The organism is Tardiphaga robiniae, assembly GCF_013359755.1.
Taxonomy (GTDB): Bacteria; Pseudomonadota; Alphaproteobacteria; order Rhizobiales; family Xanthobacteraceae; genus Tardiphaga; species Tardiphaga robiniae.
The window spans coordinates 57672-168889 of record NZ_JABMCJ010000076.1; the positions used below are offsets into that span (position 1 = coordinate 57672).

Below are 111218 nucleotides of genomic sequence, written 5' to 3' on the forward strand. Positions count from 1 at the left end.
GACGACTTCTGCCGCGAATTGGCCAGCAATGGCTTTCGCGTGATCCGCTTCGACAACCGCGACATCGGCCTGTCCTCCAAGATGGCCGGCGGCAAGCCGTTCACTCTGTTCGAGCTGGCCAAGCTGCGTTTTCTCGGTACGCCTGTCTCCGCCCCCTACAAGCTGAGCGACATGGCAACCGATGTGGTGGCCCTGCTCGACGTGCTGCGGATCCGCTCCGCGCATGTGGTTGGCGCCTCCATGGGCGGCATGATCGCGCAGGAGATGGCGATCACTTATCCGGAGCGCCTGCGCTCGCTGACCTCGATCATGTCGACCACGGGCAATCCGCGCCTGCCGCAGCCGAGCCGCGCCGTGTCACTGCTGCTGCTGAAGCCGCAGCCGACCGGTTACGAGGCGTTCCTCGAACGCTTCAAGCAGACCTGGCTGTTCCTGCGCGTCGGCAGCTTCCCCGACGACGAAGCCAGGGATCTCGACCGCGCCGAGCGGACCTATGCGCGCGGCCTGAGCCCGGCCGGCGTCGGCCGGCAACTCCGCGCCATCCTCGCTTCGGGCAGCCGTAAAGAGAGGCTCGCCACGGTCACCGCGCCGACGCTGGTGATCCACGGCAAGATCGATCCTCTGGTGCATCCGGCCGCCGGCCGCGACACGGCCGCGTCGATTCCCGGCGCAAAGCTGATGATGGTCGACCGGATGGGCCACGCTCTGCCGATCTCGATGTGGTCCCTGGTGATCGACGCCATCTCGCGGCATGCGCATGGGGCGAAGCTGCAGCAGCCGCTACAGGCCAACGCGCGCCGCGCGGGCTGAGCCCGCGTCTACTTCTTGTCCTTCGGCTTCACACCGAGGCCGGCCATATTGGCGAACATCTCCTGGAAGCGCTCGCCCATCTTCGGATCGAACGAGAACCAGCTCTGCATGATCGACTCCGGCGAGAACTTGTCGATATTGTCCATCATCTTTTTCTGCATTTGATCCATCATCGCCGACTGCATCGGCTGCACATCAGGCAGCCCCAGGAATTCGCGCGCCTCAAGCGGCGTGCAGTCCACGGTGACGATCACTTTCATTATCAGCTCCTGAGGCAAACCGGCCGCTCACGCGAACATGGCGGCGCAGCGGCAGTATCGCCGCTGACGCCTGCCCGATGCAAGCGATGTGACATTTACATTGCAGTTGCGAGATGTCAGCCGAAGCGTTCGGCCGCGAAGGCCTTGGGATCAGTGAAGGGCGTGACGCCCGTCACCATGTCCGCGATCAGACGGCCGGTCACCGGCCCCAGCGTGAAGCCGTGATGCTGGTGGCCGAAATCGAACCACAGGCCTTTGTGGCGCGGCGCCTTGCCGATCACCGGCAGCATGTCCGGCAGGCAGGGCCGCGCGCCCATCCAGGGCTTCGCCTCGACGGGATTGCCGAGCGGGAAGGTCTGCCGTGCGATCGGCAGCGCCCGCTCGATCTGCGCCGGCGTCGGCGGCGCATCGCGGAGCGCGAATTCGGCGCCGGTGGTCAGCCGGATGCCGCGATTCATCGGCGCCAGCAGATAGCCGCGATCGGCATCGAGAACCGGATGGCGCAGCACCGCATTGCCGGATGGCGCCAGATGGATGTGATAGCCGCGCTTGCTCTTGAGCGGGATGTTGTAGCCGAGCGGCCGAAACACCTGATCCGACCATGGCCCGAGCGCGACCACGACATCGCGCGCGACCAGCGCCCCGTTCGGCCCGGCCACGCGCCATTTGCCGTCGCTATGCTCCAGCGTACGCGCATCGGCGGCGATGAAGCGCCCGCCCTTGCGGATGAACAGCGCGGCATAGGCTTTGGCGAGGCCGCCAGGATCTGGCACGAAGCCCGGCGACGTCCAGTGAATGGCACCGGCAAAATCGGTGGACAGGTTCGGCTCCTGCTCCGCAATGGCGGCGGCGTCCAGAACGTCGCCCGGCACGCCATAGGCGCGATGGCGCTCGAGATCCGCGATCCCCTTCGCGAGACTCGCCTCGGAGCGAAACGCGTTGATCCATCCCATCCGGCGCAGAAGCTCCGGCACGCCGGCCTCCGCGATCAGCGCCTCGTGCTCGGTCAGGCTACGCTGGATCAGCGGCAGCGCCGCCATCGCACTGCGGAGTGCTCCCTCAGGCGACGAGTTCAGGAAATATCTGACGATCCATGGCAGCATGCCGGGCAGCGCATTGAGATGATAGTGCACCTCCGGCGCGCGGTTCAGCGCATATTTAAACAGCTTGGTGAGGTCGCGCGGCAGCATATAGGGAAAAATCGAACAGCACTGGATCAGCCCGGCATTGCCATAGCTCGTCTCCTCACCGGCCTTCTCATGCCGGTCGACCAGCACCACATTGCGGCCGCGCGCCTGCAGATGCAGCGCCGCCGACACACCGACCATACCTGCGCCGAGCACAAGCACATCAGCCTTGAGTTCCGCCATTCCTGCTCCGAAATCTTGCCGTTCTGGCGGTCCTGTTAGCGCCGTGACGTGACCGAATGATGCACGCGCGCAACGCGTGGAATTCTTATACCCGACCCTAGCAAGGATTGCGCCAGCTGCTTCATTGTGCAGCGCATAGCTGACAAATGCTGCTTGCGCAGCCTGCAATCTCCGCCAACAATGTGCCACTCGCTCAACTGTCGGGCGGCCGCGCGGTGATGCAATCGCGGCAATGCAATGGAGAAGCTCAGTATGTCGATCCGTCAGACGTTCATTGCCGCCGCTGCATCGCTGATTGCCTTTGCCACAGTTTCTGCCTCCGTACTGCCCGCCTCCGCACAAACGCTGCGCTATGCCAATCAGGGCGACCTGAAATCGCTCGATCCCTATACGCTGCGCGAGACCACGACGATCGCCCATCACGGCCAGGTCTATGAAGGCCTCGTCGGACGCGGCAAGGATCTGCAGATCATCCCGGCGCTTGCCGAGAGCTGGGAAACACCGGAGCCGACGCGCTGGCGATTCCATCTGCGCAAGGGTGTCAAATTCCACAATGGCGACCCCTTCACTGCCGATGATGTCGTGTTCTCCGCCGACCGCGTGCGCGCCAAGGGTTCCGACTTCACGACGGTCATTCCGGCCGATGCCAAGGTGCTCAAGATCGACGACTACACCGTCGATTTCGTGCTGACTAAGCCCAATCCCATCCTGACGTCGCAATGGGACGTCTGGTACATCATGGACAAGAAATGGGCGGAGGCGAACAATGCCAACGCGCCGACGCCGGCCGCGGCGACCTCGCCAAGCTTCGCGTCGTTGAATGCGAATGGCACGGGCCCCTTCACCATCGAAAGCCATCAACCGGGCGTGAAGACAGTCTTCAAGGTCAACCCGAACTGGTGGGGCAAGCCCGAGCATAATCTCAAGGAGATCATCTTCACGCCGATCGCCTCCGATGCCACCCGCGTCGCGGCGCTGCTGTCCGGCGAAGTCGACATCATCGAGCCGGTACCGGTGCAGGACATCGCGCGCGTCAATGGATCAGCCAACGCCGCCGTGATGGCCGGGCCGGAGCTGCGCACCATCTTCCTCGGCATGGACCAGATCCGCGACGAGCTGCTGTTCTCCAACATCAAGGGCAAGAACCCGTTCAAGGACATCCGCGTCCGCGAGGCCTTCTACAAGGCCATCGACATCGAACTGATCAAGAGCCGCGTCATGCGCGGACTGTCGACACCATCCGCCTTGATGATCGCGCCGCCGCTGTTCAAGCTCTCCGGCGACTTCACGCGGCCGAAATACGACGCCGACGGCGCCAAGAAGTTGCTGGCCGATGCCGGTTATCCCGACGGATTCGAAGTCGGCATGGATTGCCCGAACGATCGCTATGTCAACGACGCCGCGATCTGCCAGGCCGTGGTCGGCATGCTCGCACGCATCGGGGTGAAGGTGATCCTGAACGCGCAGCCCAAGGCGCTATATTTCGCCAAAGTGTTCAAGACCGGCGGCTTCAACACCTCATTCTATCTGCTCGGCTGGACACCGGGCACGCAGGATTCGCACAATGTGATGCATGACATCATGGGCTGCCGCGACGATCCCGCGAGCCCGCGCGGCGCCACCAATCTCGGCGGCTATTGCAACAAGCAGTTCGACGCCCTCACGGATCAGGTGCTGCAGGAGACCGACACCGCCAAGCGCGACCAGCTCATCAAACAGGCCTATGAGATCGCCGCCAAGGACTGGGCCTATATCCCGCTGCATCAGCAGGCGTTGGCCTGGGGCGTCTCCAAGAAGGTGAAGATCGTGCAGCGCCCCGACAACCAGGTGCTGCCATACTGGGCGGTGAAGTCGGAATAGGTTTGGCATCCGCGTGGAAGGCCAGGTCGCCCCGATCTCAGTCCTCATCCTGAGGAGCGGCGCCTTCGCCGCGTCTCGAAGGATGGTGGCCTGCATTATCTCATGGTTCGAGACGGCGCTGAAGAAGCGCCTCCTCACCATGAGGTCCCAGATGTTTCAATAACAGAAAGCGAAATAGCCCATGCTCGCTTTCATCCTGCGCCGCGCATTGCAGTCCATTGGTGTGATGATCGCCGTCGGCATCATCGCCTTCACCATGTTCCGCTTTGCCGGCGATCCGGTGAACCAGATGGTGGCCATCGACACCACGCCGGCGCAGCGCGCCGAGGTGCGCGCGTCGCTCGGCCTCGACGACCCCGTCCCGGTGCAATTCGCGCGCTACTTCATCAATGCCGTGCAGTTCAAGTTCGGCGTCTCCTACCAGTTTCGTCAGCCGGTCTCCGCGCTGCTGAAGGAGCGCATGCCGGCGACGCTGGAGCTCGCCACCTGCGCCACCGTGATCGCCATGGTGTTCGGCATTCTGATGGGCATCTATTCGGCGCTGCGGAAGGATTCGTTCTTCGCCAAGGTGTTGCAGGCGGTATCGCTGATCGGCATCTCGCTGCCGACCTTCCTGATCGGCATTCTGCTGATCTATCTGTTCGCGGTGACCCTCGGCTGGCTGCCCTCCTTCGGGCGCGGCGACGTCGTGAAATTCGGCTGGTGGACCACCGGCTTGCTGACAATCTCCGGCCTGAAGGCGCTGATCATGCCATCGGTCACGCTCGGCCTGTTCCAGATGACGCTGATCATGCGCCTCGTCCGCGCCGAGATGCTGGAAGTGCTGCGCACCGACTATATCCGCTTCGCACGCGCCCGCGGGCTCACCACGCGGGCGATCCATTTCGGTCATGCGCTCAAGAACACGCTGGTGCCGGTCATCACCGTGGCCGGGCTGCAATTCGGCTCGGTCATCGCCTTCGCCATCATTACCGAGACGGTGTTCCAGTGGCCGGGCATGGGGCTGCTGTTCGTGCAGGCCGTACAGAATGTCGATATCCCGATCATGGCGGCCTATCTGTTGGTGGTGTCGCTGATCTTCGTCACCATCAACCTGATTGTGGACATCCTCTACACCGTGGTCGATCCGCGTCTGCGCGCGACGATCAACCGGCCGGCGTGAGGGAGTGACATGACCGACGCGCCCATCCCCCGCACACCCTCCCTCCTCGCCCGCGCCATCGACAGCGACATCTTCTATTCGTTCCGCCGCTCCAAACTCACAATGGTCGCCGCCGCGATCGTGTTTGTGCTGCTGATGATGGCGCTGTTCGCGCCTGTGCTGGTGGTGCAGAATCCGTTCGATCCGGCGCAGCTCGAACTGATCAATTCCCGCATCTCGCCGCTCTGGACGGCGGAGGGCCAGAGGCCGTTCCTGCTCGGCACCGACGAACAGGGGCGCGATATCTATTCGGCGATCCTCTACGGCATGCGGATTTCGCTGGTGGTCGGCGTGCTCGGCGTTAGTTTCGCGGCAGTACTCGGCATCGGGCTCGGCCTGATCGCCGGCTATGTCGGCGGCGCCGTGGACAGCCTGATCATGCGCATTGCCGATGTGCAGCTCACTTTCCCCGCGATCCTGATCGCGCTCTTGATCGACGGCGTCGTGAAATCGGCGCTCGGCAATCATCTCGATGCATCGACCACGTTGATCGTGCTGGTGGTGGCCATCGGGCTGAGTTTCTGGGTGCAATATGCCCGCACCGTGCGCGGCTCGGTGATGGTGGAGAAGAACAAGGACTATGTCGCCGCAGCACAGCTGATCGGCCTGCCCGCGCGCGTAATCATGATCCGCCATGTGCTGCCGAACACGATGGGGCCGATCCTGGTGATCGCCACCATCAATCTGGCGCTGGCCATCATCACCGAGGCGACGCTGTCGTTTCTCGGCTCCGGCATGCCCGACACGATGCCGTCGCTGGGCACGCTGATCCGCATCGGCAACAATTATCTGTTCTCCGGCGAATGGTGGGTCATCGCCTTTCCCGGACTCGCGCTGGCCTCGCTGATCCTCTCGATCAACCTGCTCGGCGACTGGCTGCGCGATGCGCTGAATCCGAAGCTGCAATGATGCCTCACCTCAAGCAGTGCCCGATATGAGCGTGCCCGTCCTCTCCGTGCGCAACCTGCGCGTCGAATTCGCCAGCCGGCGTGGCGCGCTGCGCGCCATCGACGGCGTGTCCTTCGACATCGCCAAGGGCGAGGTGCTGGGCGTGGTCGGCGAATCCGGCGCCGGCAAATCGGTGACGGGACTTGCGGCCATCGGCCTGATCGATCCCCCCGGACGGATCGCGGGCGGCGAGATCCTGCTGTCCGGATTGCGCATCGACAATCTGCCGGCGGAGGCGATGCGCCGGATTCGCGGCAAGCGCATCGCCATGATCTTTCAGGATCCGCTGACCAGTCTCAATCCGCTGTATCGGATCGGCGACCAGCTGGTGGAGACGATCCGCACCCATCTCAACATGAACGAGACGCAGGCGCGCAAGCGCGCAGTGGATCTGCTCGCCGAGGTCGGCATTCCCGCCCCTGACAAGCGCGTCGATGCCTATCCGCATGAATTCTCCGGCGGCATGCGGCAGCGCGTGGTGATCGCGCTGGCGATCGCGGCCGAGCCCGAACTGATCATCGCCGACGAGCCGACCACCGCGCTCGATGTCTCCGTGCAGGCGCAGATCATCGCGCTGATCAAGCGGCTCGGCCGCGACCACGGCACGGCGGTGATGCTGGTCACCCACGATATGGGTGTGATCGCGGAGACCTCCGACCGCGTCGCCGTGATGTATTCCGGGCGCATCGCCGAGATCGGCCCGGTGCGCGACGTGGTGCAAAACCCGCTGCATCCCTATGCCAAGGGATTGATGGGCGCGATCCCGACGCTGACCGGCGACGCCTCGCAGCGGCTGGTGCAGATCCCGGGAAGCATGCCGCGGCTGTCGGCGATTCCGCAGGGCTGTGCGTTCAACCCGCGCTGCAGTTTTGCGTTCGACCGCTGCCGCGCGGAGCGGCCTGAGCCGATCGCTGTGGGTGCGCAGCAGGTCGCCTGTCATCTCTACGATCATGCCCATGCGGAGAGCGCGGCATGACGGCGCTGGTGCAGGCACGCAATCTCAAACGCGCATTCGACGTCTCGAAGCCGTGGCTCAACCGCGTCATCGAGCGCAGTCCGATGGAGTTTCTGAAAGCCGTCGACGGCGTCTCCTTCGAGATCAAACGCGGCGAGACTTTTGCGCTGGTCGGCGAATCCGGCTCGGGCAAGAGCACGGTGGCGCGGATGGTGGTCGGGCTGCTGCCGCCGACATCCGGCGACGTCATCATCGACGGCGTCTCGATGAGCGATCCCAGGCAGGCGACTGCGCGAAAACTGCTGCGCAAGCGCATCCAGATGATTTTTCAGGATCCCTATGCCAGCCTCAATCCGCGGCTGCGCGTCGATGCCATCATCGCTGAACCGATCCGCGCCTTCGATCTCATTCAGGGCGAGCGCGACATTCGCGCCCGCATTGGCGAATTGCTGACGCTGGTGGGCCTGCATCCCGACGACGGGCAGAAATATCCGCATCAGTTCTCCGGCGGCCAGCGCCAGCGCATCGCCATTGCCCGCGCACTCGCATCGGAGGCCGAGTTCATCGTCTGCGACGAGCCGACCTCCGCGCTGGATGTCTCGGTGCAGGCGCAGATTCTCAACCTGATGCGCGAACTGCAGGACAAATTCGGCCTGACCTATCTGTTTATCAGCCACAATCTTGCTGTTGTCAGGCACATGGCCGACCGGATCGGCGTGATGTATCTCGGCCGCATCGTGGAGATTGCGGAAGGGCGCGAACTCTTCCGCGCGCCGCGCATGCCCTATACGCGCATGCTGCTTGGCGCAGTGCCGGATCTGGCCATGTCAGGCCGCGCACGCATCGCGGTCTCCGGCGAGATTCCCAATCCGATCGATCCGCCCTCCGGCTGCACGTTTCATCCGCGCTGCCCCGAAGTGTTCGATCTCTGTCGCAAGATCGTACCGGATCTGGTCGACGGCGTCGCCTGTCATGCGGTGAACAAACTGATCGCGCCGCCAAGCGAGGCTGTCCCCGCCGGGCGGCAATAATTGCGATCAGGGCGCACTCAGATCAGGGCGCCCTGAAACGACAACGCGGCAGGCACCGCAGGGTATCGGCAACAGACCCCCACAGTACCCACCGCGAAATCATTCAGCCGACACTGTCGGCTGCAAGATCGGTCCGGCAACATCACTGCGCATGAACGTCAGTGCGTCTCCGGACCCGATCCGATCAATCTTCTGCCGGCTCCTCGCCGTCACCGCCGTCTTCGTCGCGCTCGATGGGACCGGCGAGAATCTGCTCGGCGATCAGGCCGGAATTCTGCCGGATCGATGCTTCGATCTTGGCGGTCATGTCCGGATTGGCTTTCAGGAAGGCCTTGGAATTCTCGCGGCCCTGGCCGAGACGCTGGCTGTCATAGGAGAACCAGGCGCCGGACTTCTCGACGATTCCCGCTTTCACGCCGAGATCGAGGATCTCGCCCATCTTGGAGACGCCTTCGCCATACATGATGTCGAATTCGACCTGCTTGAAGGGCGGCGCCAGCTTGTTCTTCACGACCTTGACGCGGGTCGAATTGCCGACCACTTCGTCGCGCTCCTTGATCGCGCCGATGCGGCGGATGTCGAGACGGACCGAGGCGTAGAATTTCAACGCATTACCGCCGGTAGTGGTTTCCGGCGAGCCATACATCACACCGATCTTCATGCGGATCTGGTTGATGAAGATCACCATCGTATTGGATTTGTTGATCGAGGCAGTCAGCTTGCGCAGCGCCTGGCTCATCAGACGGGCTTGCAGGCCGGGCAGCGCGTCGCCCATTTCGCCTTCGAGTTCGGCGCGCGGCACCAGCGCTGCCACGGAGTCGATGATCAGCACGTCCACCGCGCCGGAGCGCACCAGCGTGTCGGCGATTTCCAGCGCCTGTTCGCCGTGGTCCGGCTGCGAGATCAGGAGTTCATCGACATTGACCCCCAGCTTGCGGGCATAGACCGGGTCGAGCGCGTGTTCGGCGTCGATGAAGGCGCAGATGCCGCCCTTCTTCTGGGCTTCCGCGGCGCAATGCAGCGCCAAAGTGGTCTTGCCCGAGGATTCCGGTCCGTAAATCTCGATCACGCGGCCCTTCGGCAGGCCACCGACGCCGAGCGCGATATCGAGGCCGAGCGAGCCCGACGAAATCACCTCGATGTCCATCGACCGGTCGTTCTTGCCGAGCTTCATCACCGAGCCCTTGCCGAACTGGCGCTCGATCTGGGAGAGCGCGGCCGACAGGGCCTTGGTCTTGTCCATGGAGGATCCTTCAACGATACGCAGGGCAGTCGGAGTGGTAGCCATTGATCTAGCTCCTTATGAAGGGATTCGCGACAGGACAAACGGCAAGCGCCAGAGGATAGCGGTGCTGTTCGGGTTGAAAACAATGTACCCTATCTGTTCTATGTTCGCAATATGTTCTTTTGGGAATTTGGGTACTGCCTGTTTTGACCCTCAGTGGCCTAGTTTGATTTCGGCTGTGGCCTATTATGAAAAAATGACCGCAGAGAAAAAAATCGTTGCAACTGGGATTTGGCTTTACGACCGAACCGCCCCTAGGCGGATTGCTATCTACGCCCAGCCCGTGCGGTTTGCGTCGTCTCGATATGACAACGATGACCAATTGGACGAAAGCCGTCCGATTCCAGAAACGCCAGATGGACTCGTTTATACGTGCGACCTCACGGGAGGGAGCCACCACACCCTCGACGAGGCGAAGGATTGGGCCGACCAACAACCATGGGGGCCGGTTGAATGGGACTAAGGCCGCCTCAGTGGGCGGCCTCTTTCATTCTTAGTCATCTTCGTCGATATCGTTCAAAAACGACAGCCACCCGATTTGGACTAATCGAGCCACTTTTGAACCTTCCTGCACGTTTCCCGCACAACAGGATGTCCGCATCGCTCATGCGTTCAATCCGACATGGGAAGGTCACACGCCGTGAAGACGATCGCACTGCTCTCCGTCGCTGCCCTGTTGCTCGTCGAACTCAGCGGCGCGATGCCCAGGTCGAGCGTGGGTGGCCCGCTGACCATCATGCTGATCATGTTGATCGCCATGCTGGCGGTGGGAATTCATGACGCCTGGACAAAGAAGCGCGGCCCGCTTGGATGGATCGCGAGCATTATCGCGTCGGTCATCGGCGGCTTCGTGGCGGCGAGCCTGGTCGGCGGGGTCATGGACATGATCCGCCCGCACCTGCACCTGAACGGGTCGCTCGTATCCTCACAACATCCTCTGCTCTATATCTCGCTCGCGGGCATGGCGATCCTCACGGTGCTCGGATCATGGATCACGCTGCAGATCCCAGGCTGGCTCGTGAAGCGCAGCGAAGCACCCCGTAGCGGTGCATGAGGCGGATCACCCTTCATTGAACCTTCTTGCAGCTTTCCTGCACAACAGGGGGTGAAGCCAGAGTAAAATCCGATGAACAGAAATCAGCGCATGGTCGTGGTAACAGCACTCTGCGTCATCGCAACCGTGCTGGCATTTACATTTCTCGTGTGGTCACACGGGCACATTTCCAACGCCGCAAAATTTGTCGTCTTCTATACGAACACCGATCCCCATTACCCCAGCCTCGTCAACTATTGGGGCATCTATATTCGGCACGGTCTTGCCGGATATCTGCTCGGTCTGATTGCGCCCATCTGCCTTCTGGCGGTCGCAGCATTCGTTGCCTTGGGCAGGCCTTCATCGGGCGATCTGGGGACGTTGCCAAGGTAAGGCCGCCTCGGGGCGCGGCCTCTTTTGGTCAGTGCAGCGGTTGAACCGGCCGGACGCCCGGGTCACCCCAAGACAGGCAAGTCGGGTCACACAAACTGCGAGTCCGGCACACTCTGGACAGTTCCCTGTCACCACTTTAGAACGCTTCTAGCCAGGGAGCGTGGATGCCCAAGCCAAAGAAAACCGCCGCCGAACTTCAGAAGATCATTCGAGAAGCCGCCGCCATCGCCGGGCCATGGCCCAAGAACATGAGCGTGATCATCTATTCGCTGGATGACAGCTGGCGCGTCATCGTCAGTTACTCGGATCCGGCCCAGACCCCCTTTCGCGACAGGTTGATGGAGATCTGCCGGGGGCTCGCCCATTTCTACGATCTGGACGAGCCAAGCTAGAGTCGCCGGTGCAGCGCACCGGGCCCATGTGACCTGTGCCTTATCCCGCGCGATTCATCTCACGCGTGGCGATCAGATCGCGGATCGGTTGCGCGATCGGCACCGGGCGATGGGTCTTCTGATCGGTATTGACCCAGACGATCTCGCCGGTGGCAAACAGATCGTCGGCTGCGCGCGCGAAGATGCCGAGTTCGAACACCAGACTGGAATTGCCGATTCGCGCCACGCGCGCGGCGACGTCCAGCTCCTGATCGAACAGGATCGGCGCCTTGTATTCGATCACCGATTTGACGACGTGAAAGTCGACGCCGCTCGCCTTGGCATCGGCAAACTGGTCATAGCCGAGCGCACGAAAATATTCGGTGATGGTCGTGTCGAAGTAAGTGAGATAGTGCGCGTTGAACACGACGCCCTGGCCGTCGATCTCGGAATAGCGCACCCGAAACGGGTGGAAGAACCAGAACCGGTCGCGTGACATATGCCCCTCGCCTATGACGGCGGCTTCGTTCTCCGCCCTGATGCTCCCCTAGCCTCTCTTGCACGGCGAAGCCAGCCGCCGCGGGGGAGACGTCATGCCGCAACTCAGCTCCGCTTGATTGCTTTCAGCACAATGAAGATGTGCGACGCGGCGATGATCACCGACGCCAGCATGAGTCCGAGATTGGCGCCGTGAACCTTCTCCGGTGCGAAGGTCGTCGCCGTCCAGATGATCAGGCGCACCATCAGCATGAAGACGACCATGCCCCACAGTGCAATCCGCTTCGGCGCATCCCATGTCGGCTTGCCGTCGAAGCCCCACTGCATCGCAACGCGCTCACCTGCAATCCGCGGCTCGCCATATAGGTTGCACCCGATCATCACGGCCAGAGCACACGCAAATACGATATCGGCCGACGACATGATGGCCCCTATGTGAAACTGCGGCCGGATGACGCCTGCATCTCACCTAATCATACCGCAACGATCTATGGCGCCCGATACCATGGCCGCCTTCGATGACGACCCAGAGATGCATCACGGTTCCGAAAGCGGATCCCTGCACGAGAACTGCCTGCCAAAAAAAACCGTTTATTTGCCGCAAATTTTGCACATTTCTATCGACGCACGGAACAAGTTGGTTTAGCGGTATCATTGTCTTACAGCAACCTCAGGTGCTGCAAGCCATTTACACGCGCGCCAGATGTGGTCGTTTCCCGTGCCTCGATTTTTCTTTCATATTATCGCCGAAAACACGTTCCTCGACGATGAAGGGACGAGCTTCAAGGACGATCAGGAAGCGATGCTGCACGCACGTCAGCTTGCATCGGAGATGGTGCGCAGTATCGGCGTCGTGAAGGGCGCGATCGTCGTCGAGAACGAAGACAGCGGCGGATTGTTCGAAGTGCCGCTGTCCTGGAGCAACTGACACAGGCGCATATGTCAGTGGCCGCGCGCGGGCTTCAGTCCATTTGCGCGCCGGCGGCACGGGCCGCCGATGCCACGGTCATCACCTGATCAATTCGCAGCGCTGCCGGTCTTGGTGCGCGGCTGTTTCGCGGGTGCAGCCGCCTTCGGCGCATCGCTGCGCACATTGCCCCATGGATCGGCCGCGGCCTTGGTGTCGGGAATCTTGCGCAGCGACTCGCGATACGCCTTCTCGGTGATCGCGTCCTGCTCCTTCTCCTCCGCCGACTTGGACTTCACCTCCGGCATCAGGTTCATCATCTGCGCGGCGGCCGGGCCGGTCAAAAGCGCGAGCACTGCGACGACGCTGAATAGTTTGCTGGATCGTTTCATGGCACCAAAGCTCCGTGAATTTCGGAGGCGTTATACCACTGGCCATTCGGGCACGCCAAGCGCCTGACGCAAGGCACCCCGTCGTGCCTCACGCAGGTTGAAACCTTCGGAAACCGGGAAACCCGGGCGCTGGCCCGGACTGGAGCCTAGTCGCCCAGCACCTTCTCCGCGGCCGTCACGATGCTGATGGTCGGGTGCGCCGCGCAATAGGTACCGAATTTCTTGGCGTTCTCGACGAACACCTCGGTGTCGATGATCGCATCGTCCGAGTCGCCCTTGTACCAGCCGTCCATCCAGGTCAGCACCATCTTGATCTCGTCGGGGCCGGATTCGACGAATTGCTTGCAGGACATGGTGGACAGATCGAGCACGACAGCCTGGGCCGGCGCGGCAGAGAACATGGCAGCGACAGTCAGAAACGCGCAGGCGAATTTCATCATGGTCCCCTTCCCCGAAAATGACGCCGGCCGATGGTTGGCTGAGCGTCCAACGGCCCGACGGTATCATGGAGTTCATTTCCTTGATTTGATATTTTTATGAAATCTTCTGATCCTCCAGAACTTCACGAAGGATGAACAGGCGGGTCCGGATTTCCAGGATCGGCTTTATCGGCCGGCAAGATCGCGGTGCTAGACGTGGCGCATGCAGACGATGCGGACGACAACCATGATCGAGAAACGAACGGCTCCACGACACCGGGTTCTGAAGCGCGGCACGCTGGCCTTTGGCGGCGGCGGTATCGATTGCACCGTCCGCAACCTCTCGGCCTCCGGCGCGCGGGTCGATATCGCAAGCCCGCTCGGCCTGCCGCAAAATTTCATGCTGGTGATCGAGGCGGATCACTTCATCCGCCGCTGCCGGCCGGTCTGGAATAACGACCGCCAGCTTGGCGTGGCGTTCGAGTAGGTGCCCGTCAGTAGCGCCCGCGGCCGCCATAGTTGCCGCCGCCGTAACCGCCATAGCCTCCACCGCCGTAATAGACGCGCGGTACCGGCTCGTAATAAACCGGCGGCGCACGGCGGATAATGACCTCTTCCTCGACGATCTCACGGCTGCGCCGCGGCGGTGGCGATGGCTTGTCAGCACGCTTCTTCGTGGGCTCGGTGGCTTTCTCGGCCTTTTTCGATGCAGGCGCTGCTGCGGGCGGCGCACCGCACGGGCATGTCGGGCCCGGTCCGGCCAATGCGACATTGGTCGGCGCGTTCGCTACCGCACCCGGTACCGGCTTGTTGCGCGTGCGCTCCTCGAGCTTCTGCGCGGTCGATGTCAGATCGCTGTCGGGATATTTCGCCAGGAAGTCGCGATAGGACGGCGCGGTGTTGGTGATGACGGCGTTATTCCACGCCACCATCTTGTAGTGACGGTCGAGCCATTCTTTCGCCTGCGGGCCGAGCGGCGGCTCGGCATAGAGGCCGACAAAGGCCTCATAGGCTTCCACCGAACCGTCCGACACGATCAGGTTGTTGGCGTCCTGCACCGGCTTGCCCTGCAGCTCCTTGCGCCATTGATCGACGGTCTTCTTGGTCACGGCGGGCTTGGCGCCGGCATCAGTGCCAAAGAAGCGAAAGTCATTGACCAGCGATGAGCTCTCCCACGGCGTCTGACGACCTTCGGTGGCCTGATTGACCGACAGCCGCACGCGCTTGAACGCATCCTCGATCGGCAGGCCCGGCTCGCGGCCGGCCTTCAGCAGCGCCGTCGTATAGGGGCTGTTGCCGTCCTTGCCGTCTTCGGCTTCGGCGCCCGGCGACGTGGAGAATGACAGCAGCGTGCCGGGCGTGCCGAATTTCACGTCGACCTGGGCGAGCCCGCGGCCGGTGGTCTTGCTGATGGCTGGAAACGGATTGTTGCGGCAGGCATCGAGCAGGATGATGCGGCTCTTGCTCGGTACGGATGTCAGCGTGTTCAGGATGTCGTTGAGGCGCACCGCCTGCAGTGGAATATCGGCTTCGCGCTTCGGATCGATATCGACCGGCACCAGATAATTCTCGCCGTCGATCTGCAGACCGTGGCCGGCATAGAACATCAGCGCCACCGTGTCGGGCCCCTTGGTGGAGACAGCGGCGGCGAAGCTGGCGATCCTGGCGCGCAAATCGTTCTGCGACAGATCCGCGGCCGACTGCACCTCAAAGCCGGCATCGCCGAGCATCTGCGCCATGGCCTTGGCGTCATTGACCGGATTGGGGAGCGGCGCGATGGACCGATAGGAGGATTGCCCGATCACCAGCGCCAGGCGGCTCTCGGCCAAAGCGGCTGTTGAGCCGAGAAGAACGGCGCTCTGCGAGCCGAGCATCACCACGGCTGCAACGATCGCGCTGCGAATGACAGGACGAACCATCGAACACTCTCCCCGGCCAAGCCGGTTTGCGCGACGGATAATTCCCGCCTGATTCAAATGAAATCAGGATGGCCGTCCGCCAATAATGCGACGGCCTGCCGCTGCCCAATTTGGTCGCTGTCAACGCAAGCGCGGTTCACGGGAACCGCGTGCGACATGTGCTGCCCGACGATTACTTTTTCTTCGCTGCCGTTGCGGGCGCGGGAGCTGGCGCGACGCCGCCCCACGGATCGTATTTTTCCTTGGGAGTCGGAACGCGTTCCAAGGCGGCCTTGTAGGCCTTCTCGTCGATCTTCGGCTTTTCGGGCGCGGGCGCATGATCGCTGCCGCCGCGTTTGCCGCCGCCCACCTGTGCGTTCGCCGGCGCAGCCAGAAGCGCCACTGCCGCGATCGCCAATACCAATGCTCGCATCATGGGTCCCTCCGGCGCCTTGATAGCCTGACGTAGAGGCCATTTTCCAGCCCCAACATGGCGAGGCCGCGACCATCGACCGCAGGTCCGCCCGTCCGCGGAAACGCGCGAATACTCCGGCACCCGTCACCCCGGCCGGCCCATATCCACTGAAAACACAGGCTTTTCAGCGACCGTTTGGTGAACGATCGGTTGCACATTCCCGTCAAATTTCGTGTCCGGAAAAACCGGATCTTGGAATGTTTCTCCTAATCTCGGCAGACAGCAATGGAGAAGCGGCCTGCGCCGCCTTCCTTGCGACGGGGATCGGGGACGTGGTCGACATTGCAAACCCAGCCGGCATGCATGACAGCAGAGCAACGGGCGCCGGGATGACCGCGGCGAACCGCCCAGCGTCTGCGCCCGATGCGCTTGCGCCGCTCGCGGCAATCGCGCCCGAGCCATGGCGCGCGCTCGCGCAGCAGGCCGTCGAGCCGAACGGCTATTACCTCGCCGACTGGGAACTGGCCGTCAATGCATCCGCGCGCTGCCGCACCGATGTCGCCGCGCTCAGCGCCTGGATGAGCGACACCGGAACGCCCCGCTTGATCGGGCTGCTGCCGGTAATCACCGCGCGCCGCGCCTATCGCATTCCTCTCCCCGCACTGGTGAGTGCCGATCCCTATGGCACGCTGTCCACGCCGCTGCTCGATCGCGACATGGCGCCGGACGCCGTCACGCGCCTGCTGGAACAGGCCCGCAAGGCCGGCGCTCATGCGCTGATCCTCGAAAACATCTCGCTCGACGGCGCCGCAATGCAGACGATCCGCAAGTCGCTCGCCATGCAGGATCTTGTGCCGCGCATCCTGCAATCCCACGCCCGCGCCTACCTTGATGCCACGCGCGATGCCGATGACCTACTGCGCGATGCGCTCGGCGCGAAGAAGCTGAAAGAACTGCGCCGCCAGCGCAATCGTCTCGCCGAACATGGCGGCGTGACTTTCCATGTCGCGCGTACGCCGGCCGAAATCGCGGCGACCATCGACACCTTCCTGACGCTGGAAGCAAGCGGATGGAAGGGCAAACGCGGCACCGCCCTGATGCAGGATGCCGGCGACAATGCCTTCATCCGCAGCGCCACCAAGGCGCTCGCCGAACACGGCCAATGCGAGATCGTCACGCTGCGCGCCGGCGACACACCGGTCGCTTCCGGCGTGCTGCTCAGGCATCTCGATCGTGCCTTCTACTTCAAGCTCGGCGTCGACGAGCGCTTCGCCAAACTGTCCCCCGGCGTGCAACTCACGCTCGACGTGACGCGGCATCTCTGCGCCGATCCCGTGATTGCGAGCGCCGACTCCACGGCCAATGCCGGTCACCCGATGATCGACCCGATCTGGCGCGGCCGCCTTGCCATCGGCGACGTGCTGATTCCGCTGCGCAAACACGACCCGCTCGTCTCACTCATCCACGGCGCGCTGACCCTGCGTCGCTCCATCCGCGAGCCACTGCGACGCGTGGCCCGCTCCCTCCGCAACCGCCTCCGCTAGATATCAGGGGTTCAACCATGAACGCAGCTACTGACGTCGCGCCGGTGATCTCGGCCGCCAATCAATCGCTCAAGAACGATTTTCCGCTGAAGCCGTTCGCCATCAAGCACAAGCTCGCCGGACATCCGCTGCTGACGCTGCAGCGTATCGCGCAGCTCGCATCCGAACTGCCGCGCGATCTCATCGAATACAATTCGGGCAAGGTCGCGATCAGCCAGGACCCCGACGCGATCCCGTCGGTGGATCTCGATCCCGTTGAGGTGGTCAATCGTATCGAGACCGCTGGTGCATGGATGGTGCTGAAGCGGATCGAGAACTCGCCCGAGTATCGTCAACTGCTCGAAGACACGCTGCTGTCGGTGGCGCGCGCCCGCGGCTTCAACAGCCTGCTCGATGCCGGCTTCGAACAGCTCGAAGGCTTCCTGTTCGTGTCGTCGCCGAATTCGACCACGCCGTTCCATCTCGACAGCGAGGATAACTTCTTCGTCCAGATCCACGGCGAGAAGTTCTTCACGATCTATGACAACAAAGACCGCGCGATCGTCTCCGACGACGAGATCGAGCGTTCGATGACCAAGCACCGCAACCTCAAATTCGACGACAGCTTCGCGCCGCGCGCCGTTGAGTTTCACATGTTCGATGGCGACGGCTGCTACGTGCCTTATCAGTGGCCGCACTGGGTGCGCACCGCCGGTTCGTTCTCGATCTCGATGGCAATCACCTGGAAGACCAAAGAAGTGCGCCGGGTCAACGACCTGCACTTCTTCAATTCGATGCTGCGTGGTGTCGGCTTCCCGCAGCAGCCGCCGGGCCGGCAGCCGGTGCTGGATATGCTGAAGCTCGCTTTCTACCGGACCGTGACCACGGCGATCAAACCGCTGCGCAGCTCGCTGGCGATGCGCAAAGTTCTGCGCCGCATCGCGCTCGGCAAGAAGGCGAACTACTATCTGAAGGGCGCGTAAGGCTCAAAGCTCGTCGGTCGGGATCTCGGCGAGCTACGTAGCCCGCATGAGCGCAGCGATATGCGGGGCACATCGGCAACATTCCCGGATATCGCTACGCTCATCCGGGCTACATGCTGAAGGACACGTAAGCGCGCGCCCTACTCTGCCGCCTCCGCGTTCACTTCCGCCGAGACCTGACGGATCGCACGCGCAAGTTTTTCGGCATCCTGCGCACCGGATACCGCATATTTTCCGGCGAACACGAAAGTCGGCACGCCGGAGATGCCTTTGTCCGCGGCTTCCTTGGCGTTGCCGGAAATCAGTTCGACATCCTCGTCGGTGGCGAGGCGCTTGCGGATATCGTCCGCATCGAGTCCGACATCGGCCGCCGCCTGGACCAGCGTCTCGCTTTGGGTGAGGTCGCCGCCGTCGCGGAAATACAATTCCATCAGACGCTGCTTGACCTCGGCCGACTTGCCGGAGGCTTCGGCCCAATGGATCAGCCGGTGGCAATCGATGGTGTTCGGCTGGCGCTTCACGCTGTCCGGCCGGTAGGTCAGGCCCTCCTGCTCGGCCGCATCGACGACACGGCCGGCAATGCCTTTGTAGGCTTCGACCGAACCGAATTTGGTCTCCAGATAGGTCGAGCGATCGATGCCCTCGCGCGGGATCCACGGATTAAGGAAGAACGGCCGCCAATTGACATGCACCGGCACGTCGGGGACCAACGCCAGCGCATTCTCGATGCGGCGCTTGCCGATATAGCACCACGGACACACGACGTCGGAGACGATATCGATCTGAAGCGGCTTGATGGTGCTCATGGGCGGGCTCCCTGTATTTGTTCCGCCCACAAATAGGCGTCGTGGACATCGCGGACAAGGCCGTTAGTTCCCGTTTGAAGCGATCTCCCGGAGCCTGTTCGCCGTGACGTCATCCGCCGGAAAGAACGTCTCGATGGCGATTTCCGACAGGGTGATATCCAGCGGCGTACCGAAGGTCATGGTCGTCGACATGAAGCTCAGCACATCGTCGCCGAGCTTCATGCGGAATGGCACCACGACGCTGTCAGCCGCGATCGGCGCCGACCGCGCCGGCACCGGATAGGTCTTTAATTCCTGATACAATTTGATCAGTTCCGGATCGGCGGTCGCCTCGCATTGTCGATGCAGGCGTTCCAGCAGATGCGCGCACCATTCGCCGAGATTGACGGTGCGCGAGGCCAACGCCTCCGGATGAAAGCTCAGCCGCAGCACGTTGAAGGGCTGCCCGAGCAAGCGCGGCGCGATGCCTTCCAGCAGCGGCATCACCATTCGGTTGGCCGCGACCAGATTCCAGTGCCGATCGACCGCCAGCGCCGGATTGGGCTCATGGGCCTTCAGCACGAGGTCAATGGCCTGTCGCGCTGAATTCAGCGCGGGATCGTCCAGCGCCCGCTGCGGAAAGGCCGGTGCGAAGCCAGCAGCCACCAGCAAGACATTGCGCTCGCGCAGCGGCACGTCGAGCCGCTCGGCCAGCCGCAACACCATCTCGCGCGAGGGCGAGGCGCGGCCGGTCTCCAGGAAACTCAGATGACGCGTGGAAATCTCGGCATCGCCGGCCAGATCCAGCTGGCTCAGGCGGCGGCGCTGCCGCCATTCGCGCAAATGATGGCCGATCCCGGCGGGCCGGGATGTTGCGGAGGACGCTGCAAGCTGTGTGTTCATGGCAAAAAGCTAACACGCGAATTTCGCAGCTTCCATGACCTCACAGGTAATCGATTTGGCTCCGCCGCGCCGTCATGGTCGGGACATCCACAACGACCAACCGAAGGACAACGACCATGATCAATCCCTCTCTCCTGCTCCGCCGCGCCATCCAGATCGACGCCATCGTTAGCGGCGCCATGGCGCTGCTGCTGACCTTTGCCACGGGCCTGCTGGCGCCCCTACTGCATCTGCCTGAAGCACTGCTGCTGGAATCCGGCCTGTTTCTGATCGCCTATGCGGCGCTGGTCGGCTGGCTCGGCACCCGCGCGACCATGCCGAAGCTGCTGGTGCTGGTGATCATCATCGGCAATGCGCTGTGGACTCTGGGCAGCATCGGCCTGCTGTTTTCGGGCGCGGTGACGCCGAACCTGCTCGGCCAGATCTTCGTGGCCGCGCAGGCGATCGCAGTCGGTGTGTTTGCGGAGCTGCAATATATCGGGCTGCGCCGGAGCGCAGCGGCACAGGCAGCTTAAGCCGCCTTGCTCCTGACCTTGCCGGCCTTTGCCCTGCTAGCCTTGGCCGACCTGGATTTAGCCGACTTGGCCTTAACAGACTTGGCCTTGGTCGCTGCGGAGGTCTTCTTCGCGGCGGTCTTGGTCGTTTTGGCTTTGCCCGAAGCCGCTTTGCCCGAAGACTTGGCCTTCTTGGCCTTATCTTTGGCCCTCTTGGCCTTCGCCTTTTCTTCCTTCTTCAGCGCCTTGCGCTCGGCCTTCTCCTTGGCCTTGAGCTTCTCGGCACGTGCCTCGGCGCGCTTCTTCTTGCGCTTCTTCTCGCAGGAATCGCACTTGCAGCCGATCGGCTTCAGGTATTCCTTGAAATACTCCGTGCCGTAATCGTAGTTGATCTCTTCGCCCGGCTCGATCTTCTTGATCGAGCGGATGATGATCTTCTTCTTCGCCGCATTGACGTCGGACTCAGCGTTCGGCTTGCAGGCGTGGTTGATATAGCGCGCGATGTTCTTGCGGATCGAACCATCGACGGTCCAGCGCTTGCTGATCTGGAACAGATACTTGTTCTCGATCGCGTCGTGCTTCTCGTTCTTCGAATCCAGCAGGGGCCCGAAGTATTGGACGATCTTGACGCCCTTCTTGATCGGCTGAGTGGCGAAAAGACCGAGACCGGTTTTGGAACGGCCGATGCGATATGGCTTGGCGGAAGTCGAGGCGGGCATGGGATGAGGAACTGACGCTGCTGGAGACAAAATGAAGGCTGACCAAGCTGTCTAGCGCGATTCAACCAGCCCTGTCAGCCGCTTCCGTTGAACCTTCCCCAGCTTGTGAACGTCAAAGCAGCACCTTTCCCGTGCTGGATGCCCTTGAATGCCCCGCCTGCCCGCCCTCGCCGCCGCCCTAACGATCCTGCTTGGCGCCACGTCGCTCGCCGCAGCCGACAATATCGGCAGCCTCTACAGCTCCGTGGCCGACAGGGATTGCCGCGGCGTCTCCAACTTCAAGATCGATGGCGACGACTATGCGCGAGAACAGGTCTGCAAGGGCCCCGCAGGCCTCGTCGTGTTCAAGAACGAAGATGACCTCCGCGAAACCATTTCGGCCGGCACCACGGCTGCGGCCGCCAACAGCGAGCCCGCAGCGTCGCAGGGCTTCGGCCCGTTCAATTCGACGACCAATACCATCGAATGGCGCACCATCGCCGGCAAACCATTCGCCATGATCCAGCGCTGGCACATCGCCGACAACGACGATCCCGAGAAAAATGGCCGGCCAAAATCCAAGCAGATGTTGGTGGTGACGCGCCTGCCGCCCGGCGCCGTGTGCCATGTCGCCTATGTCGACGTGACGGCCAATCCGCAGGCCAATGAGCTGGCCCGCAAGGCGGCCGACGAACTTGCCCGCGGCTTCGATTGCAACACGGGCAAGATCAGCGTGATCGGCATCGGCGGCCGGGCTACGGCACTGGCGATGGCATCGCGCAATATCCCGGGCCCGGCCAAGTAGGTTCAGATCGATCGCGCGGTCAAAGCTTCGGTATTTTCGCCGCGTCGATCACTGCCGTCCATCGCGCGATTTCCGACGTGACCAATTCACGCATTTCCGGCGGCGTGCTTCCCCGCACCTCGCCACCGATCGCCGCTTCCAGCCGCGCCCTGATCCCCGGGTCGGCCAGAGACTTCAGAACGGCCGCGTTGAGTTGGGCGATGATCCCTGGCGGAGTGCCCTTCGGCGCCAGCAGCCCGGCCCACGTCCTGACATCGAACCCCTTCAGACCTGCCTCGCCGGCCGATGGAACATTCGGCAGCAAAGCACTCCGGGTCGATGATGTGACGGCGAGGCCGCGCACCGCACCACTCTCGATCTGTGGCGCAACAAGCACGCTAGTGCCAACGATCAGGGGCACATCGCCCGCGAGCAACGCGGTAATCGCCTGAGAGTCGCCGCGGTAGGGCACGTGCAACACGTCGATGCCGGCTGCTGCTTTCAACAATTCGCCAGCAAGGTGATGCGTGCTGCCGAAGCCGACCGATCCGAAGCTCAACGATCCCGGCTTGGCCTTGGCGAGCGCGATGAGCTCTCCCAGCGTCTTTGCTTCATAGTCGCTGCGGGTAGCGACGACGAGCGCGTAATAGACGATCGTGGAGATCATCTCGAAACTATCGACGGGTTGATAGGACAGCGATTTGTAAAGTCCTGCAGAAATCGCATGGCCTCCGGTTACAAGGCCGAGCGTGTATCCGTCAGGCGCAGCCTTGGCGACCGCGTCCGATGCGAGATTGCCGCCTGCGCCAGGCTTCGCTTCGACGATGACGGTCTCATTAAGCTGTTTCGCCAGCCCGTCGGCAACGACGCGAGAGAGCGTGTCCGCCGCCCCACCCGATGCGAAACCGTGCACGATCCGAATGACACGATTTGGGTAGGCTTGCGCTGAGGCGCCAGGCACGTCGATCGATGAGACTATAAATACAGACACCGCGAGGCATGCGAGAACTTTGCCCCGAATAGATTTCGACAGCTGGCTCATTATTTCCTCCCCTTTTATTTCTTCAGCACTGATCGCCGAGGTGCCGATCTGTCGCTTCATCGCGGCGACTTTGTCGGCAGCGATGTCATGTCGCCTTGCGTTTGAACTCCGCGAGCTCCGGCGATGGAGCCGGCCCCCAGATATCTCGGGGGAGACCTACCCAGACCTTGGGGCGCTGCGGACGATCCCGGTGCCACGGGCGTGGTTCGAAATAGCCGAGATCTTCATCGATCATCTGATCGAGATCGAAGAACAGTTCGATGAGATGGCCATCGGGGTCGCGGTGATAGATCGCGACATTGTGGCCCGGGCCATGACGAACCGGTCCCCACAGGATCTGCATCTTCTTGCGCCCGAGCAGGTCGCAGGCGCGATGCATGTGCGAGGCATCACGGAGCTCGAACGCCGCGTGATGCAATCGCCGACCCGGGCCGCGCGCGAAATTGACGGAGTGATGATCGACACCACACCGCATGAAGACGAAGGCGTCCTCGATCCAGTCCGACACCCGGAAATTCAGCACGTCACCATAAAATTTCGACGCCTTCAGCGGGTCTTGCGTGTAGAGCGCGATATGGCCGAGGCGGTCGGCTGCAATGCCGCCGACAGGCTGCTCCGCGACAGCGAATGTCGGCCCCGCAAGCAGCTCGATCTCCATTTCCTCGAAGTCGCGGAACAGCACCGAACGGGACACGCCAGGAAGCGGATCGGACTGGATCTCAGCCGCAATTCCAGCGCGCGACAGTGTAGCCACCAGGTCGGCGAAATCCAGATCGAGCGCCACTTCGAAGGTCAATCGCCGACAGGCCGCCTGATCGCCACGCTGCAGGACGACGGCGAGTTCATCCGAGTCGGTGGCCAGCGATGCGCGACTAGCGTCACGCGTCACCACACCGAGTCCGACCACCGCTTGATAGTAGTCGATCTGCCTGTCGATATCAGGCGTAACGAACGTCACATGCCTGATGCGTTTTACCTTGATCATGTGGTCCTCCGTATCTCGTTCCAGACCGATAGCCGTTCGCCTACGGGGTCATGATGATCTTGCCGAGCGCGCCCCCGGACTCCAGCAGCGTGTGCGCCTGCCGGACCTCGGATAATTTCAGCCGTGCCGAGATTGCGGGCTTGATCTCCCCGCGCCCAAGCAGCGAGATCAACTTCCCCATGATGGCGCGGCGCGCATCGCGGTCATGATCGTAGATGTGAAAGGAGAAACAGCGGATAGCCGGACAGACGTCGAGATACTTCCGCATCTCTCCCATCAAGTTTTCTTCGGGAAGGCCGGCGAAGGCGTTGTAGGAGACCAGCGTCCCCCATTTGCCGAGCACGCCAAGATAGGAGACGAATTCGGGACCGCAAACATGGTCGAGCACGAGGCCGACGCCGCTCCCCCCGGTCAATTCGCGCGTCCGCGCGACGACGTCCTCGTCACGATAGAAGATCACGTGGTCGGCGCCGTTGGATTTGGCGAACCGGGCTTTTTCGGGGGTGCTGACCGTACCGATCACCGTCATGCCTGCCAGCTTCGCCAATTGCACGATCGACGTACCGACGCCGCCCGCAGCACCAATCACAAGCACACTGCCAGCGGGATTACGCCCACCGCATTCATGGAGCAGCGCCCAGGCCACTTGATAGTTGGCAAGACAGACGGCGTCCTGAAGATCGACGGCATCAGGCAACAGATGAATGGCATCGGCCGGCGCCACCACATATTCGGCGTAACAGCCGCCGCGCTGTGACAGATCGCGGGCGCTCAGCAAAACCTTCTGCCCGACCGAGATACCGACAACACCGTGACCGACCGCGGAGATGCGCCCGGCGACATCATTCCCCGGATTGGCCGGTAGTGGCGGCATCCACTTGTAAACGCCGCGCCGGATCAAGGCGTCCGGCTGGCCGACGCCAAAAGCCTCCGCCTTGATCTGCACCTCTTTCGGGCCCGGAGCCGGAATGGCGACATCGACATAATCGAGCGCGTCGGGACCACCGGGACGATGAACCAGCACAGCCTTCATGAATCCACCCTGCAGAAGATATTTTCGAAAATATGTCCTATTACGAAAATTATTGCAATAGCGGTCATGCGCCGGCATTCTGCAACCAGCCGGCACCATCAGCCGGCGGAATCTGAGGTCCATTCCATGACTGCTTCGGCCGTCAAATCGCGCAAAGAATTCGGCAAAACACTCGCAGTCGATATCACGCACCGACTGCGTCAGGATATCGTCGCTTGCCGGCTCAAGCCTGGCGAACCGCTAAAATTCGATGCCTTGAAGCTCGCTTTCGGCGCAAGCTTCACGACGCTGCGCGAGGCGCTGACGTCGCTGACGGCGGACGGCCTGGTCGTTGCCGAGGAGCAGCGTGGCTTTCGCGTGGCGCCCGTTACGAGCGACGACCTGATCGACATCACCCAGACCCGGATCCTGATCGAGATCGAACTGCTCAGCCGCTCCATCGCAAATGGCGGAGATGACTGGGAAATAGCGGTTATGTCGACCCTGCACAGGCTGGGACGCATTGAGGAAAGGCTTCCCGGTAATCACGTCGAGAATCCGGAATGGCAGATCGCCCACCGCCAGTTTCACGAGGCGCTGGTGTCGTGCGGGCGCTCCCCGACGTTGTTCGGCATTCGGGCTTCGCTGTTCGAGCGCGCCGAACGCTATCGAAACCTGTCCGCCATGTTTCGCCCCCAACCACGCGACAAGGTCGGTGAGCATCGCGCCATCATGCAGGCCGCGATTGCCCGCGATACGGCACTGGCCACGTCCCTGATCGACCGGCACATCCGCAGCACCTCCGACAATGTCGTGAAATACGCGTCTCATCTGCTGACTGAATCCTGAGACGGGATCGCCGGCTAGTCGGCGAAGAAACCGACCGTGCGCCCCACGTCACACGTGGAAAGCGCCGTCAGGCCTCGTTAGCCCTCTTGCCAGACATTATTTTCGAAAATATAATCCACTTACGAAATTTTGATATCCAGGATTAACGGAAAGGCCTCATCATGAAGCTCTTGTCTTTCAGCCATCAGCAGCGCGAGAGCTGGGGAGCCGTCGTCAACGACGCGATCGTCGATCTCGGCAAGGCACTCCCGCACTATCCGACGCTCGCCGATTTCATCGCCAGCCCCGACTTCGCCAAGCGCGACCAGATTGTTGACGGACACAAGCCGGACCTGAAGCTCTCGGACATCAGCTACCTGCCGGTGATCCCCCGCCCCGAAAAGATCGTCTGCGCGGTGCGCAACTATCTCGACCACCACAAGGAAGCGGTGGCTCATGGCATGGACCGTCAGATCACCGAATTCCCGCCGATCTTTCTGCGGGTCTGGCGCTCACAGGTTGGCCACAACCAGCCGGTGATCCGACCGAAGGTCTCCACGCATCTGGACTGGGAGGGTGAACTCGCCGTCGTGATCGGAAAGGGCGGTCGACACATTCCCGAGAGCGAAGCCATGGATCACATCGCGGGCTATTCGATTTATAACGACGTCAGCGTCCGCGATTATCAGCGACACGCACAGCAGATCGCGGCCGGCAAGAATTTCGTCGGCACCGGACCGTTCGGCCCGTGGCTGGTGACGACCGATGAAGTCAGCGATCCCACCAAGCTCAAGCTCGAAACCCGCGTGAATGGTGACGTCGTCCAATCCTCGGACACATCCTTTTTGATCTTCTCGATTCCCCGGCTGATCAACTATGCGTCGGAAATCTTCGACCTCGTCCCGGGTGACGTCATTGCAACGGGAACGCCTGCCGGCGTCGGCTTTACGCGGAAGCCTCCGATCTTCCTGAAGGCCGGCGACGTCGTCGAAGTCGAAATCGAGAAGCTCGGCATCCTCAGCAATCCCGTCATCGACGAGTAGTCAGCGGACGGCTTCCTCACAACGCTCGCAAAACACGGACTGGGTCAGCCATGACATCCTATGACATTCGCAAGACCCAGATTTCCGTCGAGACGGTCTGGCACGAACGTGGGCCGCGTCTCTCGCAGCCGCTCCATGTCGGCACGGCGCTTGCGATTATCCGCAATCCTTTTGCTGGTCGATACGAGCCGGACCTGATGGCCTTCCAGGCCGAACTACGCGAACTTGGACGCAAACTTGCGGCCGAACTCGTTCAGGCGCTTGGCGGCAAGGACAAGATCGAAGCCTACGGCAAGGGAATGATCGTGGGCGACGACGGCGAGCTTGAGCACGCGGCGGTGTGGCATGAAGCCGGCGGCTGGGCGATGCGCGAGATTCTCGGCCAGCCCAAGGCCATCGTGCCGGCTGCGAAGACCGTCGGCGGAATCGGCACACGACTGATGGTGCCGCTGGGCCATATCGAAGCGGCCTATGTCCGCAGTCATTTCAACACTGCTGAAATGACCATCTGGGATGGCCCGCGCCGCGACGAGATCGCCTTCGGCCTGGTGATGGCCACCGGCGGAAGACCGCATGCACGTATTGGCGGGCTGGCCGCGTCCGATATCTCGGTGCATGACGGACAGCGATAGCTACCGCAAACAGCGCCTGCACACGACGCAGGCGCTTCGCAAAGAGTTTCGCTACTTCGGCGTCTCCATCGCCCTGGCGACGGTGATCTTCAGCATCTCGACGAACAGCTTCTCTGCGTCGGTGCCATCGGGTAAGCGGCGCAGGATGTCAGTGAGGCGGCCATCGAGGGTCAGCATGGTGAAACCATGCACCAGCGACCATGTCCGCGCGATCTGTGCGGCCTGCTCGATGGTCAGCGCATCGGTCGCGACATTGCCCGGATGATGTGCACCGACCACGCTGGCAAGACCGGCGAAGGATGCATTGGCTGCCTCGCGCAGATTCGGCCGCGTCATGTCGAGCCGCTCGGTACGAAACATCAGTTGATACATGCCGGGCTGCGCACGTGCATAAGCGAGATAGGCCTTGGCGCGGGCGAGCGCGCTTTCGAGCGGCGTCGTGCCGCTCGCACCAGCTGCAGTCATTGTGGCGTTGAAGTTGCGAAAGCCGATAGCGGCGAGTTCGCTGACGAGGCCGGTGAGATCGCCGAAGTGATGCGTCGGAGCCGCATGCGAGACGCCGGCTTCGCGGGCGACGGCGCGCAGCGTCAGGCCAGATAGTCCATCGCGCTCCAGCACGATTTCCGCGGCTTTCAGCAGCGCGCCGTGCAAGTCCCCGTGATGATAGGGAGATTCGGCGCCGGCGGTTTTTTTAGCCGCGCCCTTGGCTTGCGAAATTCCTGCGACCTTCTTGCGGCGGTCTTGCGGAACGGCGCGCGGTTTCGCGGTCTTGGCCTGCTTCGTCATGGTCATGTTATAGGTCGTCATTTTTACACTGTAAAGATTTTGCTTGACGGGCCGACCGCTCACATCTAGCAATCTAGACAACGTAAAGATAACAGCATGGGAGACAACGATGGCGCTGCTGGACCCGATCGAGGCTGCTCATGACAATCTTGCGCCGATCCCGATGGAGTGTGACGCGCCATTCCTGACAGTCGTCGGCGAATTGCCACGTGAGCTCAACGGCACGCTCTACCGCAACGGCCCCAATCCTCAATTCGAAACCAAAGGCTCGCACTGGTTTGTCGGTGACGGCATGCTGCATGCCTTTCACATAGAGAACGGCCGCGCGAGCTATCGCAATCGCTGGATCCACACGCCGAAATTTCTCGCTGAGCACGATGCCGGCCGCGCGCTCTATCGCGGCTTCGGCCAGAAAATGCCGGATGCCCCCGCTTCACTTGGCAATGACTCAGGCGCGGCCAATACCAACATCGTCTTTCATGCCGGCCGCCTGCTCGCGCTGGAGGAAGGCCATGCGCCAACCGAGATCGAACCGGGCACGCTGAAGACGCTCGGCTATCAGAACTATAGCGGGCGCATTGGCGGGCCGTTCACCGCGCATCCGAAGATCGATCCCGTTACCGGAGAGATGACCTTCTTCGGCTACAATGCCCGGGGAATCTTTAGTCCGACGATCTCGTTCGGCGCAATCGATTCATCGGGCATCGTCACGCGCTTCGAACGTTTCGATGCGCCCTATGCCAGCATGGTGCATGACTTCATCGTCACCGAGAACCACCTGCTGTTTCCGATCCTGCCCATCACCGGCAGCATGGATCGCGCCCGGTCTGGTCGTTCGCCCTATGCGTGGGAGCCGGACAAGGGCTCTTATGTCGGCGTGATGAAGCGCGGCGGCAGTGCGGATGATATCAAGTGGTTTCGCGCCGAAGCCTGCTACGTCTTCCATGTGATGAATGCGTGGGAGGAAGGCGACCGCATCATCGCCGACGTCATGCAGTCCGAGGAAGCGCCGCTGTTCACGCATCCCGACGGCTCGCCGACAGATCCTGCGAAATCCAATGCCCGGCTGTGTCGCTGGACCTTCGATCTGGCAGCCAATACTGATCGCTTCACCCGCACCTATCTCGACGACGTCACCGGCGAATTCCCGCGCATCGACGAACGGCGTTCGGGCCTTGTGAGTACGCAAGGCTGGTACGCCTGCGATAATCCGGCGCCGGGAGCCAGCAGCGCATTTTCAGGCCTCGTGCATGTTGGACGCGGAGGCGCGCGGCTGGCGCAATACATGCTGCCGCTCGGCGACAGCATTTCGGAGCCGGTCTTCGTCGCGCGCGGCAAGAATGCAGCCGAAGGCGATGGTTGGCTGCTTGCGGTGGTGTGGCGCGCCCGGCAGAACCGCAGCGATCTGGCAGTGTTCAATGCCACCGATGTCGCCGCGGGGCCGATCGCTCTCGTCCAGCTCGGTCACCGGGTACCAGCAGGCTTTCACGGCAACTGGGTTAATTCCTTCTAAACCATTGATCCAATGACAGTTAAAGATCTCGCCTCACATAATTTTGACAGTGTAAAGATTTTTGTTGACGAGCCCGCGGGCAAGGCCTAGAAGAAATCTTGACAACGTAAAGATGGAGCGACAGGAAAACAGCGTGGCCTCCTTTCTCATGATCGGCGCGGCTGCCATCGCCTCCTGAAGCACAACGACAAAGTACTCATTCGACAACAAGCGCGCGGAACCACGCCATGATCAACGTCCTCGCCAAGCTGGCCATCGGCTTCCTTTCCACCATCGCCTTTTTCACGACCTTTGCGGTCGCAGGAGACGTGCTGATCGCGACTGCCGTCGCCATCGCAAGCGCTGCTACGCAGTTCGTTCTCGCACGAACCGCATATCGCAGGCCGGACATGATGACCCGGACAGCAAGCTGGGGCAGCCTGGCCCTCGTGCTGGTTGTGACCGGGACCACGCTCGTCGGTATCGAACCATCCGGCGCGGCCGCCTCGGCCTCTCATGACGTTTTCACGCCGGTCGGCAATGTCTGCCCGCTCTCACAACAAGACATATGATCGCAGGATAATGAGCAGCGACACGACGACCTCGTAGGCGAGCCTGCAACTCATCTTCACAACGTCAAGATAGCCCGAACTGGAAACGCCATGGCTTCCTTTCTCATCATCGCCCCGTTCGGTGCTTTCGCCATCCTGATGATGGTGTCATCGGTCGCGATCAGCCTCTTCGCCGCAGCCGCGCTGTCGCTCGGCATCGTGGTCTGGGACGTGATCCGCGGCGGCTCGCTGAAGATGCTTGCAGCAGGCTCGGTGCTGATTTTCAGCGCGCTCGGCTGCTACATCACGCTGGTCGACGGCAATTGGAGCGCGGTGGCCGTCCGCCTCGCCGTCGATGTCGGCCTGCTCTCAATCGTGCTGCTGTCGCTGGCGATCCGCCTGCCCTTCACGCTGCAATATGCCCGCGAGATGGTCGACGCCGAAACCTCGAAGCTGCCCGGCTTCATGAAGGCGAACTACATCCTCACCTGGGCCTGGGCCGGCGCATTTGTGCTGATGCTGGTGGCGGACATGCTGATCATCTACATGCCCTCGCTGCCACTGTGGATCGGCTTTGCGGTGGCCTTTGCCGCGCGCAACTCTGCCGTTGCCTTCACCAAATGGTACCCACAGTATCGTCGCGCGAAATATGGTGCAGTGAAACCGGCTGAACCGCTGAAGCCCTGATCCATTTCGCCTGCAAATCGACGCCTGACCATCTCGACTGCATTGGGAGCACTGCGATGAAGGACGTATTCGCTAAACTTGGCCAGGATTTCTTCTCCACCATCGTCTTCCTGGTGCTCTACCTCGTCACCGGTGACGTCCTGCTGGCGACCTGCGTGGCGATTGCGGGTGCCGTCGCACAGTTTGTCTATGCCCGCATCAAGGGCTCGAGGCTTGATGTAATGACCTATGCCAGTCTCGCGCTGGTGGTGGTCCTCGGCGGCGCGACGTTGCTGACCAAGGATCCGCGCTTCGTGCTGGCCAAGCCCAGCATCGGGCATTTCGCCATCGGTGCGATCATGCTGCGCAAGGGCTGGATGCTGCGCTACCTGCCACCTATCGTCAGCGAGACGATCCCTGAATATGTGACCGCTGCGGGCTATGCCTGGGCCGCGCTGATGTTCGCGCTTGGCGCCGGTGTCATCGCTGTGGCCATGACCGGCGATATGAAGCTGTGGGCGTTCTATGTGTCGGTCGTAGCCATTGGCGCCAAGGTGCTGGCCTTCGCGATCCAGTATGTCGTGTTCCGGGTGATCGTCGGCCGCAAGCTTCGCGCAGCTGCAGCGACGGCGCCGCAGATGGGCGCCTAGTCGCTCGTACGCAACAGCGAGCTTCGCAAACGGGCTACTCCGACATCCACCGTCAGCGGCGGCGATGCCGCGGGCGCATGAACCGTGTCGCCCTCATATTCAGCCGTGATCCAGCGCGTGCCATCCGCCAGCGCCGAGGTGGTGAACGACGCCGTGCCGGCGCGATCGAGGCCGACATGGGTCGCAAGAACCTGCTCGCCATCGCGAAAGGTGACGGCACCTTTCGGAATGCCAACACCGCCGGCAATCGCGGCCGTCAACGTGACCACCGCTCCAGACGGACAAGGATTCTCGGACGACGACAGCGCCACCGCCGGCATGACGCGTATGGTTTCCTCCACCACCGCGGATTGGCTCGGCTGCACCACGACGGGCAGATAGTTGGACGTCCCCATATAATCCGCACGGAAGCGATGCGGACCCGGCGGCAGTCGCTGGACCACCAGCGACGGATGGGCCACATCGACCCAGCCAAGCACCATGAGCGTCGTCTCATCGACAAAGCGGACGATGCCGCCCGGGACGCCCCCACCGCGTTCACTGGTCACGGACGCCGTCAGTGTCGTGCGGCCGGCTACATCGATGGATGATGCCAGCGTGGTCCGGGTCAGTTCGGAGTGAATGATGGATTGGGCGCGGGCCGCGGCCGGACTTGCGAGCATAACTGCAGTGACGACGACCAGATGAAAATTGTTCACCTGTTACACTCCGGTTTGCCACCCCTGGGATGAGGCGCGCGGCCGGCGAAAAGGTTCAACGCAAAACCGGATGCGGAGAGGCCGCATGCCGATGTGAACAATTCGTCACAGATACTGATAAAATATGATCCCGTTGACGGCACTGGCTGCGGCCAACAACGTCACCACCGTCGCATTCAGCTTCAGAGCATCCAACATGGCGCGGCCTCGAATTCATCTGCAGTCTGTTCGCTATTGGAACAGCGCCGCCTGAGTCGTCACCGCTTTTCTTTTTCCTCCGCATCCTTGCGAGTCACCGGAGAATCGAGTCCCGCGCACAGATCGAAATTCAGCGGGGTTGCTGCAAGCCTGAGTCGCGTTTTGTCGAACCAAATCGCTGGTGCCGCGACACAAAACCATGACCCGAATCGCCATCCTGATCGCCGGCCTCATCACCGCCGGCACCGCCTTTGCGCAACCCGTGACGCCGCCGCCGGAGCTGCTATCGCAGGAGACACCGGAGTGGTTTGCGAGCGCCCGTGCCTTCGTGCCGCCGGACCGCGTGGCCGGTCAGGCGTTTCATGTCGACATGTCCGATCCGCAAGCGCCGGTCGGATATGTCGCGACCTATCCAGCCGGTGCTAACGATCCCAAGACAGCGGCAAGCGCCTTCGATGCCGGTGAGATGCTGGTCGCAAAACTCGTGCGCAGAGACGGCAAGCTGACCACCCTGTCAGCTGAGCTACGCCCGCGTGACGTCACGCTGAACAGCAACATCCCGCGTGTACTGAGCGCCGCGCATGACGATGCGGAATATCGCCAACTCCACGCCGAATTGCTGAAGACGCGCGGCACGCTGCCGGATGGCGCCGTTCCCTGCGATATCCATGGCTGGTCAACCGAGCGCGATCCCAACGGATTGAACGTGCGCGCCGGGCCATCGACGAAGGCCAAGGTGCTCGGCACACTGCCGCCGCCCTACAAATTCAAGAGCAAAGGTGAGAACGTGCCTGACGGAGGCTGGCTGACGGAATTTTCCATCATCGGCTTCAAGGATGGCTGGTTCCTGATCGAAGGCGCAACGCCGCCCGGGAAGGACTACGAAGACGCGAGCGTCTATCCGCGCAATCATCCAAAACCCTATGGCGGCCGCGGCTGGGTCTCAGCCAGCAAGGTCGGCGCGCAATATGCCAATGGCGACACGCGGATGGGCGGACTGTTCCAGGCGCCGCATGTGGACGCGCAGTGGACGCCGGCCAAAGGCGAAGGTGGCAGCGAGATCAGCGCCGACGGTGGCCCTAAGCGCGTTCTCGCCTGCAGCGGCTTCTGGGCGCTGGTGGAAAGCCACGACGGCGTCCGCGGCTGGTGGCGACGGCTATGCTCGAGCCAGGTGACGAATTGCAGTTGAGCTAAAACCAGATTTGCTGTGGCACGCCCAGCACATCGCGCGGTGCATTGCCTTCCGGCAGACAGCCCACGCAATCGCGCGCGGCCAGCGCCACCGCACAGGCATCGAGCACATCATCCCGCTTTGCGCCGGTGCGCGTGCGCCTGGCAGTGAGCCAGTCGTCAAGGTCGCTGAAGCCATTCGCCAGCAACAGATGACGGCGGAGCGCCAGCCCCTCCTCAGTGTGTTTGGACGGCAGCGGTTGATTGTCGTTCAGGCGGAGAAAGACAAGTTCGGGATGGGCTTCGCGGATATCGAGATCGCGCTGTTCCCGCACGAAGCCGTCGACCTCCATGATCTTCGGCCCGAGATGCCAGAGCTGGCGTGAGACTTTCTTCTGCCCGCGCCTCTCGGCCTCCGCGTTGGCGAGGTCAGGATCGGTGAAGTCCTGCCACAGCCAGCGACGTCCGCCGGAGAATACGCGCGAACCGTGGGGGCTGAGCTTCCTGCGCGCCAGCTGATCGCAGCACCGCACGCCGTCATCGCCGAGGCCGATGGGAATATCGATGGCCGCACGGGCAAAGCGCTGCGTCGTGAGCCAGGAAATGTCGCTGATAAAATCGATGGAGCGGTGGTCGCCGTCGAGTGTGACGGCGACCCAGCCTTTGCTGAAGCCATCGAGGCCAATGAAGGTCACGACATCCTCTCAGCCGTCATTGCGAGGAGCATCTTGCGACGAAGCAATCCAGTCTTCGCTTGTAGCTTTCTAGATTGCTTCGCTGCGCTCGCAATGACGCCAAGAGGTCGCAGCATCAACCGAGGTTCAATTCCTTGAAGAAGTCGTTGCCCTTGTCATCGATAATGATGAAGGCCGGGAAATCCACGACGTCGATGCGCCAGATCGCTTCCATGCCGAGTTCGGGATACTCGACCACCTCGACCTTCTTGATGCAGTGTTCGGCGAGGTTGGCCGCCGAGCCGCCGATCGAGCCGAGATAGAAGCCGCCATGCTTCTTGCAGGCCTCGCGCACCGCAACGGCGCGATTGCCCTTGGCAACCATCACCATCGAACCGCCCGCCGCCTGGAACTGGTCGACGAAGCTATCCATGCGGCCGGCCGTGGTCGGGCCGAATGCGCCGGAGGCATAGCCTTCCGGGGTCTTGGCGGGGCCGGCGTAATAGACCGGGTGGTTCTTGAAGTAATCCGGCAGCGGCTCGCCCTTCTCAAGGCGATCGCGCAGCTTGGCATGCGCCGAGTCGCGCGCGACGATCATGGTGCCGGTCAGCGACAGGCGCGTCTTGGTTGGGTAGTTCGACAGCGTCGCCAGAATGTCCTTCATCGGCTGGTTGAGATCGATCTTCACGACCTCGCCGCCGAGCGCCTGCTCCACCTGCGGCAGATACTGCGCGGGGTTATGTTCGAGCTCTTCGAGATAGACACCGTCCTTGGTGATCTTGCCGAGCACCTGGCGATCCGCCGAGCACGACACGCCGAGGCCGATGGGCAGCGACGCGCCGTGGCGCGGCAGGCGGATGACGCGAACGTCGTGGCAGAAGTACTTGCCGCCGAACTGCGCGCCGACGCCGGACGACTGCGTCATCTTGAGGATTTCCTGCTCCATCTCGAGATCGCGGAAGGCGTTGCCATCCGGCGAGCCTTGGGTCGGCAGCGCGTCGAGATAGCGGGCCGAAGCGAGCTTCACGGTCTTCATGCAGAGCTCAGCGGAGGTGCCGCCGATGACGATAGCGAGGTGATACGGCGGGCACGCAGCGGTGCCCAGCGTCATGATCTTTTCTTTGAGGAAGGCGAGCAGACGATCCTTGGTCAGCACGGAGGGCGTCGCCTGGAACAGGAAGCTCTTGTTGGCAGAGCCGCCGCCCTTGGCCATGAACATGAACTTGTAGGCGTCATCGCCCTCGGCATAGATCTCGCACTGCGCCGGCATGTTGTTGGCGGTGTTCTTCTCTTCATACATGGTCAGCGGCGCGACCTGCGAATAGCGCAGGTTGCGGCGCAGATAGGCGTCGCGGGCGCCTTCCGAGAGTGCCGCCTCATCGTCGCCATCGGTGATGACGTTGCAGCCCTTCTTGCCCATGATGATTGCGGTGCCGGTGTCCTGGCACATCGGCAGCACGCCGCCGGCGGCGATGTTCGCATTCTTGAGGAAGTCGAAGGCCACGAATTTGTCATTCGGGCTGGCTTCGCTGTCGTCCAGGATGTTGCGCAGCTGCTGCAGATGGCCGGGGCGCAGATAGTGGTTGATGTCGCCGAACGCGGCCTCCGAGAGCGCCTTCAGCGCATCCCGCGACACCACCAGCATGTCCCTACCCAGCACTTTCTCGACCCGCACGCCCTCGGTGGTGACCTTCTTGTAGGGGGTGGTGTCTGCGCCCAGCGGAAACAGCGGGGTGTGCTTGTAGGGCGGGACGGGCTTCGGATCAGGGAAAGCGGTGGGAGCGTTCATGGATGGGGCCTCAAAAAGGGAGGGAATTTGAGGCCCTTGTAGGCGGTTTCCGGACAGTTTTGAAGGGTTCAAAACAGGGGGACAGGCCCGCAATCGCGGGGATAATCCCCCTGTTCCAGCAGTAACCGGCTGCGCCCGCCGCGCCTTGCATAAAGTGGCGTCCCGCGTTTCAGTGCGACCGGGGATTGAGGAGAATCTGGAATGTCCATCGACCGCCTGCGCGGCATTTTTTCGGCTGTGGTACTGCTCGCCACCATAACCCTTGCCGCTTCGCCTGCCCGCGCCGACCGTTGCGATGATCTCGCGCGGCAGCTCAAGAGCCAGATCGACGGGCTCAGCGTCGGGCGCACCGCAGCCAATGTGATCTACCTGTCGCATCCGGCGGCGAAGCAGTTGCGACTTGGCTGCGCCAGCCGCAATTTCAGCAACGAGCTCTATGCGGCGTCCGCGACCCGCAAGCCGGCGCCAGCCTTCACCGATCTCGTCGCCAGTGCGGCAGCCGTCATCTTCACGATTCCCAAGCCGGATACGGTGAAGGGCACCACGCGATGTCTCGGCCGTATGGGGATTTTCCGCGGCGACGACGTGAAGCTGCGCTATCGCCGGCTCGACCTGCGCTGCACCCGCAACAAAACATCGGCGAACATCACGATCTCCCGCGGCAAGGACGAATGAGGAATTCGTTTCAATTGTAGTGAAGTCCTGGACGGCGCGTTTACCACCGTTTCCGATCCGCCCCGATTGTTGCAAATTGCGGCGCCTGATTTACCAACTCCTTGTTGGCGCACACCCCATTGTCCGACTGCAAGAGTTGGAAACAGGGAATTTGTAATGAGCGTTTCAAGCGTCAGCAGCGCACCACCGGTCGCTGAGGTAAAGCCGATCGAGGCAAAGCCGCCGGAGCCGAAGAAGAACGACGACAACGACAGCCGCACCGCACCGCCCCCACCGCGTGCAGCACTGCCGCCCGGCCAGGGCACCCGGATCGATCAGCTCGCTTAACTCGGCACCGTCGGACAGAAACCGGCCGCCGGTCGCGTTGACGCGAGGCCTGCCCCATCACTGCCGCGAATCTGGTATCGGATGCGCAGCTTAGGGGTTCGGCATGATCGTTCGTCTCGTGATACGGACGCTGGTCTGGTTCGGCGTGATCGGCGCTGTTTTATTCACCGCCGCCGGGACCTGGCAATGGCCGGCGGCGTGGTCATTTCTGCTCTTCATGATCCTGCTCGGCCTTGGCGGCGGCCTGTGGCTGATCCAAATCGATCCCGCGCTGTTTGAAGAACGCATGCGCCCCGTCGTACAGCAGGGGCAGCCCACAGCGGACCGCGTCTTCATGGTGGCGTTCTTTACCGTGGCACTGGTCTGGCTGATCGTTGCGGGGCTGGATCAGCGCGTCGGTCTTTCGCAAATGACCGTTGGCGTCCAGGTCGCGGGTACGGCACTCGCAATCACGGGAATGGCAATCTCATTCTGGGTCCTGCGCGAAAACAGTTTCGCCGCACCGGTCATCAAGCTTCAACGCGACCGCGGCCAGCACGTCATCGATACCGGTCCGTATCATCTCGTGCGTCATCCCATGTATAGCGGCGCCATCCTGTTTTTTCTCGGCACATCCCTCTGGCTTGGCTCGTGGTGGAGTACCGCGCTGACGCTGATCATGGCCGTGCTGTTCGCATGGCGCACGACGGCCGAAGAGCGCACCTTGCGGGACGGCCTCCCCGGCTACACCGACTATACGACGCGCGTCCGCTATCGTCTGTGTCCGGGGCTCTGGTAACCCCGCCACGCGAGCTGCGCGGCGCTATTTGTCCAGCGCCTTGTAGTGCCGGAAGATGCCGTCCTTGTTGAAGGCAATGCGGCGGTCGCTGTCGAGATAGGCCTTGATGTTCGGGCGAGCCGCCACGCGGTCATGCAAATCGATCAGGCGTGGGATCTCCCGCTCGAATTTTTTCATGCGTTTCGGAAATGCGTAGCGCAGTCCTTCGACGATCTGGAACAATGACAGATCCACATAGGTCGCCTTGCGGCCAGTGACATAGGCGCCCTCGCCAGCCTTCAATATCCGCTCGAAATAGCCGAGATATTTCGGCACGCGCTCTTTCAGGAATTCAGCGCTGCGCTTTTTGGCCGGGCCTTTCTGATCCTCGTAATAGAGCGACACGCCGATCGGGTGATGGGTGTCGTGCACTTCGGCAATGAAATCGGTGATCGTGAGCTGGAGTTCATGCAGTTGCAGTCGCGCCGCTTCGGACTTCAGCGCCAGACCGTGACGTGGGCCGAGATAGAACAGGATGTTCGCTGTCTGGCCGATCACCATCTTGCCTGCCTTGAGAAATGGCGGGGCGAATGGCGGAATGCCTTTCTTGCTGCCGAGCATCCTCGTCATTGCGACCATTCCGCCCTTGCCGCGCGCCATATCACGGTAGTCCGCGCCGGCGTCTTCGAGCGCCAGGCGCACGAATTCGCCGCGGCCCTGGATCGTCGGCCAATAATACAGCTCATATCGCATGCAGAACCTCGCCAATGTCGCGTCAGGGGGTGCCAGGGTAACTGTTCACCGCGGAATTCGTTCGCCGCGCTGGTCCGGCGAGAACTCCGCACCATCGTCCAGCTACCGCCGCAAAACGCGCCATGGCCGGGACAGGCCCGGCCATGGCGGAGTGTATTGCCGCTCGTCTGCCGCAACAGAACTCAGTTCGACGCGAAGCAGTACAGCAGCCCGTCGCCGCCGGTGCTCTTCAGGTCGTTCTGCGAGCAACCGCCATCGGGGCCGCGCGACGGATGCGAGGTGTTCCATGACTTGGACGGCGGTTCTTCGTTCAGCCCCGTACGATCGATATGACCGACCATGGCGGCCCCCTGGGTACTGCTCGTCCAGTTCTTGCAGGTGCGATCCTCGCCGGCGGCGAAGGCGGTGCCATCGGCTTGTGAGCCGGTCAGCACGTCATGGCGATTCGGCGTATCGCCGCGGCCATTGATGACGTCGCCCTTCTCGCTGAGCGAGGTCTGCTTGGAGAGATTGTTGCTGGCGCCATGCAGATCGGCAACATCCTTGGCAACGACGACGCCCTTGGCATTCTTCCATGGGCCGTTGCCGATGCGATCTTTCGCATTGATCGCGGGCTTGCCGTCGGCGGCCTGCGTCGAGAGATAAGCGCGCCATGTCTTGGCGCCCGCGCCTGCAGCCTGTGCCAGCGTCTGGCAATGATTGTCGGCGCCGGCGAGGCCACCCAGATTGCCGCCATTGCCGATACCATTGCTGGTGACGAAGAAGCTGGTATCCGCGCCCTGCGCGAACGATGGCGACGTTGCTGCGAGCGAGACGGCGACAGCACCGGCGCATAGGCCGAGACGGGTCGTGGTCGAGAGAATAGTGGGCATCGATTCCTCCAATTTGTTTTTGTAGCCACGCAACGCCAGTCGCGATGGGACGCAACTGACCAACACGTCATCCGGCGGATTATTCCCGCTCTCTTATTGAGATCATCGCCTGGTAATGCACACGCATGAGGCCAACAAAAAGCGCCGCGGAATGATCCGCGGCGCTTGTCCGATTTCGATGACGCAAGGCTTACGCCTGCTGGATCGCCGACAGTTCCCAATCGGCGCCGCGCGGGCGCACGAAGGTCCAGATCTCGGTCGCTTCGATCGGCGTTTCGCTGCCAGCCACCAGACGATTGGTGCCACGCTCCAGCGTCTTGTCGACCAGCGAGAAGCGCATTGCGACGCTCGCATAGTCGGTGTCGCCTTCGCGCCAGGCTTCCGCCAGGTCGCCCTGCAGCAGCTTCACATCCGACACCTTGTTGATGTCGTTGCGGGCCTTGTTCTCGGCGAGGTCCTTGGCGAAGTACGACACCATTTCCGGCGTCGACAGCTTGCCGAGCTTCTCCACATCTTCGTTCGACCAGGCGGCCTGCACGTCGCTGAGCAGCTTCTCGAAAGCTTCGTAATCCTGCGGCGCGATCTCGATCGGCTTGTCATTGTTCGAGCCGCCGAAACCGAAGCCACCGAGACCACTGCGCTGGGTCGGCTGTGCGCCATAACCCTGCTGCGCCTGGTTCATGTGTGCCTGGTTCTGGTCGGGACCATTGGCCGGGCCGGTATAGGCCGAGCTGGCCGGACCGGCATAGGCCGACGCCGTCTGGTTGCGACGCTGCCACCAGGACATTGCGAGGCGGACGACGATGATGATCAGGCCGACCTGCAGCAGCAGGCCGATGATCGAGGAGATGCCGCCGAGGCCGCTGAACAAGCCACCGCCGAACAGCATGCCGAGCAGGCCTGCACCGAGGAAGCCGGCAGCGAGGCCGCCGAGCATGCCCATGCCCGGACGGTTGAAGAAACCGCCCTTGCTGGCTGCGCCCGTGGTCGCGCTGTTCATGCCGGGCGACCCCGGCTGTTGCATGGTGCGGTTGAACGGCTGAGCTGCGTTAGGCGCCGTCGACGTGCTCGGCGGGGCCGAGAACGTGCGGTTGCCGCGCGAGCCCGAGCTGCTGCCACCGCCAACGCGGGCGTCGGCAGAGGAGATTGCAATTGTGAGCGGCATCGCCAGCGAAAGGACAACGGCCATCGTCTTGACGACGCCGCGCATGCTGAACGTGAAAGTCATGGTCATTCCCTCAATCCCCGGCAGGGGGAAAACACCCCTAACATGGCTACCCCAGCCTAAAAGGGAAGCACCGTTCGAGGGTAAACGCTGCGGCCCTCGGTCGCGGCTCGTCATTGAACCTTTGGCGCAAGAGTCATCTTGCTTTCAAACACTTATGCTGCATTGCGGGGTGAATGCGCATTAGAAGGCAGGATGGTATTGCCAGCGGCGCTCCGTTAATTCGGCGCCATGGTTTCCTTGACCTTGGCGATCAGCGCGCTCAGGGCGAACGGCTTGGCCAGGAAGGCGAATTGCTGGTTTTCCGGCAGGCTCTTTTCGAAGGCTTCCTCGGCGTAACCTGACACGAAGATGATGCGAATATCCGCATTGCGGGCGCGCATCTCCTTCAGCAGCGTCGGTCCATCCATCTCCGGCATCACCACGTCGGAGACCACGAGATCGATGGCGCCGTTCTGCTCGTCGAACAGCTCCATCGCTTCGACGCCGTTGCCGGCTTCGACCACCGTGTAACCGCGCGAGCGCAGACCGCGGGCGTTCAGCGCGCGCAGGCCCTCTTCGTCCTCGACGAGCAGGATGGTGCCCTGCCCGGTCAGGTCCGCGCGCGGCTTGGCGTCGGCAGCGGCTTCCTTGGCGGCGACGGCGGCCGCGATCGCCGGATCGGGAGCGACTTCCTTTTCCTGGTGATGGCGCGGCAGGAAGATGCGGAACGTGGTGCCTTTACCTGGCTCTGAATCGACATAGACGAAACCGCCGGTCTGCTTGACGATGCCGTACACTGTGGAGAGGCCGAGGCCGGTGCCCTTGCCGACATCCTTGGTGGAGAAGAACGGCTCGAAGATCTTCTCCACGATGTCGGCGGGAATGCCGGTGCCGGTATCGCTGACATCGATACGCACATAGTCCGATGGCGGCATGCCCTTGTAGGACAGCCGCCCGGCTTCCTCGGCCGAGACGTTGACGGTGCGCACAGTCAACGCGCCGCCGTCCGGCATCGCATCGCGCGCATTGACCGCGAGATTCACGATCACCTGCTCGAATTGCGAGATGTCGACCTTCACCGGCCACAGATCGCGGCCGTGCACGACTTCGAGTTTGACCTTCTCGCCGATCAGGCGCTTCAGCAGCAGATCGATATCGGACAGCGCATCGCCAAGATTGAGCACCGTCGGGCGCAGCGTCTGGCGGCGCGAGAATGCGAGCAGCTGGCGCACCAGCGTCGCCGCGCGCGTCGCGTTCTGCTTGATCTGCATGATGTCCTGGAACGACGGATCTGTCGGCTTGTGCGCGTTCAGCAGGAAGTCGTTGGCCATCATAATGGCGGAGAGCACGTTGTTGAAATCGTGCGCGATGCCGCCGGCCAGCTGGCCGATGGTGTCCATCTTCTGCGCCTGGTTGACCTGGTTCTCGAGCGTGCGGCGCTCGGTGGTCTCCAGCATGTAGACGATGGCGGCTTCGGTCTCGCGCTCGTTCTCCTCCACGGCGGTGACAAAGAACTGTCCCCAGCGTTCCTTGGCGCCTTCCAGCAGCGCTTCCACCGGCGGGATATCGCCCTGCCCCTGGGCGGCGTGGCCGATGGCCGCGACGAGCTGGTTGCGGTCGCGGTCGCTGACGGCGGCCAGGATCGATTTGTTGACGGCGCCCGATGTGTTGAGGCTCTGCGCCAGCTTGGCGAAGCGGGCATTGCCGCGCACCACGGTGCCGTCGCGGTCCACCGTCGCGATCGCCATCGGCGTATGGTCGAAGAAGCGCATGAAGCGCACTTCGGCGGCGCGTTGCGGATCCGAGCGCTCGTCGCGCGCGCGGCTGATGACGAGGGTGCGCGACGCACCCGGCACGCCGTCGGCGCCGAAAGCGAGCTTGTGATAGAGACGCACCGGCATGGTCTTGCCGTTGCGCATGCGCAGGTCGATGTCGAAGACTTCGGTTTTGACTTCGCCGGGCATCGGCACAATGGACGTCAGCAACGAGGCGCCGTCACCGGAGACGATGTCGGTCAGCTTCAGACCGCCGGAGCCGATCTCGGCAAGATCGTGATCGAGCCAGTTCGCCAACGTGGCGTTGACGTAAACCAGCTCGCCCTTTGGATTGACTGAGAAGAAGCCGCAAGGCGCGTGATCGAGATATTCGATGGCGTGCTGCAGTTCCTGGAACACGTCTTCCTGGCGCTGGCGATCCCGGGAAATATCGGCCACCGACCACACCGTGGATTTGGCTTCGCGCTTGCCTTCACCCAGTGGACGCACGCGCATCCGCAGCCAGCGGCCATGGCTGCCGTCGGGCGCTGCGACACGGACTTCCTCCTGCTGGCGCTTGCCCTCGCGGGCAGCCTTGAGCAGGCGGAAGACGGCTTCGGAGACGTCGGGATTGCCGATGAAGACGCGCTCGACCGGTCGCGCATCCTGCGCGGAGGCCGCGCCGGTCAAAGCGAGATAGGCAGCATTGGCATAGACCACATGGCCCCGCGCATCGGTGACCGCGATACCGTCAAAGGCATGATCGGCCACGGTGCGCATGATCGGATCGTCGGAGGTGCGATCGGCAAAGCGGACAATACCGGCGGCAAAGGCGAACAACACGAACAGGCCGACCATCGCCAGCAGCGCCAGCAGGCCCAGAATATAGGGCTGCGCCTGGGCGCGGCCGAGAGTCATGAATGCCACGGCGCAGGCGATGATCGCGGCGGCAATCAGCAGCACCAGCACGATGCTGCCGCTGCGCCGGGCCGGCTCGTGCAGAACCGGATTCTGCGCCGTCATCGATTGGCGATCGTGGTCGGTCTCGGCAGTCATCGGACGGTTCGTCGCCTGTTGGCAGTTGCGGCAGCGCGGGTTTGCGCGCCTCCTGAGTGCATCAATCGGCTGGCCTTACGCAAGCGCCGCGTCGGCCTATTCGCTTCCAATCCGCCGATTCGCAACACGTTCCCGGCCCCTTGCCCGGCCCTTTGCCAGGCGCTTTGCCGAATCATGACGGGCGCCCGGACAGGCCACGCTTCAGGCCCATGACGTAGCCAATGACTTCGGCCACCGCATGGTAGTGTTCGCCCGGAATTTCCTCGTCGATCTCGACGGTGGCGTAAAGCGCGCGCGCCAGCGGCACGTTCTCGACGATCGGAATGTCGTGCTTGCCGGCAACTTCCCTGATCTTCAGCGCGATGTTGTCGACGCCCTTGGCGACACAGATCGGCGCGGTCATGCCGCGCTCATAGGACAGCGCCACGGCGTAGTGCGTCGGGTTGGTGATGATCACCGACGCCTTCGGCACCGCTGCCATCATGCGCTTCTTCATGTTCTGCTGACGCAGCTGCTTGATCTTGCCCTTGATGTGGGGGTCGCCCTCGGACTGCTTGTATTCTTCCTTCACTTCCTGCAGCGACATCTTCAGCTTCTCGTACCAGGTGCGGTACTGGAAGAAGAAGTCGGCAATGGCGACGAAGGCAAGCATCGCCACCACCGAACCCATCAGCTGCAGTGTCAGCGATGTGGTGATGCCGAGGATCGCCGACGGATCGATATGGATCAGCGCATCCAGACGAAACCGCTCGGGCCACAGCACCGCGCACATCACGGCGCCGAGCAGGACGAGCTTGAACAGCCCCTTCAGAAAATTGGCCAGCGCCTGCTTGCCGAAGACGCGCTTGGCGCCTTCCATCGGCGACAGCTTGCTGAACTTGGGCACCAGACCTTCGGTGGAGAACACCAGCCGGTGCTGGATCAGATTGCCGGCAAGCGCGGCGATCACGAGAAACAGGATCGGCATGCCCATGGTGGACAAGATGGACATGCAGAGACTCTTGGCCAGCAGTAGTAGTCCAGGCCCGTCGGTCCGTATCATCCAGGAATTTTGCAGAAGATTTTTAAGCGGCGTTTGCAGCCCGCCGCCGACCGAGCCGTTGAAGGTCGACAAGACCAGCGTCGCACCCGCCAGCAGGAACCAGGTATTGACCTCCTGGCTTTTAGCTACGTCGCCGCGTTCGTGGGCATCGTCGAGCTTTTTTTGCGTGGGGTCATGTGTCTTCTCGGAATCGTCGTCGGCCATCCGCGCGCCCCTATATCCGCGGCATCATTTGTTGCATGACGCCGGTGACGTATTCGAGGTAGGTCCCCATCATGGTCGCGAGCACGACGGCGAAGATCAGGAAGCCGATCATGATCGAAAGCGGTACACCGACGAAATAGACCTGCATCTGCGGCATCAGCCGTGCCAGCACGCCAAGCCCCATGTTGAAGACGAGGCCGAACACCAGGAAAGGCGCAGCAAGCTGCGTGCCGATCTTGAACGCCGCCGCGAAGGCATTGGTCGCGAGCTTCGCCACATCGCCAGTCGACATGATCTCGCCGGGCGCGAAAATCTTGTAGCTGTCATTAATGGCGGCGATCACAAGGTGATGCGTATCGGTGGCGAACAGCATCGTGATGCCGAGCATCGTGAGAAAATTGCCGATCAGCACGCCCTGCTGACCCTGCGTCGGATCCACCGAGGTGACGAAGCCGAGACCGAGTTGCTGCGCGATGATTGATCCGGCGACCTGCAGCGCCGACAGCGTGACGCGCGCGGTGGCGCCGAGCACGACGCCGATGATGATCTCATGCACCAGCATCACCAGCATCGGCACGATCGATCCCATATCGACGTTATAAGCGCCGCGATGCGCTGGCAGCATGAGAAGGGTCAGTCCCAATGCGATCGACAGCTTGGCCCGTGCGGGAATGTTGGTTTCGCCAAAGCCCGGCATCAACATCACCATCGTACCGATGCGGGCGAAGGCCAGCATGAAGGCAGCGGCGAGAGCGGGCAGAAGCGAGACATCGATGCGCATACGGGATTGTGCATCACCCCCCGATGATTCGCGACGATATCCGCAACATGTAGCTCGACAATGCGTCCCCCATGAACGGGAGCGTCAGCATCATGGTGGCAAAGACCGCGAGAATCTTCGGCACGAAGACCAGCGACTGTTCCTGGATCTGGGTCAGCGCCTGCACCAGCGACACGACGACGCCGACCAGGAGGCCCACGACCATCAGCGGACCGGACACGATCACAATCGTCCAGATCGCATCGCGGGCAACGTCGAGAGTTTCGGGGCCGGTCATTGCAGTAATCCTTGTGTTACGCGGTGTTCGTGATGAGGAGGATCAGATCGGCATCTTCATGATGTCTTCGTAGGACTGGATGACGCGATCGCGCACCGAGACCAGCGTCGACACGGCGACGTCGGTTTCCGCAACTGCCGTGACCACGTCCATCACATTGGCCTTGCCGTTGGCCATTGCGATGGTCTGAGCATCCGACTTGCGGCCGGAATCGAGCACGCTGCCCAGCGCGTCCTTGAGGACCGCGCCGAACGACTGACCACCACCGGCGTCCGCCGCCTTGTTGAGACCACCACCGACGCCACCACCGGCGTCCATGATGCGCGAGAGAGCCGAGTAAGCATTGGCGGCGACAGAGGGAGTTGCCATGGTTCAGCTGTCCTGTTCAGGCCTTGAGGATGTCGAGCGTACGTTGGATCATCCGGCGCGTGGCGCTGATGATGTTGAGATTGGCTTCGTAGGAGCGCTGCGCTTCCTTCATGTCCGTCATTTCCACCAGCGAATTCACGTTGGGGTATTTGACGTTACCGGCGGCATCCGCCGCGGGATTGCCGGGCTCGTAGCGCGTGGGAAACGCAGACTGGTCGGGCCTGATGCGGCCGAGGCCGACGATGCGGGCATCCAGCGAGCGGTCCAGCTCCGATTTGAAGGTCGGCACCTTGCGGCGATAGGGGTCACCGCCCGAAGTCTGCGCTGTGGACTGCGCATTGGCGATGTTTTCCGAAATCACCCGCATGCGGCCCGCCTGGGCGCGCAGACCGGAGGTCGCGATGCCCATGGACCGCGAGAAGTCGCTAATATCGTCTGCCATGATGAGCTCCCTTTATGCGCGCGGCGGCGTCAGCGCTTGCCGATAGCTGTCTTCAACAGACCGAGGCTGCGGGTGTAGAGCGAGGTCGCGGCGGCATAGTCCATCTGGTTGGCCGAGACCTTGAGCATCTCGTCTTCCAGATTGACGGCATTGCCGGCGGGGCGGGTCTCGTAGCCGACCCGGCTGTTCTGGTTGAAAGAGGCCGAGCCTCCGGTCGGCAGGATGTTGGTGCCGGCGGCGCGCATCATCGGCAGCGAGCCCATACCGCCGGCGGTGACGGACGTGTTCCCGGCCTTGTCGAATTTCGGTTCCACGAGATCGCGGGGGCGGAAGTTCGGAGTGTCCGAATTCGAGATATTTTCGGCCAGCACACGCTGGCGCTCCTGATGCCACTGCATCTTGGTGCGCAGCGCCGACAACATCGGCATGTCGCTGATCGCCATCGGCCTTCTCCGCCCGCCCGGACGGAGTGTCCTGAGCTAGGCAGAATTTGCCGCCTGCATGGTTAATACGAAGTTAATTTCCGGCGGTACTTGTTACCGAACCGTAAATGAATGCTGCAAAATTGACGTTTTTCGCAACTGCCAACGCTTTTTCGCCTGAATTGGCCGATTAACCATCCCCATCGGCCATACGACGGGGCGGCAGAAGTCGTTTTGGCTGCAGCGATTCATAGTTTATTATTAACCAACGGCAGGTTCTGCCGTGGGGCGTTAACAGATGGGGCGTGATTCACGCTGCGTGCGGGGCGTGCGGGGGTATGACACCTCTGACTCTGGACGTGGACGTTGCAGCCACCCTGTCTGGCTGGGGACTTTATGATGCAATCATCGGTGCAATTTATCTTGGCCTTCGTTGTCGTGCTGGCGCTGATCGGGCTTACCGCCTGGCTGGTGCGCCGATTCGCCGGCAATCGGCTGGGCAACAACACCAGCCGCGGGCGCTTGCCGCGGCTCGCGGTGATCGACGCCGCCGCCGTGGACGGCCGCCGCCGCCTGGTGCTGGTCCGCCGCGACAATGTCGAACATTTGCTGATGATCGGTGGCCCGTCGGACATCGTCGTCGAGCCCAATATCGTCCGCGCCATGCCCGGCCGCGAGCAGGCCCCGCAGCGCGGCGGCCTCGCCGCCGATGTGGCAAGCCGTGGCCCATCGCTGCCTGAAGCCCCGAGCTGGGCAGAGAGCAACGACTCCGGCTTCGATTCCGAACCGCATGTGCCGGAGCCGGCGCCCCGCCCCGCGCGCCCCTCCTTTATCGAAGAGCCACGCCGCCCGGCCGCGCCTTTGCCGGAGCGTCGTCCCGATCCGGTGGCCAGCCTCGCGCCAGAGCCTGCGCCGCGCCCCGAACCGGCGCCACGCAATGACCTTTTTCCGCAGCGGCCGATTCCGCGAAGTGAAATGCCACGTGCCGAGATGCCACGTAGCGAGCCGATGATGCCGCGCCCGATGCGTGCCGATCCGCCGATCCGCACCACGCCGCAGCCCCGCACGCCGGACCGTCCCGTCGCAGCAGCACCGACCCCGCCCGCTCCGGTTGTTGCTGCCCCGGCGCCCGCCCCGGTCGTCGCGCCACCCGCACCGGTCCCTGCACCCGCTCCGGCAGCCCCCGTGTCGTCTGCTGATCAGAACCTCGCCGATATGGCGCAGCGCCTCGAAGCAGCCTTGCGCCGTCCTGCCGGCGAAACCCGTCAGGATGCGCCTGAGCCCCGGGTCGGCGCTCCGTCGGTGGCGCCTGAGGCACCATCGATCCGTCCGGCTTCGCGGTCGCCGGAAGTCTCGATCGCCAGCCCTGCCCGTGCGGAGGCGCCGCCGGTCGTCCCGCCGGTCAAATCGGGTTTTGAAAATCTCGAAGACGAGATGGCCTCCCTGCTGGGACGGCCGAAGTCCAGTTCGTGAGTTCGGCGAACCTCCCGCGTAGAGTATTTTTCCTTTCAGTTCTGATCGCCGCCGGGACCCTCACAGGTCCCGCGATGGCGCAGGACATCAGCATCAATCTCGGCGGCGGTGGCGGCGGCGTTACCGAACGTGCCGTGCAGATGATCGCGTTGTTGACGGTGCTGTCGATCGCACCGTCGATCCTGATCATGATGACGTCATTCACACGCATCGTGGTCGTGCTGTCGCTGCTGCGCACCGCATTGGGTACAGCGACGGCTCCGCCGAACTCGGTGATCATCGCGCTGGCGATGTTCCTTACGGCTTTCGTGATGGGACCGGTGCTGCAACGTTCCTATGACGACGGTATCAAGCCGCTGATCTCCAACGACATCACCGTCGAACAAGCTTTGGTGCGTGCATCCATTCCGCTGCGCGGCTTCATGCAGAAGAACGTGCGCGAGAAGGATCTCAAGCTGTTCATGGACTTGTCGGGCGAGCCAGTTCCAGCGACGCCTGACGACCTGTCGCTCCGCATCCTTGTGCCGGCCTTCATGATCTCCGAGCTGAAGCGCGCTTTCGAGATCGGCTTCCTGCTGTTCCTGCCCTTCCTGATCATCGATCTCGTGGTCGCCTCGGTCTTGATGGCGATGGGCATGATGATGCTGCCACCGGCGGTGGTGTCACTGCCGTTCAAGCTGATCTTCTTCGTGCTGGTGGATGGCTGGTCGCTGGTGGCCGGCAGCCTGGTACAGAGTTACGGGCAGTAGCGAAGCTCGCCCCTACCGCGTCATCTCGATCTTGCGGACATTGACGACCGGCTGCGGCTTCAGCGAGCCGGTCGGCATCGGATCCGCACTGGCACCCGGCAGGATCGCCTTGGCGCTACTTTCGGGGAAGCGCGTCTTCATCTCGCGCAGGAAGCCGTCGAGCGTATCGACGGACGCGGCCATCTTGGCAATGGCGGCGAATTCCGAAGAGTTGGTCGAGGTCGGCTTGCTCGCGGTGTCGAAGGCGATCTTGTCGGCACCGACATTCATCAGCGGCGCATACTTTTCGCGGAAGCGCGCGAGACCGAGGGCGTCTTCCGCCAGCGCATAACCCACGACAGCACGGATGATGTCGCTCTTTTCGCTTGGCGTCAGCGGCGAGAAATCCCGCCAGCGGTCGCCATAATAGAGTTCGATCTGCTCGGAGGCCTCGCGCCAGCGCCGCGACGACCAATAGATATCCGAGCGGAGCCGGATCGCTTCGCGTCCGCTGACATGAGAGATGATGTCGAGCGCCAGCTCGCGGCGGCCGATGTCACTCTGCGCCCGCGCCTCGAGCAGCAGCCGCTGTTGACGCAGCTCACCATTGAGATCGGCAATCCGCGTAGTGCGCAGCGCGGCGATGGCGCGGTCGGGCTTGCGGCTCATCAGATAAACCATCGCCAGACGCGCAGCGACCTGCGAGCGTGCAGCTCCCTCGAGACGGTGATCGACCTGATACTGCAGAAGCTCGGCGGCCTGATCGAGCAGATCGACGGCCACGAGACGATCTGCAAGACGGCGGATCATTTCGTCGCCGCGGCGGCCGATCGGGGTCAGCTCGCGAAACTCGTAGAACATCGCCAGCGCATCGACCGGCGGCAGGCTGTCGCCCTTTGGCGACAGATAAATTTGCGAGAACAGCGCTTGCGCTTCATCCTGCACCTGGCGCGCGGCTTCGCTGTTGGCCTGGCGCTCGGTGGCCGTACGGGCGGCCAGCAGCGAGTCATTGTAGCGGCCGAGTTCGGCATACATGCGCGACAGGATCTGCAGCACCTGCACTTCCGTGCCGTCGCCGCGCCAGGTCACTGCCAGCACTTCGAGATCATGCAGCGCGTCCTCGCTGCTGATCTCGTTGCGCTTCTGGCGCAAATTGATTTCGCGCAGCTTGGCTTCCGCTGCGGATTGACGATCCACCGACCCGGTAACGTCCTGATACTTCGACAGCGCATCCTTCTCGCGGCCGAGCGCCTCATCGAGCCAGCCGCTGAGCAGCATGGCCGCGGGCTTGATCTCCGGCGAGATGCCGACCGTTTCGAGCTCACTGCCGCGCGACGACGCGCCGGCATAGTCCTTGACCTCGAGCGAGGCCCGCAGCGCGAGCATCAGGGCCGCACGCTGCAGATCGGCCGGCAGCGCGGCGAGCGTGAACTCGGCATTCTTGAAACGCTCGCGCGCCTCGACCCATTTTTCCTGTTTGGCGTAGGCGAGCGCCTTCCATAATTCACCGTCGTAACCCGGCCCGAGCACCGGATTGGCGATATCCTTCAGGGTCTGTTCGGGACGCCCCATCATCGCGCTGGCCACCGCATGGACGATCAGCGCGACAGGGCTTTCCTCGCCGACCTTGGTGTCCGCGATCGCGAGATCGGCGACGCCCTTGGCCTCGTGATACATGCCGCGCGCCATGTAGAATTTGGCCAGATCCATCCGCGCCTGCGGCAGCGAACTAGCTTCGGCCGATGACATCGCGTCGATCAACTCGTCGAAGCGCGCGTTGAACGGGCCTTCCTGATCCTTGCGCCACTGGCCGACATCGAAGATCGGCCGGGCGACCGTCGAGGCGCGCTGCGGCGCCGCATCGGCTGCCGACAGCGTCAGGCCGCCGGGCTTGGTGAGCATCACCTTGTCGATACTGGCTTCAACGGACACGTCGTCGGAGTTCACCTGAACCACCACGCCGTGAATCGATTCCAGCAACGAGAATTCAACGAAGTCCTGGCGACGGATGAAGCCGCGCGATGGTGGCAGCGCGGTGATGATATTGAGCGTATCGCCGGCATCCGGATCAACCAGGCGATGCTTGAGACCGGGCTTGGCCAACGGCACCTGCACGCTGGCGCGCGAGGGATCGGCAATGTTGCGCACGGCGGACAGCGGCTGCGACGGCGTCTGACGTGTATCGGCCAGCATCAGCGACCAGGCCTGTCCCGCGCCGGCAGGATCGTCGGTCGTGAGCGAAGCCAGTTGTGGGCGATTAAGGCGGATGCGGATCGCCTGCCCCTTCTCCAGCGGGATCGTGCTCACATCGGCAATGATCGATCCGCTGTCGCGGCGGATCGGCGCGGTGTCGATGGGCCGCGTCGAATCTGCCACCAGCCACAGGATATCGCCGCGGCGAAACAAAGCGGCCGGCGTTTGCGATGGAAAGGCAAAGGCTATGCGCACGCCGTCGCTGCTGCGCTTGACCTCAACCGGCATGCCCGCCGGTTCGGTCGACGCAGCAGCAACGGGTGCAGCAGCAGGGGCCGCCGCAACGACAGGCGCAGGCGGCGGTGTTTCTTTCGCAGGAACGACGACAACAGGCTCGGCTGCCGGCGCAGGCTTGGGTGACTCAGCGACCTTGGCCGCCTCTGGCTTCGGCTCTTCCGGCTTCGCTGCCGCGACGGGCGCTGCCGGTACAGCCGTCGCAACCTCGACTTTCTTCTCCGGAACGATCTCTTTCGCGATCACTTCGGAGGTCGGCGGCACGATCTCGCCGGAGCGCTGTGCCGGGACGCTGGCGGGCTTTTCGACCTCAGGAGGCTTCACCGCGACTGGCGGTTTCTCGTCCGCAGGAGCGGCCACCGGCAGCTTGGCCAGCGGCGACGGCTTTTCATTCTGCTGGAAGCCGATGTCGACGACGTAGCTCTTGTCCTCGCGGAACGACTTCACATCGACGTCGCCGATCAAGCCGATCTCGACGGCGGTCCGGTTGCCGTCCATCGCCTGACCGATCGATGCGACATTGGCGGGTGCAGACAGTTTGGCATCGGCGAGATCGAACACCAGACCGGCGTTGAAGGTCAGCGTCAGCGTCTTCTCGTTCAGCACCGACGACACACCGACGCCGCCGGTCTCGAACACGAAGCGCACGAAGGTCGGCTGCACGGATGCGCGCACGCGGATCGGCGGCTTCTTCTGGCTTTCCGCGGCAGCGCGTTGCTGGCGCAAGGCGCGCTCTGCCGCGCGTGCACGCTCCGACAATTCCTTGACCACATCCTGCGGCAAACCGGGCGGCATGCCCTTCCAGGTGTCGGGCAATAGATCGATGAAGATGCGCTCGCCCGCCGCCATCGAATTGACGGTCACCCTGCGTGACAACGCGAGACGGATCGCCGTGCCATCGGGATCACGGCGCGCGGAGCCGATATAGTCGGGGGCGGCGTCGCCGAGAATCTCGACAGGAATATCGACCGGCCGCTTGAAGCGAATGACGAGAATGGTGCCGGCTTGCGTCACCTCGGACTCCACGTCCTCGGCAAGCTTCAGCACAATGCGGCCATAGCCGCCCGACGTGCCCATGCTGGCGGTGCCCCTCACCGCTTGCGCAGATGCGGCATCCGGGAACGACAACGCAAGACAGACAATGCCCGCGAGGACCGCACAACGTCGAACGGCCCGCGTCCATGCGCGAGCTTGCGTCCAACATGCAACGGCAGCCGTCCGTGCCATTCAGAAGTGTCTCTCAGCCCGATGCTCGAAGGACGACCGGTCGTTCGCCCTGTGTCGAATCTAGATTCCGCGCTCTAAGGATTTGTTAATTAATTTCTTTAATTCCGGCCCTGCTGGATCGGCCTGCCTTCGATCTTGGGCAGTTCGACCGCCGCGGCAGATCGTTCGCCGCCCGAGGCGCGGCGCGCCAGTTCAACGGTGAGGCGTTCGGCGGCTTCCGGCTGCATCAGACCGAGAATGTCGGACATCTTCCGAGGCGCGATCTGCGAGGCGATCTCGAACAGCACCGGCATTTCCAGCCGGTCGAAGATCTTCGCGGCGTCCTTCGGCTTCATGCTTTCATACATCGTGACGATACCCTTGAAGCGGGCGGCATCGACTTCGCTCTTCTGATCGTTCGCCGTCTTGATACCGGCTTCGACGCCCTTTAATTCGTCGACGCGGGTTTCGATGCGCTTCTCGGCGGCCTTCAGCAGGCTCTCGCGAATGTCGATCTCGCGTGCACGCGCTTCCAGCTCCTGACGACGCGCTTGCAGCCGTTCGAGGATCGCCCGTTCGGCCGGCGAGATTTGAGGAGACAGTTCGACAGGCGGGTTGCTGGTCGGTTCGATCGCTGCAGGCGCTGCTACCGCGGGCTTCGGCTCTTCCTTCTTGGCTGACACCGAGCCGGTAATGTCGCCGTCCGCTGGCTTGCCGCCCGGGAAGTTGAACATCTCCTGCGCCCACGATCCTTTCGTAGGCTGAGGCTGCGGATCGTAGTTGAACACGTAGCCGCCATCGATCACCAGGCCGGCGATCTTGAGAATCGCCAGCCCGAAAACCGCCACCAAGACGACAGGAAGAATACGAACGTCCCGAAAAGCTTTCATGCAGCGATGCCGTCAGGCCTCCTCCGCTCGGCAAACGCCTGCGCTGCCGCGGCATTGGCCCGCGCTGCGGACACCCGCGGCGCATCAGGGTCGGTTTCGGTGAGCGGCCGTGCCGCCACCGCGATCTTCGATAGTCGGCGCACGACAGCGTCGCTCTCGGCGAGCTGGGCTTTTAGTTGATCGGCCAGCGCCGTTGCCGCCGAAATCTGGCTGCCGAGATTCTCATTGACGTCGCGCACGGTAAGCTTGAGTCCGCCGATCGCACGCTCGGCGATCTCGGTCACGGTGATGAGCTCGCCGATCGTGGCCTTCAACGATTGCTCGTCCGCCTTGAGGCGCTTCAGGCGCTTATTGAGCAACATGCAATAGGCGATGGTCAGGATCAGAAGCACCGCAACCAGGCTCTCGATCACAATTCCTAATGAATGACTCATTGTGCCTCCATCAATTTAGTTTGCTCATCAGCCTTCTCAAACATGGCGAAGGTTGTGTTAGGCTTGCGTAATTGTTTCGTGACTCTAATGGCAACGCGGTCGCCGACACGGCCCATGCGACCTTCAGTCAAGGTCACGGCTCCGCAACGCACGGCAACAAGGGCATCCGCCCGCATTTCCAGCGGCAGCGTATCGCCCACTTTGAGAAGCATCAGCTGTTTCAATGGGATCTCCGCCTCATACAGCACGGCGTCGACGGCGATCTCGGCCTGAGCAATTTCAGTGGCGAGATGGCTTTCCCAGATCGGATCACGGCCGAATTTTTCGCCCATGAACATCTGCATGAGCACGGCGCGGATCGGCTCGATCGTCGCATAGGGCAGCAGCAATTCGATATTGCCGCCGCGATCTTCCATGTCGATATGCAGGCGCACCAGGATTGCGGCATTGGCTGGACGGCTGATGGCGGCAAAGCGCGGATTGGTCTCAAGCCGGTCGATGGTGAAAGCCACGGGCGACAGTGGCCGGAACGCCTGTTCTGCGTCGGCCAGCACGACTTCGATCAGGCGCTTCACCAGATTGGTTTCGATGGTGGTATAGGGACGGCCCTCGATGCGCAGCGAGGCCTGACCACGACGGCCGCCGAGCAACACGTCGATCATCGAATAGATCAGGCTGGAATCGACGGTAGCGAGGCCAAAATTCTCCCACTCCTCTGCCTTGAACACGCACAGCACGGCTGGCAGCGGAATCGAATTCATATAGTCGCCGAAACGCACCGAAGTGATGCGATCGAGCGAGACTTCGACGTTGTCGGAGGTGAAATTGCGCAGGCTCGTCGTCATCAACCGCACCAGACGGTCGAACACGATTTCGAGCATCGGCAGACGCTCATACGACACCATCGAGGAATCGATGATGGCGCGAATGCCGGAATTCTCGTCGAGATGGACCTCGTTGACGCTGAAGCCGAGGAGATTGTCGATTTCTTCCTGCGAGAGAACACGCTCGCCGCCGTTCTTGCCGCCGCCGATATCGCGACCGCCGTCCTCGACCATGGCGGCCCATTGCTCCGCCATGGTGCCGGTAAGTTCGTTTTCAGCAGCAGCTTTCGCCGCCTCAACGGGATCCTCTGAATCCAGAGAAGCTTCCCACTCGGCGGCAATTGCGTCCTGATCGACCTGTTCGGTAGACATCAGCCTAAATCCAATTCCTCACTGAATGAGGATTTCCTTGAACAGCACAGCGTTCACGTGATGGGGCGAGATCGCGGCATTGACGCGCCGCGTCAGCTCTTCCTTCAGCCGGAACATGCCAACGGAGCCGTTCAGATCGGTGGTGCGCAGTTCGCGCAGGTAAACCTGGAACATGTCGGTGATGCGCGGCATCGACGGCGTGATCTGCGCCACCAATGGCGCTTCCTTCACCTCGAGCACGATCTTGGCCTTGAGATATTGCACGCGCTCGCCGGGCTGACCGGCAAGGTTCACCAGAATCTCCGGCACATCGATGAAGGCGAGCGGCTTCGCAGCCGGCGCCGCCTCTTTCTTCTCTTCCTTGGGATGTCCCTTCAGGAAGAACCAGCCGCCACCGCCCGCTGCAAGCACCAGCACGCCCACGACGATTGCGATCAGCTTGAATTTGCTCTTGGGAGCTGCCGCCTCGTCCCCAGTCGGGGTGCTTTCTGAAGTTTCCGTATCCGCCATCGCCTGCCCGTCCGGGGTTGGGATGAGCTCGATGCTGCAAAGCAGGCAATAAAGACGCGATACAAATGCTGCCAGCGCCCAAGGCCCTGTGTGATCGTGACGCTAGGTCGCAATGGTTAACGGAATCTTTCTTTTGACGCTCAACTAGGAAAATTCTGCCGGCAAATATGGTCAACAAGACCTTTCTGCCGCCTGATTTCACGCCCTGAAAACCACCAACAAATTGAAAAATATCAGCTTTTTGACTTGGCACGGCTTTCGCTAAGTAGTCTGCGAACCGCGGCTTGGGAGAGCTGTGCGGTTTACGGGATCCGCGGCGAGCTTGGGAGAGCGACCCGCGCGAACTTAGGGGAGAACCACCGATGGAGAATATGCTTCTCGTCGGACTGTCGCGGCAGATGACGCTTCGGCGTCAGATGGACGTCGTGGCGAACAACATTGCGAATATCAACACGAGCGGCTTCAAGGCCGAGCGGACGATTTTCGAGGAATATCTGAGCCCGGCCGCCCGCGAAGACAACTTCGTCGGCCGCGACCGCCGCGTGTCCTTCGTGCAGGACCGCGCCACGATGCATGATTTCACCGGCGGCGCGACCGAGCAGACCAAGAATCCGCTGGATGTCGCCATCGACGGCAACGCCTTCCTCGCGGTGCAGACCCCGAATGGCGAGCGCTACACCCGCGACGGCGGCATGCAGATCAATTCGCAGGGCCAGCTCGTGACTGCATCGGGCGCACCGGTGCTCGGCGCCAATGGCCCGATCGTGTTCCAGCAGACCGACCACGATATCAACATCTCGCAGGACGGCACGGTCACGGTGCTCGAAGGCATCAACCGCATCGACTCCGTGCGCGGCAAGATTCGCATGGTCAACTTCGCGCAGCCCCAGCGGCTGGTGAAGGAAGGCTCCAACCTGTTCTCGGCCGGTCCCGGCGCCAATCCGCAGCCGTCCACCACATCGAAGCTCAACCAGGGCTTCATCGAAAAGTCGAACGTCAGCTCGGTCGTCGAAATGACCCGGATGATCGACGTCACCCGCGCCTATACCGAGCTGTCCAACATGCTGCAGTCGCAAGGCGACGCGCGGCGCTCCGCCATCGAAAAACTTGCCGACGTTCCGGCTTAAGGAATCTGACCCATGCGCGCTCTTTACACTGCCGCGACCGGGATGGCGGCCCAGGAACTCAACGTCCAGGTCATCTCGAACAATATCGCCAACATGCGCACGACCGGCTTCAAGAAGCAGCGTGCCGCATTCCAGGACCTCATCTACGATCACGTTCGCCGCGTCGGTGCGCAAGCATCGGATCAGGGCACGGTCATTCCTGTCGGCGTCGACATCGGCGGCGGTGTGAAGACCGTCGGCACTCCGCGCATGATGACCCAGGGCACGCTGTCGGCAACCGGCGGCGATCTCGATATCGCCGTCCGCGGCGAAGGCTTCTTCAAGATCCAGCTCACCGATGGCACCTTCGCCTATACCCGCGATGGTACGTTTTCCACTGACCAGCAGGGCCGCATCGTCAACCCGCAGGGCAACCTGCTGCAGCCAACGATCTCGATTCCCCAGGCATCGTCGCAACTCTCGATCAATGCGCAGGGCCAGGTCTCGGTGATCGTACCGGGCTCGACGACCCCGACCGTTCTCGGCCAGATCAGCCTCACCCGCTTCATCAACAAGGCCGGTCTCAATTCGATCGGTGACAACCTGTTCACCGAAACACCTGCCTCCGGCCCACCGCAGGACGGTGTCGCCAATGCCGACGGCTTCGGCGACATGCAGCAGCGCAACCTCGAAATGGCCAATGTCGAAGTCGTCACCGAAATCTCGGACCTGATCGCCGCGCAGCGCGCCTATGAGATGAACGCCAAGGTCATCAGCGCGGCCGACCAGATGCTGCAATCCACCGCCGGCATGTTCCGCTGAGGAGAATGATCATGACATCAGCCATGCGTTCGCTTCTCCTCGCCACCGCCCTGCTCGCTGCTGCGGCCACCGCTGCGTTCGGCCAAGCGCAGCGCGACGAGGTCATCGCATCGCCAACGCTGCGCGCCAACGTCACGGTGTCCAGCGACGTGGTGCGGATTGGCGATGTCATCGACAATGCCGGCCCCACCGCGCAGATCGCAATCTATCGGGCGCCCGATCTGGGGACCGTCGGCACGCTATCGACCGCGCAGGTCATCGCGGCGTTGCGGCAGCATCAGGTGATCGGCGTCGATACACGCGAGCTCAAGTCCATTACCGTGACACGGCTGTCGCGCAGCATCGAGAGCAAGGATATAGAGAACCAGGTCGCGCAGTCGCTGGAGAACCGCCACGGCCTTGGTGCCGCCGCCAATCTGAGCCTGACCTTCGATCGCGAAGTCCAGGGCCTGCAGCTCGACGCCAGCAATACCGGCGCGCTGCAGCCCGTCGCGGTCCGGTTCGACGCGCGCAGCGGCCGTTTCGACGTCACCTTTGCGATTGGCAACGACTCCAACGTATCTGCCACCAAGCTGCGCTTCACCGGCAGTGCCGTCGAGACCGTGGAAGCGGCGGTGCTGGTCCGCGGCGTCGAACGCAATGAAGTGCTGAAATCTTCCGATGTTGTCATCGAGCGTCGCCCGAAAGCCGAAGTCGGTAACGATGGCGTAACGCGCGACCGCGCCGTGGGCATGCAGAGCCGCCGCCAATTGCGCGCCGGTCAGGCAATCCGCAATGCCGACCTCGCCAAGCCTGACCTCGTCACCCGCGATCAGGCGGTGACGCTGATCTACGAAACCGCCGGGCTCTACCTCACGCTCCGCGGCAAGGCCATCGAAGGCGGCACCGAAGGCGACGTGGTCAATGTGATCAACCTGCAGTCCAAGCGCACCGTCTCCGGCGTCGTGGTCGGTCGCGGCCAGGTCGCCGTTTCCGCTCCGTCGCCGCGTCTCCCCGCGCAAGTAGAAGCTCCCGCGCCAACTATTGCCCCAACCCGCGAGTCTCTCCCGTCCGAAAAAATCTCCCAGGCCAGACCTCCCCTGGCCGACTCTCCCGCTGCCAACTCTCCCGTCGCGCTTGCTGCCAACGACCACGTGCCTGTTTCTCGAAAAGCTGAGTAAAGTTGATGTTCCAGTTCCATCGTCCCTTCGCCACCGGCGCTGCGCTTCTGACGGTCGGCCTTGCTGCCAGCGGCTGTTCATCGATCGACCGTCTCGCGTCCATCGGCGAGAAACCGGCGCTCACGGCGATCGAAAACCCGACGACACAGCCCGGCTACAAGCCGGTGCAGATGCCAATGCCAAAGCCGGAGGTCGCATCCTACAACGCCAACTCGCTATGGCGCAGCGGATCACGCGCGTTCTTCAAGGATCAGCGCGCGCGTCAGATCGGTGACATTCTCACGGTCACCGTGAATTTCACCGACAAGGCCAATATCGCCAACGAGACCCAGCGCAGCCGCACCAATACGGAGAACTCGGGGATCACCGACTTTGCGGGCAGCAAGCTGCTGACAGGTTCGGCCGCCTCGGTCTTGCCCGGCCGTCTGCTGACGGCTGATGGATCGTCGTCGAGCGACGGCAAGGGATCGGTCGCACGGCAGGAAGCGTTGCAAACCAGCGTCGCCGCTGTCGTCACCCAATTGCTGCCGAACGGCAATCTCGTGGTCGAGGGCAAGCAGGAAATCCGCGTCAACTACGAGATCCGCGAACTGATCGTCGCCGGCATCGTGCGCCCGGAAGACATTCAGAGCGACAACACCATCGACAGCGCCAAGATCGCCCAGGCCCGCATCGCCTATGGCGGTCGCGGTCAGATTTCGGACGTCCAGCAGCCGCGCTACGGCCAGCAAGTGATGGACGTGCTGCTGCCCTTCTAACGTTACGAGCTCCCACATCTCATCGTGCTCCCACGCGATGAGGTGTTCACGCGCGGCCTTCCGTCAGCTCCCCTGGCGGAAGGCCGTCGTCGTTCTGGACAGACTCGAAACGCGGCGCAATCATTCGTCAGCTCTTGAAATCCACCTCGACGCTGCCCAGTCCGAGCAATTCCATTCGGACGTGATCTCCGGCACTGAGCCACGCCGTTTGCACTAGGCTGCCCGTCAGTACGAAGTCTCCGGCGCGCAATATCTTGTCTCGGGCCGCGAGATGGTTGGCAAGCCAAGCCAGTGCATGATGTGGATGACCAAGAACATCGGCGCCATTGCCGCGCCCCACTTCCGTGCCGTTAACGACGGCACGTCCAATCACCGACAGAAGATCAGGCGCCTTGCCACGAGTAACAGGCGCACCCAGAACACATCCTGCCGCAAAGAAATCATCTGCGATCAGTGTCGGCGCATCCATACTGCGCCAGTCCGCATAACGATCATCGACGATCTCGATAGCCGGATGGTAGGCATCGATCGCTGTTGCGACGTCATCAGCTGTGAACGGCTCGCCCGACGGCATCAGATCGCTCGCGAGCTGGACCGCAATTTCACACTCCACGCCGACATGTACATAATCGTTGTAGCGCAGCGACGTTCCGGCGGCATGAACACCGCTCATATAGAGTCCGCCGGCGCAAGGATGCGAAATACCGAGATATTGCTGCATCACCGCGCTTGTGCAGCCGATCTTGTAACCGACCTGCAAGCCGAAATCGGGCGACAGCAAATTGTGAAGCGCGTCCTGTACGCGATAGCCATCGGCCTCGTCATGCGGGACCGCGTCTGGCGGCAATACGGCGAGCGGCGTGCGGTTATGGCGGACGTAAGCCAGGATTTCGGCGATCGCGAGATACTTTTCCATCGGCGGTCCCTTCGCTCGTCACACGGCTCATGCCGACATATGACTAACGGGTAGCGACCACCATCCTGCTTGGCAACGGTGCGCAGCGTTGCTAGCGCGAACCGACGCTCGCGCCACTGCAACTCCTCGATTCTGGAGTTCAGCCGAAGACCCTGGTCAGGTCTTCATGAAGTCGCCTCATCCCGGCGGGTCCGGTGAATATCTCCTTCACCTCGGCAAGAGCCTCTGTGGTCAGGACGTCTTCAGAACGCCGGCCCTGCGCAGCAGTCGCAAGGATGCGCGAGGCGATCGCGGCCTGATTGCAGGAGGTGCGGTGCTGCTCCGGCACCCTTGCGACGACCTTTTGAAGAACATTCCGCATCAGCGCGATCGTATCGGGATCATAAGAGGCAGGCGCAGCCATTGTTCATCCTCCCGTTTTTTTCTGGAGCAAGCCTACGTCCTATCGGCGAATGATGACGTTCATATTCCCGTGTTTAAGAATGTCGCCGTGCTGCAGTGCAGTCATCGCAGATCACTGCATCGCACAGCATGCGTGATTGCCTTCCGGAACTCCGAAATGAAAAACGGCCGCCCGATGGGGCGGCCGTTTGGCATCTGAAAGACTATTCGTCGCGATAGACCTTTTCGCGCTTCTCGTGGCGCTCCTGAGCTTCCACGGAGAGTGTTGCGATCGGGCGGGCTTCTAGCCGCTTGAGCGAGATCGGCTCGCCGGTCTCCTCGCAATAGCCGTAGGTATTATCCTCGATGCGCAGCAGCGCGGCGTCGATCTTGGAGATCAGCTTGCGCTGCCGGTCGCGCGCCCGCAGTTCGATGGCGCGGTCGGTTTCCGACGATGCACGGTCGGCGAGGTCGGGGTGATTGACGTTCTCCTCCTGCAAAGCCTGCAGGGTGAGTTTCGATTCACGGAGGATTTCTTCCTTCCAGGCCAGCAATTTCGCGCGGAAATAGTCGCGCTGCCGGTCGTTCATGAAAGGCTCTTTTTCGGAGGGGCGATAGCTTTTCAACTTGTCCAAGGCCAATCCATCTATGCGTGCAAGGCGCCGGAAATGACCGGCCGCGCCGCAGCTTATATAGCGACGTCATGTGACAGACAATAACGTCAGGATACCTCCAGAACCGCCGTCCACCGCCCGGTTTCATGGTCGGAACCGTGCTGCTGCAGCGCACCACAACCCCGGCGCGGTCCATTGGTCCAAGAGCCATCCGAGCAGCCATACGGCTTATGCGGGTTTCAGCCGCGCTTGGGGCCGGCCTCGCCGACTTAGACCTGGCCGGCCTTGGCCAGCTCAACTTCGACCCGGAGCTCGATCTCGGAGAGCACGGCGTCCAGACCGGGTTCGCCGGATGATTCCTTGAGGTTGGCTGCCGCACTGCGCAACCGCGCCACCATGGCCGGATTGATCGAGCCCGTGAGCAGGCCGATCTTAAGTTCGTCGAGGACATCGAGCGCGCCACGGCCGCGCTTCACCGAGCGCTTGCGCCGCTCCACGGGATCTTCGACGCTCTGCATGGCCAGAAGCGCATCGATGCTGTTGGCCGCCCGGGGCGCTACGGTCGGTTTGGTCTCGGAGGTCGGTGTCGCATCAGGCAACGAAAACCCGGTCGAACTGGTTTTCTTCGCTCCTGACGACGGGGCTCCGAATGTAGTGCCGTTCGGTCCGTAAATGCGCATCGGCGTGTCCAGCGAGGGTGATGGCCGATCCCGGCCCACGGCGGCTTGCCGTCCGCTCAGTACCATCGCGAGCGTAAACGGACCTCCAACCGGAAAGGTCGTCTTTTATGGTTAATCAATCGTAAACGGCCCGGCAAAATCTGCCGCAGGCGGCACTTTCGCCGGAGCGCAAGCCGCTTGTCCAGCCCCAGATCCTTTATCATTCACATTATAAATCAACGTCTTATACCGATTTAGAACGCTGGCACGGCACTCGCATAGTGAAGGCTGGATCGTCGTCATGGGAGTGGCGAGCGGTCCAGTGAAGACCTCAGCGGGGAGCAGAGGATGCCGAGCCTACCTTCGATCCGATTCTGTCAGACGGCCTGTGCGGTGCTGCTCGTGCTGCTCGTGCAGGCGGTGTCGGCACATGCGACGTCGCGGATCAAGGATCTTGCCAATATCGAAGGCGTCCGGCAGAACCAGCTGATCGGCTACGGCCTCGTGGTCGGCCTCAACGGCACCGGCGACACCCTCAACAACATCCCGTTCACCCGCCAGTCGCTGCAGGCGATGCTGGAACGCATGGGCGTCAACATTCGTGGCCAGACGCTGCGCACCGGCAACGTGGCCGCCGTCATGGTCACCGGCAACCTGCCCGCCTTCGGCACCCAGGGCACCCGCATGGACGTCACCGTCTCGGCGCTTGGCGATGCCAAGAACCTGACCGGCGGCACCCTGCTGGTCACCCCCCTGCTCGGCGCCGACGGCAATGTCTACGCCGTTGCCCAGGGCTCCCTCGCCATCAATGGCTTTGCCGCCGAAGGCGCTGCCGCCAGCATCACCCGCGGCGTGCCGACCGTTGGCCGCATCGCCAATGGCGCCATTATCGAGCGCGAGATCGAATTCGCGCTGAACCGCCTGCCCAATGTGCGCCTCGCGCTGCGCAACCCCGACTTCACCACCGCCAAGCGCATTGCCGCCGCCGTCAACGACTTTCTGGGATCCAAGACCGCCGAACCGATCGATCCTTCCACCGTGCAGCTATCGATCCCGCCGGAGTTCAAGGGCAACGTTGTTGCCCTACTCACCGAGATCGAGCAGTTGCAGGTCGAACCGGATCTGGCCGCCAAGATCATCATCGACGAACGCTCCGGGATCATCGTGATGGGCCGCGACGTCCGCGTCGCCACTGTCGCCGTGGCGCAAGGCAATCTCACCGTGACGATTTCGGAGAGCGCCAATGTCAGCCAGCCCAATGCATTCTCCAACGGCCGCACTGTCGTCACGCCAAGCACACGTGTCGGCGTGACCGAAGACGGCAAGAAATTCGCTTTGGTGAAGGACGGCGTTTCGCTGCAGCAGCTCGTCGACGGCCTCAACGGACTCGGCATCGGCCCGCGCGACCTGATCGGCATCCTGCAGGCCATCAAGGCCGCAGGCGCCATCCAGGCCGACATCGAGGTAATGTGATGAACGTCAACACCGCTGTCGCCGCTTATCAGGCCAAGCACCCGACCATCAACGGCCGCCCCGATCAGAACCTGATCGATGCGCTGCAGAAAGTATCGCCGCAAGCTCAGGCCAAGACGCGCAAGCAGTCCGAAGACTTCGAGGCGATGTTCATCAACACGATGTTCTCGCAGATGACATCGGGCATCAAGGGCGAAGGCCCGTTCGGCGACACCACCGGCACCGGTGCCTGGCGCTCGATGCTGACAGACGAATATTCGAAGTCCTTCGCCAAGGCCGGCGGCGTCGGCATCTCCAACGAAGTCTTTCGTTCACTCATCATCCAGCAAGCCAATCGCGCCAGCTGATCGCAGAGGACACCGCCATGAACAATGCGCAACGCCAGCAAGCCGCCCCGATCGCCGCACCGCGTTCGGTCGCGACGCTGATGGAAGCCCGTCAGCTCGCCGACGAACTCATGAAGGTGATGAACGAGTTGCTCGCCGTCATCGAACAGGAGACAACGCTGGTCCGCAACGGCCATATCCGCGAGGCCATCAAGCTCGAAGCTCCGAAGGCGGACATTTCGCGTCGCTACATTGCGATGATCTCGCTGCTCAAGATCAGCCAGACATATCTCGCGCAGACGACGCCCGACCTGCTTTCGGCCTTGCGCAAACACCATGACGTGTTCCGCGCGATGCTGCAGGTCAATCTGACCGTGCTCGCCACCGCGCATGCAGTATCGGAAGGTATCGTCCGCGGCGTCAATGCCGAGGTTCAGAAGCGTAATATCCCGCAGACCTATACGGCGGCCGGTCGGCAGGCTCAGCCGGGCCGGGTCAACATGACGCCCATTGTCGTCAGCCGGTCACTTTGATCGTATAATTGGTCATGCGACCGTGGGCGCGTTTGATGCGCCGCGGCATTGCTATCTTTTAACTTAAATTGCAGCGCGCAAGTAAGCACCGGATTCAGCCGTTCGGTGCATAATGTCGGTTGGGAACGGGTCGGGATTTATCGAATGGAGCCAGGAGGGCTGCCATGGGTGCCGACTTCAATATCAAACCGGTGGGGGCACCGGTTGCCACACCGGTCATCAGACCCGCACCAGAAGCGGTGCGCGAAGCCGTGCCTACGCAACTCCCCCCGGACAAGACCGTGTCAGCAGCGCCCCGTGTACTGCAGCCGAACATTTCTGCGGCGAACTACCAGCAGATGGACAGCGAACGCATCTCCAAGGAAGTCATCATCGACAAGGGCGCAGGCGAGATCGTCTTCGTATCTGTGGACAAGAAGTCCAATCAGGTGATCGATCAGTATCCCGAGGAATCGCGACTGCGCTCCCGCGCCTATCTGCGCGCCATGGACACGCTCAACCAGGACGCAAAGCTGCAGAATCGACGTATGGAGACGGATCGCAGGATCTAATGCGCTGATCAGACGTCGCGCGTTGCAAAGGCCGTATCGAGATAGGTGCCACCGGTAGCGGCGTCGGTCACGACGTTCTTGATCGTCGCCTTGTTGTTGGCCGTCATCTGGAACTTGGTGTCGCCCACGCGAAACGAGTTATCCTTGATCAGGACCTGCTGATACTTCACGGTCCCCTCGCTCTGATACTTCACCTGCGCGCGGAAGCCTTCGACCTGCGAAATCGCGACCTCGAACTTCTTTCCATTAGCGTAGGTGCCCTGCCAACTGCCTTTGTAGGCGTCGGCATCCACCGCCACATACTTGCCTGCCGTGACCGGCGTGGTGGTCTTGTAAGCCGTTGCAAGAATGCTGAGTGCGTCTGCCATCGTGCCTCGTCGCACGCGGCTTCGAATCGCCGCGCCTGTCAGGCGCCATTAGGCCGCGCCAACCATTAAGCTAAAGTTACAGTGTCGACACGCTCACGGGCGACCGGACAGTCCCGCCGCAATATTGCGGTTGATGTCGATGAGCGCTTGCAGATGTTCCACCTGGCGGACCTGCTGAAGCGCGGTGCACTGCGTCAGAACAAAAATGCCGATATTGGCGATATTCTGCCGGATCTCGATCGATTCCGGATTCTGATCATTCATGGCATCGCCGACGAAGATGGACCAGAGCTTGCGATTGAACAGAAGAGCGTCGTCGAGACCAGCATCGGTATGGTCCCAATTTTCCACGACGTCCTGCAACTTGCGCGCTGCTTTCAGAAGGGCCTGGGCTTCGATGTCTCTCGGTGTCGCCGTGGTCTGCGCAGTACGCGCGTAAGCTTGAGCACCGATCGACATTCGCTACCTCAAAAACTCTTCTTCCCGCTTGATTAGCGGACGCAATTCCTTGAGTGCTTTGTAAAGCGCGCCGCTTAAAATAAGCTTACTGACGTCCTCGATCGTTTCACGAAAACTCGGAACCGCTTCAATCAATTCCTTGATGAAACCGAGATATAGCTCCTGATAGGCTGGGATATCGTTTTCCAGATACATCATCTGTACGCAGAGATAGACGCGTTTGACCGGCGTCGTTGCAGTCTCCGCCGTGAGGATGTCCTTTTCACGCATGATCGGCGCATCGCCATCAATCAGGAACGCCGTGCGCGTATCGGAATTGGTGATCACGCTCTGACCGATGATGATTCGCTCACCCGGCTTCAGTTCGACTCGCAAAGGCATTCAGCTCTCCTTCCCCGCAGCGGCCGTGAGGCCACATGCAAAGCCAACGGTATCTGGTGCCACATTTCGGGCGGGCATGACTATCCAGGAACCCTGAAAATACGCCTGCGATTCGAATAATACCAGCGTTCAGCGACCGGCGTCTTCAGTCTGGGGAAAGCCAGGATGCCGGGCGACGCGCCGCTGACTACCCCGACCAACGAAAAACGGCGGGATTTCTCCCGCCGTTCGGTAATCTTGGTGCGACCGCCAGACTTACTGGAGCAGCTTGAGCACGCTCTGCTGCGACTGGTTGGCCAGCGCCAGCGCGGACACCGCGATCGACTGCCGGGTCGACAGTGCCTGGCTGTTCGCGGCTTCCTCATTGGTGTCGGCCAGCGTCAGGTTGGACGAACCGGTCTGCAGCACGTTGATCAGGTTCTTGGCGAACTCCTGACGGATCTGCACGATCGACAGGTTGGAGCCGAGCGCCGAGGCCTGCGCGCGGAGAACCGAGCTGGAGATGTTGAGCGCAGCCAGCGTGTTGTTCGCCGAGGTATTGTCGAGGAAGTCCGCGCCCTTGGCGAGCTTGCTGAGACCCAGACCTGCCGGCGTCAGGGTCGTGCCGGCGATGTTGAGCGTCGACTTGCCGGTCTCGTTGAACACCAGCTTGAGCTGATCGCCACCGAGCAGGTTGATGCCGTTGAACGAGGCATCCTGCGACGTGGTCGTGATCTGATCGATGATGTTGTTGTACTGCGCAACGAGATTGGCGCGCGAGGTCTGCGACGCGAAGTCCTGAACCGGAGTGCTCGGCACCAGGCCATTGAACAGCTTGCCGACGGCCGCGGCTGTGCCGCCAATGGCGCCGATGGTCGACGAGGCCGCATCGTTGGACGTCTGGATGGTCATGAAGCCGGCGGGATCGATGACGGCTTGCAGGTTGTTCGGCGCCAGCGCGGCGTTGAGCTGCGCCAGGGTAGAGACCTGGCCGCTCGCGGTACCGAAGGTGATGTTCGTCGCGGTGCTCGACGGATTGGTCGCCGCAATCGTCAGCGTCAGCGCCGGCGGACCACCCAGGGCGGTCGGACCTGAGGTCCGCGCCTGGGTCACCGACGTACCCAGGCCGAGCCCGGCGAGTGCGGCGGTGTTCGAGCTCGTGATCGACAGATCGGAAGCCGCACCCGTGTGCAGCGTGATCGCGCCGATGGGCGCTGCCGCGTTGACTGCAGAGCCCGCACCACCCGACAGCGCATCGATCTTGCCCAGCAGCGTAGCGACGGTGTCCGTGATGTTGATTTCGTTGGCGCCCGACGCGCCCGAAGCTCTGAAGGTCAGGCTCTGACCGTTGACGGTGATGGTGTCGTTCGCCGCGAAGCTGGTAGCAATCGAGTCGGTGGCGGCAAGACCCGACAGCAGCGTGGCGCCGGTGATGGCAGCGGCATTCTTGTTGTTCGCGACAGTGCCGACATAGGTGTTGTCGGTCTTCGTGGATGTACCCAGCAGGTTGTCGGCGGTCGCACCGGGATTGATCGGCGTCGTGAACGACGACTTGGCGTTATAGCCGACCGGAATCTGCAGCGCCTGGTTGGCGATCGATTTCGCGGTATCGACCAGCTTCTGCAGCGAGGTGATGCCGGTGTTGGCCGCCTGCAACACCTGCACGCCGTTGCCGATGCCATCGAGCAGGCTGTTGATGTCGCCGGCGCGGCTGTCGAGCCCTGCTGCCGTGAAGAAGTTCGTGGGGTTGTCGAGCGCGGTGTTGACCTTCTTGCCGGTCGCAAGACGGTTCTGCGTCGTGGACAAGAGGTCCGCGGTCGACTGCAACGACAGCAGGTTCTGGCGAACCGAAGCCGATAGAACGATGCCTGACATATGGAAACCTTCCTGTTCCCCGCGCAGTCGACCTTCAGGTCGCGCAAGCGCATGGTGCATCTGACGAGACCCGTCTCGCCGCGATGCTGTCGGTTGAATTTGACGCCCTTCTGGAAGAGGAATCTCGGTCCGCCTTGCGGCAATGCCCGGATTAACGCGGCCGATTCTCGGCCTACCTTCTTCCTACTCAGGCCGAATATGACCGACGACCATTTAAGATATGGTTAACAGCGGATTAAGGCTTTCGTAAAACTGTCCCAAAACGGCAAAGGCCCGGAAAGCTTGAGCTTTCCGGGCCTTTGCGACGATCGGACAACGAAAAACGGCGGGGCTTTCTGCCCCGCCGCCTTCTGTTTCGACTAGTCCGCTGAAGTTTAGCGGAGCAGCTGGAGAACGCCCTGCTGCGACTGGTTCGCCAGCGACAGCGCGGAGACGGCGATCGACTGACGGGTCGACAGCGCCTGGCTGTTGGCGGCTTCCTCGTTGGTGTCGGCGAGCGTGAGGCTCGACGCACCGGTCTGCAGCACGTTGATCATCTGCTTCGAGAAGTCCTGACGCATCTGCACGACCGACAGGTTCGAACCGAAGGCCGAAGCCTGCGAACGAAGCTTGGAGCTGGCGTTGTTCAAACCGGTCAGCAGCTTGTTGGTGGCAGCATTGTCGAGGAAGTCAGTGCCCTTGGTCAGCGACGCCAGGCCGAGGCCCGACGGATCGAAGGTCACGCCCGTGATGCTCAGCTTGGACTTGCCGGTCTCGTTGAAGGTGAGAGCCAGCGTGTCGCCGTTGAGCAGGTTGACGCCGTTGAAGGATGCGTCAGCCGCAGTCGTCTTGATCTGATCGATCACCGTGTTGTACTGGGCAACCAGGCCAGCACGGGTGTTCTGCGCGTTGACGTCGGCAACCGGACCGCTCAGCGACAGAGCGGCGCCGAACAGCTTGCCAGAAGCAGCAGCCGTACCGGAGAAGATGCTCGTACCCTTCGTGAAGTCGAACGAGGCCTCGTCGTTGGTCGTGGTGATGGTCAGCTTGCCGGTCTTGTCGTCGATCGATGCCTGCAGGTTGCTGTCAGCCAGCTTCTTGTTCAGGTCGTCGAGCGTCTTGACCTGTCCTGCGCCGGTGCCGAAAGTGATCGTCTGAGCAGCGCTGCCATCGAGAGCACCGATCTTCAGGGTTTCGCCAACGTGGGAGCTCGTCGCCGCCGTCGTTCCAGCGGTGAGACCCAGCTTGGCCAGAACAGAGGCACTACCGCCCAGAACGATGCTGTCCGTGCCGTTGGCGCCAGTGAGTGTAACCTTGCTGGCGGTGATGGAAGCGGCTGCAGAGCCGCCACCGAGTGCCGTCTTGATGGCATCGGTCATATCGGTCGAGGTAGCAGGAGCGGTTGCAGTGGTGTTCAGAAGGATCGAGCCATCGGTATCGGTCGTGTTGGCATTGACGGTGGTGCCGAGCGCCACAACCTTGATGGTCGTTCCATTAACACTGAAAGAGTCGCCAGCAACGAAGCTACCGCCGGTCGCACCAGTAAGAGCCCCGCCGGTAGCGAGCGTACCAGCAGCTGAACCGGTGAGCGTTGCTGCCACGTCGGGCGTGCCGAGCAGATTGTCAGCGGTCGCGCCGGTAATCGTCGCAGTAGCCTGGGACTTGGTCGAATAGCCCGAGGTCGCCTGCAGCGCCTGGTTGGCAATCGACTTGGCGGAGTCAACGAGCTTCTGCAGCGAGGTGATGCCGGTATTGGCAGCCTGCAGGATCTGCACGCCGTTGCCGATACCATCGAGCAGGTTGTTGATGTCGCCAGCGCGGTTGTTCAGGCCCTGCGCGGTGAAGAAGTTGGTGGGATTGTCGAGCGCCGAGTTGACCTTGTTGCCGGTCGCGAGGCGGTTCTGGGTGGTGGAGAGAAGATCCGCGGTCGACTGCAGCGAGAGCAGGTTCTGACGAACGGAAGCCGAGAGTGTAATGCCGGACATGTTTGGTTACCTTCCTGGTAGACACAACGAACGACCTTCTTGGTCGGTATCGGGAAGATGACGCTGAGGTTCTAAAATTGCGTAAAGGGAACTGCGCGGATTCGATGCTCCTTATGCGTGTATTTAATTACCTATACCCGCCCTGAAAATGACAAAGCCCAACTCGTGAAAGTCGGGCTTTGTCATTTGTTATCAGTGCTTTTTGTGTAGCTGGGAGGTTGGCCTCCCGGACTTTGGCGAGGTGGCCAAAACCCGGCGAAGTTGTAAACACGAAGCAACCCGTTAAAGAAACTTAACCAAGCTCATCTGATAAAGATTTGACGTTGTCTGATACGAGGCCTGCAAAGCGGTCTGCAGCGCCAGAATTTTGGTCGCGACCTCGTCGTCATTGATGCCCTCGATGGAGTCGAGCATCGTCTGGGCCATCGCCTTGGTCTGAACCTGACGATCCGTGGTCGACTTGATCGACGCCTGCGCTCCGGCGAAGTCGGCCTGGATGTCCTGAATCGTCTGCTGACCGGGGATATTCGCCAGGTTTTGCGCCACGCGCTGGTTCAGCGCCGCGATCTGCGCATTGGCGCTCTTTGCATAGGTCGCATTGCTGAGTTGTGCCGGATCGACGGCCACGGCCGCGAACACCGCGACGGTCTGCAGTTGCGCGCGCAGGGCCTGCTCGTCGGCACGCGCGCCATATTGCACCTTGATCGATGTATCGACCTGGGAGACTGCCGATCCGCGGGCCGAGCCGTTGGCGGCCGTGTTCTGCTCGCCCTGATACCAGATCACGGTATTGTCGGCCGTGCCGGCAACGAGCGTGGTCGCAGAGCCGAGCGGCGTCGAGCCGACGCGCAGCGGCGGCTGGTCGAAGAAATTGTCGCCGGCCTCGATCGCGGACGCCGCCACCATCGGCCCGTTGGCGAGATCCTTCATGGCCGTGCCGAGCACGGCATTGAGATTCGCTGCGGTGACCGTCGATGACGGCGCCACCGGCGGAACGGCGTTCGGCTGACCGGGATCGATCAGGAACGAATTGGCCGGCAGCGGCGTCTGGTCCGACGCCGTCAGGACGATGTCTTCCTTCGTGCCATCCGGCATCGTGAAAGTGAACTTCACCTGATCGCCGACATTCGGGTTGGTCGCCCCGAGATCGATCGACATCGATTTCTGCACGGGCGTTGCCGGCGGCGTCGGCGGAACGGTCGCGGGCAGATCGACCGGCTGGGTGACCGTCGCACCGGCAATCGTGGTGGACACACCCGTGACCTTCATGCCGAACGGCTGCGCTGCAGCCGGCGGTGCCGGCGTCGCATCCTCTTCGGAGATCACCACCGAGGTCACCGGGGTTCCGACTGCGCTGCCAACGCGCCCGTTTGCGTTGACGCCGAGATCGGCCGTCTTGCGCTCGGCGATCACCTGCTTGAGGCCGGCGACGAGCGCACCATTGCCATTCATGATCTGGTCCGCGGGAGCGACCGGCGCCGTATCGGTGGCGCGGCCGGAGAACAGGTAGCGGTCGCCCGACCGCGCATTCAGCATATCGACGGAATCGAAGAAGCCGAGCGAAGCCGTCTTCTGCCCTGGCGTCTGACCGGTATTGTCGAAATTGCCGCCAGCGCTGACCGCGGCGCCTTTCACATCCGATCCGATCGCCACCAGCCGCTGCAGCGACAGATTTGCGACGCCGATGCGCGTGTTCAGATTGACGGCAGTATCGGCATAGGCCGCGACATTGCTGATCTGCGCGCGCAGCGCGATCGCGAGACTGCGACCGCTGCCCTGCCCTGCATAGGTGTTGGAAATCTTGCCGCTCGACAGCTGCTGCGTCAGCGCGTCGAGCTGATCGCGCAGATTGGTAATTCCGGATCCGATATAGGATGTGCGTGAGCCGACACCGCTGATCGTCATGATTACCTCAGAATGCCTGCATCAGGGTTTTGTACAATTCGTTGACCGTCGACATCACGCGCGCATTGGCCGAATAGGCGTTCTGCAGCGACAGCAGATGCGCCATCTCGTCATCCATATTCACGCCGGACGCGTCTGCCATCTTCTTGTCGAGTGTGTTGAGAACGACGTTCTGGCCATCCGCGAGTTGCTTGGCGGAATCCGCCGCAGCGCCCTGTTGCCCGACGAACTGGCGCATATAGCTCGACAGCGTCCCCTTGAACGGTGCCGTATCGCTGCCCGTTCCCGTCGCCGGCGAATAAGTGAAACTGGCATTGTTCAACTGGTTGAGCAGGAGGGCCGACCGCGTCGTGTCGCCTGCTGCCGTCGATCCGCTATAAACCACCAGCTTGGAAGGGTCGGCGACGATCGCATTGTTGATCGTCAGCCGGCCGGCGAGACCGGTCATCTGCGAACCGTTCTTGCTGATGCCACCGCTATAGGCGGCGCCGTTGTCAGTGAACAACGCCAGCTCCGGGCTGCCGTTGCTTAGATCAGTGGGACCTTGCGTAACCGTCACCGACGCCGCATTGATGTTGGCGAATGCGGGATTGTTGACGACGGTGAGCGCACCGGCCGTGCCGGAGAACGTAGCCTGGCCGCCAAGCGCCGCGTTCAACTGATTCAGAACCGAGCCGAAGCCCGAAGAAAAATCGAGGCCGATGACGGTATCATTCGGATTGGTTGTTGCCGTGTTCGGCAGCGGCAGCACGCTGGGATCATCGACCCGCATGAACGAAATTTCGCGCTGCGTGTTGGTCGCCGTATCCGTATACGTGAAGTGAATGACATTGCCCGGCTTCATTTGCGATACGTCGAGCGTGAAGCCGGTCGGCGTTCCCGGCGGCAGCGTCGTCGGCGGCACCGTCGGTGCCGGGAACACGCTTCCCGCCGTCGTCTTGTCCGAGAGCGCGCTCGAGATCGATGCTGCGAACTGATCAAGCTGGTTCTGCGCCTCGACAAGCGTCTTGTCGCGAAGTTCGGTATATGCGGCGATCGTGCCCGACTTGATAGCACCGGCAGCAGTCAGGTCGATCGATCCGCCGTTCGGAAACTCGATCACCACCGAGCCGAGATTGCTCTTGCTGGGATCCGCGCTCCACGTCGTGTCGGCCGATACTGTGCCTTGGGCATTGAACGCCAGAGTCGCCGCTTCGTTGCCCACCAGCTGCACACCGGAACCGGTGAAGATGGTGACCTGGTTGGCACCATTGGTGGTGACGCGGATATCCATCAGCTGCGACAGCTGCGTGACATATTGATCGCGCTGATCGAGCAGCGCGGCGGTGTTGGAATCCGTCGATGTTCCGCCTTGCGGATTGGCCGTCAACTGATTGTTGATCTTGGCAATCTGCTTCATCAGAGTGTTGGCGGTCGTCACCGAATCCTTGATGCCGCTTTCCGCCGAGCTGCGCAGGTTCTGAATACCCTGCGTCATCGAATTCAATTGTTGCGCGAGTGTCTGCGCAGCGTTGAGCACGCCGATCCGCGCCGACTGACTGTCCGCGCTCGTTGACAGCGCCTGCACTGCTGTCGTCAGGGCATTGAAGGAATATTCGAGCGAGCCGACTGAACCAGGATCGCCATAGAGGCTCTGCATCTGCTGCAGGAAGCTCGAACGGAGCGAAGCATAGCCCGCGCCCGACGTTTCGGTGCGGAGCTGCGCCTGGATATACTGATCGAGTTCGCGATTGACGCCGACGGTGCGGACGCTGCTGCCGTTGCCGGAATTGACTGCGACCTGATCCGTCGACTTGCGAATGTAGCCAGGCGTTTCCGCATTGGCCACATTCGAGGAGACCAGCGACATCGCGGCCTGATTGGCGCGCAGGCCGGACATGGCGATGGAGAGTGCGTCGTTCAGACTCATAACTAACTGTCGCTCTCAAGGTTCACGCGGGAAGAAGGCCGCAGATGCGGCCTTGCGATTAACGCATCACGTTCAGCAGATCCTGAACCATGGTGTTGGTGGTCGTGATCACCTTGGTATTGGCCGAATAGGCCTGCTGGGTGACGATGAGCTTGGTGAATTCGTCGGCGATGTCGGTGTTCGACGACTCCAGCGACGAGCCGGAAATACTGCCACCCTTGCCGTACAGCGCTTCGCCGGATTCGTTGGTGGTCTCGAACGCGCCGCCATCGATGCGCTTGAGGAAGTTGGCGCCGTTGAAGGTGGCAATGCTGACTTCGGCAAGATCGATGTTGCGGCCGTTGGAGTAGCTGCCGACCACGCGGCCTTCATTGCTGACCGACACGCTCTGAAGCTGACCCGCAGCGTAGCCGTCCTGCTCGAGCTGATTGACCTGGACGTTGCCGTTGGTGTCGGCAAATTGCGTGAGACCGCCCGTGCCGAACGCCATGGTGACATTACCAAGGCTCTTGCCGCTGACGGTCAGGCCGGTCAGCGTGATCTGGCCAACAACCGGCTGCATCTGGCCGTTCGGGCCGAACTTGAAGTCGGTGCCGACATTCTGCCAGGCAGGGCTTGCACCCGTGGCCGCTGGATCGGTCTGATAGAACAGGTTCCAGGTATCCGTTCCGCCCTGCGTGGCGGACTCGACCTTCGCCCACCTGAATTGCAGGCTGACCGGTGCACCGTTGCCATCATAGACCGTCTTGGCGCCACCGCTGATCGATTCATCGAGGAAGGTCTGGGAGTCACTGCCGATCACGACGCCGGTGCCCGCCGTGCCGCCGCCCGAACGAAGGCCGGTAACGGTGCCGGTGAAACCCAGGGCCTGGAATGCGGCGACCGCCGTGGTCGTCGAACCTGCCGCCAGCGTAAAGTCGTTCGCCGTACCGGAGTTCAACGTGATCACGCCGGTGGCGGACACGCTCGATAGCGGCGACGCATTGCCGGTCGCGGTGTCGATGGCGGTGAGCACGTCGCCGACAGTGGCCGTATCGATAGGGATAAAGGTCGTGCCTGGTACAGCCGCAGGAGCAACGGCGCCCGTGTAGAACGAAAGCGTCTTGGTCGTGGTGACACCGGCACTGGTGGTCTTCAGCACGAGCGTATCGCCGTTGGCAAAGCCGACCGGCAGCGTATCGCTGCCGGATACGGGCGCGAGTTTGGTATTCGCCGAGATCGGCGCCGGCGTCGTCGCGAAATTGTTGCGCGCGTTGCCGGGAACAGCCGTATTCCCGAAGGGCGTTGCCGCAGTGCCCAGCACGCGCGGGTTCGACACGAAGTCGGCCGATCGCAGCAATTCGGAACCGGGCACCGACGTCTGATGCTTGGTGGTCAGCGGATAACTGGCGAGGTTGGCGCGGTAGTCGATCTTGGTGGTGGCCTGCGACGGCAGGAAGTCATTCTGGAAGCGCAGCACTTCCGGCGTACTGCCGGCCGGGTTGCCGGTCGAGGGATCGATCTTGACGCCCTGCAGATAGTAGCCTGCGCCGTTGACGAGATAGCCGTTCTTGTCGAGCGAGAAGTCGCCGCGACGGGTGTATTTGTTGACGCCGTCAAAGATCGGCGTGGAGTCGGAGACGTTGCCCGGCTTCTGCACCGCAAAGAAGCCGTCGCCGTTGATCGCCATGTAAGTCGCAACCGAAGACGACTGCACCGAACCCGCGATGGTGTTGGTGCTGCGCGATTGCGCCGTCACGCTGCCGGCCACCTGTGCGGATGTGCCGGCATCAGGAATGAGGTCGAGGAAGCTGGTATCGATCCGCTTGAAAGCGGTGGTCTGCGAGTTCGCGATGTTGCCGGAAATGTTTTCCAGCGCATAGGAGTTCGCCCGCAGGCCCGCAACGGACGTGGTGAGAGCGCCGAAGATACCCATTACATCGTCTCCAACTTCGATCCGGGCGGCCCGCCGGATGGTGCCAAATTCACAGCCGCTGTCGGAGGAGATGTCGCAAGCCCCGTGCCAAGGGGATAAATTCAACGAATTCAATGCACTAAACAAAGAACCCCGGTCCATGGACCGGGGCACAATTGCCTAGCAGGGAAATAATTGCCGGATCGGCGCCTGATTTCGCCGGGTTCTGCGTAGTTGCTCAGGTCGCCGACGGCGCGGCCGGTTTGAAAATCATCGCGAAGCCGTCCATGCAGTAGCGCAGGCCGGTCGGCTTCGGGCCGTCATCGAAAACGTGACCAAGATGACCGCCGCAGCGACGGCAGTGGATCTCGGTGCGAACCATGCCGAGCGTCGAATCCTTGCGCTCGCCCACAGCATTCTGCAGCGGCTGCCAGAAACTCGGCCAGCCGGTGCCGCTCTCGAACTTGGTCTCCGACGAGAACAGCGGATTGTCGCAGCCGGCGCAGGCGAAGGTGCCCTTGCGCTTTTCCTTGTTCAGCGGGCTCGAAAACGGCCGCTCGGTGCCTTCCTTGCGCAGGATCTCGTATTGCTGCGGCGTCAGCTGCTTGCGCCATTCCTCATCGGTCTTCATGACCTCGAACTTCTCGTCCGAGGCAGCCCGCGCCGGCGAAGCCGTCAGCCATTTCAGCGACAGCAATCCTCCCAGGCCAGCAGCGGTCGTCAAAAGAAAGCGGCGGTCGATCATGGTTGGTCTCCCTGACAATCGAGACAATCATCTCGTTCGCTTGAAATACGGGCGGACGAGCCGGAAGTTACACGCCGGTTCCGGAATATTACTCACGTTTTGTTGCGCGCCCAAACCGGGTGGATCGGCCTAGCCCGGCCGCGGGCCCCTCGTTCCCGCGCGCAGATTGGCCTCGGCCAGCCGCGCCTCGCGGATTCGCTCCCGTGCCCCGGCCCGTTCGCGGTACCGCGCCAGCGTGCCGGCCAGCGCCGAGCCCTGCCGCTCCCATAGCCCGACCGCGTAGCCGACGGCCCGCCCGGTCGTGCCACCAGCCCAGACCAGTTCGAACGGCGCGAACAGCTTGAAGCGATCGTCATAGGCATACATGCCACGGGCGATCAGTTGCCCGGCCATCGCCGTCGTGTTCAGGCCCCGATGGCTGAAGCCGCTGGCGACCCACAATCCCTGACGGAGTTGCCCGATCTGCGGCATGCCGTGCACAGTCTGGCCGAGCGCGCCGCCGAAGGTCTCGGCCATGGCGACCTTGCTCAGCGCCGGAAACACGGTGCGGATGCGACGCGCGATGGCGCCGGCATAGCGCTCCGGCTGCCCGGCCCAGGTTGTTTCCGGGCTCGACCACATCAGCCGATCACCGTCGACAATACGGAAATGGTCGACCCCGTCGCTATCGCTCACCGAGCCCTGAAACGTCACCGCCTCCGCGAGACGCTCACCGAGCGGTTCGGTGATGCCGGCATAGCGCCACACCGGCAACAGCGTGTCCGACAGCTTTTGCGCAGGCGCGCCGAGATGAACATTACCGGCCAGCACGATGTGTGTGGCACGCATCCGCGCCGACGGCGTTACGATACGCTTGCGGATGCCGCCGGCATCGATGCTGACCACCGGCGTGTCCTCGAAGATCCGCACACCGGCCTGTTTTGCCAGCGCTGCGAGACCCAGCAGATATTTGCGGCCATCGATCTGGAACGCCTTCGGATAGTGCACGCCGTGAAAGTAGCGTTTCGTTTTCAGCACATCGCGGACGCGGTCGATCTGCCAGCCGTCCACTTCAGTATCGAAATCTTCGCCGAGCATCTGCAGGCGGGCGATCAGGCGATCGCCGACATCGACATTGGAGACTTCCAGCGCGCCCTCAGACAGGCCGAGACCGGGGATCAGGTCGTCCGAGGCCTGGGTCCGGACATACTCTGCGCCCTGCTTCGACAGCGCCCACAACTCACGAGCGTCCTCCAGGCCAACACGCGCAATCAGATCGGCGAGCGGCAGGCCAAAGCCCGGCATCACGGTTCCCAACTGGTTGCCGGACGCGTTCCAGCCGACATAACGTCCTTCGAGCACCGCGACGCTTGCACCGAGACGCGCCGCTTCCAGCGCAATGCTGAGCCCGGCGAGCCCGGCCCCGACCACGCAGACATCGACATCGAGGCTGAAGGTCAGCCGCGCGCGGTCGGCGTCGGCGACCTCAGGTCCAAATGTCACGCTTGCGGAAGGGACAGTCATGACGTTTTCTTACGGACCGGTGGGGCGCTTGTCACCTTGTCCTCACGGTTCATGTCCATTAATCCGCAGACCTGACGTCTGGCGCGACCGCGCCGCTCGCCTCGCTACTACCTCTTGCTCTTGCCGAATCGAGATCGCGCCATGCGCCGTTTACTGCTGCTGCGTCACGCCAAGACTGAAACGGACGCGCCGAGCGGCAAGGATTTCGATCGCAGGCTGGATGACCGCGGCCGGCTGGATGCGGCTCTCATGGGCGCCTGGCTCAGCAGAAATCCGCCCCTGCCCGACCTGGTGTGCGTCTCCACGGCGGTCCGCGCGCAGCAGACCTGGAGCCTCGTGGCCGCGGCGATGCCGGCGGCGAAACCGACAGTCGCCAGCCTTGATGAACTCTATGGCGCCGGCCTCTCCGAATTGCTGGGGGTGATCCGCGGCGCCGCCGTGGAAGATCCAGAGCAGCTGATGCTGGTCGGCCACAATCCCGGCCTGCATGAAATGGCGCTCAGCCTGATTGGCGGCGGCGATGCCGCAGGCAGGAAAGCCGTCGCCGACAACCTGCCAACCGGCAGCATCGTGGTGATCGACTTTCCCATCGAGGACTGGAACGACGTTGCCTTCCGCGATGGAAAACTCTTGCAATTCGTCAGCCCGAAACTGCTGAAGGGCGCCGCGGGCGAATAAGCCGCGCCCATCGGAACCGGTTTGTGCTATCCTTCTCCGGACGACGATGGAGGTGCGCATGTACAAATCCATTCTGGTCCCGATCGATCTGGCCGAAACCGATGTGGCCAAACCCGCGATTGCCCAGGCCGCGACGCTGTCGCAAACCTTCGGTGCCACCGTCCGGCTGCTCAACATAATGCCGATGACCCCGGTGATGCTGGCCGAATATGTCCCGGCGGATTTCGATACTCAGCAACTGGAATCGTCGCAGGCCGCTCTTGCTGCGGTGGCACGCGATTGCGGCATCGACAGCAGCCGCGTCTCCAGCGTGGTGCGACAGGGCGGCATCTATCACGAGATTCTCGAAGAAGCCTCGGCGATCAAGGCCGATCTCATTGTGATGACCTCGCACCGCCCGGCCATGCGCACTTACTTTCTCGGCTCCAATGCCGGCCATGTGGTGCGCTATGCGAAATGTTCGGTACTCGTCGTGCGGCCGTGACTACGGCAACAGCTCCTGCGGCACGCTGCTGAATGTGTAGTTGCGCGGTTTGTTGCGGCGGATGAAGCCGCTGATCTGCCAGCCGAAGAATACTGAGAAGCCAATGATGAAGACCACGCCGGCAAACTCGCCGGTGAGCAGCGCACGCAGGAGCAGCGCTGTCATTGCGAGACCGACAAAAGCCAGTGCCACGACAATCATTGTGTAGATACCTGGTCGCAGGCCGGAGCTCAGCCTGGCTAGACTACCTGCCGCAGCGAGGCGTCGATGTAGCTCCAGGATAAACGCGCTGTAGCCCGACTGCGGCTCCATCAGCGCGACGGTTTGTTTCGACGTCGAGAAGATCGTGATGTGACGACCGTCGGCATGATCGATATCGGCGCGAAAGCGGCGGTGCTGCATCCCCATCGGCCGATAGGACAACCGGATCGCCGCGACATCCGCATAGGCCCAGACACCAGAGCGACGACCTGTGCGCCATAACAAACCTTCATCGGTCAATTCATAACGATGCGCGGCGCCAATCAGGGAGGCCTTGTAAGCATAGGTGTGCCCCGACCCTGCCGCTTCTGCGGCAGACGATGCGTCCCTGCGCCTGAAGAGGGTCTTGAGCAAACAGAAGTCCCCTGCACTGTTCGATCTCGCTTGCTTGCGCGATCGCCTGCATGTCCCTTACAAGCTTGCCATGGCCGAGACGACCACTTTTCCGCGCCGCCTGATTCTGGCCGGCGCGATGATTTCAGGATTGCTGCTGGCGCTGGCCGTACACATGCTCGGCCAGCGATTCGGCCTCGACCTCGGTGGCCTCTGGCGCAACGACCCCGACAATTTCATGCCGATCGGATCGGCCTTCGCCTGGTGGCTGATAGCGGCGATGGCCTTTGTCGGCGGCTATGTGACCGCTAACCTGCTGCACAGCGCAGCATCCGGTCGCATCCCGCAGCGCATGCGGCAATTTTTGATCACCATCGGCGTGCTATTTCTGGCCGGCGCCGGTCAGGCGGCCTCGGCGCCCAACGCTATACCGACGGCATCGGGTGTTCTGGCCAGTCTTGCCGCCCTCGGCCTCGGCGGCGTCATGGCGTTCTGCGGCGCCCATTTTGCGCTGCGAAAGGCGTAAGCAAAGCAAAAAAGTCGCGCAGGTTTTGCCCGCGCGACGTTTCTATGCCGCGATCGCTGATACCGCGATCAGCTTGCGGCGCGCATATTGACCTTGCCTTCGGCCAGCGAGGTGAGCTTCTTGTCGGTGGTCTTTTCCTCGTCGAGCGTCTTCTGCAGCACGGCCGCGCAATCATTGCGGCCAAGCTGGCGCGCCCACGCGATCAGGCTGCCGTACCGTGCGATCTCGTAGTGCTCGGCGGCCTGAGCCGCATTGATCAGCGCGGCGTCGAGTACCTTCTTGTCCTCGACTTCCCCGGCGGTCTCGTCGGCTTCCTTGATGATACCGTCGATTGCCGGGCAGGTAACCGCCTTCACCTCGGCGCCGTGCATGGCGAAGACCTGTTCAAGCCTCTGCACATGCACTTCGGTTTCTTGCAAATGCGTCTTGAAAGCCTGCTTCAACAGTGGTTCTGCAGCCTTGTCAGCCATTTTCGGCAGCGCCTTCAGAAGCTGCTTCTCCGCGTAATAAATGTCCTGCAGCTGGTGCACAAACAGGTCATCCATCGTCTTGATGTCCTTGGTGAACAGTCCCATCGTTTCAATCCCGGTGTTCTGGAACGGGGTGGCCGCTGCGGCGCATTGTCCCGCTCGGTTGCGATAGGCCGGTAACCATCGATATTGGGACGTGTTCCGGGACCGTCTTGATTTGCCGCATGGAACATTCGACTTGCCCGCCTATATGAAATGCGGGACGAATGGCTCGGAATTGTCTGTGCGATTGTCGTGCAGGGTCAGGGCTTTGCAGCCGGCGCGGGTATGTGGCGACCTTGCGGCGCGGTATTAACGCTGGCGCTGTCAAGGACTGCACAACGAAACGTTTTTGCCGTAAGGGTTTGGGCTTGATGAGTGAACTTCGCGTATGAGTGAATTGGTCGCCGCTTGCCGCCTGTTACCCCGATCGGCTTTCCACCTGTTCGCGCTCCGCCGGGAGGACGAATGCAACGATTGCTGACCGCGCTCGGGCGCGGCTTCAAGCAACACGTCGGCTGGAAACGGCTGGGTGTTGTAGCAAGCCTGATCGTCATCGCCCTCGCCATCTCCCATCTGGTGCATACGCTGAAGGGCCTTGATACCGCCAAGATCCTGGCGGCGATGGCCGCAAAATCGACGATGCAAATCGCTATGGCGACGCTGTGCGTGATCGGCGCCTTCTGCACCCTCACCTTCTACGATTACTTCGCGCTCAGAACGATCGGCAAGAAGCATGTGCCATATCGGATCGCGGCGCTGTCGGGCTTCACCAGCTACACCATCGGCCACAATATTGGGGCCACCGTGTTCACTGGCGGCGCCATCCGCTTCCGTATCTATTCGGACTACGGATTGAATGCCATTGACGTCGCCAAGATCTGCTTCATCTCCGGACTGACCTTCTGGCTCGGCAATCTGTTCGTGCTCGGCATCGGCATGGTCTGGCATCCGCAGGCCGCCTCGGCCATCGATCTCCTGCCCAATGCCATCAATCGGCTGATCGGGTTCGGCTGTCTGGCCGGCATCATCGGCTATCTGATCTGGCTGTCGATCGGCAAGCAACGCCGCGAGCTCGGTCAGAACGGCTGGAAGGTCGTCCTGCCCTCCGCCCAGTTGACGCTGCTGCAGATCGCCATCGGCGTTGTCGATCTCGGCTTCTGCGCGCTGGCCATGTATCTGCTGATGCCAGATCAGCCCTATATCGATTTCGTCTCGCTGGCTGTGGTGTTCATCCTCGCCACCCTGCTGGGCTTCGCCAGCCATGCCCCGGGCAGCCTTGGCGTATTCGACGCCGCTTTGCTGGTGGCGCTACCGCAGTTCCGCCAGGAGGAGCTGGTCGCCACCGTGGTCATGTTCCGGATCCTGTATTTCATGATCCCGTTCGCCATCTCGATCTGCATCATGGGCACCCGCGAAATCTGGCTCAGTGTCATCCAGCCATGGCACAGGCGCCGCCTGGATGACCGCAATGAACGTCGCGAGACCGAGCCCGCCCCGGTCGTGGTGCATGAGCAGCCATTGAAGCGTCAGTCACAGGGTTGAATCAGTCGCGGGCGCGCCACATCGCGCGTCCGGCCAATCGATTTCTTACTTCCGCCCCATACGTGACGTTCAACACCGCCATGGCCCCCATTTATTTCAGACGTTCATTGATCAACCTCGCCTTGCTGCTCGGCATGCTCGGCGCACTGCCGGTTGGACCGGCCGCCGCGCAGGGCGTGGCCAACAGTTCGATCCAGATTTCCTGGGAAGTGCGCAACCGCTTTCGACTGTTCCGCGAAGAACGTGACTTCCAGCTCCATGTCGACGCCATGCGCAACCGCAGCGTGCTGGGTGCCGAACAGGCTTTGGGCGTGCAGAGCGATGGCCGCGGCTGGGCGCGCAACACCGTCAACCGGCTGTGCATCGATCTGGCCGGAAAGGTCAGCGAGCCCTGCACCCGCGACACCGTCAAGGAAAGCTACCTGACACCGACCGAACATCCGATCACCGTCCGCCTTACCGGCGAAGTGCCGGTCGGTGCGATCTGCGCCTGGACCTTCGAGGACGGCGAAGGCCCGCGTCAATCCACCCTCGACTGCGCCGAGCCGATCAATTTCCGCGCCATCTATGGTCGCCGCACGGTCGCGACTGTGGAGGTTACCAGCGGCGCCGAGGCTCCTGTGCGGGTCAGCGCCGACATCGCCGTCCGCGACATCCTGATTGCGGGCCTCGGCGATTCCATTGCTTCGGGTGAAGGCAATCCGGATCGTCCGGTTGCGCTGTCCGATGACGGTTTCTGCTTCCGCTCTTATCTCGGCGGCCCCAGCGGGCAGTTCTATCGGCCGAGCCGTGCCGGCTTCAAAGGTGGCCGTTCCTGCGACTCCTATGAGTCGCTGCAGGCCTGGCAGCGCGCGGGCGCGCAGTGGTTCAACGCCGCGTGCCACCGCTCGCTTTATAGCTACCAGACACGCGCCGCACTGGCGCTCGCCGTGCAGTATCCGCACATCGCCGTCACCTATCTGCCGCTGGCCTGTTCGGGCGCGACCATCGCCGACGGATTGCTGGGTGGACAGCGCGCGCGTGAGTGCCTCACCACGAAGAATGCGAGCACCTGTGCGGGCAGCGTCAACGCGCAGATCGCCGAACTGCGCGAAGCCATCACTGCCGCCAAGCGCCGTCAGCCGGCACGCCGGCTCGATCTCGTGCTGCTGTCGATCGGCGCCAACGACATTAACTTCTCCGGGCTCGTTGCCGACGTCATCGTCGAGAACGCCACCGAACGTGCGCTGTTCAAGCGCGGCGGCATTCTTGGCTCGGTCGAGGACTCCCGCAGCGCGCTGGTCCGCGAACTGCCCTCCAGCTTCGGCAAGGTGCGGGAAGCCCTGAAGCCGCTGCTCGGCGGAGACATGTCGCGCGTGGTGTTTGCCGCTTACGCCAACCCGACTTTCGCCAATGGCGCACCCTGCCCCGGCGGCCCGGCCGGCTTCGACGTGCATCCGTCATTCTCAGCCGATCCGCAGCGGCTGGCCAATGTCGCGAATTTCGTCGAGTCCGAATTCCTGCCGCAACTGAAGTCCATCGCGCTGTGTCAAGGCGGCGTACTGTGCCGCAATCCCGAAGCCGACCGTATGACCTTCGTCGATCAGCATCAGGCGAGTTTCGCCAATCACGGCTTCTGCGCACGCTCCGCATCCGATCCCGAATTCGATCGCGCCTGCTTCTCGCCCAAGGGCGACAGCTTCGAGACCAGTCTCGTCGAAGCGGCGGCGCAGCCGATGGTGTGCGGTCGCGGCGCCAGCGAATTCCGCCCCTATTTGCCGCGTGGCCGCTGGATCCGCGACGCCAATGACAGCTACTTCGCGGCGATGACCTATCCGCAGGGCTATTCGGCGGCGATCCAGCCGGCCGATATCCATGACGCGACCTGGGGCATTCTCTCCGCCGTCTATGGCGGTGCGATCCATCCCACCGGCGAAGGTCATGCAGCAATGGCCGATGCCGTCGTGCCGGCAGCGGCGAGCGTATTGCGGCTGGGCGCGGAAGCTGATGTCACGCAGGAGCCACTGGCACCGATGGTGCTGCAGCCAGCTGCGCGATAGGACGATCAGCTCAGCTATCCATCGAGGTCCCGGCAGAAGGAAAGCGGTCCGGACTACGCCCGTCCGTCGCCTTCGACACAGCTTTGACCATGTGGCGCGCGTCTCGGCAGTCCATGGCCGAAGACAACAAAGCTGATGCCCGCGAGAATCCACACGCTCATTCCGCCATAGAGCATGACCCAGCCGAACCCTTGGGTCAGGGCGTCTTGAATGACGGCTCCGCCGGGATTGTATTCGGACGCGAGCGCCGTGCCGGCTGCGACGCTTTCTGCCAGCGAGCGTAAGAGCTCGACACTGGTACCGCTCGGTAGCGCGGCCTTCAAAGACGCACGAACTCCCTCGACGAGAATGAGGCCCATGAGCGCGATATTAATGGCAAGCGCAATCATGCGGGCGCTCATATCGATGCCTGACGCCATGCCCGCGCGTTCCTGCGGCACCGATCCGGTCGTCGTGTTGGTCACGGGCGTATTGGTCAGCCCCAATCCGATGCCGGCAAGGACGCATCCCGGCAGCATCGTCAGCCAGCTTGCATGCGCGACCGAGCTGCCGATCTTCATGGCGAAGAACCCCGCTCCGATCGTGAACAGGCCGAGCGGGATGACCAGACCTGGATGGAAACGTAGCATGAGGCGTTCGGCCACCGGCGGCACGACCAGCGTCGGCAACGTATAGGCAAGAAGCGACAGTCCGGCGCCGACGCTGCCATAACCCAACCCTGCCTGGAAATAGATCGGCAGATAGATCATGAACGGCCAGAAGCTGAAGTTCATGGCCATCGAGCCGACCAGCGCGCCGGAAAAATTACGGATCCGGAAGACGGTGAAGTCGAACATCGGCCTCGGGCTGAGACGCTCGGCGAAGACAAAGCCGATCAGGCTTGCAGCGAACACGCCGACGACCGCAAACGCCGTCCAGCTGTCGAAGCCGATATCCGGGCCTTGCGTAATGAAGAATGCGAGGCAGAAGACTGCAAGCGAGAGCGTGATGATCCCTGCAAGATCAAGGCTGCTGGCCTCCGGATCGCGCGACTCGCGAACTCCGCTCCCGGCGAGGATCAGGGCGATCACGGCAAGCGGGACATGGATGAGGAAGGCCCATTCCCAGCTCGACAAAGCCACGATCGTACCACCGATGATCGGGCCGAAGCCCAGACCGATGCCAAAGATGATCCCCCACCAGCCGAAGGCAACGGCGCGTTGCCGCCCTTCCGGAAATTGATGGGATAGCACCGCGACCTGGCAGATCAGCATCGCCCCGCCGCTCATGCCCTGGAGAAATCTGGCAACGATCAGCACCAGTATATTTTCGGTCAGGCCGCAAAGCAGCGATGCAGCGGCAAACGCGACGATCGCAATCAGATAGACGCACTTGCGCCCATAGCGATCCGCGAGCGTGCCGGTGGCCATCAGCACCGTCGTCACCGCGATCGTATACGCATTCATGACCCATTGGAGCTGTTTGAAATCGGCATGAAGCACCCGCTCCAGTGTCGGCAGGACCGCGGGAATGCTGGAAATCTCCAGACCGAACATCAGGGAGGTGAGACAGGCAGCCGCCAAAGCCAATGTGCTTTGTCGTGTCGATTCGGAGAGCATGGGAGCCTTTCGGGATAATAACGCGCCACAGTGAAGCCCGACGACAGAGGACGAGGTCCACCCGGTCTGCGTTGTGATGAACGCAACATAGGCAGAGGTTGACCATTTCAGAATTGGATGATTGAATATTTCAGAGACAACAAATCTGGATAATTCAAATGAGCGCCCTGGACGTGGATGCCGTGCAGGCATTCGTGACCATCGCCAATCTTCAGAGCTTCACGCGTGCGGCGGAAGCGCTCGGCACGACCCAGGGCGCGATCAGCGTGAAGCTGAAGCGGCTGGAAGACCGCCTCGGCCATAAATTGATCGAACGAACTCCGCGAATGGTGCGCCTCTCGGCGCAAGGCGCGCTATTCGTCGATTCAGCCCGCGACTTCCTGGCCGCGCATGATCGCGCTGTCGCAGCTTTGTCTGCGACACGTCGCCGTTTCGCACTCGGCATTGCGGCCCATGTGGCCGGGCCAGAGGTTCCGACGCTGCTGGCTCGCCTGAATGCGCATGACCCGACGCTCACGATCGAGGTTCGCCTCGATAATTCACGCAATTTGCTGGACGCATTCGACCGCGGCGAAATCGATGCGGCCATCGTCCGGCGTGAGGATGATCGCCGCGATGGCGAAGTGCTTGCGCCGGAACATTTCGGCTGGTTCGCAGCACCAGGTTTCGTGCACCGGCCGGGCGAGGCATTGCGACTGGCGGCGCTGACGCCAGTATGTGGCGTGCACGACGTTGCCATTCATGCGCTGGACGCGGCTGGCATCGCATGGACGGAGGTGTTTCTCGGTGGCGGCTCTTCAGTCGTGTCGGACGCTGTCTCGGCGGGCCTTGCCACCGCGGTCTTCTCCTGCCGGCTTGCACCGGCCGGCACCATCGAAGTCAGCCAGAAGTTTGGCCTGCCACCGCTGGCGTCGTCGGAAATTGTACTTCTCTCGACACTGTCGGATATGCAGTCTCGCCAAGCGCTGCGAACCCTCGCGGCTGCGTTCCGCGAACACCGCGCGCATACGAGCTAGGTAGCGTATGGAAGGCGATCCAGCAGCGGCTGCGCCAGATGCAGGATCTGGTAGCAAGCGCCAGCATCGGTCTGTTCATTCTCTGACAGCAGAACGCGGGTGAATATCCACTTTTCAGCATCCAATCCGATAAGAGCCGCAACGATTCCGGCGCGCGCAGAGAGATCGGCGTTGCGCTCGATCTCCCCTCTTATCGTTGTTTCAAGATCGGCATCGGGCGGAATGGCGATGTCTTGCCGATAGGCGAAGCGAGCTTTCCGGCCACGCCCCTTCCGGGCATCGAGGGCAACGCGTGTTTCGATCCGCGCCCGACCGAACATATCGACGACGATCTTGTAACCGCCGTTCACGAGAAAATCGCGAAACGCCTCGTCGTGCCGCCACAGATAAAGCGAGGAATAGCTAGACGTCGTTGCACCGAAGCGCCCGCGCTCTCGCAAGAGGAATCCCTTGAAATAAAGCTCCGGCTTTGCATCCCAGAGCGGCCCACGCTCCTGTGCGCGTGAGCGGATCAGGCCGAGATCATAGTCGGCGGGCAAGCGATGCTCGTAATGCGCAACGATCATCGTGATGGGCTCCTTCAGCAGCCATTGTCATTGGATCGATGCACGATATCGATCGACGGGCCGCGAAGAACAGACGTGGAATCATATTTCTATGATCCGGTATTCAAATAAATGACGTCCGGAGAGAGCCGACAAGCAACGTTGGAAGCTGGCGCGCCACGATTGAATTGGCAACGAAATGGCCGACGCGCCATGGCGTCGGCTTCCAGAATGTGGGGTGTTGGACAGTCTTCGCTTGTGGGGGAGCCACAAGCAAGTTGGCGGCGATCAGCGCGCGACGTTGCTACCCGGGGTCACGTTGCTGGCCTTCTTCATCGGCGCGACGGGGGCCTTCGCGGCGGCATTACCGACGGTTGGCGGCTTCACAGCTGCTGCCGCGAGGGTCGGCACATATTTCGCGATCACGGTTGGATCGAGCGAGGCCATTTCGGTGTCGGGCAGACGGTACCAGGTCTCGTCCTTGCCGAGCAGCGCAATGCCCCAATAGCCACGCACGGTGAGCGCCCGACCATCGGCGCTGACGCTCATCTTGGCCTTGTAGACCTTGCCATCGCGCGGATCGAGAATGTTGCCGTTCTCGTATTTCAGTCCCTGCTGCTGCATGTTGCGGATGAAGGAGATGCCCAGCACTGGCTGGCCCTTCCGGTCATCGACGCACTTGCCGCAGAAGTCGTCGCCCGGCTTGTCATCGGGGCTCGGAAACGTCTTGGCGATCGCGCCTTCGAATACGCCGCCGCCATGGTCAACCACCAGAACCCAGACGACAGGCTTGTTATTCTCGACCTTCTGCCAAAGCCCGGCAGCAGTCGGCTCAGCGGCGTGGAGAGGGCCGGCGAACATCGCGCATGCGGCCAGACCTGAGGCGACTGTGAGCGCCAGACGTCGGGATCGAAGTTGTGCCATCGCCTTCCCCAGTGCAGTTCGTCGTCCAGGCATCCGCCGAGTATCCGCACTCGATCCGATTGCATAGACTATCAATCTTCCGCGACGAGAGAGTGACTGCGGTTGATGGCTTTTGCAAGATTGCCGATCGCGCGCCGGATGTCCGATTGTGTCAGCGGCCACAGCTTTGCCACAAGCTGCCCCACCGAACCCGACGCGGTTACCGGCGATCCGAACCGCCTTTGCATCTCCGTCATACAAGATGATTCCAACAACTAGCCGAAGTTAGTTAACGCCGAGCTTCTTCTGCAGGCTGGAGGAGGACGTCGTGTATTGAAACACCAGCCGCTTGTCCGGATAGACGTAGTGATACGCCTTCTGTGCCATCAGCGCGCCCTCGTGGAAGCCGGACAGGATGAGTTTCAGCTTGCCGGGATATGTATTGATATCTCCGATGGCGAAGACGCCGGGGACATTGGTCTCGAACGACGCCGTTTCCACCGGGATCAGGTTGTTCTCCAGCGTGACGCCCCAATTGGCGACCGGACCGAGCTTCATGGTCAGGCCGAAGAACGGCAGGATCGTATTGCAGTCGATCCGGACACTTTCGTTGTCATTGCCCTTGATGACAGCCCCAGTGAGATGGCCTCCCTCGCCTTCGAGCGCTGTGACCTGACCGATCTGCAGGTCCATCTGACCGGCTGCCACGAGCTTGCGCATCTGCTCGACACTGTGAGGCGCAGCACGAAAATCATCGCGCCGATGCAAGAGCGTGACGCGCCGCGCGACCGGATGCAGGTTGAGCGTCCAGTCCAGCGCACTATCGCCGCCGCCGACGATCAGCAGATCCTTGTCGCGGAATTGCTCCATCTTGCGCACCGCGTAGAACACCGACGTGCCTTCATAGGCCTCGATGCCCGGCACCGGCGGACGCTTCGGCTGGAACGAGCCGCCGCCGGCGGAGATCACCACCACCTTGGTTTCGAACACCTGGCCGGCATCCGTCGTGACACGAAACAAGGGATCGCCGATCTTCTCGATGGTCTCGATCATTTCATTCAGATGAAAGGTCGGATGGAACGGCTTGATCTGCTCCAGCAGTGCTTCGGTCAGCCCCTGACCGGTGACCAGCGGAATCGCAGGAATGTCGTAGATCGGTTTTTCAGGATAGAGCTCGGCGCATTGGCCACCGATCTTGTCCAAGATATCGACGAGGTGGACCTTCATATCGAGCAGACCAAGTTCAAAAACGGCGAACAGTCCGCAGGGGCCGGCGCCGATGATCAGCACGTCCGTCTTGATCGTTTCGCCCATAGTGTTTTGTCTCGGTTGAACCAGCCCTGCGAGATCGCAGAGCCCGGCGCCATCCGGCTGTTGCGTCCAGCCTAGCGGCGCCACACGGGGAAAGCCACAGCGGCTCGGCCTGAAATCAGCATGTGCCCCGCCCTTGCCTGGGCTGTGCAACTGCGCTGTAACAGGCGCAAACCTGCCAAGCATTGCTGGAGATCAATTTCGTGAACGCCCCTGCCCGCGCTCCGGCGCCTGTCCTCGACGACTATCCCTATCGCCTGTCGGACAATGTGCGCTTTGCGGATCTCGATCCGAACAATCACGTCAACAACGCGGTGTATTCGAGCTATTTCGAGACCAGCCGCGTGTTGCTGATGCGGGACCCGGCGTGCGGGCTGATCGCGCCTGGCCAAAGCTGGGTGCTGGCGCGGCTCGATATTCACTTTCGCGCCGAATTGCACTGGCCCGGCAAGATCGAACTCGGGCTCGGCGTCACCAAGATCGGCCGGACCTCGGTGACCTATTCGCAGGTCGTGTTTTCGGAAGGCAAGTGCATGGCCTCGGCGATCGCAACGACCGTGATGGTTGGCCTCACCAGCCGTCAACCAACGCCGATCCCGCCCGACGTCGTCGACCGGTTTCAGCCATGGATGCTGCGCGGCTTGAACGCGCAGTAGATAACAAGGCTTGGAAAGCTCAGGCCTGGCGTTCCGGCGTGATCACGACAAGTCCATCGAGCGCATCGGTGATCTTGATCTGGCACGACAGCCGGGAGTTCGGCTTGATGTCGTAACCGAAGTCCAGCATGTCCTCTTCCATCGGCGTCGGCGCACCGACGCGTTCCTGCCAGGCTTCGTCGACATAGACGTGGCAGGTGGCACAGGCGCAGGCGCCGCCACATTCGGCTTCGATACCCGGGATGGCATTGCGAATGGCCGCCTCCATCACCGTGGAGCCGATCTCGGCGTCAATGCTGCGGGTCTCACCGGAGTGATCGACAAAGTTTATCTTGGCCATGATGCTCGCGCTGCCGAAAGGAAGATACCGGCTGTCCTATAACGGGTCGATCCGGATCGCGCCAGCGCTCCGCAGCAAAACCGTCATCTAGAAAAGCCGTGCCAAGCAGGACCCCTTTGGGGAATCAAAAACGATCCCTTGGGGATCAGGACCGTTTCAGAAGGACGTCGATCTCCGCCCGCGCCTCGAGAACGGCGTCGGTGAGCGTCATCAGGGCCTCAGCGGTATCGCTGCTGTCGCGCAGCGTAGTTTCCAGCCATTCAGCGGCTTCCGTGATGCGGAACGCGCCGACCGCCTGCGCGGAGCCCTTCAGCTTGTGCGTGAGTTCAGCCGCATCCGCCGGCATTTTGACGATCTTCTCGATCAACTCGCTCGACTGGGCCGCGAACATCGCCAGAACTTCACGTTCCAGGCTGCTATCGCCCATAGTCATACGTTGAAGGTGGGGGAAATCGATCGGTCCGTCATCGGGAACCAGCGGCGGTGACGGCATCCATTGAATCCGTTCGAGGTGAAGCGGCATTGATGATGGCCCAAGTTCCCGCCAACCGAACGATCCGGCTGCGATTTTTTGCAGCCAAACACGGAATTGGTTAACGGAACGTTCTAGGTACAATCCGCTGGGTTGACGCAGTTTTGACGCAAACTCGCCACGATTGAGGGGCCATTCCGTTTATTTGAGGCGCCACAAGAAGTTACCGCGGGAAGCCGTTAACTATCATTAAGAATGTCTTAACCAGAACCATTTCATTCGCACGACCAAGCCAATAGGATGTTTGCGGAAGTAGCGGACAAGCCGAGCGACCGGCAGTCCGAAATTCGTCCCGCGGGGTGCACATGGCCAGTCGCCATGCTGCAGGCGGGAACGAATCATGGGGACTTCTGTGTCAGTTGCGTAATCAGGGGGCGTGGAACGAGCATGGCAAACAACACCAAAAAGGCCAAGGATCCGACCGAAGTCGCGCTCTCTGCCATCCAGGAAGCTCTCAACATCAGTGACCCCGCGCATGTCGATCGCGATCAACCCGCGATCCGTGCCGACAACGCTCCCATCAATTCATCGCCCGCCGTTGACCTCGACGACAACGCCTTCGACGCACGCATCGCCAATGATCGCCCGAGCTTCGAAGCGCAGGACGATCAGCGCTTTGCGCGCCGTCCCGCGAACGATGACCGCGAAACTATCGGCCAGATCCTGCAGGCGCTGCAGAAGAATCGCCCCGCCCGCAACGTCTATACGCTCGCCACCCTGTTCGCCGGCTTGTGGATCGTCGGCGCAGGCCTGTTGACCGTTGCGTTCCTGCCGTCGCTGCAGGCCCTGATCGGTCAGGGTTCCGGCGGCACGCTGGCGCTGGCTGGCCTTGCTGCGCTGCTGTTCGCCCCGATCCTGCTGTTTTACTTCCTCGCCAGCCTCGCCTGGCGCGGCCAGGAAATGCGCCTGATCGCCCAGTCGATGGCACAGGTCGCGATCCGCTTCTCCGAGCCCGAAAGCACGGCCAGCGACTCGATGGTCACGGTCGGCCAGGCGATCCGCCGCGAAGTCGCCGCGATGGGCGACGGCGTCGAGCGTGCGATTGCGCGTGCCGGCGAACTCGAAACCCTCGTCGCCAACGAAGTTTCCGCACTCGAGCGCGCTTACTCTGACAACGAAGTCCGTATCCGCGCGCTGCTGCAGGACATCGCGCATCAGCGCGACAACCTGGTGGGTCAGGCCGAGCAGGTTCGCTCCGCCATTTCGGGCGTGCAGATCGATCTTCGCCACGACATCGCGCTGATTTCGGACGCCATCGCATCGCGCGTCGACGAAGTCGCCAAGAGCATCACCGGCGCCCTCGAAGAGCGCGGTGAACACATCACCCGCGCGCTCGGCAATGCCGGCGACAACATGATCCTCGCGCTCGGCGAGCGTGGTGGCGACCTGCTCGACCGCCTCGAAGAGGCCAGCGCCGAGACGACCCGCGCGGTGCTCGACGCCAGCGAGCGTCTGACGACGAGCCTCAACTTCAAGACCGGCCACGTACACGACGAGTTCGTCGATCTCGCCGACCGCGTCCACGAAATGCTCAACGAGCGTATTGACCGCATCACCAGCGAGTTCGAACAGCGTTCGTCCACGATTGTCGATCGCGTGTCGGACCGCACCGAGCAGGTCCACGACTCGCTGAAGAATTCCAGCGATAGCCTGCTGCTCGAACTCGAGCTGCGTAGCGGCGACCTCGTCAGCAAGATCGACGATGCCGGCAACCGCCTGGCCAACCAGATCCTCACGTCAGGCGACAAGGCGGGCGAGTCCCTCGACGCCACCGTCAACGCGCTGGTGGCCAAGGTCGCGAGCCAGACCGAAACCGCGCACGACACCCTCAGCCTGCAGATGAACGCCTTCGACGAACTAGTGAAGGAACAGGGCTCTGAGCTGGCCGAGCGTTTCTCGCGCGACAGCGGTACGCTGGGCGCACTGATCACCAAGCACATCTCGGAATTCGACCGCACCGTGAAGACCTTCGGCGGCGAAGTCGTCGATCGCCTGGGTCAGCGTACGCAGGACATCTCGGAAACGTTGAAGACCTATGTCGATAATTTCGACACCCGCGTTGCGTCCAATGTTGGCGGCATCACGTCGTCGCTCGACACCCGCCTCGCAGAATTCGAGACCAAATTCGAAGGCCGCGTCGTCAATCTCGATGCGTCGCTCGATAGCAGGATCAAGTCGTTCGACGAGACCGTCGATGGACGTCTCAAGAGCCTTGAAGAAACGTTTGACGCGCGCGCTCAGTCGGTCACCGCGACCATCGATACGCGTCTTGAAAACCTCGCATCGACGCTCTCGGAAGGTGCCAATCAGGCCGTCCAGTCGGTCGACGCGCGCCTGACGCATCTGACCACCGCCCTGACCGAAGGCGCGAATCTCGCAGTCAGCTCGGTCGACGGCCGCCTGACCCACCTGACGACCGCGCTCACGGAAGGCGCCGTGCAGGCGATCCACTCGATCGACGACCGCCTTTCCTACTTCACGAGCTCGCTCACCGAAGGCACGACGCAGGCGATCACGGCCATCGACAGCCGCATCAACAACGTTACCGATGCTATCGACAGCCGCAGCACACAGTTCGCGGATACCATCACTGCACGCTTCCAGACGATCCACGAAGGCATGGAAGGTCGTATCGGCATCGTCGCCGGCGGGATCGAAACCCGCGTCGAACAGTTCGAGGAACTGCTCGGCTCGCGCATCGAGGCCGTTGCCGGTCGTATCGAAACCTCCGGCCGCACGGCCAGCGACTCGCTCATGGCCCGCGCCGAAGAACTCTCGATCGGCATCAAGACCAATGTCGAGGACGCCGAGCGTTCGCTCACGCATCTCATGGTCAATACCAGCGAGACCATTCAGGCTGGCGCCCGCGCCGCGCAGGAATCCCTCGTGTCGGTCTCGACCGATGTCGGCGCGCAGCTGAAGCTGACGGCGTCCGATATCGAGAGCTCGCTGACCGCCGTCGGCACCACTGCCGCCACGGCCATCGTCAACAGCGCCCGCGATGCGCAGGCCACGCTGGTCAATGCGTCTTCGGAAGCCTCGCTGCAGGTGAAGTCACTGTCGGCCGATGTCGAGCGCACCCTCACCGCGGCCGGCTCCGCCACCGCAGCCTCGATGCTGTCGGGTGCCCGCGACGCCCAGTCGACCCTGGTCGCCACCTCTTCGGAAGTTGCCAGCCAGATCCAGTCGCTCTCGGCCGATATCGAACGCACGCTCACTGCCGCCGGCACGGCGACGGCCGACTCGGTCCTGTCTGGCGCCCGCGCCGCGCAGAGCACACTGGTCGCCGCATCGACCGACGCCTCGCAGCAGGTCCGCACCCTTGCGGCCGACGTGGAGCGCACGCTGATCGCCGCCGGCACCGCCAGCGCGGACTCGATCCTGGCCAGCACGCGCAACGTCCAGTCCTCGCTGATCGACGCCTCGACCGAAGCGTCGAACCATGTCCGCAACCTCGCGGCCGATATGGAACGCAGCCTCACGACAGCCGGCACCGCGACCGCGGAATCGATCGTTGCCGGCGCCCGCGAAGCCCAGAGCACGCTGGTCACGGCGTCTTCCGAGGCATCAAGCCATGTGAAGTCGCTCTCGATCGACGTGCAGCGCACACTCACCGCGGTCGGCGCCGACACGGCGGCTGCGATTCTCTCGAGCGCTCGCGAAGTGCAGACCTCGCTGGCAACCTCCTCGGCGGATGCCGCGAACCAGATCAAGGTGATTTCCGCCGACATCGAGCGTTCGCTCTCGAACGTCACCGCCAACACGACCGACAACATCCAGACCAGTGCGCAGAATGCGCACAACTCGTTGGTCGCCGCCTCGAACGAGATCACCACCAAGATCAAGACCACCTCGTCGGAGATCGAGCGGTCGGTATTCGCCGCTTCGGGCAGCTTCGGCACCACGATGACCGGCAAGACCGACGAAATCGTCACCTATGTGCAGCAGCAGACCGACCGTCTGTCGCAGATGGTCGACGCCAAGCGCGGTTCGCTGGTCGATGCGCTGGGCGCCAAGGCCAATCAGCTCACGGTCGATATCGATCGCGTCACCGCCGACGCGCTCAAGGCGATCGAGAGCCGCGGCCAGACCTTCTCGCAGACCATGGTCACCAACAGCACAGACGTGGCTCGCGCCATCACCACGGCTGGCGAACTCGCCACCGGTGCGGTCAACAAGTCGCTGAAGGATCTCGAGCAGAGCTCGCGCACCGCCATCGAGCAGTCGCGTCAGGTCTCGATCACTGCGGTCACGGAGATGCAGGAAACCAGCAAGATCCTGCGCACCGATACCGTGGCGCTGTTCGAACGCCTGCGTGAAGGCAACATCCTGCTGCAGGAAGTCCTCACCGGCGCGCACGACAATCTCAACTCGCTGGAGCGCGCTCTGGTCACCCGCGTGGCGGACTTCGTGTCCACCATGAACGATGTGACGTCGCGCAACGGCTTGGCTACCCAGACGTTGGAAGAACAGCTCACCGTGTTCACCTCCAAGACCTCGAAGGCCCTGGAAGATCTCGGCTCACTCTCGGGCCAGTTCGAAACCCATGGCCATGCCCTCGTGGATGCCGCGGCTCTGGTCGAACAGAGCAACCGCACCACGATGTCGTCGGTCGGCGAACGCAAGGCGGCGCTGGAATCGCTGGTCACCACCATCGATCTGCGCACCACCGATCTCGATCAGCGCCTCACCCGCTTCACCGGCCTTCTTGATGAATCGCTGGCAGCCGCTGAAGAACGTGCCCGCGACATCGCCCGCGTCGTCGCAGAGACCGCCGGTCAGGGCTCGGCAGCGATCAGCCGGCAGTTCGAAGCCGTCCGCACCGCCGCGGAAGAAGAACGCCGCGCGACAACGCAAGCCATGAGCGAAATCTACCAGCAGGGCACGCAGGAAGCCGATGCCATGTTCAAGCAGTCGGCCGACAAGTTCTCGTCGATGGTCGCCAGCATGAAGCAGATGGCTGCCGAAATGCACAACGAGCTCGAGAGCACCCGCACCGAACTGCGCCGTGGCGTTCTCGACATGCCGCAGGAAGCCGCCGAGAGCACTGCGCAGATGCGCAAGGTGATCGTCGACCAGATCGAGGCGCTCGCCGAGCTCAACCGCATCGTCGCCCGCCACGGCCGCGGCCTCGACGTGGTCTCGACCAGCCGCACCACCAGCGTGCAGCGTGACGAGGAGCCGGCGATGGCGATCGCCAGCAGCCGTAGTGAAGCGCGCCACGAGGCTCCGCGTCCGGCCCCGCGCCGCGAGGAGCCGCCTGCCCGTAGCGCAACGAACTTGCCGATGCCCGATATCGGTGGTCCTGCGCCGCGTCGCACCGAAGCGCCGTCGGTCGCTCCGGCCAACTCCGACCAGGGCCGTGACGGCTGGCTGTCGGATCTGCTCGGCCGCGCCGATCACGTCGAGGAAGATCGCACGCCGCCGCGCCGCGCACCGGCTCCGCAGCAGCCTGCAGCCTCGGCCAATCCGCTGGAGTCGCTGTCGCTCGACATCGGCCGCTTGATGGATCGGACGCTCGCCGCTGAAATGTGGGATCGCTATCAGCGCGGCGAGAGCAAGGCCTTCAGCAAGCGGCTCTATACGCCCGCCGGCCAGAAGGCTTTCGATGAAGTCGCCCGCAAGTATCGGTCGGACCGCAACTTCAAGGGTACGGTGGATCGCTACATCACCGAGTTCGAACGCCTGCTCGACGAAGTCGCCCGCGATGAACGCGGCCCGGCAGCGCTGCGCAGCCATCTGACCTCGGAAACCGGTCTGGTCTACACCCTGCTCGCGCATGCAGCGGGTCGGCTGGGCTAAGCAAGATTAAATACGAACGCGAAAAGCGGAGGCAGCGATGCCTCCGCTTTTTTGTTGAGCCTGCTGTTGTGCCGGAGCGCTAGACGCGGGGCCAGGCCGGTGCCGTCATCACGCGGGATCCTTGTCGTGAATGTTGACGCCGAACGGCAAGGACACCCAGGCATGCCGCCGACAATGATAGACGGAGATCTCCGGAGGCGGAAAATCCGGATCAGCAAAGCAGCCGACCGCCACAGCTACGGAACGCGCTTCATATCCTTCTTCGGTGTGGAAGAGATTGGTGCCACAGACGGGACAGAACCGGAATCGGAAGCGCGCGCCCTGATCCCCCGTGCGGACATACTCGGTCGCGATGCCGCTCACATTGTAACTTGGCCCGAAGCCCGCGAGCGCGGCAAAGACGCTGCCGGTCCGGCGCTGGCAGGCGAAACAGTGGCATATACCGACGCCCCTCGGCTCGCCTTCGAGCACGATGGACAGCTGACCGCACGAACAGGACGCAGTTCTCGACATGACGGACCTCCTCGATGCAGCGGTCTGCTGGATCACGGGCCGCGACAGTTACCTTATGCGAACCCTATGCGTTGGGTGAAGCTGCGCGTCTCGCCCACCGCGATATGCATTACGCCCGGCTTGTCGGCGAACTCGCCGTCAAAATCCACCGGGCTGGCATAGCCGTACCACGGCTCGATGCAGAGGAATGCAGCCCCGGATGGTTTCGACCAGATGCCAAGTTCGCGAAAGCCTTCCCAGGCGAAGGTGATCGTCGGTCCGCCAGGCGCGCTATAACTCAGCGACCTGCTGGCGAGATGATCGAAGATCATCGCATCCTTGAGGAACAGCGATTCCGACAGCGCCAGTGCGCCGCCCTGCACCGGCGATAGTTCTGGCTCCCTCAGCAACAGTCCACCCTCAAGCCGTCTGATCGGCGCCGGCTCAGCATCAGAGAAGATGATCGTATGCGCGCGCTTGTCGGCGCCATCCGTCAGCGGCCAGTGAAACGCGGGATGCGCACCGATCGAGGCCGGCAGCATCTCGTCGCCAGTGTTGGTCACGGCATAACCGATCACCAGTTCATCGCCCTCGATCACATAGGTGACGTCAAGCCGAAACGAGAACGGATATTTCGCCCGGCTGGCGTCATTGTCCGCCAGCGACAGCGCGCAGGATGCAGGTCCCTGCCCGGTCCAGCTGAAGCGCTGGTCGCGCGCAAAGCCGTGTTGGGTCATTGCATAGACCTGGCCGCGATGGCGCAGCACATCGTCCTTTAGCTTGCCGACAATCGGAAACAGCAGCGGCGCGTGGCGAGGCCATTCCTCGCCGGCCTGCCAGAGCACCTCATGCCCATGCGCATCCTTCAATGAGCAGAGTTCGGCACCAGCGGCCTTGATCGTCGCCGTGACGCGGCCATTGCTGATGGTGAAGCTATCTTGGGTCTCCATCAGCGCTCTCCCTGTATATTCAGACTGGTGTCTATTGAGCCTGCTGACGACGACGCGGCGGAGCGACAGATGCCGGCGGCGCGGCCGGAGCAGGTGCAGCCGCGGGTGTGCCGCTGCTGGCGCCAAACAACAGGCGCGTCGGGTTGCGGTCAAGATTGTTCACCGCACGGCTGATATCGGCGAGGGTACGGCGGCCATCGAGCATCAATGCGCCGGAACGCTTGTCGAGGTTCTCGGTCAGCTCATGGAACGACTTCACGGCCGCAGTCAGCTCACCGCCGTCCTTGCCCCCCGCGAGCGCATCAAGGCCGAGCAGGATATTGTCGGTTCGCGCAACAACGCTGTCGGCCTTGCCCATGACACCATCGGCTTTGCCCATCACGCTGTCGATCTTCAGCATGATGCCGTCGATTACTTCCGAATTTTTCGCCAGCGTCGCCGTGAAGGTTTCGACATTCTTCATGGCGCCCTTGAGAGTATCCTGATTGTCGGCGACCAGACGATTGACGTTGTTCAGCGTTGCCCGGATCGATTCAGAGATATCCCGCAACAGCTCCGGATCGGCCGTCAGGACCGGCACGCCGTCGGTGTCCAGCGGGACCGCGGGCGCAGCTTCATCGCCGCCCTTCAGCGCGATCGCCGCTACACCCGTGAGCCCCTGAAATTCCAGACCGACCTGCGTGTCCTTGCGAATGGGCGCGATGTTCTCGACCATCGCCAGCGCAACGACGCGCTTGGGATTGTCGAGCTTCACAGAGACGACCTCGCCGACCCTGATACCATTGAAGTTGACATTGCCGCCGTTGCGCAGGCCCGACGCCGCGCCTTCGAAAATGATGCGCAGCGGCGTGCGCTGCGTGGTCGAATGCAGATTCTGGAACCACAACACGAAGCCGAACGCTGCGGCGATCACCGCCAGCGTGAAAATTCCGATCAGGACGAAGTTCGCCCGCGTTTCCATCAAACCAACTCCAGTACAACTAGCCGATAACAGCGCGTGCGCGCTTGCCGTGGAAATATTCCCGAAGCCAGGGATGCTGCGAGGCCAGCATGTCGGCCATCGTTCCCTGCGCGATGATCTTGCCATTACCGAGAACGGCGATCCGGTCGCAGGCTGTATGCAGGCTGTCGAGATCATGAGTTACCATGAAAACGGTCAGCCCCAAAGTTCGCTGCAGCGTGCGCACCAATTCGTCGAAATCGCCAGCGCCGATCGGATCGAGACCCGATGTTGGCTCGTCCAGGAACACGATCTCCGGATCGAGCGCGAGCGCCCGCGCCAGCGCCACGCGCTTGATCATGCCGCCCGAGAGTTCCGACGGATAGCGATCGGCGACCTCCGGCTTGAGACCAACCATGGTAAGCTTGGCCATGGTGATCTCGTCGAGCAGACGTTCCGAGACCTTGAGATATTCGCGCACCGGAAACTGGATGTTCTGTCGCACGTTGAGCGACGAGAACAGCGCCCCGTGTTGAAACAGGATACCCCAACGCCGCTCGACTTCGCGGCGTTCCTTGTCGCCGCTGTCGAGATCGGTGCCGAACACTTCGATCGTGCCGGAGACCTTTGGGACGAGGCCAATGATCGTGCGCATCAGCACGGACTTGCCGGCGCCGGACGCGCCGACGAAACCGAGGATTTCGCCGCGCGCCACGTTCAGGTTGAGGCCGTCGAGCACCCGACGGCTGCCGAATGCCACGGTAAGATCGCGCACGCTGATGATCGCATCGGCAGAGGTGGAGGCGGCAGCCGTCGGCGTCTCAGTAATGGGCATCGCAGTCGTCGAGGTCATGGCCGTCAGATCCCGATCGTTGCGAAGAAGATCGCGAATACGCCATCCATCACGATTACAAAGAAGATCCCCTTCACCACGGACGATGTTGTGTGCTGCCCCAGCGACTCCGCGCTGCCCTGCACGGCAAGGCCTTCGACGCAGGCCACGATGCCGATCACCATGGCCATCACAGGCGCTTTCACCATGCCGACGATGAAGTGGTTGATCGAAATCGCCTCGCGCAGCCGCGACAGGAATGACGATGGATCGACGCCCCCATAGAGCCAGGCGACCAGACCGCCGCCATAGAGCGCAGCCATAGCGCCGAGAAATGCGAGAATGGGCAGCGCCAGCACCAGCGCCACCATGCGCGGCAGGATCAGAACTTCGATGGCATCGAAGCCCATGGTACGAAGCGCATCGATCTCCTCGCGCATCTTCATGGAGCCGAGTTCGGCTGTGTAGGCGCTGCCGGACCGGCCGGCGACCATGATCGCCACCAGCAGCACGCCGAGCTCACGCAGCACCAGCACGCCGAGCATATCGACCACGAAGACGTCGGCGCCGAAGCGGCGAAAATGGAACAGACCCTGCTGGGCAACGATACAGCCGATCAAGAAGGTGATCAGGACCACGATCGGTACTGCGTTCCAGCACACCTGCTCCAGGTGATGCACCACCGAGGTGAGCCGGAATTTCGACGGATGCCGCCAGACGCGGAACCAGGCCGCGATCACGGCACCAATCATATCGACCAGCGCGACGAGGGTTTCCCCGATGCCATAGATATTGCGGCCGATGCCATCGAGCACGGCAGTCAGGGCGCTACCGCTTGCCGGTAACGGGACAGCAGGCTTCACGCGGCGGACTTCGTCGACCAGGGTCGCGTAATTCGCCGAGAGGCCTGCGATCTGCGCCTCGTGGCCGCCATTGGTCAGCGCCCGACGCAACCTCTCGATCAGCCACGCGCCGAATGTATCCAGCTTGGAGACCTGCGACACGTCGATGAAGATGTTGGGGCGGCTACCGGTCAGCTTCTCGGCCTCGCCGACGAGTTTTTCGAGCGCGGGGGCAAAACGCGCCGTCCACGACCCAGCCGCGCACAGCGCCAAGCCGTCGCCTTTCGCGATCTGTTCCAGGGTCGGGCCGCTCAAAACAGGCTCCCGCGGGCGTTCAGTCTGTGCATGAACAAAGTATTAACACGCCCAAATACGTTTCTGAGAAGCCAAGTGAAGCCAACACGTTGCTATGGTTAATATAGCCTTAATCCGCCCTGTCAGACACCGGCATTGCGTCGCAAACAAGTTCACGGCGATCACGTAAACTTATAGACACGCCAATACCCGCCGTTACCGGCACAGCCCGAAAGACGCCGCATTGTCCGCATCCGACGCTGCCCCCACCCTAATGACCGCCCGGATCGAGCAATGGCCGATCGCTGGCGCCTTCACCATCAGCCGCGGTGCCAAAACCGAGGCCGTCGTCGTGGTCGCCGAGATCCACCGCGGCGGTTTGACCGGCCGTGGCGAATGCGTCCCCTATGCGCGCTATGGCGAGACCCCGGAGGCCACGCTGGCGGCTATCCTGGCGATGCAGGACCGATTTGCCGCGGGCCTCGACCGAAGCGCCCTGCAATCGACCATGCCTGCCGGTGCTGCCCGTAACGCCGTGGATTGCGCCCTGCTTGACCTCGAAGCCAAGAGCCAGGGCCAGCGCGTCTGGGACATGCTGCAGCGGCCGGCACCGCGCGCCTGCACCACCGCCTATACGATCTCGCTTGGTACGCCCGAGGCGATGGCCTCCGCCACCGCAAAGGCCGCCTATCGACCGCTGCTGAAGATCAAGCTCGGCAGTGACGACGACATCAGCCGCATCACGGCCGTGCGCCAGGCTGCACCGGAATCCGAGTTGATCGTCGATGCCAATGAGGCTTGGACGCCGGACAACCTGAAAGCCAATCTCGATGCCTGCCATAACGCCGGCGTCACGCTGATCGAGCAGCCGCTGCCGGCAGGCAAGGATGATGCGCTGATGCATGTGCATCGGCCGATCATGGTTTGCGCCGACGAGAGCGTGCATGGCCTCGCTTCGCTCGAGGCGTTACGCGGGCGTTACGATGCGATCAACATCAAGCTCGACAAAGCCGGCGGCCTGACCGAAGCGCTGGCGATGGCCGATGCCGCGCGTGCCATGAATCTCGACATCATGGTCGGTTGCATGGTGGCGACGTCGCTGGCGATGGCGCCCGCGATGCTGATTGCGCAATATGCACGCTTCGTCGATCTTGATGGCCCGCTATTGCTCGCCGGAGATCGCGACGGCGGTCTGCGCTATGACGAAAGCACGGTCTATCCGCCCGACGCGGCGCTCTGGGGCTGATCGCCCGCAACGCCCGGCGGCTGCCCGGCGCGATGCCGGCCGAACCATGTGACGGTCGCGCCGGCCAGGCCAAGCACGGCCATCACGTAGTAAACGCCCTCGCCGTAACGCGCATAGATCGCGCCTGACAGAACTGCCATGCTGCTCATCACAAGGCCGGTGCAGGCGGTGACGTAGCCCTGCGCACGCGCCATGACGTGCGGCGGCACGTGATGCAGCAACAGGCCCATAGTACCGAGCTGCGTCAGGCCATAGGTCGCGCCGTGCAGCAATTGCACAACCACGAGAATCGGGAGCGGAAGCGTTTGCGCGGTCAGCGTCCAACGCAACAATGCGCCGAGGCCACCGAGGATGACCATGGTCGCAGGTGCCAATGTCAGGCGTGGCGACACCGCGAACAGGATGATTTCGGCGAGCACGCCGAGCGTCCATAGACCAGCGATGGTGAGGCCGTCGAGCCCAGCCGCCTGCCAGGTGATCGACGCAAAGGTGTAGTAACCGGCATGGCTGCCCTGGATCAGTGCGGCGGAGATCGCGATGGCGAGGAAGCCGGGATCGCGTAGCAACGCGCTTGCCTTCGAGAGCACCGTACCGTCGCCTGTCGGCACGCCCAACGGCTGCAGACCAAGGCTGACGACAGCCGACAGCACCATCGCTGCAACAATCACCCAGATCAAATGCTCACCGTCGAGCCAGTTGACCACCAGACCGCAGGCAAGCGCGCCAACCACGAAGGCGGCCGAGCCCCACAGCCGCAGCGGACCGTAACTGAAGCCGAAGCGCACCACGCCTTTCAGCGCATAGCCATCGGTCAACGCCGTGAGCGGCGTCCAGACCACTGCCGTCAGCGCGAACACCAGGAGCACGGCGAGCGGTTCGCGTAGCGTGCCTACTGTCGCAAAGCCGATCATGGTGAGGAAGGCACAGACAATCATCGTCTGGCGCAGGGCATGACGGCGCTCTGCGAAAGCGGTGATGAAGGGCAGCGTGGTGAAGCGCGTCATCGACGGCACAGCAAGGATGGCGCCGATCCAGGTCGGGTCGATGCCGATCGCCTTCAGCCAGACCGGGAAGAACGGCAGATAGAAGCCGCTGGAGCCGAACACGGTGCCGTAGAACATCGCCAGCCGCTGCGCGAATTTGCGGCGGATTTGCGGGGCGCTATGGGTGGCAGATTCGGCTATCATGAGGTGAATTGCGATTCGCCACGGGATCGTGGAGATGGTTACATACCGCGCATCCCTGTGCGCGCCACGAGTTATCATGATGGCCGAAGAAGCATTTGCCCTGTCGCCGATCTCCGCCCGGCCCACCCTGCCGGGCGAGGCAGACTATGACGCGATCCGCGAAGCCTTCATGGAGACCGCGCGCGGCCGCTGGTTTCTTGCCGAATATGCCAAGCGCAACCGCACCGCCGATACCAGCCTGGTTCTCGAAGCCGTCACGCGCCTTGAAGCCAATCTCGCCGCCCAGAAGCAGGCGCCGGCGCTGAGCCTGATCGCCGCGCTCGGCGCGATCCGTTCTGCCGTCCGTCAGGCCAAGGCCAGCGCCATAGAGGCGATGCCGCGCGTCGACACCGACGAGGTTTTGACCGGTGCCCGCAACGGCACCCGCATCATCCGCGAGATCGCCTGGACGCTGCGCGAATGCGGCGCCGACACGCGCATCTGCGATCTCCTGGACACACAGGTGAAGGCCATCGAGGCCGGCCAGCAGGCGCTCAACGGCAATGGCCGCGAGGACGTGTTGGCGAGCTACGACTTGCTGATGCAGCGCATCGAGCAGATGGTCGATGGCAGCGCGGCGACAACTGCGCAGGCCGAACCGACTCCGGTTGCCGAGAAGGCTGAGCACGTTGTCGCAGAAGCGCGCGAAGCATCCGTGACGCCGCTGTTCAAGTCACAGGCGAGCGAAGTGTTGGCTGAGACGGTCACGATCTCAAGCACTGCACCGGCGCGCGCGGCTGCCCAGCCGGTCTTTGCGGAAACGGTCGCAGCAGAGGCCGTTGCCGAAGCAGTTGCTCCTATCGCAGAAGCCACCGTGGAGCTCGCCGCGACGATGGCCGAGGCCTCCGCGGCTATCGCCGCAGACGATGTCCCGCAAGCGTCTGAAACGGCAGGGATTGCAGAGGACGAACATGACCTCGCCGTCCTCGATATGGTCGCCGCAGAGATGGGCGCGCTCGATCTGAGCGAGCCGGACATTATTGAGCCTCAGCTTGCCGAGCCTCAATACCTTGAGCCTGAGGTGATGCGGGTTGAAGCTGTCGCTGTTCAGTCAGCCGAGCCCGAAGCCCTCAATCCCGATCTGATGACGCTGGCGCAGATCGCCGAGGTTGCACTGGCACCCGAGCCGCCGCAGCCAGATCTGGTACCTCAGCCGGAAGCCGCCGCGCCATCACTCGGCGCAGCGCTGATCGCTGGCGGCGTGATCGCGGATCCGAACGCACCGGCATTGGACCCGCTGGCGCCAATCCGCAAGATGACGCAGGCCGAGAAGATCGCGTTCTTCTCGTAAGCGCCTCAATCCCGATCAGGCATTGATGATCCTGGCGTAAAGATCCGCATCGACATTGCCACCCGACAAAACGATCACGACCGTCTTGCCGCGCGCGTCGAAACGCCCCTGCATCAGCGCGGCCAACGCCACGGCGCCGCCGGGTTCGACCACCAGCTTCAAGTCGCGGAACGCAAAAGCCATCGCCTTGCGGACTTCGTCGTCGGTGGCCGTGACGCCCCCCGACAGCAGATGCTGATTGACGGCGAAGGTGATTTCGCCGGGCGTCAGGGCCATCAGAGCGTCGCAGATCGTGCGGCCCGAATTGCTGTGCGCGACGCGCTTGCCGGCGCGCAATGAGAGTCCGTGATCGTCAAACCCCGCAGGCTCGGCGACGATGATTGCCGTCTCGGGGAAACGCGCCTTCACGGCGGTCGCGATGCCACCGATCAAACCGCCGCCGGAGGCCTGTGCAGACACGATGTCCGGCACGATGCCGAGGGCGGCCATGTCCTCGGCGATCTCGCGTCCGACAGTACCCTGCCCGGCCATCACGAACGGGTCGTCATAGGGCGGCACGACCGTGGCGCCGCTCTTGCCGGCAATATCGCGGGCGATGGCTTCGCGGTCTTCCTTGTCGCGGTCATAGAGCACGACTTCGGCGCCATAGCCCCTGGTTCGCTCGACCTTCGACACCGGCGCATCGGACGGCATCACGATGGTCGCCTTCATGCCGAGTATCTGCGCTGCGGCGGCAACGCCCTGTGCGTGATTGCCGGAGGAGAATGCGACGACGCCCCTGCCGCGCTCACCCTCGGGGATCGAGGAAATCTTGTTGAAGGCGCCGCGAAACTTGAACGAGCCGGTTCGCTGCAGCACTTCGGGCTTCAGGAACACTTTCGCGCCGGTCAGCGCATCGAGCGCAGGCGACCGGAGCAACGGCGTACGCGCTGCATAAGGGGCGATGACGCGCGCGGCGGCATCGATATCGGCGGATGTGATCGGCAATGGAGTGTTTGTCATGGGCGCATTTTATCGCGCGGCACAACCAGCGGGCAAGCTATACCAATCGCAGATCAGGCAGCAAAACGCGGATGCTTCGCTGCGGACGGTGCACGGGCAGCGATTTCGGCCCGCACATGGCTGATATTGTTGACGAAAGCGCGTGCCGACGCTTCCCAAGTGTGACCGGCAGCAAACTTGAGACAATCTTGCGGCGAGATTTCGAGCGCCTTGAGACAGGCCTGCCGCAAGTCATCCGACAACACACCGACCGGCGACGCGCCGATCACGTCCTTCGGACCCGTCACCGGGAAGGCTGCCACCGGCACGCCGCTCGCTAGCGCCTCGAGCAGCACGAGACCATAGGTGTCGGTCTTACTCGGAAACACGAAGACATCGGCTGAGGCATAGGCAACTGCCAGAGCCTCGCCCTGCAGCCCGCCCATGAACAGTGCATCCGGGTATTTCGCTTCGAGCGCCGCACGCGCCGGACCATCGCCGACCACGACCTTGGTGCCCGGCAGATCGAGATCGAGAAAGGCTTCGAGATTCTTCTCGACGGCGACGCGGCCGACCGAGAGGAAAATGGGCTTCGGCTTGCCGAGATCGACCTGCCGCGGATGAAACAGATTGGCGTCGACGCCGCGCGGCCACAGCACGACATTACGGAAGCCGCGGTCACGTAGCTCGGTCGCCAACGCCGGCGTTGCCGCCATCACCGCGGAACTCGCCCCATGGAAACGGCGCAGGCCGGCCCAAACCCAAGACTCCGGGATCGGAAAACGCGCCGAGATATATTCGGGAAAGCGCGTGTGGAAACTGGTGGTGAAGGGAATGTTGCGACGGCGGCAATAAGCACGCGCGGAAAATCCGATCGGGCCTTCGGTGGCGATATGGATATTGTCGGGCTTCGCCTCGTCGATCAGTTGTGCAATCTTGCGGCGGCTCGGGATCGCAACGCGCAAATCAGCGTAGCTCGGCAGCCCGACCGTACGAAACGATTCCGGCGTGAGAAAACTCACATCGACGCCAAAGCCCTTCGCCGCCTCCGCCATCATCGTCAGCGTGCGCACGACACCGTTGACTTGGGGATGCCAGGCGTCGGTAGCAACGAGAATGCGCATCAGGCCGCCATCCTTCACGCCGCCTTGGCCGGTGCAAGCGCCTGCACCGGCATGCCGCGGCGGACCGGATCGGTCCAGGTAATGATCTCGAAGCGGCCATCCTCGTGTTCGACCAGCGCCGTACAGCTTTCGACCCAATCGCCGCAATTCATGTAACGGATGCCGTGCTCGTCACGGATCGTCGCGTAGTGGATATGACCGCAGATCACACCGTCAGCGCTGTGGCGCCGTGCCTCGCCGGCCAGCGTCTCTTCGAATGCGCCGATATAGTTGACGGCGTTCTTCACCTTCATCTTGGCCCATTTCGACAGCGACCAGTAAGGGAAGCCGAACAATTTGCGCAGCGCATTGACCAGACGATTCATCTGGATCGCGAAGTCATAAGCCTTGTCGCCGAGATGGGCGAGCCAGCGCGCGTTCTGCACCACGAGGTCGAAAATGTCGCCATGGATGACAAGATACTTCTTGCCGTCCGCGCCTTCATGCGTCGCAGTCTCGACGACCTCGATGCCGCCGAAATGCGTACCGTAATAGCTCCGCAGGAACTCGTCGTGATTGCCGGGAATGTAAACGACCTTGGCGCCCTTGCGCACCTTGCGCAGCATCTTCTGCACGAAGTCGTTATGGGACTGCGGCCAGTGCCAGCCGGATTTCAGCGCCCAACCATCGACGATGTCGCCGACGAGATAGATGGTATCGGCATCATGGGTACGGAGGAAGTCCAGCAGCCGGTCAGCCTGCGATCCGCGGGCGCCAAGGTGGACGTCGGAGATAAACAAGGTGCGAAAGCGCTTTTCGTTGCCTTCACTCATCACGTCTCTTTCCATGTCGAGCAGCTAACTGATTTGCATGACACGGCGATGACGATTTACGCCGCCAGCGCCGCCGCGGTTCGCTCAAAAGTAACCAATGTGTAGATGCCGAACGGCGCCACCTTGCGGCGTTCGACGAGGATCGATTCAGCGTTCGATTGCGACCACGCCTGCAGCCGCGCGAACGGAAATTCCGGGCGCAGACCGAGCGAGCGCGTCTTCACGGCGGCCCAGCGCTCGACGGCGGCTGCCAGACCAGTCTCCGAATACAGATGATTGACGAGAATGATGCGGCCGCCCGGCTTCACCACACGGTGGCATTCCGACAGCACCTGCTCGGGATTCTCGACCAGCGTAATCACGAACTGTGCGACGACACAGTCGAAACTGGCATCGGCAAAGGTCATCGCATGGGCGTCCATCTCCCTGATGTCCTTGACCCATGGATAGCGGCCGGTTGCCATCTTGGCGCGCGCCTTGGCGAGCATGGGCGCGCTCAGATCGATACCGGTGATCTCGGTTGTCGCATCATAGTCATCGAATGACAGGCCGGTGCCGACGCCGACTTCAAGCACCTTGCCGCCCACAGCGCGCGCTGCTTCCGCAGCCGCACGGCGCCCCTTCAGCATCACCGGACCGCACACCGCATCATAGATCGGAGCCCAGCGCGCATAGGCCGTTTCAACAATGGACTTTTCGAGATCCAGCGTCGTCATCGAAGGTTCCGCCCAGCGTGTCCGGAAGAATCGGACAACCCATTTGCTGTTCGGCTGATATCAAGCCGGGATGACAGATCGACGACAGAGTGTCGCAGGAACAAGTATCTGAGTGCTGTAGACACACCCTGTGTCACCCATCCTGAGAAGCTCGCTCCTGGGAGGCTCGAAGGATGAGGCTATGGGTGCCTCGGCGCATCCAGGGCCCTAAGACGTTGACGGCGATGGCAAAGAACCATGCCACCCGCAGAACCATTCGTATCTATTAACAGCCACTAAAGGTTTTCCACGCAGGATTCGACGATGGGCACGCTCAGAATCATCCTCGCGATTTCCGTTGCATTCGCGCATTTCGGGCTGCCTTTCGGCATTCTCACCAGCGACATCGCCGTACAGAGCTTCTTTGTTATTTCTGGGTTCTATATGGCCCTGGTGCTGAACGAGAAATACGCGCCCGGTTCCTATCGGCTGTTCATCTCCAACCGCCTGCTGCGCCTGTTTCCGGCATACCTGCTCGTGCTGACTCTCTCCCTCGTCGTGACCGGGCACTGGAAGCAACTGATGTCTCTGGACCCGTTTGACGCCGCATATTTCGTCGTCTCCCAATTAGTGATCATTGGTCAGGAGACGTACTTTTTTCTGGTCGTTCGAGATGGTGGGCTGGCGCTCGCCTTGCAGCCGGCCGGTGTACCCGACCTGCTCTACACATTCGCCCCGATTCCGCAGGCATGGACTCTGGCACTGGAGATCTACTTCTATCTACTCGCGCCGTTGCTGGTGAGACGAGGACCGATCGTGATTGCCTCAGTTATCGCTGCAAGCCTTGTCTTCCGGATGGGAGTTCAATGGCTATTCGGCTTCAGTGGAGACCCGTGGTCCTATCGCGTATTTCCTTCCGAGATGGCGTTATTCTGCGCGGGAGCGCTAGGCTACCAAGTATACGCATCCGGAGATGACAGCAGGCGAGCGCGCCTGAATGGATTGCTCGTACTGGCTTCGGCGCTGATATTCGTTTGCCTCACGATCAACAAGTCGAAAGGATTCGAGACGCTGCCGTCGATCTCGTTCCTCGCCATTGTGATCGGTGCAGTTCCCAGACTGTTCGAGCTAAGCAAGAACATAGGATGGGACAGATACCTCGGCGAGCTGTCCTATCCAATCTATATCTGCCATTTTCTATTTGGATGGATATTGCTGCCGGAGACGCTTCTAGCGTCCTATGGCGCGCTATTCCTCACCGTGACGACGTCGATACTGATCTATCATCTTGTCGATCAGCCGATCGATCGCTGGCGACAAAAGCGCTTTGCCCGAATTCAACGCAAGGTGAGCGAGCGCGGCCCATTAAGCAGCCGCGTAACGGTGCGACCGACTTAATAGAACGGGTAGAAACGATGCACCCGGCCGGTCCTGTGGCCGCCCCTGATCAGCACAGCCTTGCAGCCGAGCGCAAGCGTTTCGCGGACATTGTCTCTCTGGCTTCGGCATCAAGCTTCAAGACGGGTCGCTAGATCGCAGAGCCGCTACAGCGCGTGGATCGCGAATCCGGTTCTGACGCGCAGAATGCGCAAGACGAAGCCCTTCCTGACCGCGTTCGACACGCCTGGCGGCCTTTTTGGCAGCGCCTTAAGCGGAAATAACGCTGCTCTGACGCCCGACTGACGTCGGCGACGACGTCGACAGGCTTCAATGGATGTCACGCGGCGATGTGCCGGGATATCCCGGTCACAAAATCGGAGCACCACCATGCGCGCTTACGCACAGTTTGTATCAGGCGACGATCATCTGCGTCTCGGCGCGATCTTCAGCCTGCCTGCCA

Annotated in this window: 116 protein-coding genes (2 of these 116 cut by a window edge); 48 read left to right on the plus strand and 68 right to left on the minus strand. The window is 62.2% G+C overall.

Annotated features, from left to right (window positions below; translation table 11 throughout):
• Positions 1-810, plus strand: the 3' portion of a protein-coding gene (locus tag HP556_RS07705; RefSeq protein ID WP_175366521.1) for an alpha/beta hydrolase. It extends 168 nt beyond the left edge of the window; 810 of the gene's 978 nt are visible here — the last part of the coding sequence; its start codon lies beyond the left edge, outside the window; the stop codon is at positions 808-810.
• Positions 811-818: 8 nt separating this feature from the next.
• On the opposite strand, the gene HP556_RS07710 is transcribed toward HP556_RS07705, so the two are convergent.
• A complete protein-coding gene (locus HP556_RS07710; protein WP_068735746.1) occupies positions 819-1070 on the minus strand; it encodes a DUF6489 family protein in 252 nt (83 codons plus the stop codon).
• 116 nt (positions 1071-1186) lie between these two features.
• Positions 1187-2440 carry an NAD(P)/FAD-dependent oxidoreductase gene (locus HP556_RS07715; RefSeq protein ID WP_175366522.1) on the minus strand — a complete coding sequence of 418 codons (1254 nt, stop codon included), beginning with the start codon at positions 2438-2440 and terminating at the stop codon, positions 1187-1189.
• Positions 2441-2692: 252 nt separating this feature from the next.
• Here HP556_RS07715 and HP556_RS07720 point away from each other — a divergent pair, with 252 nt between their 5' ends.
• The 5 genes from HP556_RS07720 to HP556_RS07740 all read left to right on the plus strand — a co-directional run bounded on the left by HP556_RS07720 (position 2693) and on the right by HP556_RS07740 (position 8435).
• On the plus strand, positions 2693-4300 hold the full coding sequence (locus tag HP556_RS07720) for an ABC transporter substrate-binding protein (protein WP_175366523.1): 1608 nt from the start codon (positions 2693-2695) through the stop codon (positions 4298-4300).
• A 181-nt stretch (positions 4301-4481) separates the two neighbouring features.
• Positions 4482-5462 carry an ABC transporter permease gene (locus HP556_RS07725; RefSeq protein WP_175366524.1) on the plus strand — a complete coding sequence of 327 codons (981 nt, stop codon included), beginning with the start codon at positions 4482-4484 and terminating at the stop codon, positions 5460-5462.
• 9 nt (positions 5463-5471) lie between these two features.
• Complete coding sequence (locus HP556_RS07730) at positions 5472-6410, plus strand: ABC transporter permease (RefSeq protein ID WP_175366525.1); 939 nt, start codon at positions 5472-5474, stop codon at positions 6408-6410.
• Positions 6411-6435: 25 nt separating this feature from the next.
• Positions 6436-7425, plus strand: coding sequence for an ABC transporter ATP-binding protein (locus HP556_RS07735; protein ID WP_175366526.1), 990 nt, complete (start codon positions 6436-6438; stop codon positions 7423-7425).
• Positions 7422-8435, plus strand: coding sequence for an ABC transporter ATP-binding protein (locus HP556_RS07740; RefSeq protein ID WP_175366527.1), 1014 nt, complete (start codon positions 7422-7424; stop codon positions 8433-8435). Before HP556_RS07735 ends, HP556_RS07740 begins: the two co-directional genes overlap by 4 nt.
• Positions 8436-8619: 184 nt before the next feature.
• On the opposite strand, the gene recA is transcribed toward HP556_RS07740, so the two are convergent.
• The gene (gene recA / locus HP556_RS07745) at positions 8620-9723 is read right to left on the minus strand and encodes a recombinase RecA (RefSeq protein WP_089265133.1); all 1104 of its coding nucleotides are present in this window, start codon (positions 9721-9723) and stop codon (positions 8620-8622) included.
• On the opposite strand from recA, the gene HP556_RS07750 reads away from it, so the two are divergent.
• The 4 genes from HP556_RS07750 to HP556_RS07765 all read left to right on the plus strand — a co-directional run bounded on the left by HP556_RS07750 (position 9713) and on the right by HP556_RS07765 (position 11538).
• On the plus strand, positions 9713-10183 hold the full coding sequence (locus tag HP556_RS07750) for a hypothetical protein (protein ID WP_175366528.1): 471 nt from the start codon (positions 9713-9715) through the stop codon (positions 10181-10183). The genes recA and HP556_RS07750 overlap by 11 nt on opposite strands.
• Positions 10184-10360: 177 nt before the next feature.
• Positions 10361-10774, plus strand: a complete 414-nt coding sequence (locus HP556_RS07755; protein WP_175366529.1) for a hypothetical protein — start codon at positions 10361-10363, stop codon at positions 10772-10774.
• Positions 10775-10846: 72 nt separating this feature from the next.
• The gene (locus HP556_RS07760) at positions 10847-11146 is read left to right on the plus strand and encodes a hypothetical protein (protein ID WP_175366530.1); all 300 of its coding nucleotides are present in this window, start codon (positions 10847-10849) and stop codon (positions 11144-11146) included.
• Positions 11147-11310: 164 nt separating this feature from the next.
• Positions 11311-11538, plus strand: a complete 228-nt coding sequence (locus tag HP556_RS07765) for a hypothetical protein (protein ID WP_175366531.1) — start codon at positions 11311-11313, stop codon at positions 11536-11538.
• Between the two features lie 40 nt (positions 11539-11578).
• On the opposite strand, the gene HP556_RS07770 is transcribed toward HP556_RS07765, so the two are convergent.
• Together HP556_RS07770 and HP556_RS07775 are read right to left on the minus strand one after the other, a co-directional pair.
• Entirely contained in the window at positions 11579-12016 is a 438-nt protein-coding gene (locus tag HP556_RS07770; protein WP_175366532.1) for an acyl-CoA thioesterase, read from the minus strand.
• Between the two features lie 104 nt (positions 12017-12120).
• Entirely contained in the window at positions 12121-12438 is a 318-nt protein-coding gene (locus HP556_RS07775) for a hypothetical protein (protein ID WP_175366533.1), read from the minus strand.
• Between the two features lie 295 nt (positions 12439-12733).
• On the opposite strand from HP556_RS07775, the gene HP556_RS07780 reads away from it, so the two are divergent.
• On the plus strand, positions 12734-12943 hold the full coding sequence (locus HP556_RS07780) for a DUF6894 family protein (RefSeq protein WP_068735723.1): 210 nt from the start codon (positions 12734-12736) through the stop codon (positions 12941-12943).
• An 89-nt stretch (positions 12944-13032) separates the two neighbouring features.
• On the opposite strand, the gene HP556_RS07785 is transcribed toward HP556_RS07780, so the two are convergent.
• Positions 13033-13314: a hypothetical protein gene (locus HP556_RS07785; protein ID WP_120291323.1), complete on the minus strand. Its 282-nt coding sequence runs from the start codon at positions 13312-13314 to the stop codon at positions 13033-13035.
• A 146-nt stretch (positions 13315-13460) separates the two neighbouring features.
• Complete coding sequence (locus tag HP556_RS07790) at positions 13461-13754, minus strand: HdeA/HdeB family chaperone (RefSeq protein WP_420878655.1); 294 nt, start codon at positions 13752-13754, stop codon at positions 13461-13463.
• A 226-nt stretch (positions 13755-13980) separates the two neighbouring features.
• On the opposite strand from HP556_RS07790, the gene HP556_RS07795 reads away from it, so the two are divergent.
• Positions 13981-14220: a PilZ domain-containing protein gene (locus tag HP556_RS07795; protein WP_175366534.1), complete on the plus strand. Its 240-nt coding sequence runs from the start codon at positions 13981-13983 to the stop codon at positions 14218-14220.
• A 7-nt stretch (positions 14221-14227) separates the two neighbouring features.
• Here the strand turns inward: HP556_RS07795 and HP556_RS07800 are convergent, their stop codons facing one another.
• Together HP556_RS07800 and HP556_RS07805 are read right to left on the minus strand one after the other, a co-directional pair.
• Positions 14228-15652 carry a caspase family protein gene (locus HP556_RS07800; RefSeq protein WP_175366535.1) on the minus strand — a complete coding sequence of 475 codons (1425 nt, stop codon included), beginning with the start codon at positions 15650-15652 and terminating at the stop codon, positions 14228-14230.
• Between the two features lie 172 nt (positions 15653-15824).
• A complete protein-coding gene (locus HP556_RS07805; protein ID WP_089265686.1) occupies positions 15825-16064 on the minus strand; it encodes a hypothetical protein in 240 nt (79 codons plus the stop codon).
• A 371-nt stretch (positions 16065-16435) separates the two neighbouring features.
• Between HP556_RS07805 and HP556_RS07810 the strand changes: the two genes are divergently transcribed.
• Complete coding sequence (locus tag HP556_RS07810) at positions 16436-17590, plus strand: GNAT family N-acetyltransferase (RefSeq protein WP_246297511.1); 1155 nt, start codon at positions 16436-16438, stop codon at positions 17588-17590.
• Positions 17591-17607: 17 nt separating this feature from the next.
• A complete protein-coding gene (locus tag HP556_RS07815) occupies positions 17608-18552 on the plus strand; it encodes a JmjC domain-containing protein (protein ID WP_120291327.1) in 945 nt (314 codons plus the stop codon).
• Between the two features lie 140 nt (positions 18553-18692).
• Here the strand turns inward: HP556_RS07815 and HP556_RS07820 are convergent, their stop codons facing one another.
• Complete coding sequence (locus tag HP556_RS07820; protein ID WP_175366536.1) at positions 18693-19358, minus strand: DsbA family oxidoreductase; 666 nt, start codon at positions 19356-19358, stop codon at positions 18693-18695.
• Between the two features lie 63 nt (positions 19359-19421).
• Positions 19422-20240, minus strand: a complete 819-nt coding sequence (locus tag HP556_RS07825) for a helix-turn-helix domain-containing protein (protein WP_175366537.1) — start codon at positions 20238-20240, stop codon at positions 19422-19424.
• 116 nt (positions 20241-20356) lie between these two features.
• On the opposite strand from HP556_RS07825, the gene HP556_RS07830 reads away from it, so the two are divergent.
• On the plus strand, positions 20357-20755 hold the full coding sequence (locus HP556_RS07830; RefSeq protein ID WP_175366538.1) for a hypothetical protein: 399 nt from the start codon (positions 20357-20359) through the stop codon (positions 20753-20755).
• Here HP556_RS07830 and HP556_RS07835 read toward each other — a convergent pair.
• Positions 20752-21453, minus strand: a complete 702-nt coding sequence (locus HP556_RS07835) for an SET domain-containing protein (protein WP_175366539.1) — start codon at positions 21451-21453, stop codon at positions 20752-20754. The two genes, HP556_RS07830 and HP556_RS07835, sit on opposite strands and share 4 nt — an antisense overlap.
• Positions 21454-21601: 148 nt before the next feature.
• Between HP556_RS07835 and HP556_RS07840 the strand changes: the two genes are divergently transcribed.
• Positions 21602-22237 carry a hypothetical protein gene (locus tag HP556_RS07840; RefSeq protein ID WP_175366540.1) on the plus strand — a complete coding sequence of 212 codons (636 nt, stop codon included), beginning with the start codon at positions 21602-21604 and terminating at the stop codon, positions 22235-22237.
• Positions 22238-22256: 19 nt separating this feature from the next.
• Here HP556_RS07840 and HP556_RS07845 read toward each other — a convergent pair whose 3' ends face one another.
• The 3 genes from HP556_RS07845 to HP556_RS07855 form a co-directional block, all read right to left on the minus strand.
• On the minus strand, positions 22257-23207 hold the full coding sequence (locus HP556_RS07845; RefSeq protein WP_338117545.1) for a tripartite tricarboxylate transporter substrate binding protein: 951 nt from the start codon (positions 23205-23207) through the stop codon (positions 22257-22259).
• Between the two features lie 136 nt (positions 23208-23343).
• Positions 23344-24243: a VOC family protein gene (locus HP556_RS07850; protein WP_175366541.1), complete on the minus strand. Its 900-nt coding sequence runs from the start codon at positions 24241-24243 to the stop codon at positions 23344-23346.
• A gap of 40 nt (positions 24244-24283) precedes the next feature.
• Positions 24284-25276 (minus strand): zinc-dependent alcohol dehydrogenase family protein, encoded by a 993-nt coding sequence (locus tag HP556_RS07855; protein WP_175366542.1) that lies wholly within the window; start codon positions 25274-25276, stop codon positions 24284-24286.
• On the opposite strand from HP556_RS07855, the gene HP556_RS07860 reads away from it, so the two are divergent.
• The 3 genes from HP556_RS07860 (at position 25256) to HP556_RS07870 (ending at position 27758) form a co-directional block, all read left to right on the plus strand.
• Positions 25256-26104, plus strand: a complete 849-nt coding sequence (locus HP556_RS07860; RefSeq protein WP_420878656.1) for a GntR family transcriptional regulator — start codon at positions 25256-25258, stop codon at positions 26102-26104. The genes HP556_RS07855 and HP556_RS07860 overlap by 21 nt on opposite strands.
• A 161-nt stretch (positions 26105-26265) precedes the next feature.
• Positions 26266-27126, plus strand: a complete 861-nt coding sequence (locus tag HP556_RS07865) for a fumarylacetoacetate hydrolase family protein (RefSeq protein WP_175366543.1) — start codon at positions 26266-26268, stop codon at positions 27124-27126.
• A 50-nt stretch (positions 27127-27176) separates the two neighbouring features.
• Complete coding sequence (locus tag HP556_RS07870; RefSeq protein WP_175366544.1) at positions 27177-27758, plus strand: amino acid synthesis family protein; 582 nt, start codon at positions 27177-27179, stop codon at positions 27756-27758.
• 51 nt (positions 27759-27809) lie between these two features.
• Here the strand turns inward: HP556_RS07870 and HP556_RS07875 are convergent, their stop codons facing one another.
• Positions 27810-28550 (minus strand): TetR/AcrR family transcriptional regulator, encoded by a 741-nt coding sequence (locus HP556_RS07875; RefSeq protein WP_246297493.1) that lies wholly within the window; start codon positions 28548-28550, stop codon positions 27810-27812.
• A 103-nt stretch (positions 28551-28653) separates the two neighbouring features.
• Here HP556_RS07875 and HP556_RS07880 point away from each other — a divergent pair, with 103 nt between their 5' ends.
• From HP556_RS07880 to HP556_RS07895, 4 genes are all read left to right on the plus strand, one after another.
• Entirely contained in the window at positions 28654-30057 is a 1404-nt protein-coding gene (locus tag HP556_RS07880; protein ID WP_175366545.1) for a carotenoid oxygenase family protein, read from the plus strand.
• A gap of 227 nt (positions 30058-30284) precedes the next feature.
• The gene (locus HP556_RS07885; protein WP_115029860.1) at positions 30285-30608 is read left to right on the plus strand and encodes a hypothetical protein; all 324 of its coding nucleotides are present in this window, start codon (positions 30285-30287) and stop codon (positions 30606-30608) included.
• A 90-nt stretch (positions 30609-30698) separates the two neighbouring features.
• Positions 30699-31274, plus strand: coding sequence for a hypothetical protein (locus HP556_RS07890; protein ID WP_093756607.1), 576 nt, complete (start codon positions 30699-30701; stop codon positions 31272-31274).
• Between the two features lie 56 nt (positions 31275-31330).
• Positions 31331-31903, plus strand: a complete 573-nt coding sequence (locus HP556_RS07895; RefSeq protein WP_175366546.1) for an inner membrane-spanning protein YciB — start codon at positions 31331-31333, stop codon at positions 31901-31903.
• Here HP556_RS07895 and HP556_RS07900 read toward each other — a convergent pair.
• Positions 31900-32601 carry an Ig-like domain-containing protein gene (locus HP556_RS07900; protein WP_244527907.1) on the minus strand — a complete coding sequence of 234 codons (702 nt, stop codon included), beginning with the start codon at positions 32599-32601 and terminating at the stop codon, positions 31900-31902. The two genes, HP556_RS07895 and HP556_RS07900, sit on opposite strands and share 4 nt — an antisense overlap.
• Before the next feature lie 397 nt (positions 32602-32998).
• Between HP556_RS07900 and HP556_RS07905 the strand changes: the two genes are divergently transcribed.
• The gene (locus HP556_RS07905) at positions 32999-33988 is read left to right on the plus strand and encodes an SH3 domain-containing protein (RefSeq protein WP_175366547.1); all 990 of its coding nucleotides are present in this window, start codon (positions 32999-33001) and stop codon (positions 33986-33988) included.
• A 1-nt stretch (position 33989) separates the two neighbouring features.
• On the opposite strand, the gene HP556_RS07910 is transcribed toward HP556_RS07905, so the two are convergent.
• Both HP556_RS07910 and HP556_RS07915 read right to left on the minus strand, forming a co-directional pair.
• Positions 33990-34664: a DUF429 domain-containing protein gene (locus tag HP556_RS07910; protein WP_175366548.1), complete on the minus strand. Its 675-nt coding sequence runs from the start codon at positions 34662-34664 to the stop codon at positions 33990-33992.
• A 115-nt stretch (positions 34665-34779) separates the two neighbouring features.
• Positions 34780-36432 carry a fumarate hydratase gene (locus HP556_RS07915; protein WP_089265165.1) on the minus strand — a complete coding sequence of 551 codons (1653 nt, stop codon included), beginning with the start codon at positions 36430-36432 and terminating at the stop codon, positions 34780-34782.
• Between the two features lie 201 nt (positions 36433-36633).
• Between HP556_RS07915 and HP556_RS07920 the strand changes: the two genes are divergently transcribed.
• The 3 genes from HP556_RS07920 to HP556_RS07930 all read left to right on the plus strand — a co-directional run bounded on the left by HP556_RS07920 (position 36634) and on the right by HP556_RS07930 (position 38212).
• Positions 36634-37107: a hypothetical protein gene (locus tag HP556_RS07920; RefSeq protein WP_120291358.1), complete on the plus strand. Its 474-nt coding sequence runs from the start codon at positions 36634-36636 to the stop codon at positions 37105-37107.
• A gap of 156 nt (positions 37108-37263) precedes the next feature.
• Positions 37264-37434, plus strand: coding sequence for a hypothetical protein (locus HP556_RS07925; protein WP_170849544.1), 171 nt, complete (start codon positions 37264-37266; stop codon positions 37432-37434).
• Between the two features lie 103 nt (positions 37435-37537).
• Positions 37538-38212, plus strand: a complete 675-nt coding sequence (locus HP556_RS07930; RefSeq protein WP_175366549.1) for a methyltransferase family protein — start codon at positions 37538-37540, stop codon at positions 38210-38212.
• A 24-nt stretch (positions 38213-38236) separates the two neighbouring features.
• Here HP556_RS07930 and HP556_RS07935 read toward each other — a convergent pair whose 3' ends face one another.
• The 10 genes from HP556_RS07935 to flgB all read right to left on the minus strand — a co-directional run bounded on the left by HP556_RS07935 (position 38237) and on the right by flgB (position 47391).
• On the minus strand, positions 38237-38944 hold the full coding sequence (locus HP556_RS07935; protein WP_175366550.1) for a glutathione S-transferase: 708 nt from the start codon (positions 38942-38944) through the stop codon (positions 38237-38239).
• A gap of 182 nt (positions 38945-39126) precedes the next feature.
• A complete protein-coding gene (locus HP556_RS07940) occupies positions 39127-39816 on the minus strand; it encodes a lectin (protein ID WP_175366551.1) in 690 nt (229 codons plus the stop codon).
• A gap of 190 nt (positions 39817-40006) precedes the next feature.
• Positions 40007-41044 (minus strand): Tim44 domain-containing protein, encoded by a 1038-nt coding sequence (locus tag HP556_RS07945; RefSeq protein WP_120291871.1) that lies wholly within the window; start codon positions 41042-41044, stop codon positions 40007-40009.
• A 215-nt stretch (positions 41045-41259) separates the two neighbouring features.
• Positions 41260-43833 carry a cell cycle histidine kinase CckA gene (gene cckA / locus HP556_RS07950; RefSeq protein ID WP_175366552.1) on the minus strand — a complete coding sequence of 858 codons (2574 nt, stop codon included), beginning with the start codon at positions 43831-43833 and terminating at the stop codon, positions 41260-41262.
• 172 nt (positions 43834-44005) lie between these two features.
• Entirely contained in the window at positions 44006-45079 is a 1074-nt protein-coding gene (flhB, locus tag HP556_RS07955; protein ID WP_089265170.1) for a flagellar biosynthesis protein FlhB, read from the minus strand.
• 10 nt (positions 45080-45089) lie between these two features.
• Positions 45090-45860, minus strand: a complete 771-nt coding sequence (gene fliR / locus HP556_RS07960) for a flagellar biosynthetic protein FliR (protein WP_175366553.1) — start codon at positions 45858-45860, stop codon at positions 45090-45092.
• Positions 45861-45873: 13 nt separating this feature from the next.
• Positions 45874-46137: a flagellar biosynthesis protein FliQ gene (fliQ, locus tag HP556_RS07965; protein ID WP_068735669.1), complete on the minus strand. Its 264-nt coding sequence runs from the start codon at positions 46135-46137 to the stop codon at positions 45874-45876.
• A gap of 42 nt (positions 46138-46179) precedes the next feature.
• Positions 46180-46506, minus strand: coding sequence for a flagellar hook-basal body complex protein FliE (fliE, locus tag HP556_RS07970; protein WP_068735666.1), 327 nt, complete (start codon positions 46504-46506; stop codon positions 46180-46182).
• 16 nt (positions 46507-46522) lie between these two features.
• Complete coding sequence (flgC, locus tag HP556_RS07975) at positions 46523-46948, minus strand: flagellar basal body rod protein FlgC (RefSeq protein ID WP_089265171.1); 426 nt, start codon at positions 46946-46948, stop codon at positions 46523-46525.
• Between the two features lie 29 nt (positions 46949-46977).
• The gene (flgB, locus tag HP556_RS07980; RefSeq protein ID WP_093756616.1) at positions 46978-47391 is read right to left on the minus strand and encodes a flagellar basal body rod protein FlgB; all 414 of its coding nucleotides are present in this window, start codon (positions 47389-47391) and stop codon (positions 46978-46980) included.
• 375 nt (positions 47392-47766) lie between these two features.
• Here flgB and HP556_RS07985 point away from each other — a divergent pair, with 375 nt between their 5' ends.
• Positions 47767-48843 (plus strand): flagellar biosynthetic protein FliO, encoded by a 1077-nt coding sequence (locus HP556_RS07985; RefSeq protein WP_175366554.1) that lies wholly within the window; start codon positions 47767-47769, stop codon positions 48841-48843.
• A complete protein-coding gene (gene fliP, locus HP556_RS07990; protein ID WP_089265173.1) occupies positions 48840-49592 on the plus strand; it encodes a flagellar type III secretion system pore protein FliP in 753 nt (250 codons plus the stop codon). The genes HP556_RS07985 and fliP overlap by 4 nt, the downstream gene beginning before the upstream one ends.
• 12 nt (positions 49593-49604) lie before the next feature.
• Here fliP and HP556_RS07995 read toward each other — a convergent pair whose 3' ends face one another.
• The 5 genes from HP556_RS07995 to fliL form a co-directional block, all read right to left on the minus strand.
• On the minus strand, positions 49605-53135 hold the full coding sequence (locus tag HP556_RS07995; protein WP_338117546.1) for a tetratricopeptide repeat protein: 3531 nt from the start codon (positions 53133-53135) through the stop codon (positions 49605-49607).
• Between the two features lie 248 nt (positions 53136-53383).
• Positions 53384-54154 carry a MotE family protein gene (locus HP556_RS08000; protein ID WP_068735654.1) on the minus strand — a complete coding sequence of 257 codons (771 nt, stop codon included), beginning with the start codon at positions 54152-54154 and terminating at the stop codon, positions 53384-53386.
• Positions 54151-54588 (minus strand): DUF6468 domain-containing protein, encoded by a 438-nt coding sequence (locus HP556_RS08005; RefSeq protein WP_089265176.1) that lies wholly within the window; start codon positions 54586-54588, stop codon positions 54151-54153. The genes HP556_RS08000 and HP556_RS08005 overlap by 4 nt, the downstream gene beginning before the upstream one ends.
• Positions 54585-55784, minus strand: a complete 1200-nt coding sequence (gene fliM / locus HP556_RS08010) for a flagellar motor switch protein FliM (RefSeq protein ID WP_410001823.1) — start codon at positions 55782-55784, stop codon at positions 54585-54587. Before fliM ends, HP556_RS08005 begins: the two co-directional genes overlap by 4 nt.
• Before the next feature lie 18 nt (positions 55785-55802).
• Positions 55803-56294, minus strand: coding sequence for a flagellar basal body-associated protein FliL (gene fliL, locus HP556_RS08015; protein ID WP_175366556.1), 492 nt, complete (start codon positions 56292-56294; stop codon positions 55803-55805).
• A gap of 362 nt (positions 56295-56656) precedes the next feature.
• Between fliL and flgF the strand changes: the two genes are divergently transcribed.
• From flgF to flgH, 4 genes are read left to right on the plus strand one after another with little or no spacing between them, the layout of a single operon-like run.
• The gene (gene flgF / locus HP556_RS08020) at positions 56657-57421 is read left to right on the plus strand and encodes a flagellar basal-body rod protein FlgF (RefSeq protein WP_089265179.1); all 765 of its coding nucleotides are present in this window, start codon (positions 56657-56659) and stop codon (positions 57419-57421) included.
• Positions 57422-57433: 12 nt separating this feature from the next.
• Complete coding sequence (gene flgG, locus HP556_RS08025; RefSeq protein ID WP_089265180.1) at positions 57434-58222, plus strand: flagellar basal-body rod protein FlgG; 789 nt, start codon at positions 57434-57436, stop codon at positions 58220-58222.
• 5 nt (positions 58223-58227) lie between these two features.
• Positions 58228-59382, plus strand: a complete 1155-nt coding sequence (gene flgA / locus HP556_RS08030; protein WP_175366557.1) for a flagellar basal body P-ring formation chaperone FlgA — start codon at positions 58228-58230, stop codon at positions 59380-59382.
• Between the two features lie 5 nt (positions 59383-59387).
• Positions 59388-60140 (plus strand): flagellar basal body L-ring protein FlgH, encoded by a 753-nt coding sequence (gene flgH / locus HP556_RS08035; RefSeq protein WP_068736258.1) that lies wholly within the window; start codon positions 59388-59390, stop codon positions 60138-60140.
• Positions 60141-60267: 127 nt separating this feature from the next.
• On the opposite strand, the gene HP556_RS08040 is transcribed toward flgH, so the two are convergent.
• From HP556_RS08040 to HP556_RS08055, 4 genes are all read right to left on the minus strand, one after another.
• The gene (locus tag HP556_RS08040; RefSeq protein ID WP_175366558.1) at positions 60268-61056 is read right to left on the minus strand and encodes a 2-keto-4-pentenoate hydratase; all 789 of its coding nucleotides are present in this window, start codon (positions 61054-61056) and stop codon (positions 60268-60270) included.
• Between the two features lie 139 nt (positions 61057-61195).
• Positions 61196-61459, minus strand: a complete 264-nt coding sequence (locus tag HP556_RS08045; protein ID WP_120291376.1) for a hypothetical protein — start codon at positions 61457-61459, stop codon at positions 61196-61198.
• Between the two features lie 202 nt (positions 61460-61661).
• Complete coding sequence (gene dksA, locus HP556_RS08050; RefSeq protein ID WP_068735634.1) at positions 61662-62072, minus strand: RNA polymerase-binding protein DksA; 411 nt, start codon at positions 62070-62072, stop codon at positions 61662-61664.
• 248 nt (positions 62073-62320) lie between these two features.
• Positions 62321-62731 carry a flagellar assembly protein FliX gene (locus HP556_RS08055; RefSeq protein WP_175366559.1) on the minus strand — a complete coding sequence of 137 codons (411 nt, stop codon included), beginning with the start codon at positions 62729-62731 and terminating at the stop codon, positions 62321-62323.
• Positions 62732-63058: 327 nt separating this feature from the next.
• Here HP556_RS08055 and HP556_RS08060 point away from each other — a divergent pair, with 327 nt between their 5' ends.
• The 4 genes from HP556_RS08060 (at position 63059) to HP556_RS08075 (ending at position 65593) form a co-directional block, all read left to right on the plus strand.
• On the plus strand, positions 63059-64183 hold the full coding sequence (locus tag HP556_RS08060; protein ID WP_089265184.1) for a flagellar basal body P-ring protein FlgI: 1125 nt from the start codon (positions 63059-63061) through the stop codon (positions 64181-64183).
• Complete coding sequence (flgJ, locus tag HP556_RS08065; protein ID WP_089265185.1) at positions 64183-64530, plus strand: flagellar assembly peptidoglycan hydrolase FlgJ; 348 nt, start codon at positions 64183-64185, stop codon at positions 64528-64530. Before HP556_RS08060 ends, flgJ begins: the two co-directional genes overlap by 1 nt.
• Before the next feature lie 17 nt (positions 64531-64547).
• Positions 64548-65042 (plus strand): hypothetical protein, encoded by a 495-nt coding sequence (locus HP556_RS08070; RefSeq protein ID WP_175366560.1) that lies wholly within the window; start codon positions 64548-64550, stop codon positions 65040-65042.
• Between the two features lie 164 nt (positions 65043-65206).
• Positions 65207-65593: a hypothetical protein gene (locus tag HP556_RS08075; RefSeq protein ID WP_175366561.1), complete on the plus strand. Its 387-nt coding sequence runs from the start codon at positions 65207-65209 to the stop codon at positions 65591-65593.
• An 8-nt stretch (positions 65594-65601) separates the two neighbouring features.
• Here the strand turns inward: HP556_RS08075 and HP556_RS08080 are convergent, their stop codons facing one another.
• The 10 genes from HP556_RS08080 to HP556_RS08125 form a co-directional block, all read right to left on the minus strand.
• The gene (locus tag HP556_RS08080) at positions 65602-65961 is read right to left on the minus strand and encodes a hypothetical protein (RefSeq protein WP_175366562.1); all 360 of its coding nucleotides are present in this window, start codon (positions 65959-65961) and stop codon (positions 65602-65604) included.
• Between the two features lie 93 nt (positions 65962-66054).
• Complete coding sequence (gene flaF, locus HP556_RS08085) at positions 66055-66420, minus strand: flagellar biosynthesis regulator FlaF (RefSeq protein ID WP_068735623.1); 366 nt, start codon at positions 66418-66420, stop codon at positions 66055-66057.
• A 3-nt stretch (positions 66421-66423) separates the two neighbouring features.
• Entirely contained in the window at positions 66424-66801 is a 378-nt protein-coding gene (gene flbT / locus HP556_RS08090) for a flagellar biosynthesis repressor FlbT (protein WP_089265190.1), read from the minus strand.
• A gap of 255 nt (positions 66802-67056) precedes the next feature.
• Entirely contained in the window at positions 67057-68655 is a 1599-nt protein-coding gene (locus tag HP556_RS08095; RefSeq protein ID WP_175366563.1) for a flagellin N-terminal helical domain-containing protein, read from the minus strand.
• A 374-nt stretch (positions 68656-69029) separates the two neighbouring features.
• Entirely contained in the window at positions 69030-70619 is a 1590-nt protein-coding gene (locus HP556_RS08100; protein ID WP_175366564.1) for a flagellin N-terminal helical domain-containing protein, read from the minus strand.
• 282 nt (positions 70620-70901) lie between these two features.
• Entirely contained in the window at positions 70902-72524 is a 1623-nt protein-coding gene (locus HP556_RS08105) for a flagellar biosynthesis protein FlgL (RefSeq protein WP_175366565.1), read from the minus strand.
• Positions 72525-72531: 7 nt separating this feature from the next.
• Positions 72532-74433: a flagellar hook-associated protein FlgK gene (flgK, locus tag HP556_RS08110; protein ID WP_089265193.1), complete on the minus strand. Its 1902-nt coding sequence runs from the start codon at positions 74431-74433 to the stop codon at positions 72532-72534.
• 58 nt (positions 74434-74491) lie between these two features.
• Complete coding sequence (locus HP556_RS08115) at positions 74492-76348, minus strand: flagellar hook-basal body complex protein (protein ID WP_175366566.1); 1857 nt, start codon at positions 76346-76348, stop codon at positions 74492-74494.
• Positions 76349-76565: 217 nt separating this feature from the next.
• Positions 76566-77072 carry a peptide-methionine (R)-S-oxide reductase MsrB gene (gene msrB / locus HP556_RS08120; RefSeq protein WP_093756628.1) on the minus strand — a complete coding sequence of 169 codons (507 nt, stop codon included), beginning with the start codon at positions 77070-77072 and terminating at the stop codon, positions 76566-76568.
• 129 nt (positions 77073-77201) lie between these two features.
• The gene (locus tag HP556_RS08125) at positions 77202-78575 is read right to left on the minus strand and encodes an NAD(P)/FAD-dependent oxidoreductase (protein WP_175366567.1); all 1374 of its coding nucleotides are present in this window, start codon (positions 78573-78575) and stop codon (positions 77202-77204) included.
• Positions 78576-78716: 141 nt separating this feature from the next.
• Between HP556_RS08125 and HP556_RS08130 the strand changes: the two genes are divergently transcribed.
• The gene (locus HP556_RS08130) at positions 78717-79253 is read left to right on the plus strand and encodes a SixA phosphatase family protein (protein ID WP_175366568.1); all 537 of its coding nucleotides are present in this window, start codon (positions 78717-78719) and stop codon (positions 79251-79253) included.
• 58 nt (positions 79254-79311) lie between these two features.
• On the plus strand, positions 79312-79737 hold the full coding sequence (locus tag HP556_RS08135) for a universal stress protein (RefSeq protein WP_093757305.1): 426 nt from the start codon (positions 79312-79314) through the stop codon (positions 79735-79737).
• On the opposite strand, the gene HP556_RS08140 is transcribed toward HP556_RS08135, so the two are convergent.
• Complete coding sequence (locus HP556_RS08140) at positions 79738-80352, minus strand: hypothetical protein (protein WP_175366569.1); 615 nt, start codon at positions 80350-80352, stop codon at positions 79738-79740.
• Between the two features lie 70 nt (positions 80353-80422).
• On the opposite strand from HP556_RS08140, the gene HP556_RS08145 reads away from it, so the two are divergent.
• Positions 80423-80857 carry a hypothetical protein gene (locus HP556_RS08145; protein ID WP_089265199.1) on the plus strand — a complete coding sequence of 145 codons (435 nt, stop codon included), beginning with the start codon at positions 80423-80425 and terminating at the stop codon, positions 80855-80857.
• A gap of 68 nt (positions 80858-80925) precedes the next feature.
• On the opposite strand, the gene HP556_RS08150 is transcribed toward HP556_RS08145, so the two are convergent.
• Positions 80926-81432, minus strand: a complete 507-nt coding sequence (locus tag HP556_RS08150; protein WP_068735594.1) for a YciE/YciF ferroxidase family protein — start codon at positions 81430-81432, stop codon at positions 80926-80928.
• Positions 81433-81834: 402 nt separating this feature from the next.
• On the opposite strand from HP556_RS08150, the gene HP556_RS08155 reads away from it, so the two are divergent.
• Together HP556_RS08155 and HP556_RS08160 are read left to right on the plus strand one after the other, a co-directional pair.
• Positions 81835-82911, plus strand: coding sequence for a lysylphosphatidylglycerol synthase transmembrane domain-containing protein (locus HP556_RS08155; RefSeq protein WP_175366570.1), 1077 nt, complete (start codon positions 81835-81837; stop codon positions 82909-82911).
• A 134-nt stretch (positions 82912-83045) separates the two neighbouring features.
• Positions 83046-84950, plus strand: a complete 1905-nt coding sequence (locus tag HP556_RS08160; RefSeq protein WP_246297513.1) for an SGNH/GDSL hydrolase family protein — start codon at positions 83046-83048, stop codon at positions 84948-84950.
• A 53-nt stretch (positions 84951-85003) separates the two neighbouring features.
• Here the strand turns inward: HP556_RS08160 and HP556_RS08165 are convergent, their stop codons facing one another.
• Positions 85004-86548 (minus strand): MFS transporter, encoded by a 1545-nt coding sequence (locus HP556_RS08165; RefSeq protein WP_175366572.1) that lies wholly within the window; start codon positions 86546-86548, stop codon positions 85004-85006.
• A 158-nt stretch (positions 86549-86706) separates the two neighbouring features.
• Here HP556_RS08165 and HP556_RS08170 point away from each other — a divergent pair, with 158 nt between their 5' ends.
• A complete protein-coding gene (locus HP556_RS08170) occupies positions 86707-87564 on the plus strand; it encodes a LysR family transcriptional regulator (protein ID WP_068735591.1) in 858 nt (285 codons plus the stop codon).
• Here HP556_RS08170 and HP556_RS08175 read toward each other — a convergent pair.
• The 4 genes from HP556_RS08175 to HP556_RS08190 all read right to left on the minus strand — a co-directional run bounded on the left by HP556_RS08175 (position 87561) and on the right by HP556_RS08190 (position 90326).
• A complete protein-coding gene (locus HP556_RS08175; RefSeq protein WP_175366573.1) occupies positions 87561-88130 on the minus strand; it encodes a DUF4865 family protein in 570 nt (189 codons plus the stop codon). The two genes, HP556_RS08170 and HP556_RS08175, sit on opposite strands and share 4 nt — an antisense overlap.
• Before the next feature lie 267 nt (positions 88131-88397).
• Complete coding sequence (locus HP556_RS08180) at positions 88398-89033, minus strand: DUF2147 domain-containing protein (protein WP_120291400.1); 636 nt, start codon at positions 89031-89033, stop codon at positions 88398-88400.
• A gap of 71 nt (positions 89034-89104) precedes the next feature.
• A complete protein-coding gene (locus HP556_RS08185; RefSeq protein WP_175366574.1) occupies positions 89105-89269 on the minus strand; it encodes a hypothetical protein in 165 nt (54 codons plus the stop codon).
• Positions 89270-89297: 28 nt separating this feature from the next.
• Entirely contained in the window at positions 89298-90326 is a 1029-nt protein-coding gene (locus HP556_RS08190) for an NAD(P)/FAD-dependent oxidoreductase (protein WP_175366575.1), read from the minus strand.
• A 200-nt stretch (positions 90327-90526) separates the two neighbouring features.
• Between HP556_RS08190 and HP556_RS08195 the strand changes: the two genes are divergently transcribed.
• Entirely contained in the window at positions 90527-90979 is a 453-nt protein-coding gene (locus HP556_RS08195; protein ID WP_092147107.1) for an acyl-CoA thioesterase, read from the plus strand.
• Between the two features lie 19 nt (positions 90980-90998).
• Here HP556_RS08195 and HP556_RS08200 read toward each other — a convergent pair whose 3' ends face one another.
• Entirely contained in the window at positions 90999-91319 is a 321-nt protein-coding gene (locus HP556_RS08200) for a 2Fe-2S iron-sulfur cluster-binding protein (RefSeq protein ID WP_089265206.1), read from the minus strand.
• A 145-nt stretch (positions 91320-91464) separates the two neighbouring features.
• Positions 91465-91812 (minus strand): Hpt domain-containing protein, encoded by a 348-nt coding sequence (locus tag HP556_RS08205; protein WP_414716862.1) that lies wholly within the window; start codon positions 91810-91812, stop codon positions 91465-91467.
• 426 nt (positions 91813-92238) lie between these two features.
• On the opposite strand from HP556_RS08205, the gene HP556_RS08210 reads away from it, so the two are divergent.
• A complete protein-coding gene (locus HP556_RS08210; RefSeq protein ID WP_175366576.1) occupies positions 92239-97653 on the plus strand; it encodes an apolipoprotein A-IV repeat region-like domain-containing protein in 5415 nt (1804 codons plus the stop codon).
• 108 nt (positions 97654-97761) lie between these two features.
• On the opposite strand, the gene HP556_RS08215 is transcribed toward HP556_RS08210, so the two are convergent.
• The 5 genes from HP556_RS08215 to HP556_RS08235 are packed head-to-tail and all read right to left on the minus strand — an operon-like array spanning position 97762 to position 102024.
• Positions 97762-98166 (minus strand): GFA family protein, encoded by a 405-nt coding sequence (locus HP556_RS08215; RefSeq protein WP_093756638.1) that lies wholly within the window; start codon positions 98164-98166, stop codon positions 97762-97764.
• A 53-nt stretch (positions 98167-98219) separates the two neighbouring features.
• Positions 98220-99095 carry an aldose 1-epimerase family protein gene (locus HP556_RS08220; protein WP_175366577.1) on the minus strand — a complete coding sequence of 292 codons (876 nt, stop codon included), beginning with the start codon at positions 99093-99095 and terminating at the stop codon, positions 98220-98222.
• 31 nt (positions 99096-99126) lie between these two features.
• Positions 99127-100056, minus strand: a complete 930-nt coding sequence (locus tag HP556_RS08225) for an MlaD family protein (protein WP_120291412.1) — start codon at positions 100054-100056, stop codon at positions 99127-99129.
• 19 nt (positions 100057-100075) lie between these two features.
• Entirely contained in the window at positions 100076-100870 is a 795-nt protein-coding gene (locus HP556_RS08230) for an ABC transporter ATP-binding protein (protein ID WP_175366653.1), read from the minus strand.
• A gap of 23 nt (positions 100871-100893) precedes the next feature.
• The gene (locus HP556_RS08235; protein ID WP_089265213.1) at positions 100894-102024 is read right to left on the minus strand and encodes an ABC transporter permease; all 1131 of its coding nucleotides are present in this window, start codon (positions 102022-102024) and stop codon (positions 100894-100896) included.
• Between the two features lie 253 nt (positions 102025-102277).
• Here HP556_RS08235 and dgcA point away from each other — a divergent pair, with 253 nt between their 5' ends.
• A complete protein-coding gene (dgcA, locus tag HP556_RS08240) occupies positions 102278-103249 on the plus strand; it encodes an N-acetyl-D-Glu racemase DgcA (protein WP_175366654.1) in 972 nt (323 codons plus the stop codon).
• Here dgcA and HP556_RS08245 read toward each other — a convergent pair.
• Positions 103219-104436 carry an MFS transporter gene (locus HP556_RS08245; protein WP_175366578.1) on the minus strand — a complete coding sequence of 406 codons (1218 nt, stop codon included), beginning with the start codon at positions 104434-104436 and terminating at the stop codon, positions 103219-103221. The genes dgcA and HP556_RS08245 overlap by 31 nt on opposite strands.
• Before the next feature lie 76 nt (positions 104437-104512).
• On the opposite strand from HP556_RS08245, the gene HP556_RS08250 reads away from it, so the two are divergent.
• On the plus strand, positions 104513-105766 hold the full coding sequence (locus tag HP556_RS08250) for a hypothetical protein (protein WP_175366579.1): 1254 nt from the start codon (positions 104513-104515) through the stop codon (positions 105764-105766).
• 15 nt (positions 105767-105781) lie between these two features.
• Here HP556_RS08250 and HP556_RS08255 read toward each other — a convergent pair whose 3' ends face one another.
• The 4 genes from HP556_RS08255 to HP556_RS08270 are packed head-to-tail and all read right to left on the minus strand — an operon-like array spanning position 105782 to position 109399.
• Positions 105782-106768, minus strand: a complete 987-nt coding sequence (locus tag HP556_RS08255; RefSeq protein ID WP_175366580.1) for a threonine ammonia-lyase — start codon at positions 106766-106768, stop codon at positions 105782-105784.
• 53 nt (positions 106769-106821) lie between these two features.
• Positions 106822-107871: a glycosyltransferase family 4 protein gene (locus tag HP556_RS08260; RefSeq protein WP_175366581.1), complete on the minus strand. Its 1050-nt coding sequence runs from the start codon at positions 107869-107871 to the stop codon at positions 106822-106824.
• Between the two features lie 14 nt (positions 107872-107885).
• On the minus strand, positions 107886-108683 hold the full coding sequence (locus HP556_RS08265) for a UDP-2,3-diacylglucosamine diphosphatase (protein WP_420878657.1): 798 nt from the start codon (positions 108681-108683) through the stop codon (positions 107886-107888).
• A 56-nt stretch (positions 108684-108739) separates the two neighbouring features.
• Positions 108740-109399, minus strand: coding sequence for a class I SAM-dependent methyltransferase (locus HP556_RS08270; RefSeq protein ID WP_175366583.1), 660 nt, complete (start codon positions 109397-109399; stop codon positions 108740-108742).
• Between the two features lie 303 nt (positions 109400-109702).
• Here HP556_RS08270 and HP556_RS08275 point away from each other — a divergent pair, with 303 nt between their 5' ends.
• The gene (locus HP556_RS08275; protein WP_175366584.1) at positions 109703-110776 is read left to right on the plus strand and encodes an acyltransferase family protein; all 1074 of its coding nucleotides are present in this window, start codon (positions 109703-109705) and stop codon (positions 110774-110776) included.
• Positions 110777-111169: 393 nt separating this feature from the next.
• Here HP556_RS08275 and HP556_RS08280 read toward each other — a convergent pair whose 3' ends face one another.
• On the minus strand, positions 111170-111218 hold the final stretch of the coding sequence (locus HP556_RS08280; RefSeq protein ID WP_175366585.1) for a hypothetical protein. Its footprint extends 101 nt past the window's final position; the window shows 49 of its 150 coding nt (coding positions 102-150); its start codon lies off the right edge, out of view; its stop codon occupies positions 111170-111172.

Excerpts from the sequence above, each read along its gene's own strand:
- HP556_RS08260 (WP_175366581.1), bottom strand. The coding sequence starts at position 107,871 with ATGCGCATTCTCGTTGCTACCGACGCCTGGCATCCCCAAGTCAACGGT.
- flgJ (WP_089265185.1), top strand. The coding sequence starts at position 64,183 with ATGAACGTCAACACCGCTGTCGCCGCTTATCAGGCCAAGCACCCGACC.
- dgcA (WP_175366654.1), top strand. The coding sequence starts at position 102,278 with ATGACCGCCCGGATCGAGCAATGGCCGATCGCTGGCGCCTTCACCATC.
- HP556_RS08250 (WP_175366579.1), top strand. The coding sequence starts at position 104,513 with ATGATGGCCGAAGAAGCATTTGCCCTGTCGCCGATCTCCGCCCGGCCC.
- HP556_RS07795 (WP_175366534.1), top strand. The coding sequence starts at position 13,981 with ATGATCGAGAAACGAACGGCTCCACGACACCGGGTTCTGAAGCGCGGC.
- HP556_RS08045 (WP_120291376.1), bottom strand. The coding sequence starts at position 61,459 with ATGGCTGCGCCTGCCTCTTATGATCCCGATACGATCGCGCTGATGCGG.
- cckA (WP_175366552.1), bottom strand. The coding sequence starts at position 43,833 with ATGACTGCCGAGACCGACCACGATCGCCAATCGATGACGGCGCAGAAT.
- HP556_RS08130 (WP_175366568.1), top strand. The coding sequence starts at position 78,717 with ATGCGCCGTTTACTGCTGCTGCGTCACGCCAAGACTGAAACGGACGCG.
- HP556_RS08215 (WP_093756638.1), bottom strand. The coding sequence starts at position 98,166 with ATGTCGAGAACTGCGTCCTGTTCGTGCGGTCAGCTGTCCATCGTGCTC.
- HP556_RS08170 (WP_068735591.1), top strand. The coding sequence starts at position 86,707 with ATGAGCGCCCTGGACGTGGATGCCGTGCAGGCATTCGTGACCATCGCC.
- fliQ (WP_068735669.1), bottom strand. The coding sequence starts at position 46,137 with ATGACCGGCCCCGAAACTCTCGACGTTGCCCGCGATGCGATCTGGACG.
- flgF (WP_089265179.1), top strand. The coding sequence starts at position 56,657 with ATGGAGAATATGCTTCTCGTCGGACTGTCGCGGCAGATGACGCTTCGG.
- HP556_RS07735 (WP_175366526.1), top strand. The coding sequence starts at position 6,436 with ATGAGCGTGCCCGTCCTCTCCGTGCGCAACCTGCGCGTCGAATTCGCC.
- HP556_RS07870 (WP_175366544.1), top strand. The coding sequence starts at position 27,177 with ATGACATCCTATGACATTCGCAAGACCCAGATTTCCGTCGAGACGGTC.
- HP556_RS08000 (WP_068735654.1), bottom strand. The coding sequence starts at position 54,154 with ATGAAAGCTTTTCGGGACGTTCGTATTCTTCCTGTCGTCTTGGTGGCG.
- HP556_RS07865 (WP_175366543.1), top strand. The coding sequence starts at position 26,266 with ATGAAGCTCTTGTCTTTCAGCCATCAGCAGCGCGAGAGCTGGGGAGCC.
- HP556_RS07830 (WP_175366538.1), top strand. The coding sequence starts at position 20,357 with ATGATCAATCCCTCTCTCCTGCTCCGCCGCGCCATCCAGATCGACGCC.
- HP556_RS08200 (WP_089265206.1), bottom strand. The coding sequence starts at position 91,319 with ATGGCCAAGATAAACTTTGTCGATCACTCCGGTGAGACCCGCAGCATT.
- HP556_RS08225 (WP_120291412.1), bottom strand. The coding sequence starts at position 100,056 with ATGGAAACGCGGGCGAACTTCGTCCTGATCGGAATTTTCACGCTGGCG.
- HP556_RS08095 (WP_175366563.1), bottom strand. The coding sequence starts at position 68,655 with ATGTCAGGCATCGTTCTATCGGCTTCGGTTCGCCAGAACCTGCTGTCG.
- HP556_RS08245 (WP_175366578.1), bottom strand. The coding sequence starts at position 104,436 with ATGATAGCCGAATCTGCCACCCATAGCGCCCCGCAAATCCGCCGCAAA.
- HP556_RS08255 (WP_175366580.1), bottom strand. The coding sequence starts at position 106,768 with ATGACAAACACTCCATTGCCGATCACATCCGCCGATATCGATGCCGCC.
- HP556_RS08205 (WP_414716862.1), bottom strand. The coding sequence starts at position 91,812 with ATGCCGTCACCGCCGCTGGTTCCCGATGACGGACCGATCGATTTCCCC.
- HP556_RS08265 (WP_420878657.1), bottom strand. The coding sequence starts at position 108,683 with ATGAGTGAAGGCAACGAAAAGCGCTTTCGCACCTTGTTTATCTCCGAC.
- HP556_RS07715 (WP_175366522.1), bottom strand. The coding sequence starts at position 2,440 with ATGGCGGAACTCAAGGCTGATGTGCTTGTGCTCGGCGCAGGTATGGTC.
- HP556_RS08160 (WP_246297513.1), top strand. The coding sequence starts at position 83,046 with ATGCTCGGCGCACTGCCGGTTGGACCGGCCGCCGCGCAGGGCGTGGCC.
- HP556_RS07985 (WP_175366554.1), top strand. The coding sequence starts at position 47,767 with ATGATGCAATCATCGGTGCAATTTATCTTGGCCTTCGTTGTCGTGCTG.
- HP556_RS07730 (WP_175366525.1), top strand. The coding sequence starts at position 5,472 with ATGACCGACGCGCCCATCCCCCGCACACCCTCCCTCCTCGCCCGCGCC.
- HP556_RS07710 (WP_068735746.1), bottom strand. The coding sequence starts at position 1,070 with ATGAAAGTGATCGTCACCGTGGACTGCACGCCGCTTGAGGCGCGCGAA.
- HP556_RS08075 (WP_175366561.1), top strand. The coding sequence starts at position 65,207 with ATGGGTGCCGACTTCAATATCAAACCGGTGGGGGCACCGGTTGCCACA.
- flgA (WP_175366557.1), top strand. The coding sequence starts at position 58,228 with ATGATCATGACATCAGCCATGCGTTCGCTTCTCCTCGCCACCGCCCTG.
- fliE (WP_068735666.1), bottom strand. The coding sequence starts at position 46,506 with ATGGCAACTCCCTCTGTCGCCGCCAATGCTTACTCGGCTCTCTCGCGC.
- HP556_RS08115 (WP_175366566.1), bottom strand. The coding sequence starts at position 76,348 with ATGGGTATCTTCGGCGCTCTCACCACGTCCGTTGCGGGCCTGCGGGCG.
- flaF (WP_068735623.1), bottom strand. The coding sequence starts at position 66,420 with ATGTCGATCGGTGCTCAAGCTTACGCGCGTACTGCGCAGACCACGGCG.
- HP556_RS08175 (WP_175366573.1), bottom strand. The coding sequence starts at position 88,130 with ATGATCGTTGCGCATTACGAGCATCGCTTGCCCGCCGACTATGATCTC.
- HP556_RS07895 (WP_175366546.1), top strand. The coding sequence starts at position 31,331 with ATGAAGGACGTATTCGCTAAACTTGGCCAGGATTTCTTCTCCACCATC.
- HP556_RS07880 (WP_175366545.1), top strand. The coding sequence starts at position 28,654 with ATGGCGCTGCTGGACCCGATCGAGGCTGCTCATGACAATCTTGCGCCG.
- HP556_RS07820 (WP_175366536.1), bottom strand. The coding sequence starts at position 19,358 with ATGAGCACCATCAAGCCGCTTCAGATCGATATCGTCTCCGACGTCGTG.
- recA (WP_089265133.1), bottom strand. The coding sequence starts at position 9,723 with ATGGCTACCACTCCGACTGCCCTGCGTATCGTTGAAGGATCCTCCATG.
- flgK (WP_089265193.1), bottom strand. The coding sequence starts at position 74,433 with ATGAGTCTGAACGACGCACTCTCCATCGCCATGTCCGGCCTGCGCGCC.
- HP556_RS08190 (WP_175366575.1), bottom strand. The coding sequence starts at position 90,326 with ATGGGCGAAACGATCAAGACGGACGTGCTGATCATCGGCGCCGGCCCC.
- HP556_RS08270 (WP_175366583.1), bottom strand. The coding sequence starts at position 109,399 with ATGACGACGCTGGATCTCGAAAAGTCCATTGTTGAAACGGCCTATGCG.
- flgH (WP_068736258.1), top strand. The coding sequence starts at position 59,388 with ATGTTCCAGTTCCATCGTCCCTTCGCCACCGGCGCTGCGCTTCTGACG.
- HP556_RS07935 (WP_175366550.1), bottom strand. The coding sequence starts at position 38,944 with ATGCGATATGAGCTGTATTATTGGCCGACGATCCAGGGCCGCGGCGAA.
- HP556_RS08275 (WP_175366584.1), top strand. The coding sequence starts at position 109,703 with ATGGGCACGCTCAGAATCATCCTCGCGATTTCCGTTGCATTCGCGCAT.
- HP556_RS07760 (WP_175366530.1), top strand. The coding sequence starts at position 10,847 with ATGAACAGAAATCAGCGCATGGTCGTGGTAACAGCACTCTGCGTCATC.
- HP556_RS08080 (WP_175366562.1), bottom strand. The coding sequence starts at position 65,961 with ATGGCAGACGCACTCAGCATTCTTGCAACGGCTTACAAGACCACCACG.
- fliM (WP_410001823.1), bottom strand. The coding sequence starts at position 55,784 with ATGTCTACCGAACAGGTCGATCAGGACGCAATTGCCGCCGAGTGGGAA.
- HP556_RS07905 (WP_175366547.1), top strand. The coding sequence starts at position 32,999 with ATGACCCGAATCGCCATCCTGATCGCCGGCCTCATCACCGCCGGCACC.
- HP556_RS07945 (WP_120291871.1), bottom strand. The coding sequence starts at position 41,044 with ATGACTTTCACGTTCAGCATGCGCGGCGTCGTCAAGACGATGGCCGTT.
- HP556_RS07805 (WP_089265686.1), bottom strand. The coding sequence starts at position 16,064 with ATGCGAGCATTGGTATTGGCGATCGCGGCAGTGGCGCTTCTGGCTGCG.
- HP556_RS07855 (WP_175366542.1), bottom strand. The coding sequence starts at position 25,276 with ATGAAGGCTGTGCTGGTTCATCGTCCCGGTGGTCCCGACGCGCTCGAT.
- HP556_RS08055 (WP_175366559.1), bottom strand. The coding sequence starts at position 62,731 with ATGCGCATTTACGGACCGAACGGCACTACATTCGGAGCCCCGTCGTCA.
- HP556_RS07775 (WP_175366533.1), bottom strand. The coding sequence starts at position 12,438 with ATGTCGTCGGCCGATATCGTATTTGCGTGTGCTCTGGCCGTGATGATC.
- HP556_RS07720 (WP_175366523.1), top strand. The coding sequence starts at position 2,693 with ATGTCGATCCGTCAGACGTTCATTGCCGCCGCTGCATCGCTGATTGCC.
- HP556_RS08125 (WP_175366567.1), bottom strand. The coding sequence starts at position 78,575 with ATGACTGTCCCTTCCGCAAGCGTGACATTTGGACCTGAGGTCGCCGAC.
- HP556_RS07840 (WP_175366540.1), top strand. The coding sequence starts at position 21,602 with ATGCCCCGCCTGCCCGCCCTCGCCGCCGCCCTAACGATCCTGCTTGGC.
- HP556_RS08150 (WP_068735594.1), bottom strand. The coding sequence starts at position 81,432 with ATGGGACTGTTCACCAAGGACATCAAGACGATGGATGACCTGTTTGTG.
- fliL (WP_175366556.1), bottom strand. The coding sequence starts at position 56,294 with ATGGCGGATACGGAAACTTCAGAAAGCACCCCGACTGGGGACGAGGCG.
- HP556_RS08155 (WP_175366570.1), top strand. The coding sequence starts at position 81,835 with ATGCAACGATTGCTGACCGCGCTCGGGCGCGGCTTCAAGCAACACGTC.
- HP556_RS08210 (WP_175366576.1), top strand. The coding sequence starts at position 92,239 with ATGGCAAACAACACCAAAAAGGCCAAGGATCCGACCGAAGTCGCGCTC.
- HP556_RS08040 (WP_175366558.1), bottom strand. The coding sequence starts at position 61,056 with ATGGAAAAGTATCTCGCGATCGCCGAAATCCTGGCTTACGTCCGCCAT.
- HP556_RS07825 (WP_175366537.1), bottom strand. The coding sequence starts at position 20,240 with ATGAACACACAGCTTGCAGCGTCCTCCGCAACATCCCGGCCCGCCGGG.
- HP556_RS07740 (WP_175366527.1), top strand. The coding sequence starts at position 7,422 with ATGACGGCGCTGGTGCAGGCACGCAATCTCAAACGCGCATTCGACGTC.
- HP556_RS07790 (WP_420878655.1), bottom strand. The coding sequence starts at position 13,754 with ATGATGAAATTCGCCTGCGCGTTTCTGACTGTCGCTGCCATGTTCTCT.
- HP556_RS08005 (WP_089265176.1), bottom strand. The coding sequence starts at position 54,588 with ATGAGTCATTCATTAGGAATTGTGATCGAGAGCCTGGTTGCGGTGCTT.
- HP556_RS08230 (WP_175366653.1), bottom strand. The coding sequence starts at position 100,870 with ATGCCCATTACTGAGACGCCGACGGCTGCCGCCTCCACCTCTGCCGAT.
- flhB (WP_089265170.1), bottom strand. The coding sequence starts at position 45,079 with ATGGCCGACGACGATTCCGAGAAGACACATGACCCCACGCAAAAAAAG.
- HP556_RS07850 (WP_175366541.1), bottom strand. The coding sequence starts at position 24,243 with ATGATCAAGGTAAAACGCATCAGGCATGTGACGTTCGTTACGCCTGAT.
- flgB (WP_093756616.1), bottom strand. The coding sequence starts at position 47,391 with ATGGCGATCAGCGACATGCCGATGTTGTCGGCGCTGCGCACCAAGATG.
- HP556_RS07995 (WP_338117546.1), bottom strand. The coding sequence starts at position 53,135 with ATGGGCACGTCGGGCGGCTATGGCCGCATTGTGCTGAAGCTTGCCGAG.
- HP556_RS07765 (WP_175366531.1), top strand. The coding sequence starts at position 11,311 with ATGCCCAAGCCAAAGAAAACCGCCGCCGAACTTCAGAAGATCATTCGA.
- HP556_RS07875 (WP_246297493.1), bottom strand. The coding sequence starts at position 28,550 with ATGACCATGACGAAGCAGGCCAAGACCGCGAAACCGCGCGCCGTTCCG.
- flgC (WP_089265171.1), bottom strand. The coding sequence starts at position 46,948 with ATGGCAGACGATATTAGCGACTTCTCGCGGTCCATGGGCATCGCGACC.
- HP556_RS07940 (WP_175366551.1), bottom strand. The coding sequence starts at position 39,816 with ATGCCCACTATTCTCTCGACCACGACCCGTCTCGGCCTATGCGCCGGT.
- HP556_RS07930 (WP_175366549.1), top strand. The coding sequence starts at position 37,538 with ATGATCGTTCGTCTCGTGATACGGACGCTGGTCTGGTTCGGCGTGATC.
- HP556_RS07915 (WP_089265165.1), bottom strand. The coding sequence starts at position 36,432 with ATGAACGCTCCCACCGCTTTCCCTGATCCGAAGCCCGTCCCGCCCTAC.
- HP556_RS07920 (WP_120291358.1), top strand. The coding sequence starts at position 36,634 with ATGTCCATCGACCGCCTGCGCGGCATTTTTTCGGCTGTGGTACTGCTC.
- HP556_RS08220 (WP_175366577.1), bottom strand. The coding sequence starts at position 99,095 with ATGGAGACCCAAGATAGCTTCACCATCAGCAATGGCCGCGTCACGGCG.
- HP556_RS07785 (WP_120291323.1), bottom strand. The coding sequence starts at position 13,314 with ATGAAACGATCCAGCAAACTATTCAGCGTCGTCGCAGTGCTCGCGCTT.
- HP556_RS08135 (WP_093757305.1), top strand. The coding sequence starts at position 79,312 with ATGTACAAATCCATTCTGGTCCCGATCGATCTGGCCGAAACCGATGTG.
- HP556_RS08145 (WP_089265199.1), top strand. The coding sequence starts at position 80,423 with ATGGCCGAGACGACCACTTTTCCGCGCCGCCTGATTCTGGCCGGCGCG.
- flbT (WP_089265190.1), bottom strand. The coding sequence starts at position 66,801 with ATGCCTTTGCGAGTCGAACTGAAGCCGGGTGAGCGAATCATCATCGGT.
- HP556_RS07815 (WP_120291327.1), top strand. The coding sequence starts at position 17,608 with ATGAACGCAGCTACTGACGTCGCGCCGGTGATCTCGGCCGCCAATCAA.
- HP556_RS07890 (WP_093756607.1), top strand. The coding sequence starts at position 30,699 with ATGGCTTCCTTTCTCATCATCGCCCCGTTCGGTGCTTTCGCCATCCTG.
- HP556_RS07925 (WP_170849544.1), top strand. The coding sequence starts at position 37,264 with ATGAGCGTTTCAAGCGTCAGCAGCGCACCACCGGTCGCTGAGGTAAAG.
- HP556_RS07800 (WP_175366535.1), bottom strand. The coding sequence starts at position 15,652 with ATGGTTCGTCCTGTCATTCGCAGCGCGATCGTTGCAGCCGTGGTGATG.
- msrB (WP_093756628.1), bottom strand. The coding sequence starts at position 77,072 with ATGATCGACCGCCGCTTTCTTTTGACGACCGCTGCTGGCCTGGGAGGA.
- HP556_RS08165 (WP_175366572.1), bottom strand. The coding sequence starts at position 86,548 with ATGCTCTCCGAATCGACACGACAAAGCACATTGGCTTTGGCGGCTGCC.
- HP556_RS07770 (WP_175366532.1), bottom strand. The coding sequence starts at position 12,016 with ATGTCACGCGACCGGTTCTGGTTCTTCCACCCGTTTCGGGTGCGCTAT.
- HP556_RS07860 (WP_420878656.1), top strand. The coding sequence starts at position 25,256 with ATGAACCAGCACAGCCTTCATGAATCCACCCTGCAGAAGATATTTTCG.
- HP556_RS07810 (WP_246297511.1), top strand. The coding sequence starts at position 16,436 with ATGACCGCGGCGAACCGCCCAGCGTCTGCGCCCGATGCGCTTGCGCCG.
- HP556_RS08070 (WP_175366560.1), top strand. The coding sequence starts at position 64,548 with ATGAACAATGCGCAACGCCAGCAAGCCGCCCCGATCGCCGCACCGCGT.
- HP556_RS08185 (WP_175366574.1), bottom strand. The coding sequence starts at position 89,269 with ATGACGGAGATGCAAAGGCGGTTCGGATCGCCGGTAACCGCGTCGGGT.
- HP556_RS07885 (WP_115029860.1), top strand. The coding sequence starts at position 30,285 with ATGATCAACGTCCTCGCCAAGCTGGCCATCGGCTTCCTTTCCACCATC.
- HP556_RS08060 (WP_089265184.1), top strand. The coding sequence starts at position 63,059 with ATGCCGAGCCTACCTTCGATCCGATTCTGTCAGACGGCCTGTGCGGTG.
- HP556_RS08100 (WP_175366564.1), bottom strand. The coding sequence starts at position 70,619 with ATGTCCGGCATTACACTCTCGGCTTCCGTTCGTCAGAACCTGCTCTCG.
- flgG (WP_089265180.1), top strand. The coding sequence starts at position 57,434 with ATGCGCGCTCTTTACACTGCCGCGACCGGGATGGCGGCCCAGGAACTC.
- fliR (WP_175366553.1), bottom strand. The coding sequence starts at position 45,860 with ATGCGCATCGATGTCTCGCTTCTGCCCGCTCTCGCCGCTGCCTTCATG.
- HP556_RS07725 (WP_175366524.1), top strand. The coding sequence starts at position 4,482 with ATGCTCGCTTTCATCCTGCGCCGCGCATTGCAGTCCATTGGTGTGATG.
- HP556_RS08180 (WP_120291400.1), bottom strand. The coding sequence starts at position 89,033 with ATGGCACAACTTCGATCCCGACGTCTGGCGCTCACAGTCGCCTCAGGT.
- HP556_RS08105 (WP_175366565.1), bottom strand. The coding sequence starts at position 72,524 with ATGACGATCAGCGGTGTCGGCTCACGCACATCCTATATCGGATCCGGA.
- HP556_RS07835 (WP_175366539.1), bottom strand. The coding sequence starts at position 21,453 with ATGCCCGCCTCGACTTCCGCCAAGCCATATCGCATCGGCCGTTCCAAA.